We start from the raw sequence: 115,343 nt of genomic DNA, 5'->3' as shown, positions 1-115,343 counted from the left end.
ATGTGGCCAAGCTTGCGACTGATCGCGCGCCGCCGCGGTCGTTGCGACGACTTCGTTGGCCACCTTTCTGGCGGAATCGCGGATCATGACTTCCTGTTCGCTCAGGAAGACTGCGGAAGTATCGGACATCATATCTCCTTGAATGGAGCCTTGCGGCGCCTTGTTGTAGTGATCAATGCGTGCCATATGCTGCCGGGCTTTCCGGAGCACTTTTCTCACCAATTTTCGACTTATTGGAAGATCGTTTTACCTATTGAACATGAATTCTACTCTTCGGTCAATTATGTTCCCGCCTCTTACCCTTGTCAATCATGTCATCGGCCCCTCTACTCGTCTTTTGATGAGCGCGCACATTGCGGTGGTGGGTAATACCACCCCTCGAAGTTTTTTGGTTGGATTCACCACTGCCAGTACCCTTGGCCGGCGCCAGCGAAGGGGCCGTACGGCCGCCGCCACTCCTCGGCGTTTCCTCTCTCGTGGTGCCAAGACAGGTCATGAGTGAATCGCTCCCTGTGTCCTAGACACTGACGAGTCTCTCGAAATACTGTTGCTCGCAGTTTATCGGCGCGAGCCGGTTGTTGTATCTGCCGCAAAGTTAGCACTTTTGGCGAATCAAACAAAATTCAGACAAGACTCGGGGAGCCATGCATTTTTCAGACATTTTTCCAAATTTCCTGATGCAATCAAGCATAAATCAGACACCCTGGATTAGGGATGGGTTTCCCGTCTTCTGACGGCTCGCTGCCTATTCGAATCAGCCCATCTCGAGCGCAAAATTTTTCAAGCTTCTTCGATTCGCGTGGCATGCCCTCCAGCGACACATATACTGTGATGCAAGAACCTGCATGCCACCCGCCGCGCGCCATGCCGCCGGGTCGAAGAACCGCCCCATCCCATTGGTGGGCTTCGGTGATGTGGTAATTGCCGCCGGCGTGGACGAGGTGCCGACCACCAGCACGCCGGGGAAACCGATTCTGGGGGGAAGTTCTGAGAAATCGGCGCGCTGGCGAAGGCAGAGGCGTGGAACGAAAGTCTGCCGGGCGAGGCCGGCTCCATACCGTAGCAGTGGGGGTGACGGCTGAGTGAAGGCGCATCCGGGCAAATCTGCCAGGGAGGGCTGGGCTCAGCCTCACCACCCGTAGCAAGGCTGTGAAGGTGTTCACCTGCTTTTAGGCTGAGCCATTTGGGTAAGCATGAGAATGGCGAATCCATTTCTCAGTTGGGAGGATGTGTTCAGAAGCGCCAATAGAGGTACCGGGTGGGTATTGGGATGTAGTCGCATTCGAGTACCCAACGACAAGGCCAGATGCATGGATGCATGTTAGCGAGTGGTTTTCTTCCGCTTGCGGTGGCTACGAAAATCTCCCATCAGCACGCGCACGATTGAACGGTTAGCCTCCGTGAGGTGCGCGAGCTCCACCTGGTAACCATAGAGCTGATGGAGAGCGACGGCGACGGCGCATGAGCGCGAATAGCCTCCTTCACAGTGGATAACTAATGAGCATATCTCATCGGGCAGTGCTTCGACGAAGGAGCGAATGGCTTCTGCCTGCTCTTCGGTGAAGGCGTGAGCCAGCTTTCCCCGAGCGCGCTCGGATAGGTCCGGATTGAGGAAATCGACGTCGGCAAAGCTCAGGCGCAGCACGTGAGCGAAGTCGCCAATGGCAGCTGGTGGGCGCTCCGGTGCAGTGATTGAGATGACGGCAATCGATGGCAATAGCGGCAGCTTTTCCGCATCAGGCCGCGACAATGCAAAAACTTGGCGCGTCCTGTCAGTCGGCGGCCTGTAAAGTTTATGGAGAATGTCTTGCAAGCGTTGTGCCATTTCATGTCTCTCAAAAGCCTGGTTTTGTAAAGTGTTGCTTGCTACCGCGCAGTGCCCAAATGACTATCGTCCTCTCTTTACCCGTAGCAGCGGTTTCACGACACTTGAGAAGTTTCAAAAGTAATGGCACCGCGCGATACCGGAAGAGCTGGGTAACCATCATCACTCCTGCGCTAATGGAACAAACAGGTCTTGCCCTGCCCTTGCTCCGAGAACTGCCAGGCGCCCCAGCTCTGCCATGCGAATCAGCCCGCCGCGAATGGCTCCGTCTCGGAGATGCCGAGCACCGACCAGCTCAATGCCAGACAACAGCTTCGATAGGGCAGACGATTTGGTACCCATGCCACGCGCCAAGTCGGCAAGAGGCACGTAGGTTTGTCGGAATGCCAACAGCTGATGCGGCAACACGACGCGGCAGTGCTGGCCGCGGCGTTGAATCGACTCGGACGCCAGCAACCCTTCGTCCACCCAGTGCGCGATGGACTCCCATTTCCAGCCGGTCGCTTTGGCCAGCTGCTGAATCGACATACCCGCCTCGAGCAGGGGCGTGCCGAAATACCGTGACACGTCCGCCCTCAGGAAAGACAGTTCGCCCAGCGTTCGCGCATGGGCGACGGCTTTCACGTCGCCATTTGCAACGGCCTGCATCAGCGACTCGATGGCCTGCTTCTCCCCCATGCGCCGGCTGGTCAGTTCCGCCCAGGTGAGGGTTGCATCATCGGCCACCGCAGTGGGTGCGGCCCACCGGTCCACACGCGCATATAAATCCAGCAGGGATGGGCGTTCGACCGGGCCGCCTTTCAGGAGGTCTTCGCGCCAGCGGATGTCGGACCGGATGACACCGGCCGCTTTCATGCGTTCGAGCACGACGGGGGGAACACTGGCCAGCTCGCAGGCCGTGCTGTCGGAAATCCACCCGGCACGTTGCTGCTGGATGCGCTCGACCTCGGCGCAGGGAATTTCATACACCTGCCCACGCGTGCCCGTACGCCGCGTGCGGTGCGCGCATTCGCCCGCCTGAATCGCGTCATGCAGACGGGAAACGCTGACACCGATGGCTTTGGCGGCATCCGGCGCCCGCAGGTATCCGGTCGCCTCCTCGGCCATGGCCTTGGCCGAATCCAAGCCCAGTACGCAATCGGTTTTTTCGGCGGCGACGTCGAGGATGATGTGCAGGAGCGGCTCGAGCGTCGTGCCCTGGCACAGCTTGCGCAGGCTGATATACCAATCGCCCAGCAATGTGTTCAGCGTGCGCGCATCCTTGCGGCCGGCGGCAATGCGTTGCGCAACATGCGCCCGAAAGCCCATTGGCCAATCAGTCAATAAGGCTTCGAGCGGTGCGAGGAATTCGACCGCTTCCGCGACCGATTTTGGCACGGCTGCGCCACGCGACAACCCGGGCGGCTTCGGGCCTGCATGCAGGCAGAGCGTCCGAATGACCTTCACCAGCACGTTGGTGTCGACGTCATGCAGCACCGGCTTCGTGCTGCCCGACTGCCGGCCATGGCTCGCCATGAGCGTCGACAGCCACTGCTGTGCCTGGGTCGCCGGCACCCGCGGCAGGCTGCCCAAGTCATGGCCACACGCGCACAATCCGATATAGAGTCGCTCCGGCGACAGGTGTTTGCCACAGGCGTTGCACTGGTCGACCAGGCGCAGGCGGTGCTGCGGACATGCGGTGACATATGCGTGTTCCCACGGGTGTCGCAGGTACGCCGATTCCGCCAGGCACGCTGGACACACTGCATCCGATTGCGCACGATGCAGTCGGCCCCAGTCGCGGCAGAGGTCTTCTTTCTGCCTGGCGGATTCGGTCCATGCCGGCTCCAGACCCAGATTCCGGGCTACCTCGTCCGTGCGCATCAGCAAGGCGCGGCGACTCCGTTCGACACCCGCCGTATCCGTCAGGTCACGCCAGCTGAACAGCGCATTGTCGCCGGAAAGTCGACGGTAGTACCCCATGCCGGACTCATCGTCCCGAGGCGCAGAGGTCCGCATGAGGCTCATTGTTTATCTCCTGATTTTTTACGGACCGGGACGGACGCCAGGTTGCTGGTCAAAACATGGACGTAGGCCTGCTTGAGGGCTGCCGGCTCGACGTCCACGTCTTCGATGCCCGAATCCCGGAAGGCCAATCTGTGCGGTGACCCGGCGTGGTTGACGTCTGCCAGTGCCTTCTGGCAGTCTGCGTAGGTGATGGCGCGCGGTGCTTGGTTCGCCATTAACTTGGCCAACTCACGCATGAAGTCGGCGAGTACCCCAATCAGGCCACCGGTGAGCAGATAGCTTTGCTGCGTCAGCACGCGGGGGCGCACGTCAATCGGATAGGCCGCCGCAGCGAACAGGCGGGCATAATTGGTGACGCATGAAATGTATGCCGCCATCTGCTTGGCATCGCTGGCGTCATACGGCAAAAAATGGCGCGCAGGATAAGCCCGGCGACGCAGTTGTTCATTCGCTGAAAAAAGGCGTTCGAGGCGCGGAATACCGAACAGAATCAGCGTCATGTCGAGGGTGTCGGCCAGAGCCTTGAGCCAGTCGCTGGAGGCGCGCGGGGGCACGCGCGACCCTTCATCCACGAGGTGCGATATCTCGTCAAAAATAATCACCCGCGTGCCGGCCAGGCGCAGCTGCGTCACCATGAAATCGAACAGCGCTCCCGCCGTCAGGCGGGCAGGGACCCCGATGCCCAACGCGCGCAGGACACTTTGGGGAAGCAGCTTGGCCGTTGCAGATTGGGGCACCGCCACCACCAGTACGGGCACATGGCGCCGTCCGTCGATACGGGTTTCCGGGTAGTCGCGCGACAGGGTGGCAATGAGCGAAGATTTGCCCACGCCGCTCGGACCGGGGACGCGAACGATTTTGGGTGCAAAGCCAGCGAGGGCGTCATCGATGCGCCGTTTGAGCGTAGCGAGGTGCTCCACGAACATGGGATGCGGCAGTTCGCAGGTCTCGATATCTCGGCGCAATTGTTGGGCTGGTGTCACAGCAGTTTTTCTCCAGTGGTTCTGTTTACGATGGACATCAGCGGCGCATCGTCGTACGAGATGGCAACCGGCTGAAGGTCTTCCGTGGGCAATGAGGGATTGGTCGAAGGGGCAGGCCCAAACGGCCCAGTCGACAACAGCGGCCGGTCGATGCTGCGCTGGAGGGCCGAGTGGTCTTTGGCCCGGCGTACGGTTTCCTGGTTTTCTGCGCGCTTGCCGCGCGGTTTCCGTGCCTTGCCATGTCCAGTCACCGCAGCGTCCAGGTCGCGCAGGAATTGCACCTTGTCGTCCGGGACCGTCCAGTCCTCCATGCCCGCATCGAAACGGGCTTTGGCTTCCGCAAACGTCCAGGCCGGTGTTTGCGGGCGGACGTGTTCGTGCGTCAGCGTGACGAGCGGAAGGGCATCGTCCTCGTACACGTACGCCTGGCGGAAATCGTCGGGGTTGTAGACCACATGGAGCTGGGCGTGGTCGCCGTACTTGGCCAGCAGATAGGACATGGCTTCGCCCTTGTAACGGAAGCCATGCTCAAGCGTGATGCCGGTCTTGGCGCTCAGCGTGCACCGCTTGTGCTCGAAGAGCGCGGCCATCCATTGCTGACGCGGTGGTGGCATGGTGATCGGATGTCCCCTCTCTTCGGTCAGGTAATTCAGACGCGCAAGCGGCGTCTTGCCCTTGACCGCATCGACCAATAATTCGTCCCAGCGCAGACGCTCGAGTGGCGTGTTGACCCAGTCCTCGTACAGCCACCGGACGATCCACTTCTCGAGCGCGTCGACTGTCATCAGCGCATCGCCCAGCGCCTCCGGGTCACGCTTGCCATCCTTACCTTCGAAACGCGTGCAGCCCGGGAGGCGCTGCAACGCCTCCTTGAGCGCCCGGTTCAGGCGCTCGATGAAGGGCTTGCCTTGCGCTTCCTTCGCCTTGCAGTGCTTGACGTCCATCCCTAGCAGTTCCAGGCGAACGATGCGGCCCCCCTTGGTCTCCGGACCATTATCAAAAATGACCTGGGCAGGCGTGCCATAGAGATTCCGTGCATGGGCGATGCCCAGCGCCTTGAAGCGGGCCGCCTTGGCTGGCGTCAGATACATTTCGATGCACCGCAGCGAATCCATCTCGCGCGGCGAACCAATGACCAGATGCCATCCCACCGGATACCCGGTGCAGACATCAATCGCCAGCACCAGATAGACGGTCCGGGCGACGCCATGGGGGGTGCGCACCACGAATGGCAAATGCAGGGCATCCTGCTCGATGCGGGCGAAAGGAAATGCCGCCCGGATACGCTTTGTTGCGAACGACTTGCCGGCGACCCGGTTGAGCGGGTCCATCCGGTCGTATTCGGCATCGACGGTCAGGCGATGAATCGTGGCGACGACGAATTTGCGGCTGATAGCGTGCTTGGCAACATGCAGGCCGCGGCGGCGGGCTTCTCGGTTGATATATCCCGTCAGGTCCAGGACCGTCCACTTGGATTCCGTGACCAAGTACCGGTCCTGGATGACCCCCTCGGCGAATTCCATCAGGTCCCTCGCATACCTGGGCGTCGCGTTGCCTTTGTTTTTGTCGCCTTTGAGCACCGGCAAGCCGAGCAGTTGCTTCTTGTGAGCCCGGAACAGGGTCGGACGAGATGGAAACGCGCAGACCACCAATCCGTCTGCGTGCTCGCTCACGTAGGCCTCACGGGCCAGGGGTATCGCGGCGTCAAACGACAGACCCCGTTGCGCCCGGAGGGCATCGATGCGCCGCAGGGCGTCGTGCAGAAAACGGTCCCTGGCGTGCAGTGCCGGGTTGTCGTACTGGGCGACGAGGCCGACGCGCGGCATTCCCTTGCGATGCAGTATCAGACTGCCGGCCGCAATTCCGGCCCGGATGGCGGCTTCATCGACAAAACGAGCCTCGCGTTTTGCGGCATCGAAAATTTGGATAGTGCCGGCATGGATACGAGCGTCCAGCACCTCGAAGTAGCGGTCCGGCTCGCCAGGTGGCGCCAATTTGTCTTCGACGCGCAGGTCGGACATCATGACCGCAGCTCCTCAATCAGGCAGAGGTGGCCCAGGTCGCCATAGGCGGCCGACAGTTCCAGCGTGGCGCAGATGCGGTGATGCGCCACGTCTGCTTGCAGCACACCGGTGGCCAGCAGCGGCGGAAGCAGGCCCGTCGGAATCTGGAGGTCGGCACACAGGTCGCGTTGCAGCACCGGGCCGGATTCACAATAGCGCTGGACCCGGTCGATGATGTCCGGCGTCAGGTATTCCTGGGCGCGCACGAGCGCTGGCTTCAGCAGTTGGGCATTGACGACGACCGGGTGCCGTTCGTCCGCCGGCACGACCAGCGTGGAGAGCGGATAGCAGTACGCCAGCATGATTTCGCGGGCGCGCTCGATTTTCGCCCAGTAGCGGTCGTCGCCCTCGTAACCCTCGAGTTTGACTTCGTACGCGCATTGCAGGCCATCGAGCTGAACCGTGGCGAAGTCGGGTGTGTATTCCACCTCTCCGGCGCGGCCGCCCCGCATCCGGCGTGCCTCGGAGACTTCTTCGCGCGTCAACAGCAGCCGTTCGCCGACCAGGTCGACGGTGAACGGTTGTGGCTTGAAGGAGCGCACGCGCGGGTCGACGCTCAGCAGGTGCGCCACCAGGCGTTCCGCGTCGGAGTCGACGGTGATGTGGCCGCCGGCCTTTTCGGCATAGGTGCCGATGCGGGCTTTGCCGTACGTCCGGGCCGTGAACCGGACGCCGGCGTTCGCCGCAGTCCGGCGGCTGCGCACGCCATAGGATGGCGCGCTTCTCATTGCGCACCTCCGAGGCTCGGCAATTGGAGGGTGGCTCGGTCGGTTGCCAAGAACACAACGGCTCCCTGCCGGAGCGGCGGGGTGATAGGTAAACTTTTTGCCAACAATTGGTCCTCAAAAAAATGACTGCCTGAGAACATGTAATGCTGGCGGGTGGACATCAGTCGTATACGACTGAAAATAGCCGTGAGAGAATACTGGCAGGAAATGAGCAAACGCCTCTTGAAGGCCGAGGGAGAGTGATGGAGAGACTGCCACGCCATGGTGGCCAGCCGGTTCAGCCTTACGAGGCTTGGGAGCAGACCGCGAAAGAGTTGATAGAAATCGAGATGCTGCGGCGCGGTATTCGCTACAAACAGCTTTCGCGCCTGCTCGCGGAGCTGGGAATCGACGAGTCGCCCGACCAGATCAACCGCAAGGTCAATCGCAAGCGGTTCAGCGCGGCATTTCTGGTCGCCTGTCTGCGCGCCATGGGGGTGGAAACCCTCCCGCTTAAATAGGGACAGAGTCGCGCGACCTGAGCCGCATGCCAGCCCTTGCGCCCGATTCGCCCCCAGCCAGACCCGTTTCATCGCCCGCTCCCGCGTCGTACCCTCTCATAAATAGGGGGCACGACCGGACAGGCGGTCAGCAAGGCGAATACTGGCTCATCGTGGCGTTACTACGTGCCGGCGTTGCACCGGCGTAAATTTGCAAAATAGACATCATTGGTGGGATTTTCAAGCTCGACGGTACCGAATTGTGAGCTACAGCAATAAACCCCTGCCAGACAGCGCATATTCCCCGCAACCCATCGAGTCGCGACTCAACGCGGCAGGTACTGGTCAAGAACGGCTTGTTCTGACAGGGGGCTACGTTTTCCCGTTTCAATCCAACTGCCGGAGCAAGCTGCTGCGCCAAGTCCAGACAAATCTCATAAGCTTGCACGACTTCTGGTGGGATGCATCCGGGTTGATAGAACCGCCCGGCAAACTTCACCCGCAGGTGCTCCGGTACTTGGACGCGATCGCGCCCGGCGCCACACTCGCTGACTTGCTGGCGGAATCGGATCCGGCCCTCAGCGCCCTTCAGCGGCGCGAAGCGACCCAGCGCGTGCGCGCCCTGACTGCCACTGAACGCGAGGCATTGGACTTCTAAAATCAGGCAGCACCGGCGCGCGCCAATCCTATCGCTGCGGAGTGCATCAAGCCCTGGTGAGCGGCCTATCCTATTGCTTACCAGAGGGAGGAGGTTGCGGGCGCAACACCAGGGTGCCATCTTCGCCTAGGAAAAATCGAACCTGGTCGCTAGGCTTTAGGCCAAGCCGCTCCCGGATCTCACGAGGAATGATGATTTTCCCGGAGGCAGTCAGGGGACACGGCTGATGGGTGCGCTCGGGTCGCTCGACCTGCAAAAACGTTGGTCTATAAGGACATTTCAGGGTGGTATTCGCCAACGTTTATGCAGCCTAACCTCGCCGCCGACGGCCATCCGCGTCGCCCCCTTCATTGCCGAAAACGCAAGCGTTCCGGAATTAACCGGTAATTGTCCGGTGACAGCAGTGTCCGTATTTTTCCGCTCGCGGTCGTGTAAAACCGAACGTGAACTATAAATGTAAGTTAGGTTAGGCTTCTCTGAATGATGTGGCTGTTACTTGGCAACTTCGATAACCGCGGGCGCTTCGAACCGATTTCCCTTTGTGGAGACGGCAAATATTTTTGCGTTTTTCTCCTCGCCTAATTTAATGTCATCAACCAGTTGTCTATTAACTTTGACGATATCTGAAATAGGGAATATCGCTTGCTCTCCAGGAGATAACGTCCGCGGCTGCTCTGTGCCTGCGTAGAACGCATGATTTGGCAAATCAAAATCTTGATAACCGGCTTCCAGAATTCGAACGGTGGCGCTTCCAATATTTGTAATTAAAACAGCGGGTTGAAGATTTTCCCTCTCTTCTACGCCACTTATCATTCTTAAGTCCAGTGGGTTCAACGGACTTTTATCGAGCATCATTTTTAATTCAACTTTTATTCTTTCCTCAACGGAATCTTGTCTCGTTTGGTACTGGAAATAACCAGTCGCAGCGGAAATAACAAGAGCGAGGGCGGACATTCCTAGGGATATGGTTTCGTATTTGCTCATTGGCCGTCAAAGAATTAATAAGCTAACCGGGAAGTAATAATATAGAAATCCTGAAATTCGCGGCATGCGCTAAGTTTGCATGCTATTGAAGATGGAAACACCAAACGTCCGCTTCGGGTCTAGGCTGTGTGAAAACGTGAGGAGCTTGAAATTTCCATTCGCTTGGACGCTTGCCGGCGCAAAGAAATGGCGTCGTTGTGCGATTTAATGGTTCATTCCTGCACAAATTTATAGGCGTTTTTTGTTTTCACACAGCCTCGACCCAAAGGAGATGTTAGTCATCGCACAACAGTGTTGTGCTCACATGTCTGGAATGCAAAGCTTGTAGCCCTGCTCATTTTTTTCGATTTGAGCCTCAGCCTCATGTCTAATGAGATCCATTACACCTCAGCACATTCTGCTTCTCTCTGGTTACTCTCAGTCATCGTTGGGCCCAGATGTCTCAGCAGCCTCACTGGAGGCTGGAGTGCCTAGCGTCAAGGGGTTTCTGTGTCGAGCTTTGATTCAATGCCATGACTCTTTTGTGGTTGGCCCAGATGCTTCATAAGTTCGGCACGCTCTGTCGCACAGAAATCAAGTAGCGATTTCATCCCGGTGTCTGCATCAGTTTCTGGATGCATTGCAATTCGTACAGGGCGAGGAAGAAGCCACTTAGAGCCTTCACTCGCTTCCACTTCAAGCACGATGCCTTCTCGCTTAATCTTCAACTCGGCATACTCACGAAGAAAACCAGCCTCGAAGTCAAAGGCCTGAACGTTGGCCGTATTCCCAAACACACCAATGTCGCCTTTCAGCAGCTTGTAACCGTTGGGGAAACCCACCTTACAAAGCTTCTTATCCGCAATAACTCCCTCTACGTTGCCATCTTTCACGATAATGACCAGTTGAAGGCTTGTGTCTGACAAGTTCATTGATGCCATGTCTACGTAGCCTTCAGGAAAATTGTTGAATAGCCCTGTCCACGCTTTTTCCTGATAGAGCCAGGAGTAAAAATCATTCTTGAGGTCGGCAAAAGCTCCCTTATTATTTGCATATAGGACGAGGATGCCGAATACACCCGCGATGAAGCTGACTAAGGCGGTCAGTGCTGTAAAACCTTCTTTCATGCGAACAACCCACGAAACACGGGGGATGTTTGGCTCACTCCTCCCTACCGGCCCTCTGGGCCTTCTGAGACTTTTCTTGTTTGTTCTCACCGATGCTGTGTCCTCTGGCTTTAATTTTAAAAACCCATCAAAATCACTTAGCCTTGTGGCTAAAAGGCCGTACGGCAAATGGCTGCTCTTGGCCCAGACCGTGTAAAAACAGATGTTTTCAGAGTTTTACGAGCTCAGATTTGCCTCTGATTGGTTATCAAACGAATTGAGCTAGCCAGTGTGCCTAGATTACAGGCGTACCATTTATAGACTCTATTCCTGACGGCGCATCGAGCTAAATAAAGGCTTCATGCCTTCATGGCCTTCATCAGCACTTCCAGTTTCACCAGATGCATGACTCGTTTCAGATTGTACGCGAGCACATGCAGGCTCATTTCAGTGCGAACCCGCTTGAGCGTACGTGTCAGGAAGTGCGCCGAGCCCATCCACAGCTTCAATGTACCGAACGCATGTTCAACCGTTGAGCGGCGGATTCGCATTGCATCTGGCATGCGGTCCAGTCGGTGCTGCGCTTGTTCGAGCACATGTTCATGTTCCCAGCGGCTAACGCGACGCTCTGTACCTGTTGTGCATCGCCCCTTCATGGCACAGCTGCCGCAGTTCGATGTCCAGTATCGGTGAAGCGTCATCCCTCGTTCGACTGTCGTCATCCGGTAAATCAGATGTTCACCTGCCGGGCATCGGTATTCGTTCTTCTGTGCATCGTAGAGGAAGTCACCACGGTCAAACCGCCCCTGCGCCTTGGCATTGGAAGTCGTTGACTTCGGCACAACTGCCGCCACGCCTGCTTGCTCGCATTTGTGCAACTCTTCGCCACTGTAGTAGCCACGATCAGCAAGGGCCGTGATCTTGCTCTGCTCCAGCACCTCTTTTGCCCGAGTTGCCATGGTGTACAGCTGTCCCCGATCTGACGGGTCATTGGTGACTTCGTGATCAACGATCAGATGGTGCTTCGTCTCCACCGTTGTCTGAACGTTGTAGCCCACCATGCCACTGCCGCGCGTCTTCATTGAGCGTGCATCCGGATCGGTTTGCGACAGTTGGCCATCCGGCGCCTCGGCAAGCTCTCCCTTGATGGCCTCCATCGCCTTCATCTGTTCCTTCAGCGCAGCGATCTTCTCCTTGAGTCGCGTGGTACGCAATCTGGCAGTCTCCGGTTCCTGCCGGTCGGCCGTGTCCATCTCCACCAGGTAGCGGGCAATGTTCTCTTCCAGATCCTTCATCCGTCGTGCCAGCTTGGCCGGAGTAAAGTTCTTGTCGCGGTGGTTGACTGCCTTGAACTTGCTGCCGTCGATGACGACTGTCGACTCCGTGAGCAGGTCGAGCTTGCGGCAGACCACCATGAACTGCTTGCAGACATTGCGAATCGCTGGCCCGTTGTCCTTGCGGAAGTTGGCGATGGTCTTGAAGTCAGGAGTCAAGCGGCCGGCAAGCCACATTAGCTCAATGTTGCGCTGGGCTTCACGCTCCAGGCGCCGGCTGGACTGGATGCGGTTCAAGTAGCCATAGATATACAGCTTGAGCAAAACTGCGGGATGATAGGAGGGTCGACCGGTCTTTGCGGGCATAACGCCTTCAAAGCCCAGATCAGCCAAGTTCAGACTATCGACAAAGGCATCGACAACCCGTACCGGGTTGTCTTCGGACACGTAGTCGTCCAGGCATTCGGGAAGCAACGTCGATTGGGTGCGATCCTCTTGTTGCACGAATCGTTTCATGCTCGGCTCCGATGGCGTCGTCGATGACTTCATTAGACGCTACAACTCAGAATCCGGTGATCGAGTACCGCAAAATCCTCGCAAACTTCCTCTGAAACATGCGTTTTGACACAGTCTGGGCCGAAAAGAGCCGGTCACCCTAAACTGAAAAAGGAAAGCGGCTCTTGCATCGCGGGTAGTGCACACATCCCCAAAATGCCCCGCGCTGACTCTCGCGCCGCGTCATCTTGATGCCGCAGGAGGCGCAAGTCGGTGTGCGGTAATCGCCGTCAAAGGCAGCCTTTCGAAGCGCGTCTTGTTGACCTTGGGGCAGGCCCAGGATTTTATTCAGGAAGCCTGGACCATCCAACAATTGCATCGGATTGGCGCCGCCAAACGTGAGCGCGTCATTGGTGTAGGTACTGGTCGTAATGAAAATCCCTCGCCCCACCTTTTCATGGGCCATCACTCCCAACAATTCCCGCACTTCCTTGACGCCGACTGAGTACGCATTCCAGGCCTTGCACTGGACGATCGCGATCGGCTTGGTGGGATCGATCTTGAACAGCTTGATATCGATGCCGCCATCGGCACCGCAGCGGAGGGTTTCGGACTGGAAGCCGACGGCTTCATAATACTTGGCGCAAAGGAGCTCGAATCGCTTCCATTCGAGCGCCCGCAGCGCTTCCAGCGTCCAACTATCGAAGGCTTTGCCGAAGACCGGGAGGGGGCCCGCATTTTGGTTGGAATGCCCCCAGCCCGGATCAATTTTTGCTGGTGGGCTGCTTACTACCGGTTCTCGGCGTGCGCCCAAAACCATGCCGGTGCGCCTGGCGGTCGGCTTACTGCCTCCACTCGTTTGGGAGCGGACGAAAGCGATGGCTGCCAGCAAGCCGAACAGCAGCAAAGCCAGCCAAGCCAGCGCATGGGACAGTGCCCCGAGCGCGACCAGGAAAGGGTGGCGGGCAAATACCGAAGGGATGATCCAGCGCATGCCGGCAAAGGCAAGGCACCCGGCGGCGGCGCTGACCCACCAGGGCAGCATCACCAATATGGTTGCCCATCCCTCCTTTTTTCTGCGGCGTGCCATGCCATTCCCTTCGCTCCGGTCCGCGGTTACCCGCACAGTGATTCCTGCGTGACAACATTGTCAGTCTATCACTCTCAACATCGGGGGCCGCGGCGTCCATCTGACGGCAAGTCGTCGGGATTTTGGCTCGCCCCTGCCAGCAACACTCGTCTCGCCATATTTTTTCACGCTGCGACGAGTGCTCCGCACCTTGGACGGGCACAATACCGCCGACGCTTGTATTAAACGGTGTGGAGAGTAATGCGAATAATCCGCCACTTCATCACGACGGTGCTGCTGGCCGTTGCCGTCGCCGGCCCAGCTATTGCGAAAGAAACCCCGGCATCGGTCGACTTCAAGGCATGCCCGCAATTTTTTGTCACCGGTGCAGCTCCGCACATCCCCGCTTCGGACCACCTGCGGTTTCGATCCCTGTGTTACGACGCGTTCGCGGTGCTGCATTCCGGTCGCAGCAAGACGCCGGTGTTTGTGGCTCAGCGGTTGAACCGCGCCTCACTGCAAGCGGCGGCTGGCGAAAAACGCACGAACAAGTTCTTTGCCGATGCGCGCCTGCCCTACGCGGAACGGGCCCAGCTCGACGACTACAAGGGCAGTGGCTTTGACCGCGGTCACATGGCACCGGCAGGCGATATGCCGGCAGCGCAAGCGATGGCGCAGAGCTTTTCGTTGGCCAACATGGTGCCGCAAGCGCCGCTCAATAACCAACGGTCTTGGAACGGTATTGAACAAGCAACCCGGAAATACGTCCTGCGCGCTCACGGCGACGTGTACGTCATCACGGGGCCGGTGTTCGCCGACAACCCGCGCGTGATCGGTCCCGGCAAAGTCTGGGTTCCGAAATATCTCTACAAGCTTGTCTACGATGCGACGACCGGCCGCGCCTGGGCGCATTGGATGGAAAACACGGACGAAGCGCGTGCCGGCCGTCCGATTACCTACCGCGAATTGGTTAACAGGACAGGGATCGAATTCCTGCCAGGGATGCCGGTGCGAGACTAGCCGTAGCACGACATACTGGATACCCTAAGTTGCACCCTCGGCATCTCCGCTGGAAGGGCCCAGACTTAGGGTCGCACTAAAGCAGCACCGCGCTTAGCGCAGTGTGGCAACATTGATTGCCCTTGCTCCGCAGGCCTGCACCAGTGCGGGGTCGTGACTGGCGAACAGCACGACGCGATCTCGGGACCAGATCTTGAATTGTTCGGCCAGCACGGCGCGAGCCTGCGCGTCTAGCCCGTTGCTGGGGCCGTCCGCGATGACGACGGCCGGCTCACCCAAGGCGGCGGCCGTCAGGAAGACCTTGCGGCGCGTACCCGTCGACATCTGTTCGAAGCGCTTATCCAGATGCGGTTCCAGCCCCAGTTTGTATGCCAGATCAAGCACGGCATCGTCGAGCGTTGTGTTCTTTTCGGAAGCGACTTGCTCGAGCAATCCACGCCCCGTCTGCATGGGAAACGCCAAGCAATTGTCGGGCACATAGGCCATGCGGACTTTGGCTTGCAGCGGCGTTTGGATGAGCGAATGCCCGTCGATCCAAACGTCGCCCGCATCCGGTGCGATCACGCCCGCGATGATGCCCAGCAAGCTGGATTTGCCGGTGCTGTCTTCTTCACATAGCGCCACACATCCAGGCGGGAACGTATGAGTCAACTCCTGGAATAGACGGTGGTCGCCATAGCGCTTGCTGAGATTGTCGATGCGTAGCATGCGGGGAAGTATACGCATGAATGCGGCACGCGGCCGGATCTCGTACCAGATGACGCTAGTTACTGCCTTCAGGTGACAAGGTCGCGCATCTTGAATGATGGTAACTCTGGGGAAAGAAAAACCCGCACGGGTGCGGGTTTTTGATTGGCTGTAAGCCTAATTAAGCTTTGTGCTTAGCCTTGCTAACTGCCTCGCTAATCGACTTGCAAACGGATTCAAAGGAGTACCGTTCACTTCTGTTCACGTGCCGAATGAGCTTATCCATGGACGGAGTACGGACTAGACCGGCATTGGTCGGGCCATTATTCGAAGCTGCGCCCTGGTTGGCAGGGACGCCGCGCGCTGGCGTATCCATATTCTTTTCCTTCACTGGTCCCCCCAAGGTAGCACACTTGTTAATTGAACACAAAAAACTACTGGACTGATGCCAGTTGCTTCACCGTTATCGGGGCCATGTGACCGCGGTCAAAGCCACTGCCCTTGTAGTCGTCGAGCTGGGCCCGTTCAGAGTAGGGCAGCCGGGCATCGGCAAAGAACTTGTTCGTGCGTTTCTCGCCAACCGCCGCTTGTAGTAAAGAGCGATTGAGCCGTTGTGCCACAAACACCGGCGTCTTGCTTCGTCCTGAATGCAAGACCGCGAACGCGTCGTAACACAGCGACCGAGACTCCGATAGGACCGATGCGGGGACGCGCGGGGCTGCACTGGCGACGAAAAATTGCGGGCATACTTCGAAGTCTGCCGATGTTCGCATTTCCTTCGCAACGGCTGGACCAGCAACAGCAACGGTAAACAGCACCGTCGTGATGAAGTGGCTAATTTTTCGCATCGCTCTCTGCTTTGTTTAATGTGAGATTCGGCGGTATTGTGCGCGTCCCCTGTGCAGAGCACTAATCGCAGCGTGAAAAAACCTGGCGAGGCGATAGCTTTTGGCAGCTGCTAGCAAAAATCCCGACTGTTCGCCGTCAGCCTGCCCAGCAGGTGCGACAAATCGACCAGGCGTTTCGCCACCAGATTGCGCACGTCCCCTTCGCGCTGCCAAATGCCATACACGCCCAGCAGCGACGCCCCCAGCAATTCCTTGCGCTGGCGGTCGACCAGGTCACGCCAGACAATCACATTGACCGCCCCGGTTTCGTCTTCCATCGTCAAGAAGACGACACCCTTTGCGGTTTCCGGGCGCTGGCGCACGGTCACGATGCCGCAAGCGCGCGCTACCTGGCGGTCGGCAAACGTGTTGAGGACGTCCGCCGGCAAGAAGCGCATCTTGGCGAGCACCGGCCGCAGCAGCGCCAGCGGGTGGCGGCCCAGCGTCAAGCCGAGCGACCGGTAGTCGCCGACGATGTCGTCGGCTTCCGACGGTGCGGGCAACTGAATCTCGTCCTCCGCAATTGCCGCCCGCTGCAACAAGCCCTTGTCGGGCGCGCCGGCGACGGCTTGCCACAGCGCTTGGCGGCGGTGCCCAGCCAAGGACGCCAATGCATTGGCGTCGGCCAGCTGTTCCAAGTCCAGGCGCTGCAACTGCGCGCGCAGCGCCAAGTCGTGGATATCGGCAAACGGCTCGATGGCGCGCGCCTCCTCGATTCTGAACCCTGCTTCCTGTGCCAAGCCCGACACCATGTTCAGTCCCAGCCGCACCGCCGGCCGCGCGCGTCCCATGTCTTCCAGCGCCGCTTCCCATGTGCTCGCCTGGACATCGACCGGCAAGACGGTAACGCCGTGGCGGCGGCTGTCTTGCACCAGCTGCGCCGGCGCATAAAAGCCCATCGGCTGGCTATTCAGCAGCGCCGCCAGGAACGCTTCCGGCTCATGACACTTGAGCCAGCTGCTGGCATACGCCAGCAAGGCAAAGCTCGCCGCATGGCTTTCCGGGAAGCCGTATTCGGCAAAGCCCTGCACTTGCTGACAAATCTGTTGCGCGAATTCTTCCGAATAGCCGTTGGCGCGCATGCCCTGGGTCAGCTTGTCCTGGAACTTATCGAGTTGCCCCTTGCGCTTCCAGGCCGCCATTGCCCGCCGCAGCTGGTCGGCTTCGCCGGGCGTGAAGCCGCCGGCCAGCATCGCGATTTGCATCACTTGTTCCTGGAATATCGGCACCCCGAGCGTACGCGCCAATGCCTGTTCGATGGCCGGGCTCGGATAGGTGACCGGCTCGAGTCCTTGGCGCCGGCGCAGATATGGATGAATCATGCCGCCCTGAATCGGCCCGGGGCGAATAATCGCCACTTCAATCACCAGGTCGTAGAAGGTGCGCGGCAACAGGCGCGGCAGCATCGACATTTGTGCCCGGCTTTCAATTTGGAATACGCCGACCGTGTCGGCGCGGCCAATCATGGCGTACGTCGCCGGGTCTTCGGCCGGAATGTCTTGCAACTCGAAGCGCTCGCCGCGCTGCTGCGAAATCAGCTCGAGCGCCCGGCGAATCATGCTCAGCATGCCGAGCGCCAGGATGTCGACCTTCAGCAAGCCCAAGGCATCCAGGTCATCCTTGTCCCACTGGACGACGCTGCGCTCTGGCATCGCCGCATTTTCAATCGGCACCAGCCGCAACAACTTGCCGCGCGCGATGATGAAGCCGCCCGGGTGCTGCGACAGATGGCGCGGGAACGACAGCAGTTTTTGCGCGATGTCGGCCCAATGCTGGGCGACGGGTGAGCTTGGGTCCAGGCCGCATTCGGCGAAGCGCTCGGCCAGCGCCGCACTGCCATCCCACCAGCGATGCGACTTGGCGACTTGGTCGACGAGGCCGAGGTCCACCCCCAGTGCCTTGCCGACGTCGCGCAACACGCTCTTGGGCCGATAACTGATGACGACGCCGGTCAAGGCCGCGCGCTGGCGGCCATACTTGGCATAGATGTACTGGATGACTTCTTCGCGGCGCTGGTGCTCAAAATCCACGTCGATGTCGGGCGGTTCATTGCGCTCCTTGGAAATGAAGCGCTCGAACAGCAGGTTGCCGCGCGCTGGGTCGACCTCGGTGATGCCGAGGCAATAGCAGACCGCGCTGTTGGCGGCCGAGCCGCGCCCCTGGCACAGGATTTGGCGCCCACGCGCGAAACGGACGATGTCATACACGGTCAAGAAATACGGCTCGTACGCCATCTCCGCGATGAGCGCCAGCTCGTGTTCGAGTTGCTGCTGCACCTGGGCTGGAATCCCGAGCGGGAAGCGGCGATGGGCGCCGAGATAGGTTTCGCCGCGCAAGTAGCTGGCCGCCGTCTCACCGGCCGGCACCAGTTCGTCTGGGTATTCGTAGCGCAGCTCGTCGAGAGAAAACGTGCAGCGTGCGGCAATCTTGAGCGTCTCGGCCAGCGCCGCCGGCGGATACAGGTTGCCGAGCCGTAGGCGCGCGCGCAAATGCTGTTCGGCATTCGGCGCCAGCTCGAAGCCGCAGTCGGCAATCGATTTGCGCAAGCGAATCGCGGTCAGGGTGTCTTGCATGGGTTTGCGCGAACGCACGTGCATGCAGACGTCGCCCGTGGCCACCACTGGCAAGCCCAGGCTGTGTGCCACGTGCTCGACCACCGACCGATGTTGCGCATCGCGCGACTTGTGCAGCAAGGTCAGGGCCAGCCAGGCGCGGTCCGGGAAGGCGGCGCACAGCCACTGCGCCTGTTGGAGCAGGTCGGGTTTGGCGATATGGTGTTTGGGCGCCAACAGAACCAAGCAATCGGGCAAGCCGCGCAAGTGGGCATACGCCGGCTCGGGCTGCGTGAAATCCGCCAGGCGCAGACAGTAGCTGCCCTTGGCAGCCCGGGTGCGGCCCAGGGTAATCAATTCACACAGGTTGCCGTAGCCGTTGCGGTTTTGCGCGAGCGCGATGAGCGTAAAAGCCGGCCGCCCGCTCTCGTCGCTGACCTGAAACTGGCTGCCGATGACGAGATGGAGTCCCCATTTCTTGGCTTCGGTATGCGCACGCACGACGCCGGCCACGGAACACTCGTCGGTCAGCGCCAGCGCCTGGTAGCCGAGCTGGCTGGCGCGTGCCACCAGTTCTTCCGGGTGCGAGGCGCCGCGCAAGAAGGTGAAGTTCGATACGCACTGCAATTCGGCATACGCGGGCAGCGCCTCGGACGAGTTGGTCGCCATGGCTCAGCCGAACAAGCCATGCAAATACCAGCGGATATCGTCGCCCAACCGTTCGCGGTAGACCCAGTAACAGGCCGATTCCGCGCCCTGGGCGACGAAATAGTCACGCACGACCAGTTGGCCATCCCACCAGCCGCATTCGATGCGCTCGGCACTGCCCAACAGGCGCAGCGGGGAGCCATAAAATGGACGCTCTTCGCGCAGCATCAGTTCGATGGGCGATTCGAGCAGCCAAAATGGACGCTCAATGTCGGGTAGGGACGGCGTGGCGGTCCGTTTGGCGGTCGCCGCCGGCAACCAGCGATTGCACAGCTCAGGCCGATGGTCTGCAACTAATGCCGGCACCAGAACGTGGTCGTCGCCCAGACGCGCGCTCAGCAACTCGATCAAGCGCTGAAAATCCGCCGGCGTGCCGCCCGGTTCCGGGAACAGCGAGGCGGACGGCGGTGCCATCGCTACGGTCTGCGTCGCCTCTAGCCGCAAGACGATGACGGAACCGGCCAGCGTCAAGCGGCCCAGCCGTTCCTTGAGCAAGCGGGTCAGATGCGGCTCTTGCCAAGCTGCTGCGGCGAGCGCCACCTCTAGCACGGTGGGCGGTACGGCTTGGCGCCCGCGCTCATGCTCCATGGTCAAGGTGAAGCGCTCGACCGCCCGCTGCCGCGCGATGAGCCAGCCCGTCATTTGCAACAGCAGCCGGCGCGCGCCGAACAGCACGCCTTCTGCCTGGTCGATACGGTCCGGTAGTTCCAGTCTGGCCGCAAACACTTCCGGCGTTTCTATCCAGCGAAACAACTCCGGCGCCTGACCATAGGCGCGGTCCAGGGCCTCGAGCACCGCCTCGTCACAGCGCCGCTTGAGCCCAGCACGCGGCAAGCGCCGCAACTCGCCCAGGGTGCGGCAGCCAATGGCGGTGAGCCAGTCCAGATAGGGCGCCAGCGGCGGCAAAATGCGGCACGGAATCCGATTGAGCACCGGCACCAGTGTTTCCATGCGTAACACGCGGCGGCGGCAGCCTGCCACGCCGGCGGCGTGCGCCAACAGCCAGGCGCCTTGCGCGGTCGGTGCCATGCCCCAATGGCCGGTCAACCCCAGCGCCAGCACGTCGGCCTGGGCCCGGCGAAACAGCCGGCGCACGCCGCCAAATGCGCGCAGGCTGGCGCCGACCTCCAGCATCAGGCTGTGTTGCTCGGCGTACGCGACGTCGGGCGTGTACTGCAACAGGCATAGCGCGACGCTGTCCAACGCCATGCGCTCGCGCTGCTCGTCGCGCGCATGCACGGCCGCCTCCGGACAGAGCGTCAGCACGCCGTTGCGCTTCATGCCGACCCGCACGCCCGCCTCCCGCGCCGCTTGGCTGGCGACCAGCACGCGCTCGTGCTCGAGGACGACGTGCGCCCCCGGTTCAGACCAGCACGGCCGCAGCGTTTCGAGCGGTAACAACGGCAGATGGACGCTGAGCCACAGACGCATGGTGGGGTTCGAAAGAGTGGAAATCCGCCGCCGGCATGTTCTCCAGCGGCACAATGAGGGGGGCGTCACGGCGCGGACCGCGGCGCTTGACGATGTCAATGCGGATACCGGCGGCGGCGGGTCGCAGCGCCAAGCGCAGCGGCGCCGGTGACGCCTCCTGGGCGGCGGCCAGCGGGCGCACCAGCCACACCGTGGCATCGCCGCCCTGGGCCGCCAGATGCAGGCGGCGCAACGCCTCATGACGCACTTGGGGTTGCCACAGCACGAGGGCCACACAGGAGCGATTGCGCAGGCTTTGCTCGGCCGCCCACAAGGCATCGACGGTCCGCCGGCTCTTGACCCACACCAGCCGCTGCACTGGAAAGCCCTCGGCGGCCCAGGCCGCCGCTTGCGGTGGGTATGGCGGTTGGACCAAGGCAATCGCACGGCTGCCGGCCTGGCGCAGCGCCGGCTGCAACAAGCGCATTTCGCCGATACCCGGCTGCTGGGTCAGCAGCTCAATCAAGACGCTGGCTGGCCAGCCGCCATCGGGCAGCTCGCGGTCCAGCGTCGCATGTCCGGTCGGGACGGTGGCGGTGCGATACGACCCCAGTTGATTGGCGCGCCAGACGTGCGGGAACGCGGCCGCCACGCCGGCGGCGTCGCGCACCGCGGCGGCAGAAACAGTGCGCATGACAGAAATTCCTTTGAAGAAGGCGTGGATTTTATACTGTATAAACATACAGTAAAATGCGCAAGTGCCGCGTTGTACCGGGCTTCAAAAGTTATCCACGACAGTTGTGGATAAGCAGTAGATAGCTTGTGGAAAAGCCGGGCATGGCGCCGCCAAACCCAATAGGGGCGCGGGGGTGGGTGTTCATGCTCAAAATCAATGCATGTTCCCACTTTGGCGATGGCGATTTACCACGCGCGGCGAGACGGTGCCGCGCGAACAGGGTTTCGATGGCGTTACAGCAATGACCCGTTCTCTGGGCGAGGGGTGTTTGCTTGGGCGGATTTGGCGCTGGTTCGAGGCGCGGCGATGGCGGTCAACTGGTTGGCCGGAAAGCGCGTGAAAAAGTCGGGAGCGTCTTCAATCGGACAATGCAGCCATGCATCGTATTGGTCGGGGTGCAAAATCACGACCATGCGCTTCTCATCATCCGGCTTGTGAAACCGCTGCATCAATGGGTCGCCGTCGGCATTGATCGTCAGCATCGAGAACGACAGCAGCGGCAAGCCATGGGGCCCGTCGGCACGGTATTCCCAGATGCCGGCCAGCCCCAGGGGGTCACGCTCGGCTTGGCTGATTTCCCAGCGCACAGCTTTGCCGGTTTCGTAATTCGGCTCGAAGAAGCTGTGGACGGGAATGATGCAGAATTGCCGCTTCTTGTAGGCATTCCGGAAGCTGGGCTTGGTGGCCACAGTCTCGGTCCGGGCGTTGTATGTCTGGCGCGCGAGATCCAGTTTCGCCCAGTGCGGGACCATGCCGAACATTGCCAACGCACAGGCGCGGTCGCCAGGTAATGAATCGGCGCGCGGCGGACGAATCATCGGCGCCATGTAACCTGGATAGGCTTCCGCCTTGTAGCGTGAGTCGGGCGCCGCGACGCCGAAGTAGCGTTGCAGTTGGTCCGGCGTGGCAGGGAGATAGTTGGCGCACATGGGGATGATTTTAAAAGGTCCTTCGTCAATTTGCGGGAATTCCAGTCGTGTGGTTCGAATCCCGACAGCATCCGATCAACTCTTCTCGCAACAGCTCTGAGCTTCCGGAATCGACCCATTGCAGAAATCCGCAAGATCGAATTTGGAGCCCAAAAGCGGACATTCGCTAGCGACACGGCTTCGGCGCGTCAGATGACTAAAATGCTACGTTTGGGGTGATTGACCGCTAAGTATCGGCCATACGGTATCCGGCACGATAAGGTCATTGAGGACCGCTCCCTCAGCGTAGTTACGACCTCAAGAGTGACCGATCCGCACCTTGTGACCGGACGAATGACTAACCTCTTACCAAATCATAGTGTCAGTCCTTGGCCGCCCAAGGCATCCGAAACCTTCCTAGGCTCTACCAGCTGCTTAACAGGACGGGGCCACACCAGCAACGCAGCGGCCAAGGTCGCCTTTGCCCTTATCCGGATAGCGGCATCGTCCCACGTCTGAAGTGCCGGCCTGCTGAAATACGTATTCATCACCAGCGCGCTCTTGCCTAGACCGGCCTTCTTGCCCTCGATCGTTTTTCCCTCCCCCTCATAGTCGAGGAAAGGACCGTTGCTGACGGAGCTGTTGAGTGGCCCCGTCAGCAGCGTCAGATTGCCAAACGTCTGAACCATGTGGTTCCGAACCAATCGGTGCTCATCCTTCATTTCCTCAATGGGATAGTGCCTGTCGCCTTCCCAGGTCTGCGGCAAGACGTGCTCCACCGTTAGTTTGGACTGCTCGGGAACCTCCTGCGAGCCTTGGAACGATCCACGCGATGCATATTCCAGGGCTCGCAGCATGGCGCAAACCTTGGCTGGTCGGAGTTCCCGATAGACAGCACGATTAGACCAACGCTCAGAAAACTCTTCGTCAGTCGGCCACTTCTGGCTGTCGCCTCCCAGCTTCAGCAACGCTTCGCGAAGTGCTTCTTCCGGCTTCTCCTGGGCACCCGTGACGACCTCCAGCAGCCGCATGAACACGCGGTTGTAGCCCTTTGTCGTGAAGCCGCAAACCGCCCTCCGGGTCAGGTAGGAAGCAAGATCGCTCAAAGCAAACCGAAGCGAATCGCTATCGGCCTCGAGTCGCTCACGTAGCGCCATGTAGACCGGTGTTATGGAGCTGACGTCCAACGTCTTGATGAGTCGGCCAAACTCCGCCACATACGTCGTTCCCTCGGGAGAGACTAACTCGTGGAAGATTTCGCTCGCCTTGATAATGCGGCGTAGCTCACCATCCAGGTCGCGCCGTTCCTTCTGCCACCACTCCTTGAACCCTTGAAACACGTGCGTGGCCAGTGTTTCATGCTGGCTTCGTAAGATCGTGTAATGAAAAAAGAACAGGTCGATGCGCGGATAGGTCAATCGGCCTTGGCGTTCTTTCTCGCGCCAGTACCGATTCGCGCTGACGACCTTCTTATCGTCACTTTGCTCGTCGAAATGCTTCCAGTACGCGTCGTATAAGGTCGCCACCGGCTTGCCGTCGCGAGCTGCTTCGAGAAATATGAGGTTTCGGATCAGATCCGAGGCGAGAAGCGGCTCACCGCGAGCGTTGAGCGTCTCGAAAATGACCTGTGGATCATCTTCGGCATCCAGCGACAGAGTCATCAACTGGATGTTCTCGTTGAGAGTCGTGTATAGGATCTCTGCCCTGTCGGTTTGGATGTCGAGTTTTGCCTGCAATGGCTCCACCACGTTCGAGCCCCGAATGGCGCTGACCAGCGCATCGCTAAAGGTGCGCTCACTTGCGGCATCGACGGCATCCCCGAGATCGACACCTCTCAAGTACGCTAGACATGCGTGGTACAGATATAGGTAGGCTTGAATCATGAGCGGCCGCTCGACTTTCTCGACCTTCCTCTTGCCGTCCACCTTCCTCTCGATCTTGGCCGGATAGGCCTCGCACACAGCATCGGCACTCATCGCCTCGTCTAATGCCCTCATTTCCTGGCGACCGGCTTGTGTGGGCCAAACCTTGTGATGGTCGTCGGAATGATTCGGATACGGGCCCGGGTTGCGGACCAGCACGTCCAGCATCTGTGGCAATGGCGAGTCCCTTAGCTGCTGCGTCGCGTGACGAAGTGCCAATATCAATAGGTGCAGAGTTGTGGTTCGCTGTTGTCCGTCAATCACTTCATATGCACCAACCCGACCGAAGTTGTTCTGCAACGGGGCCAGCACAATCGACCCAAGAAAATGCTTTGCGAGCGGTCGCAGGGCATGTGTTCCCGAGCCGGACGGCAGCATTCGACGGTCCAGGAGTGCATTCGCTCGGTCGGCCACATCTGCCCAGAGAGGAATTACCTGCTTCTCCAACGTCCAGACGTACCCCCGCTGGAATACCGGAATCTGATACTGATACGGTGCGCTAAACAGTTGTGTGATCGGTGCCTTCTGTGGCTGCATCGCCTTCTCCTCTGTCCTGATCTTGTTGTCAGCATCTTAATACAGTTACTGCGCGAAACAGCTTGATGTCTTGCAGCGTAACGTCAGGGGTCATGGGTTCGGCTGCGGTCCATCACCGCGGGCCGGTAGCGACCAAAAAGTTGCTACTTGAAAGCAGCCATACGTGAATGCCCGCTTCTGGCCGATACCGGAAGTTTGGCAAGGGCTGCCTCCGACCCAAACCAGCCTGCCATGCTTCGAAAAGGGGACGCTCAACGTTAAAATGCAGCGGTAGGTGTTAGCAGTTAAAGTCCGATCGCTGAAATGACCGGCTGGACGTCATTTCAGCAAGCAGGCGATTTCCGGGGCCGCCGTACTGAGAACAACGCCCACAAATAGCCAGGCCGCACCAATGGCTGAAATATGAACGCCACCAGTACCTGTTGCTTCAAGTTTCTTTTGAATCTCTGCATCCCCGCACTGTCGTGTTTCGGCCTCACGCTTAAGCGCGTCCATAGCCCTCATGCGCTCCCCGTCCAACTCCCGCTGTGTTTCGGTGATGCGATCGTGTATAGCCGAGATGTTCTTTTCCAACGCGTCGAGACGCGAATCTAACGAGGGGTTCGGGCCTGGATCAAACTTAGTAAACGCACTTAACTTTCCTGCGGACGTAGACGCGGAGTTGGTAGTAACCCCAACAGTAACATCATGGCTTCGTGAGAAAATTCGTTGAAGCCCCGCCTTAGCCATCGATCTGAGCGAAGCATGTCCAAATAAGGCGCGCGTTTCCGAGATCCCCCAAATGACGGTCCCGATGCCGAGTACTTGGAGAGCAAGACCAGTGAGGCGGATCAATCGCTCTGTTGCACCGAATATAAGCACGACGACCAGCGCAATGAAGATTGGGCCCAAACATAGCCAGACGTATTTGTGGTCGGCAAGCCGCGAGCCAAGTGCTTTGATCCGTGAAAGGTGCACACGTCGCCTTTGAGTTATGACGCCCAACGCCGCTCTAACAGGCGCGCGACAGTTGCCGGGAAGTGGCAAGATCTTGTCGCGTGCCCGGATTCAGCAACGAGTTAGGTTTCATCGGCGACAAAGCGTTTAATTATTGAATTCACTTTTGGGGCAATTCCGTTGAACTCCGGATATTCTCGCGATATTGCTGCTGCGGTAAACATGAACACAGTAGCGGACATTAACATTACAACTTCAGCATTGCTTTCACATTCAGCAATAACAGACGGTTGTGAAAAGTTCGCCATCTCAAGATCAGTATAGGGTCCGCCATGTACAAATGAGGACAATAAGGCATAAGTCGGGACGATTTGCGCAAGGAATGGTCGTTCCTTTGCAACAAACGCAAACCTCTCATCAGCTAGAAACCGCAATATTGTGCGGTACTTAAATTGGCCGGAGAGCTGTTTTAGCTCGCGGGCACTGAGTTTCGCAGCATCAGGGTAAAACTCAGCGATTGCGTTTCTCGTGTTTGCAACTACCTCATTCCCCAGTAGCCTTTCCGCCATAGCGATCGCGGCAACATAGTCTTGGGCCTCAACTGCACCACAGAATGAAAAATAATCGCTTCCAACACGGTCCGATTTCTCCTTTACGAAGCAAGCCCAGAGGTAGGTGAATTTGAGATAGTGCTCGCAGAAGCAGCGAAAGAGGACTTTGAAGGCATAAGGATTTTTCGTGTCGACACACTCAAACATCGCAGTCTTAAGGCTGTTTGCCTTTGCACAGAATCCAAACATTGCTCTGTAAGTTTTTGGAAAGTCGGTACGGCCAATTACTTCGGCCAAGGAAGATCCGTATTCCTTGAACACTTCAAAGTATTCGTCATCGGCATCGCGATAGTGCATATAAAACCTAACGCCGAACTAACCAGCACGCAGCAGATGCCGCCGAGCGGCAAGCCCTTTGCTGCGTGTCTGGGTTGAGTGACGAGTTATACGTTCTCATCTTTGGCATCTGAACTCCCCTTTGTTCCAACTACCACCACTATCCAGGCAAGCGTCCGAGATCAAGAACTCGCGCGCAACCGGAACGATAAGAAGTACAACTGCCATGCCAAGAAAACAAATACCGATCTTACTTAACTTCGGAAACTTAGGCATTGCAAAAAAAACTGCGGCGCCAACAGAGAACAGCGCAAACGCAATACAAAGATGCCAAATTCCACGCTGAATCCACGACTCAGGAAAATCATTCGGCGGGCCGCCAGCGACCCAAAAACTAAATGCTGCGCTGTTTAAATAAAGCAACCCCATAACGATGCAACCGGCCGGCACAAGCCATCGAATTACCGAGCGCAGCACTCCAGTCACTATCGCTCCCTTTACATATAACGAACGCCTGAATTAAGCCACGCCGCGAAGCGGCGTCGGCTTGAATGAATTGTCAAGCCGCACTTTCTGCGTCATTTCTTTGTCCCCTCAGGAATGAGGGTCGAACCCAAAGACGCGAAGTTCTTGGTCGCACCGACAGGCCTTGGCGATACGCGCCGCCCACGCGATGGCCTCGTCGCGCGAAGGCAGTTCCAACACAGTGAAACCTCCGTTGAGTGGGGGCGCCCACGGATAGCCTCCCTCTTTAAACGTCCCATTGGCCGAGACGAGTACGGGAGATACGCTCTCGTCTATGCCGCCCCCAAAGACATAGACGCCGGCGGTCTTCGCCTCCTCAATCACAGCGTGCGCGTCGCGGCCTACCGCTCTCCATTCGCCATCGGGCACAACCATTGCCGCGCTTGGAAAAGAGATCAGGTATTTGGCCATGCTGCTCCTCGTGGAAATTGATGGTGGCCGTGAAGCGTGTGTGCGGCCTAACGTAGAGGTAACCGCCGCGGAGCCAGCTTTATCGGCGGAGCGTCCGTGCGGACCGCCATGTTATGCAAAGTACCTCGATATTTGATCGCAAAAATGGTCTTTCCATAGCCGCCTGTTCGAAAGGGATAGTTGATACTGGGATTCCTCCTCAAATTCCAAGAGAACCTCGTCTGATACTTTGCCGTCGATATATCTGTCAAGCTTACAAAGAGCGGATGAAGCTCTCTTAACCTTTGGATCATCCAGATTGAGTTCGAATCCATCATCGAACTTAAGGTAGCCATCTTCTGTTGCACTTCCAGCATCTTGGTTTGCTTGCTTTTCTGTCCACGGATTGAACTTAGATGGAACGCCCGTATAGTGCCTGAACATTATGTAGACTACGATTGGTGGGAGGCTTCGTACCGCCTGCTTAAACGCCTCCAACTCTTCTGAGAGTGCACTCATGCCGCTCAAATGTTCGCGCTTGATTTTCTTAACTTCGGATGCGTCTTTGCAGCCTTCAAGTTCCTTGATCAAGGCTCTAAGCTTTGAAATTTCGTCTTCGTATTCATCTTGGAGCGCAATACTTGAGTCGTGCTCCGTCTTTAAACTTTCGTAGTCTTTTAGGTTGACGGTAGTTGGCTTCTCCAATGACGACAGGATATCTGGCAGTTTCTTCAGAAATTGCCTCTTCTTTGCTCCCCAGCGGGCTATGTTTGTGGATGTGAGGGCTAGTTCTCCATTAAGATTTTCGTAAAAACGATCTAGGTCGCTGTCGTTATCAATCTTGTCTACTTGCGTTGAAAGAAGAACTCCCTTTACATCGGCATATTTTAGTGGCGGGACTAACAACGGATATGCTTTGTGACTCATGGCCCATGCAGCACCAAGCTCGCAAAGGCAAAATTGGCTTGCAAAATAATTTTCACTAAGTAGGAGAATTACAGCTTCAGGGTGCTGGATTTGGCTCTTTATGTAAGTGATAAAGTCCTGGCCGCTGGGAATCCCTAAGCCTTCCAGAGAAGAGCAAAAAATATCATCCGAAGATATTTCTGTGCCCGTCTCAAGAAGATCGACTAGAGCGTCAGCCAGGGTCTTGTCTTTCACCGCATGGCTTACAAAAATTCGTTTAGATTTCATAGTAGCGGCCTGATGTTGTATAACTTGTTATAAATCGCAAAATGGCAACTTAACATGGAACGTTGCGATTTAACACCAAGTCTGGAGACGGCTGCAAGCCGCTTGAGAACAGGTGCTGCCGTCCATATGCTGTATTTAGGTACAGTATTAACACAACCGACAAACCACACAGGCCGGGTCTGAACGCCACGCGCCTGTTGGACCGACTGCGAGCGCGCCTGCGGTACATGCAATACAGCCTGCGTATAGAGCAGAATTACGGGTATTGGGCGCGTTGGTTCATCTGCTGGCATGGTGTGCACCATCCCACGGAAACAGTCCTTCGCAAATTCGTTCTCAATGACTGCTTTGCATCGGTAGCCGATAGCCTTCGATGCGCCAAATCCGACTGCTACGCAACCGACTAAGGCCCCTTAGGCGAGCAAACATCCCGCGCGATAGTCGACGTTGTAGGGGTCCCAGTTGGGGGCGTGCTTCACTGCCTCAGATTCCATTGAATCTCGACGTGTATTAATGTAACGTGGTGATCCATTCCTTGAGAACTGTCGCACCCGGCCAGTTTCCTCCCTCGCTTGATCGGGGGCGGCTAAACCCCTATCGACCACATAGCTTCCCAAACACAGATACGCCAATGTTTCTCAACGACCGCGAGACAGCGACAGATCTCTTGTACTACGAAGCCATCGCGAGAACGGTAGTCCGTTTCATTCGCGAGACCCCAGTCGCCCCGATCACCATCGGAGTCCATGGAGACTGGGGCGCCGGAAAATCTAGCGTCCTGAAGATGACGGAGGCCGCGTTCAACGATGAGGAGCGTGTTCTCTGCCTGTGGTTCAACGGCTGGACATTCGAAGGTTTCGAAGATGCCAAGACGGTCGTCATCGAGACAATCGTAGAAGAGCTTCGTCGCGCCCGGCCAGCCTCGACGAAGGTGGCCGACGCAGCCAAGAAAGTCCTACGGCGCGTGGACTGGCTCAAGATGGCGCACAGGGCCGGTGGTCTTGTATTCACTGCCGCCACAGGTATCCCAACCCTAGATCAGGTACGGGGTGTTGTCGACACGGTCACGGCCTTTCTGGCAAAGCCCGAGGACCACATCTCTGTCGAGGATTTGAAGGGCGTGGCGGCCCAAGCCAAGGAGTTCGTCAAGGATTCTCCGAAAGACGCCGATCGCCTTCCTGCCCATATGCACGAGTTCCGTAACGAATTCGAGGAGTTGCTCAAGGCAGCCGAACTGGATCGACTGGTCGTGATCGTCGACGACCTCGACCGGTGCCTCCCAAAGACGGCCATCGCGACTCTCGAGACGATCCGCCTTTTCCTGATGGTGGATCGCACGGCCTTTGTGATCGGCGCCGACGAACTCATGATCGAGTACGCGGTGAAGGAACATTTCCCAGATCTCCCGCCCAGCACCGGCCCAGTCAGTTACCCAAGGAACTACCTCGAAAAACTGATCCAGGTTCCATTTCGGGTCCCCGCGCTGGGCGTGGCCGAGACACGAGTGTACATCACGCTCCTACTTGCCGAGCTCGCGCTCACGTCCGAGGACCCGCGCTTCAAAAAGCTGCTGGCAGTCGCTCGCGAGGATATGAAGCGACCATGGCAAAGCCGCGGGCTGGATGCCCGGGCGGTGACGGAAGCTGTGGGCGAGCCGGTGCCGACGGAGGTGAGGCAAGCTCAGTTGATCAGCACGCATCTGACGAGATTGCTGACGGAAGGAACGCATGGCAATCCACGACAGATCAAGAGATTCCTGAATTCGATGATGCTCCGCCAGGCCATCGCCGAGGAGCGCGGCTTCGGTGGTGACGTCAAGCTCATCATCCTCGGAAAGATCATGCTCGCAGAGCGTTTTTATCCTGACTTCTACAAGCAACTCGCCCAGTTGGCGACGGTGGAAGGCGGCAAGCCCGAGGCCCTTGCGCAGTTCGAGCAAAGCATTAAGAACAGCAGAGGGGAGCCTGCTGTAGAGGCCCAAAGTTCGGAAGCAACGCCTGAATCCGTCGGCAAGAAGTCGGCAACGAAGGCGGCCGCACCGAAAGCCCAGGCACCAGAAGTTGCCGACTGGTCGAAGAACGAATGGATCAAGGGCTGGGCTGCGATCGATCCTCCGCTCGCGGGTGTCGATCTCCTTCCCTACGTGTTTGTCACTCGGGACAAGCGGGGATCGCTCGGCGGGATCACCGCGTCAGCGCATCTCGAAAGCTTGGTCGCCAGACTCATGGGCGGCAAAATGGCGGCACGAGGTTGCGTGACCGACGTCGCGAATCTCTCGCCCCAGGAAGTTGATGAAGTCTTCAACGCGGTCAGTGACCAGATCCTGCAAGCCGATGACATGCGTTCCGAGCCGAGGGGGATGCATGGGCTTCTCGTTCTTTCCGAGCGCGGGCCAGAGACGGGACGGCGCGTTCTGGAATTTGCGAAGTCGTTGGACCTCTCCAAGGTAGGGATATGGCCACTGAACCTCGTGTCGGGCATCAAGGATGCTGCCCTTGTGAACAACGTCAACGCCCTGCGGAAGAGTTGGGGCGAGCAAGACGAAAACCCGAAACTGAAGAAGGCCGCGACTCTGATGGAGTCGTTGGGCAAGAAGATCTGAGGAATCGATGGGTACATCAAAGGGATATGGCGGTCCACCCAATGGGCTAGTTCCTTCATGGCTTGAATCGCCTGCGGGCGGATCGGGAGGCGGCAATGGAGATGCCGAGGACAGCGGTGACGCAGGTGGAGACGGCGCAGACGGTTCCGATGGAGTTTCGGTGTCCCAGGCGCCCGGCAGCGGCGCTCTCACCGGGGCAAGGACGGCCTTCACCCGCTTCTCGAAGAATGGCAGTAGCAGCACGCTCGGCGCTGCACTGGCCGGGTATGTACGGGGCGGCAACGGTCGCGTGAGTGGAGGCGGTAGCGGTGGTGCGGGCAGGGCGGCGCAACGAATGGGGGCGTCCCGAGCGACCGGGTCGAGACTTCTGGGCGTCGTCAGGGACTTCCAGCGGATCGGCGCATTGGACACTCTGCGTCGTCTCGATCTTGATCGCATGGTTGACCGGCCGGCCACCGAAGTCTTCCTCTTCATGCTGGAGTTCCTTTGCCCACCGGGCGGAGCCATCGATGAAGCCATTTCGAGGCAAGCGATGCTCGAGGCGATTGGCAATCTCGACGGTGCAGGCCCGGCTGAATTTGGTCAGCTCACGCCCGAGCAGTTGCGCGAATTTTTCCTTGATTTCGTCTCGCTATCGATCGAAGGGCGAGTGATTGCCGACATCGGATCTCGCGGCATCACGCTCGCCGCTGACGTGGAGTCGGTTGAGCGAACCCACGAACAACTTCGGGACTTCATCAACGGTTGTTGCAGGGCCCATCTTTCCGGGTTGTTGACAGGTGTCGATCAGTTGACGGACCGGGAGGTCGAGCAGAGATCCAATGAGATCTATGAGGCTGCTTTTCAATTGATCGCCGACGCAGGAGAGGATGCGCAATGAGGCAACATACCTTGGTGAGCAGACTGGGGGCGTCCGACGATGCACCCGTTACACCCGCTCGCCCTGAGGCTCACGTCACAGAGATCGACTTCCTCGATAGCTATGAGCGGTTGGGCTTCGGCCTTGGGCAAGCGCTTGAGCAGCTCGATGCGCTTGGCCTGTCACCGAGCGAGCGAGCTGTTGATTTCGCCTTGCTCGCAGCGACCGTCACCGCGGCGGACACGCGAATTTCTCGCGAGACAGAAGCACAGGACGGCTGGACGCGAGAAATCGAAATCAGCGTGCCGGTGGTGGAGCCGACACTCTGGGAGGCCGTCACGCCTCTCCTGCATACGACGCTTGATTTTTTGACCGGAGACAAATGGACCCTTCGATTCCGAGCGCGACCAAGCTCACGAGGAATTCTTGTGCCGCCAACCGAAAGCCTTCGAACAGCGAATCCCACTTGCGTGTGTCTTTTTTCGGGTGGGCTCGACAGCTTCATCGGCGCGGTCGACTTGTTCGCAGCTGCCGAAACGCCTTTGCTAGTGAGTCACTACTGGGATGGCATTACCAGTCAGCACCAGACGATCTGCGCCGAGGCTCTCAAGGCCAAATATGCCGAAGCCGAATTCAGCCACATTCGGGCCCGAGTCGGCTTCCCCAAGGATACCGTCGACGAGTCTCCGGTCGAGGACACGCTCCGCGGCCGCTCCTTCATGTTCTTTGCGCTGGCTGCCCTTGCCGCCGATGCAGTGGGTGACGACGTGACGATCCACGTGCCGGAGAACGGCCTGATTTCATTGAACGTTCCACTCGACCCTCTTCGGCTCGGGGCGCTGAGTACCCGGACCACGCATCCCTTCTACATGGCGCGCGTGAACGAACTTATAAGTAGGCTTGGTCTTCGCTCACGTTTGCACAACCGGTACGGTCTGATGACCAAGGGCCAAATGGCGCTCGGATGCGCTGAGCGCGAATTTCTGGCAACGCAGGCGAAGAACACCATGTCCTGCTCGTCGCCGGGGAAGACACGGTTCGCAAAAGAAGAGAGTCAACGCCAGCCCAAGCATTGTGGATACTGCGTGCCGTGCCTGATCCGTCGAGCTTCGCTCCTAGAAGGCAGAATCGACGATGACACGCCATATCAAGTTCCGGATCTACATGCGCAGGTCCTCGATTCCGAGCGGGCCGAGGGCAACCATGTCCGGTCGTTCCAACTCGCAATCTCGCGGTTGCGCTCACGGCCGGAACGTGCGCGCTTCGACATTCATAGGCCGGGGCCGCTTTCCGATCACCCCAACGAGCTTCCCGCCTATATGAATGTCTATGCCGCGGGTCTCGAGGAGGTTGCCCGGCTCCTCGAAGGCGTGAGGGCAGAGCCTCTGTGAACGCGACGGCCCCTGTAAAGCCCAATTGGGTCGATTTCCACTGTCACCTTGACCTTTACCCAGACCACGCCGCACTGATCGAGGAATGCGATCGAGAGGGCGTCGCGACGTTGACCGTTACGACCACGCCGAAGGCGTGGGCTCGGAATCGGGACATGGCCGCGCACGCCAAGCACGTTCGCGTTGCCTTGGGGCTGCACCCACAACTCGTTGGCGAGCGAGAATCGGAGATCGCACTTTTTGAGAGCCTCTTGAGCGAGACCAGGTACGTCGGAGAAGTCGGCCTAGATGCGAGTCCGCGGTTCTACAAGAGTTTTGCGGCACAGGAGCGCGTATTTGAGCGTGTGCTGAGGGCGTGTGCCGAACACGGTGACAAGGTTTTGACCGTACACAGCGTTCGATCAGCGTCGAAGGTGCTGGGACATGTCGAGAAAAGTCTACCGCTCGGACGAGGCCGGGTAGTGCTGCATTGGTTTACAGGTTCCCTGTCCGAGGCGAGGCGTGCGATCGACCTCGGCTGCTATTTTTCAGTTAACTCGGAAATGCTTAAGGGACCTCGTCACCGTGCGTTGGTCGAGCAATTGCCCGTTGAACGCATTCTGACCGAGACTGATGGCCCCTTTGTGCAGAGCAATGGAGTAGCCGTGCGTCCTCAAGCAGTCGCTGACACGGTGATCAATTTGGCTTTGATCAAAGGACTCAATCCATCAGTAATGGCGCCCCTGATTTTGCGCAATCTTTCTGGACTATTGAGTCGCTGAGGAACACGGACTGGACGACAACTCCCGCCCTGAAGCAGATATAGAAGCGATGAGTTGAACGACCGCTTATGGCCGATACCGTAAGTTTGGCAAGGGCCGTTTCCGACCCGTTGCGAAGGGTGATGTGTACGTCATTACCGGCCCGGTATTTGATGGGACGCCGAAGACGATTGCTCCGGGAAAGGCCTGGGTACCGAAATATTTATATAAGCTTGTTTATGACGCGACGACAGGTCGAGCCTGGGCCCATTGGATTGAAAACACGAACGAGGCACGTGCTGGACGTCCCATTCCATATGGCGAGCTGGTTCCCCGCACTGAAATTGAGTTCCTTCCGGGCGTTAATGTTAAAAATTAGCGCTGGACGCTTTATCGGCAACCGCCGTGCCCAGGAGAGGAACCATGAAATTCAGTGCTCGTAAACCGTCACTCAAGAAAATGATTTCTGCTCGAACGTTATGCCGTGGTGGACAGGGCCCGCTGCGACAAGCTCGCTAAAGCGCAGGTCATGTCCCCCATCACATAGCGCTATTCCTTGGCATAAATCATGGAGTGCCATTCCGCAGCTCGTTCGATAGCTCAGGTGGGCGCGTTCCAAATCAACGTAGTACCGGGCAATGTGGAACGAGTCAAGGAATCTGTGAAAGCATTGCCGTAGCTATACTTGCTCGTAAGAGGAATTGCGCTTTATAGAAGTTGTGGCATGGGAAATGGATTCCGTACTCGACAATGAGAAAATGCAGTTTTTACGTCAGTAACTTATTCACCCTCTTCAACCAAATTGCATGCCATGCCTTGCGTCTTTTGCACCCTGCCTACGGCAAGAATCATCGCTGAGAATGAATTCGCAATTGCAATCCGGGACGGATTTCCTGTCAGCCCTGGACATACACTGATTATTCCGCGCCGACATATCGGGTCTTTTTTTGACACGACTTTGGATGAGCGAAGCGCGCTCCTTGCGCTACTCGATAAAACAAAAATCGATTTGGATAAAGAATTTGCCCCTGCGGGCTACAACATTGGCATCAATGATGGCCAAGCCGCGGGCCAAACTGTAATGCACCTCCACATGCATCTGATTCCCCGGTACGCAGGCGACTTACCCGACCCACAAGGCGGGGTCCGCTGGGTAATTGCGGAAAAAGCCGATTATTGGAGCAATCGCTAACCATGATGGCAATCCCGTCTTCGGAGGAACAACTCTCCTTCCTTGACCATATCCAGCGCCTGTTCGAAGAAGGCGAATTCGTTGCCACCTACAAGTTTGCGCTATTGCTGGCACTGACTGAGTTGGCTGTGGAACATGGCACTGATTCCGGTGACACACTTGACCTGTCGTATGCGGCCATTGCCGATAAATTTCTGGAGTTGTATTGGCCTCAAGTGATACCGTACACCGCCGGTGGTCAGGTTGGCGTACTCATGCAAAACAATGGCCGTCAGGCGGCCACGGTTTTGCTCCTGAACGACATCCGTAGCCGCCATGGCACGCTCCCCAAAGCGCGCGCCTCAACGGAATGGCCCAACGCTCTCCGGAAAACGGTGGCTCTGCTAAAGGAGATGCCGCTATGGCGCCTACAAATCTTGCGGCGGCAAGAAGTGAATTTTCTGTATGTCCCTGGACCAAGCGCGAGTATCCGCCTGTTGCCGGGTGTGATGTACAACTTGCGGCGTTTTCAGGGACTGGTCCAGCAGTTGGCGCGCAGCGCGTGGATTAACCATATTCGAGCCAATCCGAACAACGCCACAGTCATCGGCGAGGCTTCAGACCTGGAGCAGGCGCTGTTCGGGACGAGTCGCGCCAATTTGGCGACTGCTCGGCCGGTGCTAAGGGAGATTCAGTCGGATACCTGCTTCTACTGCCAAGGCGCACTGCGCAATACGGGCGAGGTAGACCATTTCATCCCTTGGGCTCGTTATCCGAGAGACTTGGCACATAACTTCGTTCTGGCCCATAAGACTTGCAATAGCGATAAGCGAGATTTGCTGGCGGCCACCGTGCATTTGGAAAAATGGTGCGACAGGAACGAGCGTCAAGGAACGGTGTTGGCGAACGAGCTGGGTAGTCATTTCGTATGTGACAGTTCTACGATGACTCGCGTAGCCCATTGGGCATATCACCATAGCTTCATGACGGCATCCCAATCCTGGGTCGGGCGAGCACAGGTAATTCCGCTTACGGCCGATTATCAACGCATTCTGCCAGCTCAATAACCTACGCCGGGGAAGGATTACAAGCCACGGTCTGTAGGTTTTCGGCAATCTTATTCGGTGTTGCTGCATCTAGGTAATGCGTTCGGCGCCTGCTCGAGAAATCGCGATAGCCTGCGTGCCTTGTGCCGGCCTATATAACTTCGCGATGACGTCTTTGACCTTGGCGTTCAGCCCTAATATCTGTTCTCACCTAAGCTTGGCGGTCAAACAGTCGGCGAAGCTTCTAATCACCGTAAGCGGCACATTTCCGCCCCTTGGCCCCAAATTCCGTACGAAGAGGCGCATTTCTGCCGCTTATGGAAATTAAATATTTTTGGTTATGGCCGATACAGCAAGTCATTTCGGACCTGTACCGAGACCATCGATTCTGAAGAGTGCTTAGAGAAACACGCACTCCGAAGCTTGTGAACGAGCCTCCCAATGCAGTCCAGACTATATTGTGACGTGTGCGGTCAGGATTGTTTCGTGGCTTGAAAGAACGACGGCCACCTCAATGAGGCGGCCGTCATTATTTACGGAGTCACGGTGGGCTAGACGCCATCAATCTGAGCTATCGAGGCACATCCGCCGATAAATGTCTCAATGGATGCTTCCCAAAATCTCACATTATGGTTCCCGCTACACAGGCCATCAAACGTCGATGTTCCCTGCCTGCAGCGCGTTCGACTCGATGAAGGCGCGGCGCGGTTCCACGTCGTCGCCCATCAGCGTGGTAAAGATCTGGTCTGCGGCAATCGCGTCTTCGATCTGCACCTTGAGCAGGCGGCGCACGTTCGGGTCCATGGTGGTTTCCCACAGCTGCTCGGGATTCATTTCGCCGAGGCCCTTGTAGCGTTGCTTCGACACGCCGCGCTCGGCTTCGTCGCGCAGCCAGTCCATGGCTTCGTGGAAGTCGCGGATCGCGATTTCCTTGGCTTTGTCGCCCTGGCCGCGGCGCACCATCGCGCCCTGGCCGATCAAACCCTTGAACGTGGCGGCGGCATTGGCAAGCACTTGGTAATCCGGGCCATGCACGAAGTCGGCGTCGATCACGCTGACCTTCAGGTTGCCGAAATGGCGGCGCTGGATGCGCAGCATGTGCTTGTCGGAAAGCTCGTCCGACTTGACCACCACTTCCACCGACGGATCGTTGATGGACTTGGCCAGGGCCGCGGCGGAAGCCTCGGCATTGGCGAGCGTGTCGAGGTTGAGCGTCACGCCGGTCATGATCGCCGACAGGGCGGCTTCATCGTAGGCGCGCGACAGGCGCATGATGATCGCATTGGCGGTGTTGTACTGGCGCACGAGTTCGGACAGGGCTTCGCCGATGATGGGCTGGGCGTTGTCGGTCGGGATCAGGGCCGCGTCGTGCAGCGCGATCTGCATCATGTACTGCGCTTCCTCGACGTCGTCCTTCAGGTAGCGCTCGTCCTTGCCGTGCTTGACCTTGTAGAGCGGCGGCTGCGCGATGTACACGTGGCCGCGCTCGACCAGCTGCGGCATCTGGCGGTACAGCAGGGTGAGCAGCAGGGTGCGGATGTGGGCGCCGTCGACGTCGGCGTCGGTCATGATGATGATGCGGTGGTAGCGCAGCTTCTCGACGTTGAATTCATCCGGCCCGATGCTGGTGCCCAACGTGGCGATCAGCGTGGTGATCTGCTCGGAGGACAGCATCTTTTCGAAGCGCGCCTTTTCGACGTTGAGCACCTTGCCGCGCAGCGGCAGGATCGCCTGGAACTTGCGGTCGCGTCCCTGCTTGGCGGAACCGCCCGCGGAGTCGCCCTCGACGATATACAGTTCGCACAGCGCTGGATCCTTCTCCTGGCAGTCGGCCAGCTTGGCGGACAGGCCGAGGCCGTCCATCACGCCCTTGCGGCGCGTGAGTTCGCGGGCCTTGCGCGCGGCTTCGCGGGCGCGCGCGGCTTCCACGATCTTGCCGCAGATGAGCTTGGCGTCGTTAGGCTTCTCGAGCAGGAAGTCGGTCAGCGTCTTGGCAACGATTTCCTCGACGGGTCCGCGCACCTCGGACGACACGAGCTTGTCCTTGGTCTGGGAACTGAACTTCGGCTCGGGCACCTTGACCGACAGCACGCAGGTCAGGCCTTCGCGCATGTCGTCGCCGGCGATCTCCACCTTGGCTTTCTTGGCGAAGTCGTTCTCTTCGATGTACTTGTTGATGACGCGTGTCATCGCCGCGCGCAGGCCGGTGAGGTGGGTGCCGCCGTCGCGCTGCGGGATGTTGTTGGTGAAGCAAAGCACCTGTTCGTTGTAGGCGTCGTTCCACTGCATCGATACGTCGACCGAAATCGTCGTGCCCATCTCCGATGCCTTCTCGCCGGTGGCCTGGAAGATGGTCGGGTGCAGCACGTTCTTGTTCTTGTTGATGTACTCCACGAAGCCGCGCGTGCCGCCCTCGAAGGCGAAGTCTTCTTCCTTGCCGGTGCGCTGGTCGGTCAGCCGGATGTGCACGCCGTTGTTGAGGAAGGAGAGTTCGCGGATGCGCTTGGCGAGGATGTCGTAGTGGAACTCGACGTGGCTGAAGATTTCCTCGTCTGCCCAGAAATGCACTTCCGTGCCGCGCTTGTCGGTTTCGCCGATGACCTTGATGGGGGACACGGCCACGCCATCCTGGGTTTCGAGTTCGCGGTTCTGGACCACGCCCTTGGAAAATTCCATGGCGTGCACCTTGCCGTCGCGGCGGATGGTCAGGCGCAGCAGCTTGGACAGCGCGTTCACGCAGGACACGCCCACGCCGTGCAGGCCGCCGGACACCTTGTAGGCGTTCTGGTCGAACTTGCCGCCGGCATGCAGCTCGGTCATGACGATCTCGGCGGCGCTGCGCTTGGGATCGTGCTTGTCGTCCCACTTGATGCCGGTCGGAATGCCGCGGCCGTTGTCGGTCACGGAGATCGAGTTGTCGGAATGGATGGTGACGTGGATCTCGGTGCAGTGGCCGGCGAGCGCTTCGTCGATGGAGTTGTCGAGCACCTCGAACACGAGGTGGTGCAGGCCGGTGCCATCAGAGGTGTCGCCGATGTACATGCCTGGGCGCTTGCGCACTGCTTCGAGACCTTCGAGGATCTGGATGGAGGACGCACCGTATTGCTGCTGCGGTTGCGGAGTGGTTTCTTGAGGAATGGCGGACATGGCTGCTTTCTGATGACGCTAGGGTTGTCTGGTCGATGGCGTGGCGATTCTTCGATGTCTTGCTGCCTTGCGCAGGGCCTCAACCCGTTCCGGTTGGGGCCGTTGCCGCGTTTTCAGCGCCAGCGACCGTTCAAATTCAAATTCCATAAATGCGGCAAAGGGGCGCACAGCTTCTGTGCCCCCCTTGTTTGCCGCAATTGTTATTGGTTTAGATCCGCATCGGCATGACGACGTACTTGAAGTCGCCATTGTCCGGCACGGTGATCAACGCCGATGAATTGGCGTCGCCAAGCGCGATGTTGATGTTGTCGCCCTTGAGGTTGTTCAGCACGTCGAGCAGGTAGGTGACGTTGAAACCGATGTCGATGCTGTCGCCACCGTAGTCGATTTCCAGTTCTTCCACCGCTTCTTCCTGGTCGGCGTTGGTCGAGCTGATCTTCAGGCTGCCCGGGCTGATGATGCAGCGCACGCCCTTGAACTTGTCGCTCGTCATGATCGCCGCGCGCTGCAGGGAATGCAGCAGGGTCTGGCGGTCCATGGTGAAGTTGTTCTTGTAGCCCTTGGGGATGACCCGGGTGTAGTCGGGGAACTTGCCCTCGACGAGCTTCGAGATCAACTCGATGTCGGCGAAGGTGAACTTCACCTGGTTGTTCGCGATCTCGAGTTCGACCGGATTTTCCAGGTCTTCGAGCAGGCGCTGCAATTCCAGGATGGTCTTGCGCGGGATGATCACTTCCTGGCGCTGGAACTCCTGGTCGGTCTCAACCTGGCAGAAGGCGAGGCGGTGTCCGTCGGTCGCCACGGCGATCACGTTGCGGCCATCGACCACCAGCAGCATGCCGTTGAGGTAGTAACGGATGTCCTGCTGCGCCATGGCGAAATGCACCATGTTGAAGAGGTGCTTCAGGGTCTTTTGCGGCAGCGTGACCTTGGCGTTGTATTGCTCGGCCTGCGCGACGGTCGGAAACTCCTCGGCGGCGAGGGTCTGCAGGGCGAAGCGCGACTTGCCGGACTGCACGGTCATGCGCTTGTTGGCGATCGAGAGGGCGACGTCGCCGGAATCCGGCAGCGCGCGCAGGATGTCGAGCAGCTTGCGCGCGGCGACCGTGGTTGCCGAGACTTCGCCGCCGCTGCCGATCTCGGCGTGCGTGGTGATCTGCACTTCGATGTCGGTGGACAAGAAGGAGACTTTCTCGCCGTCCTTACGAATGAGGATATTGGCCAGAATCGGCAGCGTGTGCCGACGCTCGACAATACCGCTCACGATCTGCAAGGGTCGGAGTAGCGTGTCTCGTTTGGTTTTAACCAATTGCATGCGTTTGTCCTTGTAATAATGTGTTGAGGCAATGCGATACCGGTAAAACAGTCTTTCTGAAGCGCTGCCGCCTAGGCGTGGATCACGCTGGCGGCCAGCCTCTATTTTGACAGAAAACGCCCCCCTTTTAATGAAATGAAAGGGTTTCCCGCGATAGGCTCCGCTTTTCCATGGCAAGTTATCCACAAGGAGCGAGGCAGCTGTGGATTACCCCTTGATCATCCTTTCAGCGTCTGCTCCAGCACGTGCAATTCGTGGTTGACTTCCGGGTTCTTGGCGCGGTCGGCGGCGATCTTGCGTACGGCGTGCAGCACGGTGGTGTGGTCCCGGCCACCGAACAGCTCGCCGATCTCGGGCAGGCTTTTCTGGGTGAGTTCCTTGGCCAGGTACATGGCGATCTGGCGCGGCCGCGCGATGTTGGCGGGGCGCTTCTTCGAATACATGTCGGCGACCTTGATGTTGAAGAAGTCGGCAACCGTCTTCTGGATGTTCTCCACCGATATCTGCCTATTTTGGACCGAAAGCAGATCTTTCAATGCCTCCTTGACAACATCGATGGTGATTTCCTTGCCGTGGAAACGGGAATAGGCAAGGATCTTCCGCAGCGCGCCTTCGAGTTCGCGCACGTTGGAGCGCAGGTGCTTGGCGACGAAAAACGCCACGTCGTCGTTCAGGGCCGCGCCTTCCTGCGCCGCCTTTTTCAGCAGGATCGCCACCCGCATTTCGAGCTCGGGAGGTTCGACCGCCACCGTCAGGCCGGAGTCGAAGCGGGAAATCAGCCGATCATCCATGCCGGTGATTTCCTTGGGATAGGTATCGCTGGTGATGATGATTTGTTTCTTCGCGGCAATCAATGCCTCGAAGGCGTAGAAGAATTCTTCCTGCGTTCGGCTCTTGCCGGCGAAGAACTGGATGTCGTCGATGAGGAGCAGGTCGAGCGAGTGATAGTAGCGCTTGAACTCGTCGAAACCCTTTCGCTGGTAAGCGGTCACTACGTCACGGACATACTGTTCCGCGTGGATGTAGCGGATCTTGACGTTGGGCCGGTCTTGCAGGACCTGGTTGCCGATCGCGTGGATCAGGTGGGTCTTGCCAAGGCCGACACCCCCGTAAAGGAAGAGCGGGTTGTAGGAAACGCCCGGGTTGTTGGCAACCTGGATGGCGGCTGCGCGGGCGAGCTGGTTGGCCTTGCCGGTCACGAAGCTGTCGAAGGTGAGCGCGTCGTTGATCTTGCTCTGGTCGCGCCGGGGCCCGGTATCGATGGCGATGTCGACGCGGTCGGCGATCTCGGTGGGCATGTCGACCAGCGGGCCGGAAACGACGGCCGGCACCGGCGCGGGCTTGCGCGCGCCGTTCAGCCGGGGGTCGAGCACGAACTGCACCTCGATGGGCGATTGCCAGTATTCGGATGCGAGGTGCGTGATGCGGCTGGCAAACTGCGCCTTGACCCAATCCAGCTTGAAACGGTTTGGCGCCGCGATCCGCAGGCGGCCGTCCTCGAAGTCGAGGGGCGCGAGCGGCTTGATCCAGGCGCTGTACTGCTGAGGGGTCAGCTCCTGCTCAAGCATTGCCGAGCATGTCTGCCAGAAATCTTCCATGGGTATCGTCTGTGTCGGTTGCGCGCCAGCGGCATGGGGATGGCCCATGCGGCCTTGCCAGGGCAGCCGGCACACGCGATGCAGGTGCCCGGAGCTTCCATGCCAGGGTCGCCGGGATCGTCGTTTAGCGGCGGCAATGGTCTGCGCGGGAGGGGTATTCTAACCCTGCGACAACGAGTTATCCACAGGATGCATCAATTTTGCTACAGAAAAACCTCTTGCTTTTGTGGATAATTTCGGCGTAGTTCCGCCGCCACGCCACATGGCAAAACACCATGGCTTTCGGGCCGGGCGGCATTGGCATGATGACATGCGGCGGGTTCGGGCGGCCGGCCATGCCGTCTCTTTCGTTGACAGGGGACCGGAAAGCAGTGTCTAATTGCGGGTTCACTGCCTGTCGCGTTTTGCATTCGCAAAACAAGAATGGGCCAACATGGTGATGAACTAACCCATTTTTGCTGTCAAGCGAGCCAAATAAGCGAGTCCAACATGAAACGTACTTACCAACCTTCCGTCGTCCGCCGCAAGCGCACCCATGGCTTCCGCGTTCGCATGGCTACCCGCGGTGGCCGCGCAGTGCTGAATGCACGTCGTGCAAAAGGCCGCAAGCGCCTGGCTGTCTAAGCCAAGCCTTGCACCGCACCAGCTGCTGGCGTGACTGACGAGTATTCACGCGACCGGCGAATCGTTAAAACGGATGAATTTTCATCCGTTTTTCGTTTGCGGCCTGTGCAGCGCAGCCCCCATTTCGTTCTGTATGCCCGGGGCAACGATCTCCACCGCGCCCGCCTTGGCGTCGTTGCCGCCAAACGCTTCGCCCCTCGCGCCGTGACGCGCAACGCCATCAAGCGCGTCACCCGGGAGGTGTTCCGCCAGATGCGCCTGCCGGCCATCGACTGCATCGTCCGGTTGTCCGGACCGGTCAACACCAGGAAAGAACCCGCGATGACTGCGCGCCTGAAAACGGCATTGAGAGCCGAGCTGACCACGCTGCTGGCATCGCGCCGCAAAGCGGAGGCGAGCCAATGAAAACCCTGCTGCTGTGGCTGCTGAAGGCTTACCAATACAGCATCAGCCCCTTCCTGGGCGCGAACTGCCGCTTTTATCCGAGCTGTTCCCGCTACGCGATGGATGCGGTGAACGAGCATGGCGCGGCGCGCGGCAGCCTGCTGGCCGCCAAGCGGCTGTGCAAGTGCCATCCCTGGCATCCGGGAGGCATCGACCCCGTACCCCAAAAGAGCCCGCCGGAAACGGCACGGGCCCACGACGCAGGCCAAGGCAAGGCCTGCTGTCCTCACTGACTTCCTGACCTTACTAAACAACGACACCTATGGATATCCAACGTACCGTTTTGTGGGTGGTGTTCTCGATGTCCCTGCTTTTCCTCTGGGACAACTGGATGCGCTACAACGGCAAGCCCTCCATGTTCTTTCCGACGCCGGCCACGCAGACCCAGCCGGCAGCCGCCGGAACCAATGGCGGCAAGCGCGCCGACGTGCCGCAGACCGCGGGCAATGCCAGCATCGCCAGCCCCTCCTCGGTTCCGGGCGCCGTCGCCCAGGCCAAGGGTGAGATCGTGACCATCACCACCGACTTGGTCAAGGCAGATATCGACACCCTCGGCGGCGAGCTGGTGCGCCTCGAGCTGCTCAAGCACAAGGACACGGTCGATCCGAAGAAGAACGTGGTGCTCTTCGACCACAGCCAGAGCCGCACCTATCTCGGCCAGACCGGCCTGATCGGCGGCCAGTTTCCCAACCACCGCACGCAGTTCGCCGCCAAGCCGGGACCACGCTCCCTGGAAAACGGCAACACCGTCCAGGTGGTCCTGGAAGCCGACCAAGGCGGCGTGAAGCTGACCAAGACCTACACCTTCAAGCGCGGCGACTACGCCATCGGCCTCAGGCATGACGTCGCCAACACCGGCGCCGCGCCCGTCAATCCCTCGCTCTACCTGCAGCTGGTGCGCGACGGCAGCAAGCCGGAAGGCGAATCGCGTTTCTACAGCACCTTCACCGGCCCCGCCGTCTACACGAGCGCCGATCATTTCCAGAAGCTCGACTTCGAGAAGATCGAAAAGGGCAAGGCGGAGCACGCCACCAAGTCCAATGACGGCTGGATTGCGCTGGTCCAGCATTACTTCGTGTCGGCCTTCATCGCGCCGGAAAACGTCACCCGCGAGATCTTCACGAAGAAGGTGGACACCAACCTGTACGCCGTCGGCGAAATCTTCCCGCTGGGGACGGTGGCGCCGGGGGCGACGGTCAGCAACGAATCCCGCCTCTATTCCGGTCCGCAGGAATCGGCCGTCCTCGAAAAGCTGGCGCCCGGCCTGGAGCTGGTAAAGGATTACGGCTGGCTCACCATCGTCGCCAAGCCGATCTTCGCGCTGATGAACTGGATCCATGCCGTGATCGGCAACTGGGGCTGGACGATCATCGTGCTGACCATCCTCATCAAGCTGCTGTTCTTCCCGCTGTCGGCGGCAAGCTACCGCAGCATGGCGAAAATGAAGACGGTGACGCCGAAGATGCAAGGCATCCGCGAGCGCTTCAAGGACGATCCGCAAAAGATGAACCAGGCGATGATGGAGCTTTATCGCGCGGAAAAGATCAATCCGCTGGGCGGCTGCCTGCCGATCGTCGTGCAGATCCCGGTCTTCATCGCGCTGTACTGGGTGCTGCTGGCTTCCGTCGAAATGCGCAATGCGCCCTGGCTGGGCTGGATCCACGACCTGGCCGCGCCCGATCCGTTCTACATCCTGCCGGTCGTGATGGCGGTGTCGATGTTCATCCAGACCAAGCTCAACCCGACGCCGCCCGATCCGGTGCAGGCCAAGGTGATGATGGTGATGCCGATCGTGTTCTCGGTCATGTTCTTCTTCTTCCCGGCCGGCCTGGTGCTGTACTGGGTAGTGAACAACGTGCTGTCGATCGCCCAGCAATGGGTCATCACCCGCAAGATCAGCGGCGGCCAGCCGGCCTGATGCAGGAAAACGTCCGGCCCGGTGCCGGCGCCATGAAAAAAGCCCGCGTCATGCGGGCTTTTTCTTTTTCACCGGCGGCCGGCGATTCCGGCGCGCGCGTTGTCAGTTTTCACTCAGATTTCGATCTGCGTGCCGAGTTCGATGACGCGGTTGGGAGGAATGCGGAAGTAGTCTGCCGCGTCGCGCGCATTGCGCGCCATGGCGGCGTACAGGCGTTCACGCCACAGCGCCATGCCGACGTTCGGGGAGGCAATGACGGTCTGCCTGGCGATGAAGAAGGACGTGGTCATCGGGTCGATGTCCAGGCCGAATTCGGCGCACCGATGCAGGGCGAGCGGAATGTCGCGCTCATCCTTGAAGCCGTAGTGCACGCTGACCTGGTAGCACTCCTGACCGAGCGAATTGACCTTGATGCGCTCCGGTTCGGCGATATGCGGGATGTCGGTGGCCACCACGGTCAGCAGGATGACGCGTTCATGCAGGACCTTGTTGTGCAGGAGGTTGTGCAGGAGGGCATGCGGCACGCCGTCGCCCTCGGCGCGGAAGAAGATCGCCGTGCCTTCCACCCGGTGCGGCGGGCTGACGAACAGCGACTGGAAGAAGTCCTGGACCGGAATCAGGTGGCGCTGGATGTTGAGGAACACCAGCTCGCGTCCCTTGCGCCAGGTCAGCATGATGGTCACCATCACGGCGCTGATGGCCAGCGTGAACCAGCCGCCGCTGACGATCTTCAGGCTGGTCGAGGAAAACAGCGCGATGTCGATCATCAGGAAGAAGGTGGTGGCCAGCAGCGCCAGGGCGATCTGGTAGCGCCAGCCGAAGCGGATGACGAAGAAGGTCAGCAACGTGGTGGTGGTCATGGTGGCGGTCGCGGCAATGCCGTAGGCCGACGCCAGGTTGGAAGAGGAACCGAAGCCCATCACCGCCATCACCACCGCGGCGAGCTGCAGCCAGTTGACGAGCGGAATGTAGATCTGCCCCTTCTCGCTTTCCGACGTATGGCAGATCAGCATGCGCGGCAGGAAGCCTAGCGAGATCGCTTGCTGGGTGACGGAAAACGCGCCGGAAATCGTGGCTTGCGACGCGATCACGGTGGCGATGGTGGACAAGGCGACCAGCGGATAGATGGCCCATGCGCCAAGCTGCTGGAAGAAGGGGTTCGATGCCGCTTCCGGATTGCCCAGCAGCAGCGCACCCTGCCCGAGATAGTTCAGGCCCAGGGCGGGAAAGACGATGGCGAACCATGCCAGGCGCACCGGCCGCTTGCCGAAGTGGCCCATGTCGGCATACAGGGCTTCTGCGCCGGTCAGTGCCAGCACGATGGCGCCGAGGGCAATGAAAGCGAACCAATGGTTGCGCACGAGGAAGCGGAATGCGTGCAGGGGATTGAATGCGTTCAGGATGAACGGGTTGTCGATGATGTTGATCAGGCCCATCGTCGCCAGCGACAGGAACCAGGCCAGCATCACCGGCCCGAAGAACTTGCCGATGCCAGCCGTGCCCTGGCGCTGCACCATGTAGAGCGACACCAGGACGACGAGCGTGATGGGAATGACATAGGTCTTGAGCGCGGGCGTCGCCACCTCCAGCCCTTCGATGGCCGACAGGACGGAAATCGCCGGCGTGATGACGCCGTCGCCAAAGAACAATCCCGCACCGACCATCCCCAGCAGCATGACCGGCGTGTACCAGCGCGATTGCGGCGTGACGGAAGCCAGCGCCAGCGCGGTCAATGCCATGATGCCGCCCTCGCCGCGGTTGTTCGCGCGCAGCACCAGGCTGACGTATTTCAGGGAGATCACGACGATCAGACCCCACAGGATGAGGGAGACGACGCCGAGGATGTTGTCCGGCGTGACGGCGATCCCATGGTGCTCGGCAAAGACTTCCTTCATGGTGTAGAGCGGGCTGGTGCCGATGTCGCCGTACACGATGCCGATGGCTGCAAGCGTCAGGCCGGCCAGGCCGCTGTGCGAGTTGTGGTTCGCGGGATTGCTCAAGGAAGCACCTTTTTGTTGTTGAGGCGGGGCGCAATCTCCATGGGACGCTGCTGGCGCTGGCAACGATCAGGTCGATGGCGGCGGGCGGTGGCCCGCGACGAAAGGCGTGTCGCACGTACCGTCGTGATGTTGCCCGGTTTATAAGACCGGTGCAAGCGAGCCCGGTTCCTGAGCGAGCTTGGCCGGCATTTTGTATGATGCCGTGCGGCGAATGCCGTATGCTGCGACAGAAGCGCTGTTGCACCAACGAACTTCGGTGTTGATCCATGAACTACGACAATTCTCCCATTGCCGCGATTGCGACGGCTCCCGGACGCGGCGGCATCGGCGTGGTCCGCATTTCCGGCAAGCAGATCGGGGCAGTGATGCAAGCAGTCTGCGGCACCCTGCAACTGCAGCCACGCCATGCGACCTACCTTCCGTTCCGCCAGCGCGACGGCAGCGTCATCGACCAGGGCATCGCACTGTACTTCAAGGCGCCGCATTCCTACACCGGCGAGGATGTGCTGGAACTGCAGGGCCACGGCGGCCCGGTTGTCATGCAGATGCTGCTTGCGCGCTGCATCGAGGCGGGCGCCGACATCGGCCTGCGGCTCGCGCAACCGGGCGAATTCACCCACCGCGCCTTTCTCAATGACAAGCTCGACCTGGCCCAGGCGGAAGCCGTGGCCGACCTGATTGAAGCCTCCACCGAAGCTGCGGCCCGGTCGGCCTCGCTGTCGCTGTCGGGCGCTTTCTCGGAAACGATACGCGCGCTGGTGGACAAGGTCATTCACCTGCGCATGCTGGTGGAGGCGACGCTGGATTTTCCGGAAGAGGAGATCGACTTCCTCGAGAAGTCGGATGCCCGCGGCCAGCTGGCGCGCATCCGCGACAATCTCGACCAGGTGTTCACCGAGGCGTCGCAGGGCGCGCTGCTGCGCGAAGGCTTGAACGTGGTGCTGGCCGGCCAGCCGAACGTGGGCAAGTCATCGCTGCTCAATGCGCTTGCCGGCGCCGACGTAGCGATCGTTACCCCGATCGCCGGCACCACGCGCGACAAGGTGACCGAAACCATCCAGATGGAAGGCATTCCGCTGAACATCATCGATACCGCCGGCATCCGGGACGCGGGCGACGAGGTGGAGCGCATCGGCATCGAGCGCACCTGGGGCGAAGTACGCAAGGCCGACGTGATCCTGCACCTGCTGGATGCCAGCCGCGGTCCCACCCTCGCGGACGAAGACATCGTCCGCAACCTGCCGGGCAACGTGCCGGTGCTGCGGGTCTGGAACAAGATCGATCTCTCGGGCCACAAGCCGGCGATCGACCGCATGTCCGACGCTACCCATGTCTACCTGTCGGCGGCCACGCGCGACGGCATGGCATTGCTGCGGGCGGAACTGTTGAAGGTGGCCGGCTGGCAGCAGACCGGTGAATCACGCTTCCTCGCACGCGAACGCCACCTGCTCGCCCTCAAGGCGGCAAGGGAACATCTCGAACTCGCCGCCGATCACATCGGCGCGGAGCACCAGGCCAGCGACCATGCGCTCGACCTGATGGCCGAGGAACTGCGTCTCGCGCAGGAGAGGCTGAACAGCATCACCGGCGAGTTCACCTCCGACGATCTGCTCGGCGTGATCTTCAGCCGGTTCTGCATCGGGAAATAAGTCTTCAGACCGAGCCGCCCCGATAGGTCATGTCGTTGCCGGGCGGTCCGCCGGCGCTGCCGGGAGCGGCGCCCTGCCGCTGCGCTCCCATGCCGGAACACCCGGCCAAGGCCGTGAGGCACAACAATAAGACGAGCCGCTTCATCATGTCCTCCATCGAAATCTGTCCTGCCGTCTGTTTAACAGAAATGTGGAAACGATGCGAGTTCCAGCTTCTTGACATCCTCGGACGCGGCACAGCCTGCTCCACGCCGGCGCTGGCATGGCAGATAAGTGAGGGCTTCCCCTGCCGGCTTTGACGGAATGAAAAAGGCGGGTATGCTTGGGCGGCGCGAAGCGCATTCCGGTGCCGTTCTCGCACCGGGAACACGATAACGGAGACAACGAGAATGAAGAATGGCTGGATCAATTGCGGGATCCTGGGCGCGGTTATGATTGCCTTGATGGCATGCGCCAGCGGCGGCGAACAAGCGTCGGCAACGACGTCTTTTGAGGAAAGATATGTACCCACGGGAAGCAACATCCCGCGGCGTGACCCCGACCGGGGAGGCCGGGTCATCATGTCGAAGGAAGGCGCGGAACAGATGATCCGGGATGGCGGCAGCGGCGTCACCCAGGCACGCTGAGTCAACGTCCCGCGGCGCTTCCCGTCTCGGCGGCACCCGGATTGCCCGATCCCACCCCCATTCCGCTTCCCGGTACCGACAGCGGCGATCCCTGGGCGTCGTTCGCGCCCTGGACGGCGGGAGGAGGGGCACCGATACCAGACCCGCCGGCGGTGATTGCGCAGCCGGCGGTCAGCGAAGCGGCGAGGATGGCCAGGGCCAACCTGCCGCCGCCAGGAACCCCGGCCTGACTCATTGCTGGCCGGAGCTGCCGTTGTTCTTGGCGTTGCCGGCGGCGGTCGTGCCGGTGTTGCTGCCGGACGTACCGCTGCTCGTGCCATTGTTGTTGGCGTTCTGGGCGGCCTGCTGTTCCTTCTCCTTCTTGTTCGCGCGGTGATGACCGACGGCGCAACCCGCAGCCGCGCCGAGCGCGCCATGGTTGCCGGCCACGTGGCCCGCGACGCCACCGACGGCGGCGCCTTTCAGGCAACCCTTGGCATTGGCTGCGGCAGGCAGCATGGCGGAGGAAACGATCAGGCTCAGGGCGATCAAGGTTGATTTCATGTCAGCGATCTCCATGTCGGAAAGTGTACGGTTGTTTGACAATGGATTTCGCAAAAAGCTTCAACGGAAAGTTCAAGGCACCTTGGGCGGCGACTTGCGGCTGGCTGGAAGGCCGGACTTGCGCGTCGTGGCCTTGCGGGCATCGACGACCGCCCGCAGCGCGACGGCGAGCATGTCGGCGCGCCGCTGCTGCGACACCAGCGTTGAAGTCACGCTGTAGGCCCTCACCGTCCGCTCAAGATCGCGCAAGGCGCGTAGTTCTTCATGGTATTGATCTTCAAGCATTGCGAGGGCCTATCAACAAAAAGTCAGAGATAGTCCTAGACCATGCCGGCCACGAAATGTTCCTGAAGGAAACCTTGATTCCGCTTCAACGGTGCAACACTTTTCATCGTGGAAATGATTCGGCTCAAGCCGGCGCCCATTCACCATGCTTTAATGAATCAAGCGGGTCACACATTCCCTGGGTTGTTCCAGCCTGGTGACGGGACGAAACACTCCGGATCGGACGACACCGCGCAGACAGCATTGACGGGATGGGAGGCGCCATGATGACCGCACTGATTTCCTTGCTGGGCGTATTGATCGTCGGCTCGGTGGCCGCAAGCTTCATCCTGGCGCTGATCAAGCTCGACAAGATCGACGAGATATCCTGACCCCGCCGACCCTATCCGCGTCGCTCAGACGCTGCTCGTGTTCTGCTCGAATTGCGCTTCCTGTTCGGCGGACAGCGCATGGACCAGGAAGACGCTGTCGCACCAGCGGGTTTCCGTGTGGCCGCAATGCGGACAGATGATTACCCCGGTGTCGGTACCGCCGCCGGCCTGTCCGGAAAACTCATTGACTTGGTAGGGACGGCCACACCGGGAACTTGAGCAACGCTGAAACTTCATGTCTTGCAGGACTCCACGCTTGGGAAAACGGAATACGACGCGCCGCGTATCGTATGAAATTTCCAACCCCGGAAAGTCCGTATTGATACGCATGGCGAAGGCGTCATTCTCCCATTGACGAAGCGCTATGCCTTGATTTTGATCAAGCGAAAATTTCCCTTTATTATCAATTACCTACAGGAAGTTTCCGCGAGTTTTCCACAGCATTGGCCACAGGAAATGTGAACAAGCCGTGACGAAGGCGCGAAGAAGCCGGCCCGCGCCGGCGAGGAGACTCAGCGGTAGCGCTCGTCAGGCGTGACGTTCGCCAGGATGCGGTGTGCCAGCGCCTTGGCTTCCTCCAGCGCTTCCTCGGGGCTGTCCGAGGCGGCTTCGACGGTGTGCTCGCGGTCCTCGCTGGCATCGCCATGGTCCCGGCTGATCAGGACCACGCCGCGATACTTTCCGCCCGCCAGTTCCTGGATGTCCGCCTGCGCCACCCAGTCCGCCTTGGTGTATCTGATTGCTGCCATGATTTCTCCTGCATGTCTTTGTGGCTAGGACTATGCGGAGGGCGACTTGTTCTCTCCCGCCTGAGAAATCGCGATGAAATGGCAGGCAAGCCGCATGCGCAGTTTCCCCGGCGGATCATGCAAGGGCAGACCCGCCCTGGAGCCGGGCGACCGCTTCCATCACCGTCCCGCGGTCGTTGGAGCCGGTCACCATCAGCACTTCCGCGCGCCAGCCGCTGGAGCGGATGGTCCTCAGCACGTCTATGCCGCTCATGTCGGGCAGCATGATGTCCAGGCAAACCAGCTTCGGCCTGAGCCGCTCCATGAGCTCGATGCCGACCCGGCCGCTGGCGGCTTCGCCCACGACGGTGTATTTGTTGGCGTGGAGAATGTGCCGCGGCATGAGGCGGCTGACGTCATTGTCATCGATGATCATGAAGGTCGGGCTTCCGGACGGCATGTTGGTCATCGTGGCGTGCTCCTGGGAGGATTCAGCGAACCTGGCGCGGCATGGCAACGATGGCGTCGATGGCATCGCACAAACGCGCCATGTGCGCGTCGAGCGCGTCCAGCTTGTTCATGAATGCGTCTGCCGGCGCGCCTGCCCGGATTTCCGCCTCGATCTGCCCGGCCAGCCGTTCGACCTGCAGCGCGCCAAGCAGGCCTGCCGCGCCCTTGAGCGAATGCGCGCGGCGCCCCGCATCCTCGCGGTCGCCGCGCAGCGCCTCGCGGATCGCCCGCGCGGCCGGCCGCTGGCCAAGGCTGAAGCGGCCCAGCATGTCGGCATAGAACTCCTCGCTGCCCATTGCGCGCTTCAGGCCGGCATGCATGTCGATGCCGTCGATGGCCGGCAAGGATGTCGTTTCCTCCGCCCGCGCTGGCACCGCCGCCATCGGCGTACGGCCCACTGGCGGGCCGCACCAGCGGGCGATCGAACGGTAGAGCTCGTCGGGGTTGACCGGCTTGGCGAGGTGGTCGTTCATGCCCGACGCAAGGCAGCGCTCGCGTTCCTCGACCATCGCGTGCGCCGTCATGGCAACGACCGGCAATTCGGCAAAGCGGCCGTCGGCGCGGATCAGGCGCGTGGCCTGGTGGCCGTCCATCTCGGGCATCTGCACATCCATGAATACCATGCCATACCGCCCGGGCCCGGCCTTGCGAAGCATGTCCAGGGCGATCCGGCCGTTTTCCGCGAGGTCGACCCGGATGCCTGCCGCGCGCATCATCTCGATGGCGATCTGCTGGTTGATCTCGTTGTCTTCCACCAGCAGGATGGATACGCCGCCGAAGCGGGACAGAGGCGGCGCCTGCTCGCGCTCTGCCTCGCCGGGCTGGCCGCGGAAACGGCTTGCCGCCACCCCGGCGCGATCGTCCCGGTCCGCCTCGCCAGCCGGCCTGGCAAGGCCGAACCATGCGGTGAAGCGCGCGGTCGTGCCGACCGCCGGCGTGCTTTCGATCCAGATCTGTCCGCCCATGAGGTTCACCAGGCGCTTCGCAATCGACAGGCCCAGTCCGGTGCCGCCATAGCGGCGCGTGGTCGACCCATCGGCCTGGCTGAAGGCGCGGAACAGCCTGGCGGTCTGCGCGGCGTTCATGCCGATGCCGGTGTCGCGCACGGTGAATTGCAGCTGGACCCTGCCGGCGTTGCCGCCGGTGGCGGCGCAGGAAACGTCCACCTCGCCGCGCTCGGTGAACTTGATGGCGTTGTTGACGAGGTTGACCAGGACCTGGCCCAGCCGCAGCGGATCGCCGACCAGCGCGCGCGGCATGTCCGGCGGGAACGCGCACCGGTATTCCAGGCCTTTTTCCTGCGCCTTCGCGCTGGTCAGGGTAGCCACGTTGGCGAACACGTCGTCGAGCTGGAACCCGACCTTTTCCATGTCGAGCTTGCCCGCCTCGATCTTGGAAAAGTCGAGGATGTCGTTGATGATGCCGAGAAGGGAGATGCCTGCCCCGCGAATCTTTTCGATGTAGTCGCGCTGCCTCGCATCCAGCGGGGTGCCCAGCGCGAGGTGGGTCATGCCGATGATGGCGTTCATCGGCGTGCGGATTTCGTGGCTCATGTTGGCCAGGAACACCGACTTGGCGCGCGTGGCGTCCTCGGCATGCCGCCGTGCCGTTTCGGATTCGCGCAATTCGTTCTGGATCTGCAGCGTTTCGAGGCGGATGCGCTCCGCGATGCTTTCGCGCAGGCTGTCTTCGAGCCGCTTGCGCTCGGTGATGTCGGTCATGAAGGACAGGGTGGCGGGCCGGCCTTCCCATTCAATCTGGACCGCGGCCAGCTGCACCCAGATGATGTTGCCGCTGCGCGGATTGACGACCCGGAACTGGTAGTACTGCTCGACCTGCTCGCCGCGCAGGCGGCGCATGTGGTGGTCGGTCACCAGCTGCCGGTCGTCGGCATGGATGGCAACGGTGAAGGGCTGGCTGGAGAGTTCTTCCTGGGCGTAGCCGGTGAGTTCCCACAGGCGCGGGTTGGCGAACACGATGCGCGCATCCTGCACGACGAAGATGCATTCCGTGACGTTGTTGACCACCTGGCGGTGGTGCTCTTCCGACTTGTTCAGGTCTTCCTCGAGCTGGCGGCGCTTGGTGATGTCCATCAGCACCCACACCGTGCCGCGCGACAGGTCGCTGGAATTGAGCGCATTCCCGGAGAGATAGGCCCAGAACGGCGCGCCATCCTTGCGCCGCATCTGGATCTCGTCCTCGAAGGCCTGGCCGGACGCCACCGCGGCGGCGACGCGGGCGCCGGTATCGAGGTAGGCCTCGCGCGACGGATAGAAGCGTTCCAGCGAGGTTTCGCCCGCGTCGGCGGCGTCGAGGCCGAATATCTCGTACATCGCGCGATTCGCCCAGATCAGCCTGCCCGCCGGGTCGAGCGATACCATGCCGACCACCGAGCTTTGCAGGATCGCTTCACGCTCCTGCAGGCTTTGCTTGAGCTTGTCTTCGAGGCGCTTGCGGCCGGTGACGTCGGTGATGAAGGCGAGCGAGGCTGGACGCCCCTCCCAGGCGATGCGCACCGCGCTCGACTCGACCCAGATCTCGACGCCATCCCGCCGCACCAGGCGAAACATGATGCGGCCGCTGGAATTGCCGCTGCCGGAAAGCCGTTTCCGGATCTGCGCCCTGACCGCCTCCGCGTCTTCCGGATGAATCACGGTGGTGAAGCCGATGCGCGCCAGTTCGGCCATGGCATAGCCCGAGAGGTTCACCGCGCGGGGGTTGCAGTACACGACCTGGTCGTCCTGCACCACCACGATCGCTTCGTTGACGTTCTCGACCACGTCCCGGTACATGTCCTTGGACCGGCGCAGCGCCACGTCCTGCGCGCTCTGCCGGCCTTCGATGTCGTTGAGGGTGATGAACGCACGGCGCGCGCCGCCGGCAAGCGCGAGCGGGCGGATGCGGACCTGGGCGCTGAACGCGGTGCCATCCCGGCGCCGCAGGCGCCAGGCCTCTTCTTCGCCGGCCGTGGCGGCGAAGATCCGCCGCAGGAAGGCGGGCATGTCGGGGGAGTCGTGCGGGGCAACCAGCGACCAGGGCTGGCCGTTCAGGAAAGAGGCCGGATAGCCGAGCATGGCGCAGAACGCCTGGTTGGCGCGGAGGAAGCGTCCCGCCTCGTCGAGGAAGCAGATGCCGTCGGCGGAAGCATCGAAGGCGGCCAGCAGCAATTCGGCGTCGCCGTTGCCGTTGCCATCGTCATCATGCGCCGAAGTCGATCGAGTGCCCAACCCGCCCCCTGGACGAATCCGGCAGGGGCACGGCGGCCCACTCGTGGCCTGTCATGCTTTCTCGCGCCCTCGCCGGAAATCTTGTCTTATCGAAACAAGATAACAGAGCGGGGACTGGCGTGCCAAGGCTTGTTGCGGGCGATGCCTACTGTGTCGTGAACGACCAGTTGCGCGTGACCGACGTTCCATCGACGATGCCGCGGAACTGCACGTCATAGGTCGTCCCGGCCGCCAGGCGGTCGAGCGGAATGATCGCCGCGGCCGAGGTGGGCGTGTGGACATCGACCGTCTGGCCGGACACCTGCGAATTGGCGACGCCAACCAGCAGCTGGGCCGGCAAGGCGCTGCCGCCGCGCGGACTGACGGTGAAGCTGGTCACGCGCACCGAACCGGTGATGTTGGCATGCACGCTGATCGGATAGCCGACCTCGTTGCGCGAGGCGACGGGGTCGGGCGATTCATTGTCGCTGAAGAAGTTGAGCGGCACGCGCTGCTGGCCGTTGAACGGATAGGTCACGACGGTGCCGGAGGCCAGTCCGCCGTTCAGGCCGATGGTGGCGAAGTTGGTGGTGAAATAGGTCAGCCCGTTGTTGACGGTGGCGGCGCCCGAACCGGCCTGCTTGAACATCGGCTCGAAGATCAGGAAGCGGTGGTAGATGGCGGCGATGAGGTCTTCCGCGGCTTTCACGCCCGAGGTGTCGGAGGTGCTGGAGATCACTTCGCCATACGCGTAGTTGTCGCTCGGGAGGGTGAAGCCGGCGGCGACCAGGCGGTCGTTGACATAGCGTCCGGTGAAAGCGGGCAGGCCGGGCGTCTGCTCGTGCGTGATGACGTTGTTGACCTTCTGGTAGTTGGAATGCCCGAGGGCGGCGGAGTCGATCTTGGCATTGCGGCTGAAAGCCGCGAGGCCAAGCTGCTGGCGGCGGAAGTTAAACCAGTTGTATCCGTCGGTGGCGGTATCGCCGGTCAGGGCGGGTGCGCCGGCTTCGGTCGTCGCCGTGGTCGCCGGCGTCGTCTGCGATGCCGCGGCGGCATTGCTTGCGCTGCTGTCAGTGGTTGAACTGGCGGTGCCGTTGCCGCCGCCGCCGCATGCCGCCAGCAGCAAGGTGGCAAGCAGCATCGGCATGGCATGTCGTCCGATATGCACGATCATGAAGGGTCCTGTTGTCTCGATAATAAGTTGCTGTGCATAAAGTAGCAGCAAAGTTTCATTTAGATGCGGGCTTTCACAATCGGTTGCAAGATGCCGTGACGAATATGTGACAAAGCGTGGCAAGCATCGCCGGGTTTGTCAAACATCAATTTCGCTTCCGGCGTTTGTGTCACGCACCATGCCGCGAGGTCGAAAAAGACACTTCCGCGAGCAGGCCGCTGCCCTGCGGACGGCCGCGCAGCGTCACCCGCGCCTGGTGCAGCGCCGCAATGTCGCGCACGATCGTCAAGCCGAGGCCGGTCCCCTCCGCATTCGCGGAATGGGCGGTCGACGTGCGGTAGAACGGGGCAAACACGCGTTCCCTTTCATCGGGCGGCACCCCTGGCCCGGAGTCCTCGACCTCGATGCGCGGGGGGTCGTCATGCGCGCGCAGGGTCACCTGCCCGCCGGCGGGCGTATAGCGGATGGCGTTGTCCACGAGGTTGGCCACCATCTCATGCAGCAGCAGGCCATTGCCCAGGACACTAGGGTTGGCTTCGCCCTCGAACGACAGGTCGATGTCCTTGGCGACCGCCTGCTGCGCGAGTTCCAGTCCGACGTGGCGCAGCAGGTCGCCCAGCGCGCAGTCTTCCTGCTGCGCTTCCATGGAACCATGGCCGGCGCGCGCCAGCGTCAGCAGCCGGTTGGCGAGATGGACGGTGGCATCGGTGGTGCGTGCCATGCCTTCCACGATGTCGCGCAGGGCGCGCGGATCGTTCTCGCGCAGGGCCAGTTCGGCCTGGGTCTTGAGCACGGTCAGCGGCGTGCGCAGCTGGTGCGAGGCGTCGGCGATGAAGCGGCGCTGGCCGGTGATCAGGCGGTCCAGCCTGCCCATATAACCGTTCATTGCCGCCACGAGCGGCCGCACTTCCTTGTGCACATGCGACGGGTCGAAGTCGGACAGGTCGGTGGGCTCGCGCACTTCCACGTCGGCCTTGAGCTGCATGAGGGGACGCAGCACGATGCTGACCGCAATCCAGGCCAGCAGCGCCGCCGCCGCCACCAGCAAGGCCTGGCGCGACAGCGTCTCGACCAGGATCTTGCGCGACAGGTCGCGCCGCGCCTCCTGCGATTCGCCGACCTGGATGAGCGCGATGCCGCGCATGGTGTCGTCGTATACCGGCTGGTACAGCGCGGCGATGCGCACCGCCTCGCCGTGGTAGGTGGCGGGATAGAAGTAGACCAGGGCAGGGTAGGCTTCCGAACGCTTGACGCCGCGCGGCAGGGGAGGCAGGTCATCGAAGCCGGCGACCATCTCGCCGTCCAGTCCGGTGACCTTGTAGTAAAGGCGGCCGAGGGTATCGGTCTCGAAGCTGTCGAGCGCCACGTAGGGCACGTCGGCGGCGACCTTGCCGTTGACGATGGTGACGCGTTCGGCGAGGGCGCGGGTCGATGCCAGCAGTGAACGGTCATAGGCCTGGTCGGCCGCTTCCAGCGCGTTCTGGTAGACGGAAATCGCATCGAGCGCCACCAGGATGGCCAGCGGAATCAGCAGCCAGCGCAGCAGCTGGCCGCGCAGGCTGCCGAGCTTCCTTTCCGGCGAGGATGTCATTTCGCCACTTCCAGCAGGTAGCCCAGGCCGCGCAGGGTGGTGATGGCGACGCGTCCGGACTCCAGCCGTTCGAGCTTCTTGCGCAGGCGGTGCACGTAGATCTCGATGGCATCGCGGTTGGCGTCGTCCTCCAGGGCGAACACCTCGTCGAACAGCTTTTCCTTGGACACCGCGCGCCCGGCGCGGTTGATCAGCGCTTCCAGCACCGAATGCTCGCGCGGCGTCAGCGCCAGTGGCTCGCCGCCGTAGGTGAACATGCGCGACACCGTGTCGAAGGAGAGGGCGCCGCAGCTCAGGACGAGGTTTTCATTGCCCTGGGTGCGCCGCAGCAAAGCCTTGACCCTGGCTTCCAGTTCGGCGAGCTCGAAGGGCTTGGCGAGGTAGTCGTCGGCGCCGAGGTTGAGCCCCTGGACCCGGTCGTTCAGCCCGCCGCGGGCGGTCAGCACCAGCACCGGCGTCTTGCTGCCGCGGGCGCGCATGCGCCTGAGCACGTCCAGGCCATCCATCCTGGGCAGGCTCAGGTCGAGGATCACGAGGGCGTATTCCTGGGTATGCAGCAGGGCGTCCGCATCGGCCCCGTCCATGGCGCACTCCACCGTCAGCCGGGCATCCTGCAGGGCCTTGGCCACCAGGCGGGAAAGTTCGGCGTGGTCTTCCACCAGCAGGATGCGCATGTCGGTCGTCTCTTTGTCGTCTATGAAAGCGGTTGCATTACACGGTTCGTGTCCCGTATACAGGATAAGGCAGCTTGCCCCGGCAGGCCACGTCTTGCCCAACAGTTATTCGTTGCTTCGTTCATTGCGGCGGCCGCACAACGCGCCCTGGACCGGAAATTGGCCGCGTGCCGATTGAAAGCCAATTGAAAGAACGGCTGGTTAGGATCGACGCCATAACGAAAATTCCGGAACAAGGATCGTGAGAGAGACGTTCATCCGTTGCCTGCTGATGGTGTTATGGGCGGCCGCCAGCCTGGCTGGCGCGAACGCGTTCGCCGCCCAGGCGGATGCCGCCACCGAATGCATCGTTCCCTCCAAGCCGGGCGGCGGTTTCGACCTTACCTGCAAGCTGGTGCGCAAGGGCATGGCCGTCATCGAGCCGGCCGCCGCTTCCATGCACCTGAGCTATTTGCCCGGGGGCATAGGCGCGGTCGCCTGGAACATGGTCATCTCGCAACGGCGCGCCGGCCCAAACACCGTGGTCGCCTTTTCCGGCGGTTCGCTGATGAACATGGCACTGGGAAAGTTTGGCAGGTTCACGACGGATGACGTGCGCTGGGTCGCGGGCATCGGCACCGACTACGGCATGATCGCGGTGCGCCGCGACTCTCCCTACAAGACCCTGCGCGAGCTGGTCGAGGCGATCCGGAAAGATCCGTCGACGCTGCCGGTCGGCGGGGGAGGCACCATCGGCAGCCAGGACTGGATCAAGATGGGGCTGCTGGCCAAGGCGGTCGGCGGCGATCCGCGCAAGCTGCGGTTCGTTGCCTTCGAAGGCGGCGGCGAAGCCTTCACCGCCCTGATGGCGGGACATGTGCAGGTGGTTTCCGGCGATGCCTCCGAAGCGGTGCTGCATCTCGCCAGCGGCGACATCCGGGTGCTGGCGGTCCTGGCGGACGCCCGACTGCCGGGGGTGTTGCAGGACGTGCCGACGGCGCGCGAGCAGGGTTTCGACCTGTCCTGGCCGATCATCCGGGGCGTGTACATGGGCCCCGACGTCAGCGACGCGGACTACCAGGCCTGGGTCAGGCGCTTCGACCGCATGATGTCCACGCCGGCCTTCGACCGCCTGCGCGCGGAACATGGCTTGTATCCCTTCGCCATGACCGGCGCGGCATTTACCGGGTATGTGAAGAAAACCGTTGAACAGGCAGGCAAGCAGGCCCGCGATCTCGGGCTGTTACGTTGAGTTTCAAAACCGATTCAATTCCAACAACAAGGAGTGACTTATGTTTTCGAGGAAAATGATTGCAACCGCCTTCGTACTGGCCTTTGGCGCCTCCCAGGCGGCGATGGCCCAGGTTCCCGCAGGCTATCCGGCAGACTATGCCAAGATCGTCGACGCTGCCAAGAAGGAAGGCAAGGTGGTGATCTATTCCGCTACCGATACCAAGGCCGCCGAATCGCTGGTGAAGGACTTCAATGCGATGTACCCCGACGTCAAGGTCGAGTACAACGACATGAACTCCACCGAGATCTACAACCGCTTCATCTCCGAAGTGGCGGCCGGCGGCGCGACCGCCGACGTCCTCTGGTCGTCCGCCATGGACCTGCAGGTGAAGCTGGTCAACGACGGCTACGGCCTGCAGTACAAGTCGGCCGAATCGGGCGCGCTGCCAGCCTGGGCGTCGTTCAAGGACACGGCCTACGGCACGACCTTCGAGCCCGCGGTCTTCGTCTACAACAAGCGCCAGGTCACCGGCGACGAGATTCCCCAGACCCATGCGGACCTGGCGAAGCTGCTGACGACCAAGGCCGACAAGTTCAAGGACAAGGTCATCACCTATGACATCGAGAAGTCCGGCGTGGGCTTCATGTTCATCACCCAGGACCTGAAGGCCAACGACCATTTCTGGGACCTGGCGAAGGCGCTGGGCTCGGTCGCGGTGCGCGTGCAATCCTCCACCGGCACCATGCTCGAGCGCGTCTCCTCGGGCGAGAACCTGCTGGGCTATAACATCCTCGGCTCCTATGCGCTGGTGCGCGCCAAGAAGGACCCCAACCTCGGTGTCGTGATTCCCAAGGATTACACCCTGGTGCTGTCCCGCGTGCAGTTCATCAGCAAGTCGTCCAAGCATCCCAATGCCGCGAAGCTGTGGATCGACTACATGCTGTCCAAGCGCGGCCAGACCGCGGTTGCGAACGACGCCAAGCTGTATGCCATCCGCTCGGACGTGACCGGCGAAACCACGTCGGCCGAGCTGACCAAGGAAATCGGCAAGGGCCTCAAGCCGCTGGCAGTCAATGCCGACCTGCTGCAATACCTGGACCAGGGCAAGCGCCTCGGCTTCATGAAGCAGTGGAAAGAATCGATGAAGAAGTAATCCCCTTCGTGCCCGGCTGGCGAGCTTCATGACGGCAGCCGGGCACGTCTTTTTGCACCGACCGAGACTTCCATGCAAACCATTTCCCTCCCGCAGACGGCCGAGGCCGAACGCAAGCCCTGGCGGCGCCGGCTGAACTGGCCGCGCGGCATCGTCGTGACGCTCACCGCGATCGCGATCTTCCTGCCCCTGCTGCTGATCTTTTACCAGAGCTTCCTGTCCGCGCCTTTCTTTATGCCGATGAAGGAATTCGGCCTGGATTCGTACAGCTTCATCTTCGACGATCCGGACTTCCGCCAGGCCTTCATCAACGGCTTCGCGCTGGCCACGGGACTGACCGTCATCGCCGTGCCGCTCGGGGCGATGCTCGCGTTCCTGATGGTGCGCACCGACCTGCCGGGCCGGAAATGGATCAGCCCGCTGCTGCTGGTGCCAATCTTCGTGTCGCCGATGGTGATGGCCTTCGGCTACGTGGTGTCCATGGGTCCGGTCGGTTTCTACACCTTGTGGGTCAAGCAGCTCATCGGCGTGCAGCCCTGGAACATCTACTCTTTCGTTTCCATCGTCATCATTGCCGGCCTGACGCACGTGCCGCACGTCTACCTGTACTCGTCCTCCGCGCTCAAGAGCCTGGGATCGGACGTCGAGGAAGCCGCGCGCGTATCCGGGGCATCGCCGTTTCAGGTGGCGCTCAACGTGTCCCTGCCGATGATCATGCCGGCGCTGGCGTATGCCGGAGTGCTGGTGTTCTTCCTCGGCTTCGAAGTGTTCGGCCTGGTGCTGGTGCTGGGCGATCCGGAAGGCCACCTGGTGCTGGCCACCTACCTGTACAAGCTGACGAACAAGCTGGGCACGCCGTCGTATCACCTGATGGCGGCGGTGGCTGTCTGCCTGGTGGCGGTCACGATGCCGCTGGTGATGCTGCAGCGCTGGCTGCTCAAGTCGGCCAACAAATACGTGTCCATCAAGGGCAAGGGCGCGCGCCAGAAGGCGCTGCCCCTGGGCAAATGGAAGTGGGTGGCGTTCGGCTTCATCGCCGCATGGCTGATCTTTACCATCTTCATCCCTCTCTCCGGCATCGCGCTGCGCTCCGTCGTGTCCTACTGGGGTGAAGGCGTGAAGCTGTCCGAAGCGTTGACGATCCAGCATTTCCGCGACATCTTCGACCAGCCGTCGCTGGTTCGCGGCATCGTCAACACCGTCCTGATCGGCGTGATCGGCGGCGGCGTGGCAGTGATCTGCTATTCGGCGATCGCGCTCGCCGGACATCGCAAGCCCGACGGCATCACCCGCTTCCTGGACTACAGCGTGCTGGTGCCGCGCGCGGTGCCCGGCCTGCTGGCAGGCCTGTCCTTCCTCTGGGTGTTCCTCTTCGTTCCCGCCACGCTCGACAGCGCATTGAAGTGGTTCGACAACGACATCGCGAACTGGCTCTCGGAGAACTTCATTCCGCAGCTGCGCGCACTGCGCTCGACGATCTTCTCGGTGTGGCTGGCCTACTCGGTGGTGTGGATGGCTTACGGCCTGCGCCTGATCTCGACCTCGCTGTTGCAGGTCGGACCGGAACTCGAGGAAGCGGCACGGGCGGTCGGCGCCAGCCGCGGCCAGGTCACGCGCGACGTCACCCTGCCGCTGGTGAAGTTCGGCATGATGGGCGCCTGGCTGATGGTGTTCCTGATCTTCGAACGCGAATATTCGACCGGCGTGTACCTGCTTTCTCCCGGCACCGAGGTGATCGGCGCCATGCTGGTCTCGATGTGGGCATCCGGAGCGGTCGACCTGGTGGCCGCGCTGTCCTTCATCAACATCACCCTGGTCGCGATCGGCCTGGGCATCGCGCTGCGCTTCGGCATCAAGCTGCACGACTAACTCATACGGAAAAAGACATGTCCAACGTCATTGCAAAAGAAACCGTCCAGGCTGCCGCGGCGCCTGGCGTCGCGCGCGGCGCGGTGCTCTCGGTCGACGACCTTTATCTCGACTATGGCAGCGGGGCCTCGGCAAACGCCATCCTGAAGGGCGTTTCCATGAACCTGCAGAAGGGCGAAGTGGTCTCCCTGCTCGGTCCGTCGGGCAGCGGCAAGACGACCCTGCTGCGCGCGGTGGCCGGCCTGGAAAGCCCGAAGGCGGGCACGATACGCATCGGCGAACGCGCGGTGTTCGACGGCGCCCGCAACATGGAGCTGCCGGCGGAAGAACGCAACCTCGGCCTGGTGTTCCAGTCGTATGCGCTGTGGCCACACAAGACGGTGTTCGACAACGTCGCCTACGGCCTGAAGCTGCGCAAGATGAGCAGCAGCGAGATCAGCGACCGCGTGAAGAAGGTCCTGCCCCAGCTCGGCCTCGGCCATCTGGCCGATCGTTTCCCGCACCAGCTTTCGGGCGGACAGCAGCAGCGCGTCGCCATCGCCCGCGCGCTGGTGTACAACCCGCCGGTCATCCTGCTCGACGAGCCGCTGTCCAACCTCGACGCCAAGCTGCGCGAGGAAGCCCGCGCCTTCCTGCGCGAACTGATCATCCGCCTCGGCCTGTCGGCGCTGATGGTGACGCACGACCAGACCGAAGCGATGGCGATCTCCGACCGCATCCTGCTACTCAACAACGGCAAGATCGAACAGCAGGGCTCGCCGGAACAGATGTACGCCACGCCGGACACCCTGTTCACCGCCGAGTTCATGGGCAGCAACAACCGCCTGCCGGCCAAGGTCCTGCAACGCAATGGTTCCCGCGTGACCCTGCAGATCAACGACTCGACGGTGCACGGCACAGCGCGCGGCGCGGGCCTCGGCACCGAGCCGGCGACCATGATCCGGCTGGAGCAGGTCAGGGTGTCGGGCACGCAGACCGAGAATGCGATCAAGCTGCCGCTGGTCACCTGCATGTACCTGGGCGACCGCTGGGAATGCCTGTTCCATCCGCATGGCGCGAACGACATCAGCGTTCGCGCCTACAGCTCGCGCCGGCTCGAACCCGGCGAATACTGGCTGGAATTGCCGGAAGACAGCCTCTGGGTGTTCTGACGAATGTCCAGGAAGGCGCCGGACGGGGGACCGTCCGGCGCCTTCCCGCATCTTCCGCCTGCCGCATCCTGCCGCTCAGGCCATCTCAGGCTATCCTTGCGGTTTGCCTGCCTGCCGTTTCCTGCCACTGCACCGATGGTTCCCTTTCTCAATGCCCTGCTGCTCGGGTTTCTCGCTGCCCAGCTGTGCGCCTTCCTGAATACGCCGCTTCCCTGGATGATCGGCCCCCTGTTTACCACTGCGATCTTCCGCATGGCGGGGGTGGACCTGCGCGCGCCTGTGGCGGTGCGCGAATCGGGGCAATGGGTGATCGGCACGGCGCTCGGCCTGTATTTCACGCCAGTCGTGCTGAAGGTGCTGGCGAGCTACTTGGGGTTCATCCTGGCCGGCGTGGTCTTCGCGCTCACCCTCGGCACCTTCTGCGGCTGGCTGCTGCACAAGCTTTCGGGCGTCGACCGTACCACCACGTTCTTCGCGATGGCGGTCGGCGGCGCGTCGGAGATGGCCACGCAAAGCGAACGCCATGGCGCGCGGGTGGACCGGGTGGCTGCCGCGCATAGCTTGCGGATCATGATGGTCGTGGCCATCATTCCCTTCTGCTTCAAGTTTGCCAACCTGCACGGACAGGATGTGTTCGTGCCCGGGGCGAAGGTGGTGGATACGATGGGCCTCATCGTCCTGATCGGCGCCACCAGCGTCTTCGCCCTCTTCCTCAAGCGGATGCGCTGGCCGAACGCCTGGGTGATCGGCCCGCTCGCGGTCACGATCGGATTGACGGCATCGGAAGTCAACCTGTCTGCCTTGCCGGAATGGATGGTGCATTTCGGCCAGCTCTTCATCGGCATCTCGCTCGGCACGCGCTTCTCGCCCGAGTTCCTGCATACCGCGCCGCGCTACCTCGCCAGCGTGGCGCTCACCAGCAGCGTGGCGATGGCGATCGCCGCGCTCTTCGGCATCGGTCTCTCCATGGCCAGCGGCATCCATCCGGCCACCGCGGTGCTCGCCACCGCGCCGGGCGGCATCGCCGAGATGAGCCTGACCGCCAAGACCCTGCAGCTCGGCGTGCCCATCGTCACCGCCTTCCATGTGACCCGCATGGCGGCGCTGGTACTGACCATCGGGCCGATCTTCCGCTTTACACAGCGACTGATCCGGGCTTGATCCGGATCCGATGCCCGGCGAAGCCGGATGGCCGCGCCGGCAAGGCGTCACGCCGCCGCGCCCGCCTGATCCATCGCGCCTGTCGCCGGAAGGACGGTGGGCAGGCTCGGGTCCAGCAGGCAGGCGAAAAGCTGGGGAATGTCGATGGCCTGCAGCAGCAGGGCGCCGTCGTTCGCCTTGATCACTTCCTTCACCAGCAAGCCCTCGGCATTGGTTGAGAAGGGCGTGGGAACGATCTGCTCGCTGGTGAATTCCGGCACGCCATGCAATTCATCCACCAGCAGGCCAGCGCAGCGATTGCCGTGCCGGACGACGATGACATGGCTGCCGTCGTCGGTCGCGGCCGGCGTGCCGCGCATGAGATAGGCCAGGTCGAACACCCAGACGAAACGCTTTTCCTCGCCTTCGCGCTCCAGCGCGAGCACGCCGACGCGTTCGCGGCGGCCGCCCATCGACACGGGCGACACGTCGGCCGCGGGCAAGGCTTCGACCACGGTTTGCGCGGGGATGGCGAACAGCGAGCCGTCGAGGAAGAAGGTGGCGAATTCCTCGCCGCCGCCGAGCATGCCATTGTCGATGTGGTACTCGGGACGCGAGAAGCCGCTGCTGCGTTCCCGCACTTCGCCGAATGCGGTGAAGACCACGGCGATCACGTCTTCCCGATAGCCGTCCGTTACCTTGAATTCGCGATAGCCGTGGTTGACCGTGCAGCCCATGATGGCGTAGTGGCCGTCATGGATCACGATGCGGGACAGGCTCTTGCCGTTGGCGAGCTTGCGCATGCCGTCGTCCAGCGCCAGCGTGGAACCGACGGGACGCGTGGGATCGGTGCTGGCGATCACGCGGCCCTTGCGGTCCACGAAGAGCGCGGTCGCCGCCGGCTTTTCGGCCAGCGCGCCGCGCAGCATCGCACCGAATTCCGGCGCTGCGTCGAACACGATGCCGATGCCGCCCACGATGGAGGAGGGCGTGTCCGGATCGCGGATCGCGGCATGGTAAACGTAGGTCGGCCGGTCGCCGTACAGGCCGGTGGCGGCGAACGGGGTGACGTGGTAATCCTGTTCGGTGCGCAGGGCGCGCACGCTCGCGAGGGTTTCCGCATCGATGCTCCTGCCTGCCAGGGCATCGTTGCCGCCGTCGCGGTCGCTGCAGGCAAGGATGCGGCCTTCGGCATCGTAGACGAAGATGCGGGTGTACACGGTGTAGAGACGGTTGATGTACGCCAGGATGCCGCCGAGCTGCTCAAGGGTCTCGTGGTCGAGATTGTCGCCGGCGAGCGCATGCCGCAGTTCCGGCGTCAGCGCCCACCAGCGGCAGTCGTCGGAACGTTCGTAGAGGTTGCGGTCGAGCAGGTCGACGAGGAGATGCGACACGAATTCCGCGGCGCGCAGGCTCGATGCCAGCACGGTTTCATAGAGGTCACGGATGGACTGGGAAAACACCTCGTTGCTGCGGGCGCCGGTTTCGCTGATCTGCTCGAGAATGGTCTTGAGCTTGAGCAGCTCGCCCCGCTTGCCGGCGGTCATGACCTGGCCATTCCACACGACGCGGCGGATGGTGTCCGCCGCGGTCATGATCTCGAAAAGGGGCGGGCAGAAGTTACGGGCATGCGACAGCAGGCCGTCGGCGATATCGACGTCGAGCGATCCGAGGGCATTGCGGCCCATGCCATGGAAGGCGACGTCGACCGGCACCATGACCTGGCCCTGCCAGCCGGGCGGCCCCATGTAGCCCTGGTAGCCTTCCGCGCTGAAGGTGCGCACCAGGTACTCGCGCCCGCCGTAGATCATGAGGCGGGGGCTGGCATCGCGGTTGACCGGAACTGTGGCGCCAATCGGTATCCAGAGCTGATCGGCGCTGGCGATCACGCGGTTGCCGCCGTCGAGCAGCAGCATGTTGACGCGTTCGTCGGCGTCGCGGTGCGAGCGGAAGATGCCGGCCATTTCTTCCTCGAAGTGGAAGCAGAGGCAAAGCACGCCGACCACCGCGCCGGTTTCGGGATGCAGCATGCGGCGCGAGTAGATCAGCGCGGCGTCGCGGCCGGGGCGCAGATCGCTGGCACGGAAGGTTTCGACGTAGTTTTCGCAGGCCAGGGTCTGCGCGATGAGCGGGTCGGTGCTGCCTTCGACCGGCGACGACTCGTCGATCTGCACCAGCACGTTGCCCTGGGTGTCGAGCAGCATGATCTCGTCGTACACGGTGTACTTGCTGCGATAGGCGCGCAGGCGGGCGCGGACGGCCCCGGCGTCGTCATGGAAGCCGGCGACGAAGCTGCACAGCTCGCGGTCGGTGGCGAGGAAGCCGACATCGGCGGTGCGTTCATACAGGTTGCGCACGACGATGTCGATCACGTACTGAGCCTTCGTGCCGATCTCTTCCAGCACATTGCCCACCTTTTCGCGAACGAGGCTGTTGACGAGTTCCTGTTCCAGGCGGTTGAAGCCGGCGCGGGTTGCGGCCATGGTAGGCAGGATGGTCTTGGCTTCGACCGGGCAGTTCATCTTCGCGGACGCTTCGATCATGCGCCACATGAGGTTGAGTTCGCGCAGCGATTGCTCGCAGCGCACGACGTCGCGCATGTAGGGGAGGAAGGTGTCGATGGGAAGGGGTACAGTGGTATCCATGGCGCGCTCTTTGTTGGGGTCTTCGAAAAGGATGTCTTCGCTGCAGCGCAACATGCTTGCAAGTTACGGGCCAGGGTTTTCCCCATGGCAATTCCACTCAATGCACCATCCGAGGGATTGAAGGCAACCTTGCTGGTGCAGGAAAGACGGGAAACCGAGGCGCCGCTGGCTTCCGGCAGGGAACAATTGCTTGCGGTGTTTGTCTGAATGAGCAACAGGGAGCGTCACTGCGCCACATCGCGCGCAAGCCGACACCAGGGCTTCCGCCACAGAAAAACACGCTGCGCATCAGCAGGAAAACCCGCTGCCCGTTCCGCTTCGATGGACAGGCACTTTCCTGTTCATTCGCTGTTCCAATCATTGACTGCCCATGGCGCCGCACGCCTGCCGTGCGGGAATGGGCTCGAATGGTATAGAGTTGAAGACATGCCGGCCAGGCAAAGGCCGGCAGTCCCGTTTTGAATGCTGAATTCATGAAAACTGTCGCACCCGGCACCGTCATCTTCCATCGCCATCGCGGTTATGGCGTCATCACCTCGGTCAACCTGTTGACCGGATGGGTGGCGGTGCGCTTTGGCGACGAGGTCCGCACGCTGGACCTCAACCTGTCGCATGACGAACTGCAGCACGCCGACGGCGAGCCGATCCGGTTCCGGCGCGATCCGCCCGACCGCATGCCGCACGCGCGGCTGATGGCCATGCTGCGCGAACTGCACCGCGCCGGATACCAGCGGCTCTACCTGTACAGCTGGCCGAAACCGTCCGGCATTCATTGGCGCTGGCACCTGTTCACCGGCCAGCGCAACTGGATGGACCGCTCGTGGCGCGAAGGCTGGTATGGCTCGGGGGCGGATTACAACTTCAATCCCGTCATGGGATGGGGCGACAAGCCCGGTGCGACGACGCAGGAACTGGCCAGCTCGCTCGCCCAGTTCGATCCGCAGGGACTGGCCCAGGCATTGCGCCGCGACGAAGACCATACCGCCTGGTTCGATGCGATATGCGAGGTCCTGCTGCCGAACTATGCTTACACGCTGGGCTGGGACCTGCGCGATGGTCCGGTGCCGGAGCATCTGCCGGTCATTCCGGTGCGCCGCAACGTGCCGGCCTATTCCGGCCCGCCGCTGCCCTGGCCGCCGGGCTGGAGCAAGATGTGGACCGGCGGGCAGGCACTGGTCCGCACCAGCTTCAAAACAAGTCCCTCTGGCGCCCCTTACGACGCTGTTCGCTGAGCTGGGCGATCGAGGTCTGGCGCGGCCCCGGTTCGAGCCGGACCGGGTCGTCCGCCCGCAGCTCCCCTTCCTGGATCACCCTGAGGTAAAACCCGGTGAATCCCGACTGCAGCATCAACTTCGAGGCATGCGAAAACCCCATCCGCGCATTGAACTTGAAGCAGGGCTGGCGCGGTTCGGTCACCTGCAGGATCACGCTGCCTGCATGCAGCCTGTCGCCGACCCAGGTTTCCGTCTCGAGCAGGCCGGCCAGGGTCAGGTTTTCTCCCATCGTGCCCGGAGGCAGGACCTCTTCCTGCTTGAAGACGTCCGCGCGCCGGTCCTGCCAGAACGGATAATGTTCGGAAGGATAGGCATACACCGCCTTCACCAATCCGCCGTGCACCGTCAGGTCAGCCTGTTCGTCGCCGTCGAGGCCGAGCCGGCGCACCTGCACCGGGCCGTCGACGGCATGCTTGCGGATGCCGCTGACGATGCGGCGCATGCGTTCAGACTGCGGCACGAACAGCTCGGCCGCACGACCGACGTTGACGCTGAGGATCTTCATGCCGCCTCCGCCGTGCGCCTGCCAGCCATGGCCGCGGCTGCCTGCGATACCAGGATCGCCGCGCCCATCGGCAGGGCGCCGAACCAGGACAGGTTCTCCGTGCCTTGCGAGGACACGATCAGGCCGCCGATGAACGCGCCCATCGCCTGCCCCAGGTAAATCGCCGACGAGTTCATCGCCACCGAGGCCGACGCCAGGCGCGGCGCCATGCCGACCAGCCTGGCTTGCTGCGAGCCGTTGACGGCGAAGCAGCCCAGTCCCCAGACCAGGGTGAGCAGGGCGGTCAGCGGCAGCGAGCCGCGGCTGATCGGCCAGGACAGGATCGCGATGAACATGCAGCCCATGGCGGCGCAGCCGACGCGCACCGGGCCGGCCTTGTCCATGAGGCGCGCGCCGAACACGTTGCCGATCACGCCGGTGACGCCGAAGCACAGGAACATCAGGCTGATGATGGTAGGCGTGGCGCCAATCGAATCCTTGAGCACCAGCGCCATGTAGGAAAACATGGTGAACATGCCCAATGCCTGGATGGCGGTGACGGAAATCGCCAGCAGCAGCGGCGCGTCCGAAAACAGGGCGCCCCACGCCGCGCGGTCGATCGGCGCGATAAACAGCTTGGAAGGAATCTGGCGCCAGACGGCGAATGCCGAGACCAGCGAGAGCAGGCCGACGAGCGCCATCGTGGGACGCCAGCCGAGATGCGCGCCGAGATAGGCGCCGAGGGGCGTGCCGAGCACCGCGGCGATCGACCAGCCGAGGAAGACGAAGCCGATCGCCTTGCCGCGCACTTCCGGCGCCACCATCAACCCGGCCGTTGCCGCGGCCTGGGCGGTGAAGAGCGCCGCGCCGATCGCAGTCACGACCCGCGCGAGCAGCAGCAGCTGGTAACCGGGCGCGAGCGCCGAGACGAAATGCATGGCGGCGTACAGCAGGAGCGACGCCACCAGCAGCTTGCGACGCTCGATGGCGCTGGTGAGGCTGGCGAGGAACGGTCCGCCGACGCAGATCGTCATGGCGAAGGCGGAAATGATGAAGCCGATGGAGGCGGGCGGCACGGACAGGTCCGCGCTCAGCTCGTTGAGCATGCCGGGCACGATCATGACGCCCGCGCCGATCGCGAAATTGCCGAGGGTGAGGGACCAGAGTTTGGGTTGCATGAGGGGTCTTCGCTGGAATGACCCGTCGATGTTACGCGCAAACGCGCCAGCCCGCTGACCGCCTCCCGGCCTCGCCGTCAGGCCTCCAGGGAGGCGGGATTGAGCACGTTTTTCGGCGTGCCGGCGGCGAAGTCGACGATGTTCTGGAAGGCCGCCCGGAAATACAACTCGTAGCTGTCCTTCTCGACGTAGCCGAGATGGGGCGTGGCAAGCACATTGGCGTAGCGCAACATCGGCGAATCGGCGGGCAGGGGTTCGGTTTCGAAGACGTCGAGCGCGGCGAAGCCGGGGCGTCCCTGGCGCAGGGCGGCTTCGAGCGCGCCTTCCGCCACGAGTTCGGCGCGCGAGGTGTTGACGAACAGCGCGCCATGCTTCATGCGGCCAAGGTCGTCGGCGGTCACGATGCCGCGCGTGGCATCGTTGAGGCGGAGATGCAGCGACAGCACGTCGGCCTCGCTGAAAAACGCTTCGCGCGACGCGGCGGCGGCGTAGCCATCCTTGACCGCGGCCTCGCGGCTGGGCTCGCGGCCCCACACCATGACGCGCATGCCGAACGCACGGCCATAGCCGGCGACCAGGCGGCCGATCCGGCCATATCCCCAGATGGCCAGCGTGCGGCCCTTGAGCACGTGGCCGAGCGTGTTGAGCTCCGGGGTGACGGACGCGGTCTGCCACAAGCCGTCGCGCAGGTTGGCGGCGTATTGCGGAATCTTGCGGGCGGCGGCCATGACCAGCGCCCAGGTCAGCTCGGCCGGCGCGGTCGGATCGCCGACGCCTTCGACGATGGCGATCTTCTGGCGGGTCGCCGCCTCGACGTCGACGTGGCCGCTGAGCTTGCCGGTCTGCGAGATCAGCTTCAGGTTGGGCAGCCGGGCGAGCAGGGCGGCGGACAGGGCGGTGCGCTCGCGGATAAGGACAAGGGCGTCGAAGTCCGCCAGCCGTATCGCCAGCTGGCCTATACCTTTTGCACTATTTGTAAAAATTTTCACGTCATGGCCGTCAAGCAACTTGAAGCAATCGAGGTGGCGCACGGCGTCCTGGTAGTCGTCGAGGATGGCAATTTTCATGTGGTTTTGGCAGTCCTGTGATATTTCCGTAATAAATCGACGGGTATTAACGGCTCGTAAAATGCCCTACTACATAACTCAACAATTCTTCCTACAAATTTGTCTCAAATCATTGAGCGCAGTGGCAACGGCGTGTAGAATCGGCCCCTACTTCTCGCTGGATCCGCTCCGGATCGCGAGCCCACCAGCCTGACATTATTCCATTTTTCAGGCTGCGCAGCCGGTGGTAGAGCTCTTGCTTAAGTCAGGCATGCATGCTCCCCAGGCCGCTTCGACAAGACCGCCGTACCGCTAGAGAAACGACAACTTTAGCCGAGCCACAAGCTGACGACGATCCTGCCGTGCCGGGACAAGACCGAATTCTTTATTGGCATTGGAGGTAGTTCTCTATGAATCAGCCCGTCATGGGTGGCGTTGCTCCGGTCAACGCTCCGTCTTACGTTAAACACCAGAAACTGGTCAGCTGGGTTGCCGAGATCGCGGCCCTCACCAAGCCCGATCGCATCTATTGGTGCGACGGCTCCCAGGAAGAATACGACCGGCTTTGCGCCGAGATGGTCGCCGCCGGCACCATGAAGAAGCTGAACGACGCCAAGCGCCCGAACAGCTACCTGGCCTGCTCCGATCCGTCCGATGTCGCGCGCGTGGAAGACCGTACCTTCATCTGCTCGGAAAAGCAGGCAGACGCCGGCCCGACGAACAACTGGATGGCCCCGGGCGAGATGCGCTCCACCCTGAACGCGCTGTTCGACGGCTGCATGCGCGGCCGCACCATGTACGTGGTGCCGTTCTCCATGGGCCCGCTCGGCTCGCCGATCGCCCACATCGGGGTCGAACTCTCCGATTCCCCGTACGTCGCCGTCAACATGCGCATCATGACCCGCATGGGCAAGGGCGTGTACGAGGTGCTCGGCGCCAGCGGCGACTTCGTGCCCTGCGTCCATTCCGTCGGCAAGCCGCTGGCCAAGGGCGAGCAGGATGTGCCCTGGCCCTGCAATCCGACCAAGTACATCGTGCATTACCCCGAAACCCGGGAAATCTGGTCCTTCGGTTCCGGCTACGGCGGCAACGCGCTGCTGGGCAAGAAATGCTTCGCGCTGCGCATCGCCTCCACCATGGGCCGCGACCAGGGCTGGCTGGCCGAGCACATGCTGATCCTGGGCGTCGAGTCGCCGGAAGGCAAGAAGCACTACGTCGCGGCAGCCTTCCCGTCGGCCTGCGGCAAGACCAACTTCGCCATGATGATCCCGCCGGTCGCCTTCAAGGGCTGGAAGATCACCACCATCGGCGACGACATCGCCTGGATCAAGCCGGGCAAGGATGGCCGCCTGTACGCCATCAACCCGGAAGCCGGTTATTTCGGCGTCGCCCCGGGCACGAACACCGCCACCAACTCAAACTGCATGGCGTCGCTGACCGCCAACACCATCTTCACCAACGTCGGCCTGACCGATGACGGCGACGTCTGGTGGGAAGGCATGACGAAGGAAGCGCCCGCTCACCTGATCGACTGGCAGGGCAAGGACTGGACGCCGCAGATCGCCAAGGAAACTGGCCGCAAGGCAGCCCATCCGAACGCCCGCTTCACCGTGCCGGCCACCCAGAACCCGGTTCTCGACCCGTCCTGGGACGATCCGGCCGGCGTGCCGATCTCGGCCTTCATCTTCGGCGGCCGCCGTTCGACCACGGTGCCGCTGGTGACCGAGGCGCGCGACTGGATCGAAGGCGTCTACATGGCCGCGACCATGGGCTCCGAAACCACCGCCGCGGCCGCGGGCCAGATGGGCGTGGTGCGCCGCGACCCCTTCGCCATGCTGCCGTTCGCCGGCTACAACATGAGCGATTACTTCCAGCACTGGCTGAACATGGGCTCGAAGATCGCATCCGCCGGCGGCGACCAACCGAGGATCTACTGCGTCAACTGGTTCCGTACCGACGAGAATGGCAAGTTCGTCTGGCCCGGCTTCGGCGACAACATGCGCGTGCTGAAATGGATGCTCGACCGCATCGAAGGCAAGGCCAACGGCGAGGAGCATGTCTTTGGAGTCAGCCCGACCTTCCAGGACCTGACCTGGGACGGCCTGGAATTCACCGAAGAGCAGTTCATGCAGATCACCTCGATCGACCGCCAGGCATGGCTGTCGGAAATCGACCTGCACACCGAATTGTTCGACAAGCTCAAGCACAACCTGCCGGACGAGCTGGAATCCACCAAGGCCAAGCTGCAGGACAGGCTGGCTTCCTGAGAACTTCGTAAGCAGTTGTTACCCGTCCAGACGGGCAAGCCTTGAAAAGCGCGGCACATACCATGCCGCGCTTTTTGTTTTTTGGACCACGTCCACTAAGGTGCGGCCTGCCACGGTTGCATCCGTGCCCGGTCGCCGCACCGCTCGTTCCCGCAAAAACACCGCCCGGCGGAAAAGCAGTCCACGGGAAACCATTCATTACAAATTGGGCATTGCCTTGCAGAAACGCCGTGCAACAATGCCTTTCAAGGAGCGGCCCGTCGCCAAGCCGATGCCGGCATTCCGGCGCAGGGCCTCCCATCCCCTCCTTCAAGCCTCGCTTGAACGCAACACGCAACAGCAGAAGAACAGCGTAACGACTCGCAGCATCACTGCAGCACACTTTGCGGTACAAACATGGCAATTCAATTTACCAACTCTACCTTCGATCACATCGACATCGCGACCTCCCATCGCGACGAGATCCTGCTCGAGCTGATCGATACCGCGACGACGACCGCGACGCGGCAGCTCGAGGCCCTGGCGATCCGGCTTGCCGAAGCGCTTGCCCAGGAAGCGCGCATCGAACCCGATCCGGCGGCGGCGCAGCGCTACGCCGCCTCGGCCGGCCTGCTGAAGAAAAGCCGTTTCCCGTTCTGCTTCGCGGCCTCGGACCGGATCGGCAAGGCATTCCGGGCGGAGATCGCGGCCCTCGGCGTCGCGGCCGCGCACGTGGAACAGCTGCCTTCCCATTCGCTCGCGCCCGACCTCGAAGTCGACAAGAAACTCAGCCTGCTGAAAGAAGGCCATGCCATCGAAGCGCTTCATGCGGAGCGCTTCACCGCCCTCAACGCGCGCCTCGGGCATCTGCTTGGACGAGACGCCTTGTCCGCCGCGGAGAGCCCGTTCCGCGCCCAGGTCGTGCTCGATGCCATCCATGAAGCCTGGTGCGACTTCGAAGCCAGCAAGGCCGCGCATCACCTGGTGTATCCGCTGCTGCAGTCCGAGAATTGCGCCGACTTCGGCGCGATCTACCAGGCCTTGAATACCATCCTGGTCAAGCGCGCGGTGCTGCCGAATCTCGTGGTTCCCCGCGCGGAAGCGGCGAAGCCGGCGCCGGAAACGAACGACGACCCCGTGACCTCTCGCCTGCGCACCATGTTTTCGCAGGACAGCGCCCCGGGTCCGGTCAAGGACAGGCCGCTGGGCGGCGCCTTGCCGACCCTTTTCCATGACGACCAGGTGCAGGTGACCGCGGCGCGCAACGAACTGCTCGCCCACATCGCCGCCATCCAGCGCAGCGGCGCCGGACCGATCGGCACGCCCAGCGCCGAGGAGGGCGCCACGCTGCTGTCGCACATCTTGTCCACGATGCCCGCCGAGGCGCGCTCGCGGGAAAACCTGCATACCATCGACCTGCTGATCCGCGTCTTCGACGCCGTCTTCCGCGACGCCGGCATGCCGCCCGAAATGAAAGCGCTGATCGGCTCCCTGCAGGTGCCGGTGCTCAAGGCCACCCTCAAGGACAAGGAATTCTTCTTCAGCGACGATCATCCGGCACGCCGGGTGATCGACTTGCTGGGCCGCCTGGCGGTGGGCTGGGACCGCAAGGCCGGCGCCAACGATCCGCTCTACCAGACCATCCTGCGCAGCGTGAAGCGCATCCAGTCGGATCAGCGCGTCGGCTCCTTCGCCGATGCGCTGGCGGACCTGGAAGCCTGGGTCGGCAGGGAAGAGAGCGCGGAAATGCAGGCCCTGGCATCCAGCGTGGTGTCCATCGTGCGCCAGGAGAAAACCCGGGTGGCGCTGAAGCAGGCGAAGTACGAGGTCGCGCTGCGCGTCGGCACGGGCGAAGTGGCTGCCTTCGTCGAAACTTTCCTTGAAGAGAAATGGGTCACGGTCCTGACGCTGGCGTACAGCGTGAAGGATGAAAAACCCCAGGCCGCGGGCAATGCCGTCAAGACCATGGACGACCTGTGCTGGAGCGTGAAGCCCAAGATCACCATGGAAGAACGCAAGGAACTGATCGCGCGTCTGCCCGCCATCGTCGAGAACCTCAACAAGTGGCTCGACGCGATCCGCTGGAACGAACCCGAGCGCGTCAAGTTCTTCGACGACCTGGCGAAATGCCATGCGTCCATCGTGCGCGCCCCGATGGAATTGTCGCCGGAACGCCAGCTCAAGCTGGCTCTGTCCGTCGCGCAGAAAGCCGCCGAACGCCGTCTCGCGCGCCAGGCGGGCCGGCCGCCCGAACCCCAGCCGGATGAATTCGACCGCCAGGTCAAGGAACTCGGCCGCGGCGCCTGGCTGCAGTTCACCGGCAAGGCGGGCATGAAGGTCAAGGTGAGGCTAGCCTGGGTCAGCCCCCTGCAGAGCCATTTCATCTTCTCGACGGCGGAGCGGGTCGAAGCGATCTCGATTTCCGACGATGACTTGGCGAAATCCCTGCGCCAGGGACGTGCCGCCGTGCTTTCCCTGCCGGGATTCGTCGGCCGGGCGCTGGCCGAAGCGCTCCACGCCGACGGCGACGCCAGCTTCAACGATCCGGCCGCGAAGGCTGCCTGACGGTCAGGCGGGGTGCCCCGCCTGCCTGTCCTTCTCCTGCTCGGCGCTGCGCCACACGACCGGCGCTTCGCAATCCGGGCGCAGTCCCATGCCTTGCGGGTAGGCGCTGCGCACGCGCGCCAGATCCTGCTCGATATCCCCGCTCAGCTGCGCGAATTCCGTCAGGCGGACTTCCTTGTTGCGGTAATCGATCGCCGCCATGCCCAGCGGCACGCCTGCCGTTAAAGCGATGTGGTAGAACCCGCTGCGCCATCCGTCGCGGTAGCGCCGCGTTCCTTCCGGCGCCAGCGCGAGCCAGAAGCCGTCGGCGTCGCGGATGCGTTCCGCCAGCCGCTGGATCGCGCCGGTGGAATTGCCGCGCTCGACCGGCTCGCCGCCCCAGGCCCGCAACAGAGGTCCCAGCAGCAAGCCGCTCGCGCCGGAGAACAAGGCTTCCTTGCCTAGCCAGCGAAACTTCACGCCGATGGCCCACTTGGCCAGCAAGCCGATGATGAAGTCCCAGTTCGAGGTGTGGGGATACACGATGACCACGCCGCGCGGACCGGGCAGCCCCGCGTAGCGCACCCGCCAGCCGGCAAGGGCCAGCATCCGTATCGCAAATCGTTGCAGCATGCCGCGCGCGGCGCCGCAGGTGAGAATGGTGTCGTTCATGATCGAACGATTATCCCTCCGAACGTGCCGCATGGAAATAGACGAACCGGCATGACGGCGCTTGCCATTCCGTCAAGGCTTGTTGCTACAATGCCTGCACCGGCGCGGCACCGGCCCTCGCGGCGCCGAACGCCCACATGCAGACTCACCCGCAAGTCCACAAGGAGAACGGAATGGAAACGCTGTCGCTTGGCCTGGCGCTGTTTCTTGGAGTGCATCTCGTGCCGGTGATCCCGCCGATGCGCCGCGGCTTTCTCGCCACGCTCGGCGAAAAAGGCTACAAGCTCGGTTTTTCCCTGATATCCGCAGTCGGCCTGGTGCTGATCGTGCTCGGCTATGGCAGGGCACCTTCGCAGCCGCAGCTGTTCGCGCCCTATGTCGGCGCCATCCACGCGGCGCCGCTGGTGATGATGATCAGCTTCGTGCTGCTTGCCGCGGCCAACATGAAGACCCGCATCCGCCGCGCCCTCAGGCATCCCATGCTCATCGGCGTCGGCCTGTGGTCGCTGGTGCACCTGCTCGCGAACGGCGAGCTCAAGGCGACCATCCTGTTCGGCAGCTTCCTGGTGTACGTGGTCATCGACCTGGTGTCGGCCACGGCGCGCGGCGCGGTGAAGCCCTTCGAGCCGGTTCCCAGGCAGGACGTCATTGCCGTGGTCTCGGGCATCGTGCTGGCCTTGCTGGTGATGACCTTCCATCGACTGATCTTCGGCGTGAAGGTCGTGCCCTGGGGCGTTTGAGGAATTACTGAGGGATCACTGAGGCGCTACAGACGCATCAGCGCGCCGGCGCCAGCCGGCCGGTCCCTGCCGTTTCCCCGGGCAAGGCCAGCCAGGCGCTGGCAAAGGCGGCGGCCGGCAGCGGCCGGCTGAAGTGATATCCCTGTCCGACGTCGCAGCCGTTCTCCATCAGGAAACGGCGCTGGGCCTCGGTTTCCACGCCCTCCGCCACGACATCCAGGTTCAGGATGCGGGCAAGCGAAATGATCGCCTTGACGATGGCGGCATCGTCTTCATCCGTGGCGATGTCGTTGACGAAGGAGCGGTCGATCTTCAGGATGTCGACCGGCAGCCGCTTCAGGTAATTCAGGCTGGAATGGCCGGTGCCGAAATCGTCGATCGAAATGCGGATGCCCAGCATCTTGAGGCGGGCGAGCTTGTCGAGCGACTTCTCGATGTCGCGCATGACGACGGTTTCGGTGATCTCGAGCTCGAGTAGGCGTGGCGGCAGGCCCGTCGCGGCGAGCACCCCGGCGACCACGTCGACGATGTCGTCGCGCATCAGCTGGCTCGGCGAAAGATTGACCGACACCATCAGCGCATCCCGCCCTCCATGTCCTTCCTGCCGCCAGGCCATGGCCTGGGCACAGGCCGTTCTCAGCACCCAGGCGCCGATGTCGATGATCAGCCCGCTTTCCTCGGCCAGCGGAATGAAGTCGTTGGGCGTCACCATGCCTCTTGCGGGACTGCGCCAGCGTACCAGGGCTTCCGCGCCGACCACGGCGCCGGTCAGCAGGTTGATCTTCGGCTGGTAGTGCAGCACGAACTCGTCGTTGGCCAGGGCCTGCCGCAAGGCGTTGAGCGTGCCGAGGCGTTCGGTGGCGTCCTGGTTCATGTCGGCCGAAAAATACTGGAAATTGTTGCGTCCCAGTTCCTTGGCCTTGTACATCGCCGAGTCGGCGTGGCGCAGCAGGGTTTCGGCATTGTCGCCATCGTTCGGATAGACAGCGATGCCGACGCTGCAGGTGATGCGTAATTCGAGATCGCGCGCCATCCAGGGCCGCGACACCGCCTCGATCACCCGCCCGATGGTGTCTTCCACCGTCTTGCAGTCCTTGTGGTTGCCGAGCACGATGACGAATTCGTCGCCGCCCTGGCGCGCCACCGTGTCGGCGGCGCGCATGCAGGAACGCAGCCGCCCGGCGATCATCTTGAGCAGCTCGTCGCCGAGTTCGTGGCCCAGGCTGTCGTTGACGAACTTGAACTGGTCGAGGTCGATGAAGGCCACAGCCGCCAGGTGCTTGCCGCGCCGCGCGTTGAGCAGCGCCTGCTCCAGGCGGTCGCGCAGCAGGTTGCGGTTGGGCAGGCCCGTCAGGGCATCGTGCGTGGCCTGGAAGCGGATCTTGGCTTCGTAGGCCTTGCGCTCGGTGATGTCGACCACCGAGCCCTCGAAGAACAGGATGGCATCGTCCGGGCCGCGTACCGCGCGGGCGTTCTCGGAAATCCAGATCACGTTGCCGTTGCGCTGGTAGACCTGCGATTCGAAGTTGATGACGGCGCCCTGGCCGTTCATGTGCTGCAGGAAGTCGACGCGGCGCTGCGGATCGACATACAGCTGGCGGTCGAGGTCGCGCAGGGTGTCGATCATCTGCTGCGGCGAGTCATAGCCGTAGATGCGCGCCAGCGCGGGATTGACGGCGAGGTAGCCCTTGTCGGACGTGGACTGGAAGATGCCCTCGATGGCGTTTTCGAAGATGCTGCGGTAGCGGCGTTCCGCCTCCTGCAAGGCATCTTCCGCCGCCTTGCGCTGGGTGATGTCCTGGACGTAGCCTTCCAGCGCGAAGCAGGCGCCGTGCGCGTCCCGGATGCCGGTGCCGCGTTCCCAGACCCAGCGCACCGCGCCATCCCGCCGCACGATCCGGTATTCCAGGCTGAAGCGTTCATTGCGGCGCAACGCATCGAAGATGATGTCCCGCACGCGGGAACGATCGTCGGGATGGATCAGCTCTTCGTAGCTGATGGTGGCGTTGGCGATGAAATCCCCGGGCAGGTAGCCGGTGAGCCCCATGCAGCCCTCGCTCAGGAATTGCATGGTCCAGTTGCTGTCGGCGAGACATCGGTAGACCAGGCCGTCGAAATTGGCGAGCAAATGGCTGAGCAGCCCGGATTCCGGGGAAAATGCCTGCTGGGCCGGGAGAAATGCGCGCGCCATTTTCACGTCGTCGATGAAGCACCCAGGACGGTGCAAGAAGTCGAGATAGTTTTCCTGTAGCAAGTATAGTGCCACGGAAGGCGGCCTGGAACGGATGACGGCGTCTCATTGACCCATCCACCGCCGCCGCTCGCGTTGCCGAGTCACAACACGGTGGCACTGTGTCTCTGCGAACCGGGACGGCAGCTTCGAATCTCACCATGGAATGCGGCATGCACCACTTCGGAACTTGGGGCGAGCCAAGATAATTAAAGCACGGTCGTACGAAAACCAGGAAACTGGTCTAGTATGGAGGCTGGCTTTTCAACTTGAATGCAGCGATGATGACTTCCGTTTCCACACTCGACGCAGCCCTCGAAAAAGACTTTTTCACCCTGCCGGACCTGGTGCGCCTGCATGCCGCCGCGCGCCCCGGCCATCCGGCGCTGGTGCAGGATGGCCAGACCATCGACTATGCCGGACTCGACCGGCTGATGGACCGGATCGCCGCCGCCCTGCAGCGTGACGGCGTGCAACCCACCGAAGCCATCGCGATCTGCGCGTCCTCCTCCCTGCACTATGCCGCCGTCTTCCTCGGCGCGCTGCGCGCCGGCGTGGCGGTCGCGCCGCTGGCGCCCTCGTCGTCGCCGGACAGCCTCGCCGGCATGGTGGCGGATGCCGAGGCCAGGATCATGTTCCTCGACCAGGATGCCGCGGGGACGCTCGACCAGGCCGCCGAATCCGTCGCGGTGAAGCGCATCTTCCTCGACGACGAGGTGGTGTTCGCCAGCTGGCTGCCGGACGAGGACGCATCGCCCGCGCCGGTCCACATCCAGCCGGACTGGCCGTTCAACATCATCTATTCCTCCGGCACCACCGGCGCGCCCAAGGGCATCGTGCAACCCCACTCCATGCGCTGGACGCACGTGCAGCGCGGCCAGGTCAATGGCTACGACCCGAGCGCGGTGACGGTGATCTCCACGCCGCTGTATTCCAACACCACGCTGGTCAGCTTCTTCCCGACCATCGGCATGGGCGGCACGGTCGTGATGATGGCCAAGTTCGACGCCAAGACCTTCCTCGAGCTGGCGCAGCGCCATCGCGCCACGCACGCGATGCTGGTGCCGGTGCAATACCAGCGCATCATGGCGCGCGAGGATTTCGGCAACTACGACCTGTCGTCCTTCCGCATGAAGTTCTGCACCAGCGCGCCGTTTTCCGCCGCGCTCAAGGCGGACATCCTCAAGCGCTGGCCGGGCGGCCTGATCGAGTACTACGGCATGACCGAAGGCGGCGGCACCTGCATGCTCGCGGCCCATGAATTCCCGGACAAGCTGCATACCGTCGGCAAGCCGGCGCCCGGGCACGACATCCGCCTCATCGACGACGCCGGCCGCGAAGTCGGGCCGGGCGAGCTCGGCGAGGTGGTGGGACATTCGGCCGCCATGATGAAGGGCTATCACAAGCAGCCGGCCAAAACCGCCGAAGCGGAATGGCATGACGCCAGCGGCAAGCGCTTCATCCGCACCGGCGACGTCGGCCGCTTCGACGAGGACGGCTTCCTGGTGCTGATGGACCGCAAGAAGGACATGATCATCTCCGGCGGCTTCAACATCTACCCGAGCGACCTGGAGGCGGTGCTGCGGCAGCATCCGGCGGTGCAGGAAGCCGCGGTGGTCGGCGTGCCGTCCACGCGCTGGGGCGAGACGCCGGTGGCATTCGTGGTGGCGTCCGGCCCTGCCACGGCGGACGAACTGCTGGAATGGGCGAACCAGCGCCTGGGCAAGATGCAGCGCCTCGCCGCGGTCGAGCTGGTCGGCGTGCTGCCGCGCAGCGCCATCGGCAAGGTGCTCAAGCGCGAACTGCGCGACGGCTTCGGCAAGACCCTCTAACGTGACCTGAATCTCTTCACCATGCTCGATACCACGCTCTACAACACCGAAGAAATCCTGCGCTTGCTGGACCTGGAGGAGATCGGCGAAGACCGTTTCCGCGGCCAGAGCCATTTCATGGGAAGCCCGAACGTCTTCGGCGGCCAGGTGCTCGGCCAGTCCTTGCATGCGGCGACCGCGACGGTCGATGGCCGGCGCCCGCATTCGCTGCATTCCTTGTTCATCCTGCCCGGCAATCACCGCCTGCCCATCGACTACGAAGTGGAGCGGGTGCGCGACGGCGGCACCTTCAGCACCCGCCGCGTGGTGGCCTACCAGGAAGGCAAGCGCATCTTCGTGACCTCGATTTCCTTCCAGACCGCCGAGGAAGGCCTGTCGCACCAGAAAGCCATGCCCGACGCCAAGCCGCCGGAATCGCTGGCGTCCACGGTGAAGACCTGGAAGGAGAGCGCCGGCAACGGCAAGCGTCCCTTCATGCCGGTGCCGGTGGACTTCCGCGCCGACCACGGCGGCGACCTCTACAGCGGCCACGAGGGCAAGCCCGGCAAATACGTCTGGACCAAGGCGCCGATCACCCTGCCGGACGACGTGCAGCTGCATGAAACCCTGTTCGCCTACGTGTCCGACTATGGCCTGCTCTGGACATCGCTGCAGCCGCATGGCGTACGCATGGGCGACCCCCGCCTGCAGATCGCCAGCCTCGACCATTCCATCTGGTTCCATCGCCCGTTCCGCATGGATGAGTGGTTGCTGTTCGCCATGGAAAGCCCGAACGCGTCCGGCGGCCGCGGCCTGTGCTTCGCCCATGTTTACAACCAGCAAGGCGAACTGGTCGCGACCCTGGCGCAGGAAGGCCTGATCCGCCTGCGCGAGAAAAAGAACCCCTGAACGCGGCGTGCGTCAGACGATCATGAAACGATTGCGCGAGATTCCCCTTTCCCTCCTCGATCTTTCGCCGGTGCAGGCCGGTGGCACGCCGGCCGACGCCTTCCGCCGGTCGCTCGACCTGGCGCGGCACGGCGAACGCTGGGGCTACCACCGCTTCTGGCTGGCGGAACACCATGGCATGCCGGGCATCGCCAGCGCGGCGACGTCGCTGCTGATCGGGCATGTCGCCGGCGGCACGACGCGCATCCGCGTCGGCTCGGGCGGCATCATGCTGTCCAATCACGCGCCGCTGGTGATCGCCGAGCAATTCGGCACGCTGGAATCGCTTTATCCCGGACGCATCGACCTCGGCCTCGGAAGGGCGCCGGGAACCGGCGCCGCCACCATGCGCGCCTTGCGCCGCACGCTGGAACAGGATGGCAACGAATTTCCGGAACAACTGGAAGAACTGCGCGGATTCCTGCAACCCGATCGTTACCGCCAGCGGCACAGCCTGCAAGGCGTGCGGGCGATTCCCGGCGAAGGCCTGGAGATTCCGATCTGGCTGCTGGGATCGAGCGATTTCAGCGCGCGGCTCGCGGCGCAGCTCGGCCTGCCCTTTGCCTTCGCCGGACAGTTCGCGCCAGCCTCGATGCGGCTTGCGCTGACGCTGTACCGGCAACTGTTCCAGCCATCGGAAGCGCTGGCCGAACCCTATGCGATGGTCGGCGTCAACGTGTTCGCCGCAGAGACCGAGCAGGAAGCGCGCCGGCTCGCGACCACGCACCAGCAGATGCACCTGAACCTGCTGCGCGGCGTGCCCGGGCAGATGCCGCCGCCGGTGGAGAGCATGGATGGCCTGTGGCTGCCGCACGAACAGGCGGCGGTGCATGCCAGCCTGGGCGGATCCATCATCGGCGATGCGGAACAGGTGAAGCAGCAGCTGGAGCAGTTCCTGGCCGATACCGGCGCGGACGAACTGATGATCCATGCCATGATCCACGACCACGCGGCACGGCTGCGCTCCTATGAGATCGTCGCGCAGCTGGCTCGGGAGTAACGATGTACATGGTGTACTGGACCGAGTATGACGACGGTGGCGAAGGCGGTCATGCCGTGGCGCATGGCAGGTCCTTCGGTTCGGAAGAGATGGGCGCGGCGCTGAAGTTCATGGAAGAACTGCGCGCCCGGCAGCGCGACGGGGAAAGGATCTGCTTCGTGGCGATGTCTTCGGAAAACCCGGATTCGGTGGGCAAGCCCGGGGTGGCCGATCCGAGCCCCGACTACGACTGGAAAAAACGCCGGCGCTGACGCTGCTCGCCGGCCCCTGCCTGCCGGCCGCTACTTGCCGACCACCGGCGTCGCCTTCTGCGACGACACGAAGATCACCGCGTCGGTCAGGGCACGCACGTCATGGGTTTCGCCCGGCGTGGTGAACATGTAGTCTCCCTGCGCCAGCTCCACGCCGCCCAGGCTCACCATGCCGGACAGCACCAGCACCTCTTCCGTGCCTTCATGGCGGTGGGTGGGAAAGTGCGAGCCCTGCGCCAGGCGCACCACCGAGGACCGGCCGCCGCTTTCGTTGTTACGGAAGAGGGCACGCTCGATGCCCGGGTAGTCGGTGGGAATCCACTCGCGATCGACGGCGCGCTTGACCAGCATGGTTCTCTCCTTGTATGAGTGACACTACTCTATCAAAGAACGCCTTGCTCCGCGCCGGCAATGAATTGCTTGATGGCAGGAATCAGCGTGCCGGTCGCGTTGAGCGTATCGGCATGCCGGACGCCGGGAATGGCGACGAAGCGCGCGCCCTTCGCTTGCGCGGCGCGATGCGCCGGCACATGCCGTTGGTCGTGCTCGCCCACGCACACCTGCACCGGCATGGGCAGCCGCAGGAAACCGGCCTCCATGCTGTCGCGATCGATGGCCGCAGCGCACAGTGCGCGCAGGTCGTTGAGCAGCAGCATGCGGCGCGCCTCCGGTCCGAGCGGCTCGCCGAGGAAGCGTTCGAAGGCGGCAAGGAAGACATCGCCATCGCTGCCATCCACGCCGGCGAAGGCATCGAAGCGTTCCGCGTAGGGATGCGCGCCGACCAGGGTCAGGGAAGCCACGCGTTCGGGCGCCTGCAAGGCCATGCCGAGCGCCATCCAGCCACCCATGGAAAAGCCGCAGAAATGCGCCTGCCGGATGCCGGCCGCCTCGAGCACCGCATGGACGTCGCCAAGCCGGAGCCCGAGCGCATAGGCTTCGCGCGCATGTGGCTTGCCGCTCTTGCCATGGCCCCGCGCATCGACCAGCACGACGCGATGCGTTCTTTCAAAGGCGCTGGCATAGCCGAGCACTTTCCAGTGCGCGCTGCTCGACCCGAAACCGTGCAACAGGACGAGCGCCGGCGCGGCAACGTCGCCGCGCGCATCGTAGTAGACCGGCACGCCATCATGGTCGGCAAAGGCCATCGTCTTCTCCCCGGGGAATCAGGCGATGCGCCGCGCGGCCGGCGCGTCGAGCACGAGGTCGGATTGCGCATAGGCGACGCACGGCAGGATGTAGTTGTCGGCCTTCTCTTCCGGGGTCAAACCGGGCCACTCGATGCGGTACGCCACCTTGCCCTGCACGAGGCGGCACATGCAGGTACGGCAGGTGCCGTTGCGGCAAGACGTGGGAAAACGCACGCCGCCCATCAGCGCGGCGTCGAGCAGCGGAACGGCATCGGTGATTTCGACGGGATCGCCGCCGGCGACGAAGCGCGCTGTGAAATGTTGGTCCATTGCCAAGCGCTTGCAGGGCAAGCGACGAAAGAATTCAGGATGAGGTGCCGGGAATTGTAGCAAGCCAGGCCAGGGCCAGCAGGTGCAGCACGGCGCTCGTCCACAGGACCGCATGGAAGCCCGGCTTGCGCGTCTTGTGGCGCAGCAGGTGCCGGCCCAGCAAGCCTCCCGGCCAGCCCCCGAGCAGGGCCAGCAGGTGCAGCGTGCGCTCCGGCGTACGTCTGGCCTGGCGCCGCGCCGCCGCCTTGTCGCGGGCATAGGCGCCGAAGGTAACGATGCTCAGGCTGGCATACCAGGCGGCGAGCACGCCGGCGATCGGCGTCACGGATTCCGGCGCAGCAGCGTGTCAATGGCGGGATCGAGCTGTTGCAGGAAACGCTCGACCTCGGCGGTGTACACCGGGTCCGCGCCGAGCCGCTCGTTGATCTGCGCGTGGCTCATGTCCTTTTCCAGCGTGCCGGCGCGCGCGCCGAGCGAGGCGTCGCGCGCGACGAAGGCATGGGCCTGCTGGCAGGAGGTGACGCGGCGGCTCGAGCACACCGCCAGCAAGGGCGCGCTTGCCTGCGCGAGCTGATGGTAGGGCGACGCGAGCTGCCAGTATTGCGGATCGTTGCCGAAGGCCTCGTCATACAGGCGGAAATGCCGTTCCTGCATCACCTTGGGAATGTCGTATCCCGCGCTGTCGAGCGCGACGGTGCCCAGCCATGGGCGCGCGCCCGCGGCCGAAGCGGTGGCGGGGGAAGCGGCGAGGTAAGCCACCAGGTGCGCCCCTGCGGAATGGCCGATCAGGACGAACTTGCCGGGGTCGGCGCCCCAGTTCGCGGCGCGCTGCTGGGCTGCGGCAAGCGCGGCCGCGACATCGCGCGCCTGGTCGACGGGGCGGGTGTCGGGAAGCATGCGGTAGTTGGTGGAGATCACGATGAAGCCGCGCGGCACCCAGTGCGCCACCTTGTTCTCGACGACGTTGGACATGGCCTTGTCGCCGCGCCTCCAGCCGCCGCCATGCACCAGGAAGAGCACCGGCGCCGGTTGCTGCAGCCTCGCCTGCGGCAGGTAGACGTCGAAGCGCTGCAGCGGGTCGGCGCCATACGCTTCGTTGCGCAGCACGCGCACGCCATCGGGCACGCGGGCCGGCCCGCCGCCATGGCCGTCGTCGAGTTCGCCGTCCTGCCGGACGTCCTGCTGGCCATGCTGTTCATGCTGGGCGCGGCGTTCCGCGAGGCGGTCGCGCAGGGGTCCGGCAACGGAAACCTGTGTGGCAAGCACCGCCGCGATGGCGAACGAGGCAAGGACATGGAACTTCATCGGCAGACCAGGCATGCTTTTCCTCCAATGGCAACGTGGCGCATGAAAAACGTGCTGCATAAGGTAGCGCGCCGCCGCGCGAATGACAATGTTTTCCGCCCGCGGCAATCATGCGCATCGCGCCAAAACCAGGAAGCGGAGAAAAACGGATAATGTCGGCTCATCATTTTTCGAGGTTGATCATGAGCGATTTTCGTAGCGACACCGTGACGCAGCCGACGGCGGCGATGCGCCAGGCGATGATGGACGCGCCGCTGGGCGACGACGTGTTCGGCGACGATCCGACGGTGAATCGCCTGCAGGAAACGGCGGCCGCCATGCTGGGTTTCGAGGCGGGCCTGTTCGCGCCGAGCGGCACGCAGACCAATCTCATCGCGCTGATGACGCATTGCCAGCGCGGCGACGAAGCGATCGTGGGCCAGCAATGGCATACCTATCGCTGGGAGGCGGGCGGCATGGCGGTCCTGGGTTCGGTCCAGCCGCAGCCGCTGGAGCACCAGCCGGACGGCACCATCGCGCTGGCCGACATCGAGGCCGCCATCAAGCCTGACGATCCCCATTTCGCGCGCAGCCGGCTGGTGGTGGTGGAAAACACCACCGGCGGCAAGGTGCTGCCGATGCAATATATGCATGACGTGGCGGCGCTGGCAAAGGAGAAGGGCTTGCGCGCCCACATCGACGGCGCGCGGCTGTTCAACGCGGCGGTGGCCCTGGCGGAAGGAAGCGGCGCAGGCGATCCGGCGGCGACCGCGCGCGACTTGTGCGCCGGCTTCGATTCGGTGTCGCTCTGCCTGTCCAAGGGACTCGGCGCGCCCATCGGCTCGCTGCTGCTCGGTTCGCAGGAATTCATCCGGCAGGCCCGGCGGGTGCGCAAGATGCTGGGCGGCGGCATGCGCCAGTCGGGCCTGCTCGCCGCCGCCGGCCTGCATGCCCTCGAGCACCATGTGCGCCGCCTGCGCGAAGACCACGCGCATGCCGCGCTGCTCGCCCAGGGCCTAGCCGATGCCGCCGAAGGCAACGACAAGCTCAAGGGCAGGACGGTGCTGCATCCGGTGCAGACAAACATCCTGTTCATGGACGTGGACACATCGGTGGCCGATGCCTACCTGGCCTTTCTCGCCTCGCAGAAGATCCAGGTCACGAGCGGCATCTACAAGATGAAGGACGGCGCGATGCGCCGCATCCGCTGGGTCACGCACCTCGATGTCGGCCGCGGCGATGTGGAAAGGGCAATCGAGGCGACGCGCCTGTTCTGAAGCTCGTCGAGGTTCGTTGAAGCTTGCTCAACGTCCTCCGCGCGCGTCCGGCCGTCGCGCCGAACGTCGTGCCGGATTGCCGGTTTTCATGGAACCGGCTTGATTTCCGCCGGTCCTAAGCGCCTGTACCACGGGAAAGCTTGCCTCTTAAAAAGCTTGCCTGTCATTCAGACAAAGGGACCATGCGGAATTATCTTTGGGCAGCGGCCGCGGCGGCAGGCATGACCGTCGCGCTCTCGGCGCAGGCGGACGTCAGCGTCATCGGTGAGGTGGGCACGACGGGCATCGGCTTCCATGCCGCCGTTCCGGTGCGGGAAAGCGTGAACGTGCGGCTCGGCCTGGGTTATCTGGGCTACTCCTACCATGGCAGCGCGCGCGACATGAACTACGAGTTGTCGATGCGGGCCAGCACCTACGATGCCTTGGTCGACTGGTATCCCATGCAGGACAGCGCCTTCCGGATGACCGCCGGCCTGGCCTACAACGCCAACAAGATCGACGTTGCCGCCAGGCCGAACGCATCCGGCAACTATGTCGTCAATGGCAATACCTATGGCGCGGCGAATACCGGCAAGGTGACGGGCAAGGTCGATTTCGGCAAGGTGGCTCCCTACCTCGGCATCGGCTGGGCGCGAAAGGTGGATAAGGGCTGGTCGGTGTCTTCCGACGTCGGCCTGCTGTTCCAGGGCTCGCCGCGCAGCACGCTGCGCGTGTCGGGATGCACCGCGCCCGGCGAGGTCTGCAGCCAGTTTGCCTCGGACGTCGCGCGCGAGAACGCGAGCCTGACAGATGAAGTCGGCCGCTTCAAGGTGTATCCGGTGCTGCGCGTGGGATTGAGCTACAAGTTCTAGGCCCGGTCGCGGACCGGGCCTTCGCGGCGGGCGCTGTTCATCATTCCAGCATGGAACGCAGCATCCACGCCGTCTTTTCATGGATCTGCATGCGCTGGGTGAGCATGTCCGCGGTCGGCTCGTCGCCGGCCTTGTCGACGATATCCATCATGCTGCGCGCGGTGCGCACGACGGCTTCCTGGTCCTGGGTAAGCTGGCGGATCATTTCCTTGGCGTCGGGCACGCCATCCGGTTCCTTGATCGACGTCAGCGCGGAAAACATGCTGTAGGTGCCGGGCGCGGGACTGCCGAGCGCGCGGATGCGTTCGGCGATCAGGTCCACCGCCTCGGCCAGCTCGGTGTACTGCGTTTCGAACATCAGGTGCAGCGTCTGGAACATCGGGCCCTTGACGTTCCAGTGAAAGTTGTGGGTCTTGAGGTAAAGGGTGTAGGTGTCGGCGAGCATGCGCGACAGACCGTCGACGATTTTCCGGCGGTCCTGTTCGGAAATACCGATATCCATTTCCATGCAGATTTCTCCTGGTTGTCCATTTGTTACTCGTCTAGGACAACGTCACCCTTGCCGCGTTCACCGGCGTCCATCCCTGTTCGCCCGCTTCAGTGATTCGGATCGGAGAACACCGAGTCGCCGCCGGACATGGCGGTGCCGCCGCTCGACGTGCCGCTGCTGACTCCCGCCGTGCCGTTGCCGCCGCCGGCCAGTCCGCGCAGGAATCCGCCGAGCGAATCGCCATTGCCCGCCGGCTCGTCGCGGCGGCGCACCGACTGGATGCCGTTGGGACCGATCACCAGGGTCGTGCTGCCGTCGCGCGTGGTGACCACGCCGTAGCCGGGCGGCAGGTTGGCCGGATTGTCGGGCGTGTCGTCGGGCGCGGTCCATTGCGGCGGCGCCTGCACGAGCACCGGGGCGGGACGCTTCGGCTGCGGGAATTTCGCCTTGGTGTCGATCAGCTTCGCCTTCAGCGTATCGCGGAAAAAATCGCCGACGAGCAGAGCTGCATTGTGGCCGCCCTGGCCCCAGTAATCGCTGCGCATGGTGATGCGCGAATCGTTGAAGCCGACCCAGGCGCCCGCCACCAGGTTGGGATGCATGAGGATGAACCAGCCATCGGTGTTGTTCTGCGTGGTGCCGGTCTTGCCCGCCAGGTCAGCGACCAGGTTGAAGCGCGTCGACACCATGCTGCCGGTGCCGCGCTTGACCACGCCGCGCATCATGTCGATCAGTTCGACCGCGGTATCTTCGGTCATGACCCGCTGCGATTCCGTGCCGAACTCCGCAACGACGTTGCCCTCGCGGTCCTTGATGCGCTTGATGAACACCGGCCGGCGGTATTCGCCGATCTGGGCAATGGTGGAATACGACGACACCATCTCCAGCAGCGTGACGGGGCTGGTGCCCAGGGCCAGGGACGGCACCGCGTCGAGCTTGCTTTGCTTGATGCCGGCGGCGCGCGCGAGATTGATGATGTTGGGCAGCCCGGCTTCCTGCATCACCTGGGCGGTGATCGTGTTGCGCGAATACACCAGGCCGTCGCGCATGGTGACGAAGCGCCCGCTGGCCGGCGTCATGTCGGTCGGGCGCCAGATGCTGCCGTCCGGGGAACGGATTTCCACCGGGCCGTCCTGGTAGACGCGGTCCGGCCGCAGCCCGAGCTCGAGCGCGGCGCCATAGACCATGGGCTTAAAGGTCGAGCCGGGCTGGCGTTCCGCCTGGGCGACATGGTCGAACTGGTCGACGTCGAAGTCGCGGCTGCCGACCCAGGCCTTGATCTCGCCGCTGGCCGGGTCCATCGCGAGGAAGCCGGCTTCCAGCCGCGTCTTGGCATTGCGCAGCCGCGCCATGAACTTGCTGTTGCCCTTGAGCTTGGCGATCACCGCATCTTCCTTCTGCCCGGCCGCGACGGCCTTGCGGAACTCGGGCGACTCGCGCACGAAGCTGTCCACCAAGTCGGCGCGTTCCTTCCAGAATTGCTTGAACGGTTCGACCTTCTTGCGCAGGCCGGCGTAGGCCGTCGGCGAGTTCGAGGCGACGCGCTTGCTGCTGCTGGCCCATTCCACGTCGGCAATGTTTTGCAAGACTTCCGTTTCGCGCTCCACCGCCTGCGTCGCCGCGTCCTGCAGCTTGTCGTCGATGGTGCTTTCCACCACCAGCCCGTCGGTATAGATGTTGTAGTCGTTCTTCTCCGCCCAGTCGATCAGGAAGCGTCGCACGTAGGCGGCGAAATGCGGCGCGCTGCCCAGCGGGTCGGGCTGGCGGTATAGCTTGACCTGCAGCGGCTGCTCCTTCATGGCGTCGAATTCCTCCGCGCTCAGGTGGCCATGCTTGACCATCTGGCCAAGCACCACGTTGCGCCGCTTCTGGGCGCGGCCGGGCGCGAGGATGGGGTTGTAGTAGCTGGTGCCCTTGAGCATGCCGATCAGGGTGGCGCTTTCGAGCACGTTGAGATCGGCCGCCGACTTGTCGTAGTAGGTGCGCGCCGCCATCTCGATGCCGATCACGTTGTAGAGGAAGGGCACGGTGTTCAGGTAGAGCTCGAGGATCTGGTCCTTGGAATAGGCTTTCTCGAGCTTGAGCGCGGTGATCATTTCCCGCAGCTTGCGGTCGACCGAGCGGTCGCGTCCGATTTCCTCGGGGAACAGGTTGCGCGCGAGCTGCTGGGTGATGGTGGATCCGCCTTGAGCGTCGCCGCGCAGCGTGTGGTAGACCGCCGAGACGGTGCGCTTGAGGTCGATGCCGGGATGCTCGTAGAAGCGATGGTCTTCGGTGGACAGCAGGGCTTCGACCACGTGCGGGGAAATCTGGTCGAGGTGGACTTCTTCCTGGTATCCCCGGCTGTAGGTCGCGAGATGTTCGCCCGAGGCGGAGACCAGCACGCTGGGCTGGGCGCCGCGTACCGCCAGCACGTCGTCGATGCTCGGCGTGGTAGGTTCGATCTGCGAGAAATACGCATAGGCAACGATGGCCACGCCGACGAGCAGGATCAGCACGGAGCCGGTGATGTTGACGGTGTGGCGCACGAAGGCGCGGGCAAAGGAAATGATGCTCGCCCGGGCACCATGGTGCTGGGGTGTCGGGTCGTCGACCATGGATATCGCTTGCTATTTAATGAATTGGAGTTTGGACAAGGCCATCGCCAGTTGGTTTTGCCGGCTTGCTAGAAACGGCGCAAGCGCGGCCGCGGCGGCATGCTGTAGCGCAATCGGGGACGCGCGGTGTTGGCGGCGGTTGACGCCGCTACGGGCGCGAGATGAGGAAAACGCCGCGGCATGCTTAAATCGGGGTATCAGCCGCCATCCCTTTTCCCATGCCCTTCCTGCTGCCCTGTTTTTATCTCGACGAACCGCTGGACGAGGAAGACCTTGCCTTCGTCCGCCGCTCCCTCACCGGACACTGGGCGAGGTTCAAGACCGGCGCCGCCGACGTGGAGCAGCGCCGCGTGCCGGCGGTGCTCCCCGCGCCGGATGAACACGGCCGCTACGCCGATACCCGTGAAGAGCGCGCGGAGCGCATTCGCGCCAACCTGCGCCATGCCGGCATCCGCCAGTGGAATGGGCGCCAGGTGCTGTGGGTCATGCCGCGCGACACCGACTGGGACGCGATCTTCCAGTTTGCCATCCGGGAAGAGACCGGCTTCGGCCCCTACGTGGCGCAACGCTGGTTTCCCGAGAACGGCGTGCTGGTCAGAAACACCATCCGCATCGTCGACACCGACGCCATGCTGCGCCGCCTCTGATCCGGCGGGCCAAAAGAAAAAAGCCCCGCCGGTCGTCGATCGGGCGGGGCGAATCCATCCTAGGCGGATAGAGGAGACATCGTTTCCTTACGTGGCGTGGTTGTCGCTTTTCACCAGGCGCAGGGCGGTCAGGCCGTGCTTGCGGGTGACGCGGCGCGACGCCTGCATCACGTCGGCAACGCCGAGACCCGGCTGCTTCGCCGGCGGCGCGGACAGGCGCGTCACGACCGGGGCCAGCAGGTAGGTCATCGGGAAAGCGAAGGGCCAGGACACCAGCCACGATTCCAGCCAGGCGGCGACGACGTCATGCTGCGGCTCGCCGATGGCGACCATGATGGCGGCCATCATGCAGGTGATCGCGCCGCTGAGCACGAAGGCGGGCAGCAAGGAAGCCAGCGCGCGGGAACGGCGCAGTCGCGCCGGCGACAGGCTTGCCGGCGCGCGCGACGCTGCCGGCAGGGTGCGGGCGGCCTGCCAGACCTGCGGATGGGGGCGGATGACGGTAGGCATGATGCGTTTCGGTCGTCGGCGGCCTCAGTTGCCGCGCGCGGCGATGGCGCGCAGTTCGGAGGCAAGGCTGGGATGCGCGGCTTCGACGTCGCGCGCCATGCGGTTCAGGGCCAGGACGCCTTCGGTGATGCTGCGGAAGCTGCGTTCTTTCCGTGTCGCACGCGGCTGGATCACCAGCAGGCCGGCGCGCAGCAATCCGGTCAGCAGCGGCCGGAACAGCATCATGAATGCGGCGAGCATGCCGAAGCCGAGCAGGGGGCGCATGATGCCGGCGGAAGCGCCGACGGCGGTGTGGAAAGCCGGCAGGACGGCGTGGGCGGGAAGGGCGATGGTAAAGATAGACATGGTGGAACTCCTAAACGGCGTAATCGTCAATTTCGTCTTTGCTGCATTGCAGTATAGGGACGCATGAGTTATAAAACCAATTTCATGTCGGCATATCAGATATAATTTCCGGAAATAACTAGTTGACTGGGAGACCCACCCATGAGCTTTCTGACACTGGACCTGAACTTGCTCCGCGTCTTCGATGCGGTGATGACGGAACAGAACCTGACCCGGGCGGCCAACCGCCTGGCGATGACGCAGCCGGCGGTGTCCAACGCCTTGCGGCGCCTGCGCGACGCGCTCGGCGACGAACTGCTGATCCGCACCGCGCACGGCGTCAAGCCGACTTCCCGCGCCGAAACCCTCTGGCCGTCGGTGCGCAGCGCCCTGTCGCAGCTGGAAGAAGCGATCGTCCCGGAAAAGACTTTCGACATCACTACCGCGCGCCATACTTTCCGCCTGGCCATGGCTGATGCCACCGCCGCGCTGTGGCTGCCGTCGCTGGTGCGATCCATTGAAAAGGAAGCGCCCGGCATCATGATCCGCATGGTGCCGCTGACCACGCGCGAACCGCGCCCAATGCTGCTGCGCGGCGACATCGACCTCGCGGTGGGTTTTTTCCCGGGCGTGGTGGCCCAGCTGACCGGCGCCCAGAATTCACTGGTTTCGCCGATCCGCCATGAGCAGCTGTATTCCGGTCGCTATGTCTGCGTGATGCGCAAGAATCATCCGCTGGCCAAGGAAGAGCTGACGCTGGACAACTATTGCGATGCGAACCACCTGCTCGTGAGCTTTTCCGGCCGCGCGCACGGCCTGGTGGATGAGGCGCTCGCAAAGCTCGGCCGGGAAAGAAAGATCCTGCTCACCGTCAACCAGTTCTTTACCGGCGGCCGGGTGGTGGCGACCTCCGACCTGATCACCGTGCTGCCGCGCCACCTGATCGCTTCCACCGGCATCACCGGGGCGCTGATCACCAAGGAACTTCCCTTCGACCTGCCTTACGTGCACGTCGACATGCTCTGGCATGAGCGCGATACCCGCAGCCCGGCGCACCGCTGGCTGCGAGACCACCTCAGCGGTTCGACGCGCAAGACCTTCACCATGATGGGAATCCAGGCCTGAACGACGCTCGGCCTCTCGAGGCGAGTCCGGGATTGCAAGCTTGACACTATCCGAGGCCGCGGCATAAGCTGCGCGCTGGAAAGGAACCGCCCATGCGCCTCGCTGCCATCTTCGCTTCACGTCTCGTCCTCGCGGGCGCATTCGGCCTTGTCGTGGGCGGCTGCGCCGCGCCGCCGCGCCCGCCTGCCGACATCCCGCGCAACCAGTACGATGCCGTCGCCGACTATGCCGGCGAGCTCATCCGCTACCGCATGGACAAGGCGGACATCACCGGCCTGAGCATCGCGCTGGTGGACGACCAGCGGGTGGTCTGGGCCCGGGGCTTCGGCCTCGCCGACAAGGCCGGGGGCGTCCAGGCCACGGCGCAGACCACCTACCGCGCCGGATCGATCACCAAGTTGCTGACCGCCACGGCCGCCATGCGCCTCGCCGAAGACGGCCGGTTCGACATCGACAAGCCGCTGGCAACCTACCTTCCCGGCTTTTCCATCCGCAGCCGCTTCGGCGGCACGCCGCCGGTCACGCCGCGCATGCTGATGACCCATCACTCCGGCCTGCCCAGCGACCTGCAGCAAGGCATGTGGACCGCGCATCCGCAATCCTTCACGACCGTGGCCCAGCGGCTGCACGACGACTACGCGGCGTATCCGCCGAATACGGTCATGTCCTATTCCAACCTCGGCTATGCCCTGCTCGGCCACGCGCTGCAGCAGGCGTCCGGGGAGGACTATGCCGCGCTGATGCAGCGCCTGGTGCTGGGTCCGCTCGGCATGCACGATGCGTCCGTTTCGTCCGCGCCGGAAGGTCCGTTGATGTCCAAGGGCTATCGCAAGGGCAAGGAGGCGGCGGAGTTCCCGCTGCGCGACGTGCCGGCCGGCGGACTCAATGCCAGCGTGATGGACCTGTCGCGCCTGCTCGAGATGGTGTTCGCCGACGGCCTGTCGGACGGCAAGCGCGTGATCGGCGCGCCGGCCCTGCATGAAATGTTGCAGCGGCAGAATGCCGACGTGCCGCTGGACCGCGACTTTTCCATCGGCCTGGGCTGGATGATGACGCCCATGCAGCGGCTGTCGCCGGAAGACACCGGGCCGGTGCTGCGCCACGGCGGCGCCACCGTGCTGCACCGGGCGCAGCTGATCGCGCTGCCGCGCCACAAGCTGGGCGTGGTCGTGCTCGCGAATTCGCCCTCCGCCGGCGGCGTCGTCAACGAAGTTGCGGAGGCGACCCTGCGCCTCGCGCTGCAGGCCAAGACGGGCATGCATGAATCCCGGCGCGAGCGGCCTCGCACCAGCATCGCCGTGGTGTCGGAGCAAGACCTGCATGCCTTCGTCGGCTACTACGCCACGCCCTATGGTTTCGTGAAGGTGGACGGCACCGGCGTGAACCTGCATGCGGATGTGCTGGGCCGGCGCCTGCACCTGGCGGTGCGCAGCGACGGCAAGCTGGGACTGCAGTACCGGCTGCTCGGCATGGTGCCGCTGTCCATTCCGGGCCTGTCGAATTTCGGCCTGTCGCGCGACACCATCGCCGGCAAGGAAGTGCTGCTCGCCGATTCGGGCGGCTACGTCTCGCTGATCGGCGAAAAGATCGCGCCCGTACCCTTGTCGCGCAAATGGCTGGCGCGGCTCGGGGAATATGAAATCATCAATGGCGGCGACGCGGCCTTCTTGCCGTCAAAAATCTCGCTGCGGGTGGAGGATGGCTTCCTGCTGGTGGAATCCCGCGTGCCCGACCTCAGCGAGGAAACCATCCGCATGGCGGTTTCGCCGGTCTCGGATTCCGAGGTGGTGGTGATGGGGCTGGGAAGGCAGATGGGGGAAACGATACGCGTCGAGACGGTCGACGGCGAGGAGCGGGCGTACTACTCGGGATACATCCTCAGGCGCAAGACTGACTGAGCGCCGGCTGAACGCCTTGCCGGGCAAGGCAGAAGCCTGGCGCGTTCAGCGGATGGGCAGCTTGGTGGTGTTCTTCACTTCTTCCATCACCGCATAGGTGTGGGTTTCGCGCACGCCCTTCAATTGCAGCAGCGACTTGCCGAGGAATTCGCGGTAGGCGTTCATGTCCTTCACCCGGGCCTTGACCAGGTAATCGAACCCGCCGGCCACCATGTGGCACTCCAGCACTTCCGGAATGACCTGCACGCTGCGCTTGAAGGCATCGAACACCTCCGGCGTGGTGCGGTCGAGTACGACCTCGATGAAGACCAGCAGCGACACGTCCAGCAGCTGGGGATTGAGCTGGGCGGTGTAGTTGACGATGTACCCGGCTTCCTGCAGCTTGCGCACCCGTTCCAGGCAGGCGGCGGGCGAGAGGTTGACCCGCGACGCCAGCTCGACGTTGCTGATGCGCCCGTCGTTCTGGAGTTCGGAAAGAATCTTCTTGCTGATCTTGTCGAGCATGATGATGACTCTAAAATTTTCTTCGGCGCGATTGTCCCACAAAATAGAAAATTTCGATAGCGAGGGTTATTTCCAGAATAAATCCATAGCGAACCTCAATACAATCGGAACATCATTTTTTCGATCCGATGACACCCATGCAAATCGCTTCCAGGGACCTGCCCAAGGCACAGTCACCCTCTTCTCAACCACGCTCCTCCAGCCAGCCATTCAGCGCCTTCCATGCCGACGTCCGGCACGAGGCAACGCCCCTGCGCGCCGCCATTACCGCGGCTTACCGGCGCGAGGAAGGCGAAGCGGTGCGCTGGCTTCTCGGCCAGGCCTCCACGACTCCCGCCGCGGGCGAGCGCATCCAGGCCATGGCGCGCAAGCTGGTGCAGGCGGTGCGCGAGAAGCGGACCCGCGCCTCCGGCGTGGACGCGCTGATGCACGAATTTTCGCTGTCTTCCGAAGAAGGCGTGGCGCTGATGTGCCTCGCGGAAGCCTTGCTGCGCATTCCCGATCACCAGACCGCCGACCGCCTCATCGCCGACAAGATCAGCAAAGGAGACTGGCGCAAGCATCTCGGCGAATCGCCTTCGCTGTTCGTGAACGCCGCCACCTGGGGCCTGCTGATCACCGGCAAGCTGGTCTCCACCAACAGCGAGCAGGGACTGGGCTCGGCACTGACCAAGCTCATCGCCCGCGGCGGCGAGCCGCTGATCCGCAAGGGCGTGGACCTGGCGATGCGCATGCTGGGCAACCAGTTCGTCACCGGCCAGACCATCGAGGAAGCCCTTGCCAACAGCCGCGACAATGAAAAGCGCGGCTACCGCTACTCCTACGACATGCTCGGCGAAGCCGCCCTGACCGAAGACGACGCCGCGAAGTACTACGCCGCCTATGAACAGGCGATCCATGCCATCGGCCACGCCTCGAATGGCCGCGGCATCAAGGATGGCCCGGGCATTTCGGTGAAGCTGTCGGCATTGCATCCGCGCTACTCGCGCGCGCAGCACGCACGCGTCATGTCCGAACTGCTGCCGCGCCTGCAGCGCCTGCTGCTGCTGGCGAAGGAATATGGCATCGGCCTGAACATCGACGCCGAGGAAGCCGACCGGCTGGAATTGTCGCTGGACCTGATGGAAGCGCTGGCCTTCGACCCGCAACTCGCCGGATTCGACGGCATCGGCTTCGTGGTGCAGGCCTACCAGAAGCGCTGCCCCTTCGCTATCGACTACCTCGTCGACCTCGCGCGCCGCAGCGGCCGCAAGTTCATGGTGCGGCTGGTGAAGGGCGCCTACTGGGATGCGGAAATCAAGCGCGCCCAGGTGGACGGCATGCCCGGCTTCCCGGTCTACACCCGCAAGGTGCATACCGACCTGTCCTACCTGGTCTGCGCGCAGCGGCTGCTGGCCAGCACCGATTGCATCTATCCGCAGTTCGCCACGCACAATGCCCATACCCTGTCGTCGATCTACACATGGGCGAAGGAGAAGGGCGTGGAAGCCTACGAGTTCCAGTGCCTGCACGGCATGGGCGAAACCCTGTACGACCAGGTGGTGGGCGCCGACAAGCTGGACAAGCCCTGCCGCATCTATGCGCCCGTCGGTTCGCATGAAACCCTGCTGGCCTACCTGGTGCGCCGCCTGCTGGAGAACGGCGCGAATTCTTCCTTCGTCAACCAGATCGTCGACGAGAACGTCCCGATCGATGCGCTGATCGCCGACCCGCTGGAAGTTTCCGCCAAGCTGGGCGGCAGTCCGCATCCGAACATCCCGCTGCCGCTCGACCTCTATGGCAGCGAGCGCCGGAACTCCGCCGGCATCGACCTGAGCAACGAAGACAGGCTGCGCGAACTCGACGACGCCTTCCGCGCGCAGGGCGCCGGCCAGTGGCAGGCCGCGCCGCTGCTCGGCGAAAAAGCCGGTGTTGCCGCGGTTGCGTCGGTTGCCGCGGTTGGCAATGCGGCCGCGCAGCCGGTGCGCAATCCCGCCGATCACGCCGATATCGTGGGCCACGTGGTGGAAGCCGACGAAGACACGGTGCGGCAGGCGCTGGCGATCGCGGAAGCGGCCGCGCCGGCATGGGAAGCGACGCCGCCAGCCACGCGGGCCGATGCCCTGCGCCGTGCCGCCGACCTGATGGAAACCAAGCTGGCCGAACTCATGGCGCTGGCGATCCGCGAGGCGGGCAAGTCGCTGCCGAATGCCATCGCCGAGGTGCGCGAGGCCGTCGATTTCCTGCGCTACTACGCCGCCCAGGCAAGCAGCGAACCCGCCGCGCCGGCGCTCGGCCCGGTGGTCTGCATCAGTCCCTGGAACTTCCCGCTGGCGATCTTCGTCGGCGAAGTGAGCGCCGCGCTGGCGGCCGGCAACGTGGTGCTGGCCAAGCCGGCGGAACAGACGCCGCTGATCGCCCACCGCGCCGTTTCCATGCTGCACGAGGCAGGCATCCCGCGCGCCGCGCTGCAATTCCTGCCGGGACGCGGCGAAACCGTGGGCGCGACGCTGACCGGCGACGCGCGCGTGCGCGGCGTGATCTTCACCGGGTCGACGGAAGTGGCGCAGCTGATCAACCGCACGCTGGCGCGCCGCGCCGCCGAGGAAGGGCAGGACATTGCGCTGGTGGCGGAGACCGGCGGCCAGAATGCGATGATCGTCGATTCCAGCGCGCTGCCCGAGCAGGTGGTGCAGGACGTCATCAGTTCCGCCTTCGACAGCGCCGGCCAGCGCTGCTCGGCGCTGCGCGTGCTTTGCCTGCAGGCAGACATCGCCGACCGCACCCTGACCATGCTCAAGGGCGCGATGCATGAACTCAGGCTGGGCAGGCCCGACCGCCTCGCCATCGACATCGGCCCGGTGATCGACGCCGAAGCGCAGCAGGGACTGCTGGCGCACATCGACCGCATGCGCGGCAAGGCCAGGGACTTCTTCCAGCTCGCCTTGCCGCCGGAATGCGCGGACGGCACCTTCGTTCCCCCGACGGTCATCGAGATCCAGTCGCTGTCGGACCTGAAGCGCGAAGTGTTCGGACCGGTGCTGCACGTGCTGCGCTACCGGCGCGACGAATTGCCGCAGCTCATCGATGCGATCAATGCGACCGGATACGGCCTGACGCTGGGCATTCATTCGCGCATCGATGAAACCATCGACTTCATCACGTCTCGCGCCCATGTCGGCAATATCTACGTCAACCGCAACATCGTGGGGGCGGTGGTCGGCGTGCAACCCTTCGGCGGCGAAGGCAAGTCTGGAACCGGACCCAAGGCCGGCGGGCCGCTGTACCTGAAGCGGCTGCAGCGCAAGGCGGCGGTGGCGCGCGGCGCGCACACCATCCACGCCCGCAGCGCGCAAGGCGATGGCGCGGCGCTGCTCGATGCCTACCTCGGCTGGGCGGAAAGCCATGGCCACGCCCGGGTCGCGGCGCTGGGCAAGGATTACCTGCGGGCCACCCTCCTGGACACCACGCTGGTGCTGCCCGGCCCGACCGGCGAACGCAACACCTTGTCCTTCGCGCCGCGCGGACGCGTGTGGTGCGCGGCCGCATCGACCGAATCCCTGCTGAACCAGCTGGCTGCGGTATTTGCCACCGGCAATTTCCCGGTGGTGTCGCCCGACACCCAGTCCTTGCTGCCGGAAGGCCTGCCGCGAGCGGTCCGCGGGCGCATCGGCGTGGCCGGCGCGAGCGACGGCGCGGACCTGCACATCGCGCTTGTCGACCAGTCGCTGGCGGGCGCGCTCGCGCCGGCGCTTGCCGGCCGGGATGGCGCGCTGGTGCCGCTGGTGGAAACCCACGAGCAGGAAGCCATCGCGTTGTGGCGGCTGGTGGCCGAGCGCGCGCTGTGCGTCAACACCACGGCGGCCGGCGGCAACGCGAGCCTGATGACCCTTGACGCGTAAAGATTGCGCGTAAAAACCGGCCCCTTGATCTGGCATCAAGCCGGGTCTTGCCGGGCGCCCGACCGCTGAACTCGGGGCATGCAGTCCAGTCTGACCTGCATGCCTCGAGCACCCTCCCTTCCTTCGGCGCGCGCCGTCATCCTCGGCGCGCTGCTGCTGTTTTTCGTGCTGCTGCCCGCGCTGGCGGCATTCGCCTTGCCCCGCATCGACTGGAACCGCGCCAAGCCCTGGATCACCCAGCGCGTGGCGCTCGCCTTGCAACGCGAATTCGACATCCGCGGCGATCTCGCCTTGACCTGGCAACTGCCCGACAACGCGGAACTGGGATGGCGCAGCTGGATCCCCTGGCCGCGCCTGCGGGCGGAAGACGTGGTGCTCGGCAATCCGGACGGTCCGGACTGGGCCGGCAGGCCGGTCATGGCACACGTCCGCGAAGTGACTTTTTCCCTGAATCCCCTGGCCTTGCTCGACCGCACGATTTCCATCCCGCTGCTGGTGATGGACTCGCCCATCCTGTCGCTGGAACGGCGCCAGGACGGCAGCAACAACTGGACCGTCGGCGACGATGCCGCCAGCGGCTGGAAGCTGGACCTGCACCAGCTGGCGCTGAGCAAGGGCAACGTGCAGCTGCTGGATGCCGTGCGCGATGCCGACATCCGGATCGACATCGACAGTCCGCAGGCCGATGCCGGGGAAATGCGGGAGATGCGGGAGATGCGGGGCCGCGATTACCGGCTGAGCTGGAAGGTGCAAGGCAGCCTGCGCGGCGAGGCGGTCAGCGGCGAGGGCAGGGCGGGAGCGATCATGGCGTTGCGCCGGAAACGCGCCGTCTATCCGGTAGAGGCCAACCTGCGCATAGGCGACACCACGATCAATGCACGCGGCATGCTGTCCGGCGTGACGCGGCCGGGACAGGTCGACCTGCACCTGAAGGTTGCCGGGCCGAGCATGGCGCATCTCTACCCGCTGCTGCAGATGGCACTGCCGGAGACGAAGCCATTCTGGACGGAAGGCCACCTGCGCGGCGCGCCGGAAGACCAGGGCGGGGCATGGATCTACGACAATTTCCGCGGCCGCATGGGCGACAGCGACCTGTCCGGAACGCTGACCTACCGGACCACGCGACAGCCTGCGGCAAGCAACGGCGCCAAGGGCGATAAGGGCGCCGCGCTCGCCCGTCCGCGGCTCGAGGGAACGATATCCTCGGAATTCCTCAACCTGCGCGACCTGGCGCCTTTGATCGGCGCCGACTCGCAGGAAAGCAAGACCAGGCGCGGCGCCAAGGTCGTGCAGCCGGAGAAGCGCATCCTGCCCATCGAGGACTTCCGCGCGGAACGCTGGCGCAGCATCGACGCCGACGTGCAGTTCACCGGCCGCAAGATCGTGCAGGGGAAGCAGCTTCCGGTCAGCAACCTCGTGACGCGCATCCAGCTGCAGGACGGCATCCTGGGACTGGCGCCGCTGAAATTCGGCATTGCCGGCGGCACGCTCACCTCGACCCTGAAGCTCGACGGCAACAGCCAGCCGGTGAAGGCGGAATTCAGCATGAGCGCGCACCACCTGAAACTCAAGCAACTGTTTTCCAACGTGCCGGAACTGCAGTCCAGCCAGGGCGAAATCAACAGCGAAGCCAGCCTCGCTGCGAGCGGCAATTCCATCGCCGCGCTGCTGGCCTCCTCGGACGGCGAAATCAAGACCATCATCGACCGGAGCGCGGTCAGCCGCTCGTTGCTGGAAAAGATCGGCATGAACGTCAGCAGCCTGGTGGCGACGCATCTCTTCGGGGATAGCCAGGTCAGGCTCCAGTGCGCGGCGGGCGACTTCGTCGTCGAGCAAGGCGTGATGCGGCCGAGGACGGCGATCGTGGATACCGACGAAGCGGCCATCTACATCGGCGGCGACATCGATCTCGCGCAGGAACGCATCTCGCTCGAACTGCGTCCCGATTCCAAGGGCATGCGCCTCATCTCCTTCTCGTCGCCGCTGCGCGTGACCGGACCGTTCGCGGAGCCGAAGGTCGAATTCAATGACGATGCCCTCGATGGCCGGCCGGAAGGGGAGGCGCCGTCCGCGCCGGCCTCCAGCCTCGGTCCGCTTGCCGCCGGCTTGCTGGCGCTGGTGCATGGAGGCCCTGGCGACAAGAGCGAATGCGGCACCATGATCCGCACCGCCAGCGCCCAGAAGCACGCGCCGCAGCGCTCGAAAGCCAAGGCCCAGGCTACCGCGTCGCGCGGCCAGGAACGCAGCAGCGGCAAATAAGCGGTCCGTTTTTTTACTAACAGTGGTGTACGTTTTTGCGATAGAACAAATAGCGGCTCGCGTGTCGGAAATTTCCTATAAATATGGTATGTCCGCCTACCCGATTTGCGTTAAGTTAGTCTCTCCAATGTTAAAGACACACGCATATGGATGGGGAAATAGTCCTGATCAAGGAAAGAAACGGTTACCGGATCATCTACGGCCATAGTCAGCTGAAGGCGATCCTGAAGAAGGCCAACGAAGTCTTCGTCGACGTGAAATGGGAACAAGGCAAGGCAAAGATCTTCCGCACCGGCCAGGGCCTGCTCGTCGCCAAGGATAGCCGCCACCTTCCTTTGCTTAATTTTTAAGCATCTCACATACCTGCTTCACGATGCCGACGGCATAGCGTGAAGCCACCCTGTCGATGAACTGCAGGAAGTCGATCGGTGCCGCCTCGTTCGCGCCGTCGGAAATCGTCCTGATGATGGCAAACGGCAGGCCGAACTCGAAACATACCTGCGCCACCGCCGCGCCCTCCATTTCCACCGCCAGCACTTCCGGCAACACCGTGCGCAAATCGCCCAGCCTGTCGCGGCTGTGTATGAACTCGTCGCCGCTCGCCACCAGGCCGAGGTGCAGCCGCGGTTCCTGGAGGCGGAACAGGTGGCGGTCGTCTTCCGTCACGACCTCATGCAACTCTTCATGCAGGAAACGGCGCGCGGCGCGGGCGACGGTCTGCGTCAGGTGCCGGTCCGACGGCAGCCTGCTTTGCCCGGTGAGCGGGATTTCGAAGACCGGAAAGAGCGGCCGCGCATCCATGTCATGTTGCACCAGGTCATCGGCGACCACCACGTCGCCGACGCGGACTTCTTCGCCAACACCCCCGGCCACGCCGGTGAACAGGACGTGGGTAACGCCGAAGCGCTCGATCAGGGTGGCGGCGGTGGCGGCCGCGGCGACCTTGCCTACCCGCGACAGCACGCACACGGCATCGATTCCCCAAAGCGTTCCGCCGACATAGTTGCGCATTCCCCGGGTACTGGCTTGCGGATGTTCCATGAAATCGACGAGACCGTTCTGTTCCTGCTGCAGGGCACTGATGATACCTAGACGGATGGGTTGGTTGGACATGGTGGCAATGGTTTTTCTGGTGGATGGTTGTGAATGCTGGCCGGTGCTTGCGCGAGGAAGGTTGTTCGCTTTTTTATCTTGTTGTTGATGTTTACGATTGGTAGTAGTTGTTAACTGCGGCGCTTTTTGTGGATAACTCGGTAAACCGAAACGAAATCAAGAACTTCCTTCCTCCAAAAGTCGCTGGATAAACGCTGTATGGGCGAAGGACGGATCGTGGACAAAAAAACCGGTCCTGGATAAGTCCACACTTGTCCCCAAAAGCTCCTCCGGTAAACCGCCAGGTTATCCACAGAATGCGCGAAACCGCCACCGGCCGCCCGGCAAGGGCAGGGGATTCCGGGGTTCCAGACGGGTCAGCGGGCCCACAAGGCATGCAGGAGGTCGAACACCGCGGCGATCGTGGGCTCGTGCCGGCGCTTGGCCAGGGCGATGAAGCTGAGGTCGGTCGTGATGCTGACCGCGTCGGCAATGACCAGGCCGTGGATATGGGCCTCGCGCAGGGCAATCGATTCCCGGACGAGCGACAGGCCGACGCCGGACTTCACCAGGTCGAGCATGGACGGTTCCTGGTCGACCATCGCCACGGTATTCGGCGTGACCTTGGCCTGGGCGAACACCTTGGTCAGCAGGCGGTGATGCGCCGATTCCGGCGGCGTCCAGATCCAGGGCAGGCGGGACAGGGCAACCCAATCCTTGCCGGCAACCCGGCTTTTCCAGCCTTGCGGCGCGACGACCGAATAGTTGAACGTGGTCAGGGTCTGGTAATGGCATTCCTTGCCCGGCGTGCCGAGGAAGAATCCCATGTCCAATGCGCCCGCCTTGACCTGCTGCAGAACCCAGCCCGACATGCCGTGCTGCAGCTGGGTGGTGAGCTGGGGATAGGTTTCCACGAGGCGCTTGAGGAAGGGACCGAGCCGGATGAATTCCGGGTCGAGGATGGTGCCGATGGAGAGCGCGCCCGACAGGGTGGAATGCAGCGACTGCGCGCCCTGCCGGAATTCGGCCATGCTCTCCATCACGCGTTCGGCGAAGGGGAGCAACTTGGTGCCGTCGTTTGTCAAACTCATGCCTGCGGGCGTCCGGGTGAACAGCTGCAGCTTGAGTTCGGATTGCAGCGACTTGATCTGCAGGCTGACGGCGGGCTGCGTAAGGTGGAGCTTGTCCGCCGCGCGGGTGAGATTGCCTTCCCGCGCGACGGTGACGAAAGCTTTTATCTGGGTGAGGTCCATGGCCGATTATAAGCCGGACTTATATCGTTCTTGACAAGAACTCATTGGATTCCTTGATCCGTCAAGAATATGCTGTCTCCAACCCGACCATGTCCCAAAGGAATCTTTATGACCAAGCTGATCCAGCATTTCATCAATGGCCGCATTGCCGAGTCGAGCAGCGGACGCGAGCAGGACGTGTTCAACCCTGCGACCGGCGAAGTGAGCGCGCGCGTCGTGCTGGCCAGCGAGGCGGAAGTCAATGCCGCCGTCGCCGCCGCGAAGGCAGCCGCGCCGGCCTGGGCCGATACCGCGCCGCTCAAGCGCGCCCGCGTACTGGCGAAGTTCAGGGACCTGATCGAGCAGCACCACAATGACCTCGCCGCCGCCATTACCCGCGAGCACGGCAAGGTCTTTTCCGACGCCAAGGGCGAGGTGGTGCGCGGCCTGGAAGTCGTGGAATTCGCCTGCGGCGCGCCGCAGCTGCTGAAGACCCAGTTCACCGACAACATCGGCGGCGGCATCGACAACTGGCAGATGCGCCAGCCGCTGGGCGTGACCGCCGGCATCACGCCGTTCAACTTTCCCTTCATGGTGCCGATGTGGATGGCGCCGATGGCCATCGCCACCGGCAACACCTTCATCCTCAAGCCGTCCGAGCGCGACCCTTCGCCCTCGCTGATGGTCGCCGACCTGTTCAAGCGCGCCGGCCTGCCGGATGGCGTGTTCAACGTGGTACAGGGCGACAAGGTGGCGGTCGACGCGCTGCTGCATCATCCGGACGTACAGGCGGTGTCCTTCGTCGGCTCGACGCCGATTGCGGAATACATCTACACCGAAGGCACGAAGCGCAAGGGCGCATACCCGCTGCGGGTGCAGGCCCTGGGCGGTGCCAAGAACCACCTGGTCGTCATGCCCGACGCCAACCTCGACCAGGCGGTCGATGCCCTGATCGGCGCGGCCTACGGTTCGGCCGGCGAACGCTGCATGGCGATTTCCGTCGCGGTGGCGGTCGGCAGCGTCGCCGACAAGCTGGTGGAAGCGCTGATCCCGCGCGTGGAATCGCTCAAGGTCAAGAATGGCATGGAAGCCGACGCCGAGATGGGTCCGGTGGTCACGGCCCAGCACAAGGCCAAGATCGAAGGCTACATCGAGCAGGGCGTGAGCGCCGGCGCGAAGCTGCTGGTCGACGGCCGCGGCCTCAGCGTGCCGGGACATGAAAAAGGCTTCTTCCTGGGCGGCACCCTGTTCGACCACGTCACCCCGGAAATGACCATCTACAAGGAAGAAATCTTCGGCCCGGTGCTGTGCGTGGTGCGCGTGCCCGACTTCGCCTCGGCGGTGAAGCTGATCAACTCGCATGAATTCGGCAACGGCGTGTCGCTGTTCACCTCCGACGGCAACACCGCGCGCGAATTCTCGCGCCGCATCGAGGTCGGCATGGTCGGCGTCAACGTGCCGATCCCGGTGCCCATGGCCTGGCATTCCTTCGGCGGCTGGAAGCGCTCGCTGTTCGGCGACACCCATGCCTACGGCGAAGAGGGCGTTCGTTTCTATACGCGCTACAAGTCGATCATGCAGCGCTGGCCGGATTCGATCGGCAAGGGCGCGGAATTCACCATGCCGGTTGCCAAGTAAGCAAAACGTGACGGGCTGTGAATAACCCGGTGGAAAGCCGTTGGGCGTAAACGGGACAAGTGCCGGTTTTTCCCCAGGCCGGTTTTTTGTCCCGAATCCATCCTCGCACCATACAGGAGCTGTGCAAATGCTTATGCTTGGCGCAAGACCTTGAAAGGACGGGATTTTTCCGGGTTATCCACAAGAAGGACGCAACGTTAACCACTACTACCAATCGTATACATCAACATCGATATAGAAAACCGGAATACCCGTTACCAGCCAGGAAAGCGCAAAACCACCATGCAATTGCTCGATTTCTGCCAGCACCCGATCATCCAGGCACCCATGGCAGGAGGCGCGACCACCCCGGAACTGGTTGCCGCCGTCTCCAACGCGGGGGCGATCGGCGCCTTGGCGGCGCCCCTGCTTTCGCCGGCGGCGATCGTCGAGCAGGCCGAGCGCATACGAGCGCTGACCGACAAGCCCTTCATCATCAACCTGTTCGTGCAAGGCACGCCGTCCCCCTCCGAGGCCGAGGTCAAGAGCGCGATGGAATTGCTGCGCCCGATCTGGGAACCGCTTGGCTGGGAATCGCTGCCCCTGCCGGCGAAGTGGTGCGAGGATTTCCAGTCGCAGCTGCAAGCCGTCATTGACGTGCGGCCGGCCATCGTGAGTTTCACTTTCGGCATCCTGATGAAGGAACAGGTGGAGCTGCTGCATGAAGCCGGCATCTTCGTGATGGGAACGGCGACCAACGTGGCGGAGGCGCGTGCCTGGGAAGCGGTCGGCGCGGACGCGGTCTGCGCGCAGGGCATCGAGGCCGGCGGCCATCGCGGGACCTTCATCGGTTCGCAGTGCGAAGGCTACGGCACCATGGTGCTGGTGCCGGCCATCGCGGACGCGGTGCGCATCCCGGTGGTGGCGGCCGGCGGCATCATGGACGGACGCGGCATTGCGGCGGCGCTGGCGCTGGGCGCCCAGGCTGCGCAGCTCGGGACCGCTTTCCTGACGACCGACGAAGCGGGCATCCATCCGATCTACAAGGAAAGATTGCTGGAAGCCAGCCATGCGCCGGTACGCTCGCTGACCACCCTGACGCGATCGTTTTCCGGACGCTACGCCCGCGGCCTGGTGAACCGCTTCATCGACGCCATGCGCGCGGTGGAGCCGCAGGTGCCGGCCTATCCGGTGCAGAACGCCTTGACCGGCGTGATCCGGGCGCAGGCCGGAAAGATCAACGAGTCGGAACTGATGTCGCTGTGGGCTGGGCAGGGCGTGGCGATGGTGCGGTCGATGCCGGCCCGTCGCCTCGTGGAAACGCTGGTGACGGAGTGGCGCAACGCGTCGATCTGACAACCCAAGAAGGCAGGCAAGGAGCAGGCTGTGGAATTCGCAGGAAAATACGATTACATCATCATCGGCGCGGGCAGCGCCGGGTGCGTGCTGGCCAACCGGCTGGCGCAGGACGAAGGCGTGTCGGTGCTGCTGCTGGAGGCAGGCCGCAAGGACGACTACATCTGGATCCACATCCCGGTGGGTTACCTGTATTGCATCGACAATCCGCGGACCGACTGGCTGTTCCGCACCGAGGCGGACGCCGGCCTGAACGGGCGCGCGCTGATCTACCCGCGCGGCAAGGTGATCGGCGGCTCGTCGTCGATCAACGGCATGATCTACATGCGCGGCCAGGCGCGGGACTATGACGAATGGGCCCGCCTCACCGGCGATGAGGGCTGGCGCTGGCAGAACGTGCTGCCCGTCTTCAAGAAGAGCGAGGACTACCACAAGGGCGCGGATGAATTCCATGGCGCCGGCGGCGAGTGGCGCGTGGAACGCCAGCGCCTGAAGTGGGAGATCCTCGATGCCTTCCGCAAGGCGGCGCTGGAGCGCGGCGTGCCCATGGTCGAGGACTTCAACCGCGGCAACAACGAAGGTTGCGGCTATTTCGAGGTGAACCAGAAGAACGGCTTCCGCTGGAACACCGCGCGCGCCTTCCTGCGCAACGCGAACGGCCGCAAGGGCAAGCTCGACATCATGACTGGCTGCCACGTGAAGCGGCTGCGGCTGGAGCAGGGCGCGGATGGCCTGAACTGCACCGGCGTCGAGTTCACCGGCGGCAACAGCGAGTGGTACGCCGAAGCCGCGCGCGAAACGATTTCCACCGCGGGCGCGGTCGGCTCGCCGCAGATCCTGCAGCTGTCGGGCATCGGTCCGGCATCCCTGCTGCAGCGGCACGGCATTCCGGTCGCCGCCGACGTGCCCGGCGTGGGCGAGAACCTGCAGGACCACCTGCAGCTGCGCATGATCTACAAGATCCGCGGCGCGCGCACGCTCAACATGATGGCAAACAACTGGTTCGGCAAGATGAAGATCGGCATGCAGTATGTCGCGACGCGCAGCGGTCCGATGTCGATGGCGCCGTCCCAGCTCGGCGCGTTCGTCAAGTCGTCGCCGGACCAGGCCACGCCCAACCTGCAATATCACGTGCAACCCCTTTCGCTGGAACGCTTCGGCGAGCCGCTGCATCCTTTCCCCGCGTTCACGGCAAGCGTGTGCAACCTGAGGCCGACGGCGCGCGGGCATATCCGCATCGCCTCGGGCGATCACTTGCAGGCGCCGAAGATCACGCCGAATTACCTGAGCACGCCGGAAGACCGCAAGGTAGCCGCCGAAGCGCTGACGATCACCCGCGAGATCGTGGCCAAGCCGGCCTTGCAGAAGTATTGCCCGGAAGAGTTCAAGCCCGGCCCGCAGTACCGCACGGAACAGGAACTGGCGAAGGCCGCTGGCGACATCGGCACGACCATCTTCCATCCGGTCGGCACCTGCAAGATGGGCAGCCGCGACGATGCAATGGCCGTCGTCGACAGCCAGATGCGCGTCAGGGGAGTGAGGCGCCTGCGCGTGGTCGACGCGTCCGTCATGCCGACCATCACGTCGGGCAACACGAATTCGCCGACCATCATGATCGCGGAGAAGGCGGCGGAATGGATCAAGGCGGCGCGGCGCGATGCAAGCGCGGCGAGCATCGTGTTGCCGGGCGTGACCGCCGCGGCATGAGGCCACGATGGCAAGTCATGAAACACCCATGCGGAATGAGGTCGAAATTTGTTTCAGGCATGCGCACGGCAGATGTTCATGCTACCATTCCGCCGTTGCTGGATAACAATTCTGCAATGCAGTTTGATATGGCACAAACGTCAGGCAGATGAATTCGCAGTCGTCTTGCCTGCCCCCTAGTCGTACTGTGTACTGTGTGAGTTTTGCCACCAGAGTCTGACGAACAGTCAACAGGGAGACAACATGTCGGATGTGGTTTTAGAGACCAAAAACCTGACCAAGGAATTCAAGGGATTCACCGCGGTCAACAACGTCAGCCTCCGTGTCGAGCGCGGGCACATCCATGCCTTGATCGGGCCGAATGGCGCGGGCAAGACGACGTGCTTCAATTTATTGACTAAATTTCTGGTGCCGACCTCGGGGCAGATCCTTTTCAACGGCCGCGACATCACCATGGCGCCGCCCTCCCAGATCGCCCGCCAGGGCATCATCCGTTCCTTCCAGATTTCAGCCGTCTTCCCTCACCTCAGCGTGATGGAAAACGTGCGCATCGGCCTGCAGCGCCCGCTCGGCAACTCCTTTCATTTCTGGCAGAGCGAGAAGAAACTCAGCGCCCTCAATGACCGCTGCATGCAGCTGCTGGCGGAAGTCGACCTGGAAAAATTCGCCGACACCATGACGGTGGACCTGCCCTACGGCCGCAAGCGCGCGCTCGAGATCGCCACCACGCTCGGCATGGAACCGGAACTGATGCTGCTCGACGAACCGACCCAGGGCATGGGCCACGAGGACGTGCACCGCGTCACCGAGCTGATCAAGAAGGTATCCGCCGGCCGCACCATCCTCATGGTGGAACACAACATGAGCGTGGTCTCGGGCATCTGCGACCGCATCTCGGTACTGCAGCGCGGCGCGTTGCTGGCCGAAGGCACCTACCAGGAAGTTTCAAACAATCCGCAGGTGATGGAAGCCTACATGGGCACCACATCCGGCGCACTCGAAGGAGCACACTGAACATGGCGGCACAAGCACTGTCGATCTCCGGCCTGCACGCCTGGTACGGCGAATCGCACATCCTGCATGACGTCAATTTTTCAGTGGAGCCGGGCGAGGTGGTCACGCTGCTGGGCCGCAACGGCGCCGGCCGCACCACCACCATGCGCGCCATCATGGGCCTGACCGGCGCCCGCAAGGGATCAATCAAGATCAACGGCGTCGAGTCCATCGGGCTTCCGACCCACAAGGTCGCCCACCTCGGCGTTGGTTACTGCCCCGAAGAACGGGGCATTTTTTCGTCGCTGTCGACGGAAGAAAACCTGATGCTGCCGCCGATGGTTTCCAAGACTGACAAGGGCATGTCGATCGAGGAAATCTACGACATGTTCCCCAACCTGAAGGAACGCCGCAACAGCCAGGGCACGCGCCTGTCGGGCGGCGAACAGCAGATGCTGGCGGTGGCGCGCATCCTGCGCACCGGCGCGCGCCTGCTGCTGCTGGACGAGATTTCCGAAGGCCTGGCGCCGGTGATCGTGCAGGCGCTCGCGCGCATGATCACGACCCTCAAGGCCAAGGGCTACACCATCGTGATGGTGGAACAGAACTTCCGCTTTGCCGCACCCCTGGCCGACCGCTTCTATGTCATGGAGCATGGCCAGATCGTCGAAACCTTCGCTTCATCCGAGTTGAACGCGAAGATGCCTGTGTTGAATTCGCTACTCGGTGTTTGACCACTTCAATCAACAATAAAGACAGCCACATTTCGTAGGCATGTTCACCTAAGGAGAATGAAATGAAGTTGAAAGCAATGGCTTGTGCCATGGCCGCTCTCGCAGCAGGCGCCGCAGGTTCCGCTTCGGCGCAGATTTCCGGAGACACGATCAAGATCGGCATGATCACAGACCTGTCGGGCCTGTATGCCGACATCGACGGCATGGGCGGCGTGGAAGCGGTGAAGATGGCGATCGCCGACATGGGCGGCAACGTCAACGGCAAGAAAATCGAATTCATCTTCGCCGACCACCAGAACAAGGCTGACATCGCCGCCTCCAAGGCGCGCGAATGGTTCGACCAGCAAGGCGTGGACATGCTGATCGGCGGCACCAACTCCGGCACCGCGCTGTCGATGGCAAAGGTCGCGGCCGAGAAGAAGAAGCCCTTCATCTCGATCGGCGCCGGCACGGCGCGCCTGACCAACGAAGAGTGCACACCCTATACCATCCACTATGCCTACGATACCGTGGCGCTGGCGAAGGGAACGGGTTCGGCGCTGGTGAAGCAGGGCGGCAAGACCTGGTACTTCCTGACCGCCGACTACGCCTTCGGCGCTTCCCTCGAAAACGATACCGCCGCGGTGGTCAAGTCGTCGGGCGGCCAGGTGCTTGGCGCCGTCCGTCATCCGCTGTCTGCATCCGACTTCTCGTCCTTCCTGCTGCAGGCCCAGGCGTCCAAGGCGCAGATCCTCGGCCTGGCCAACGCCGGCGGCGACACCATCAACGCGATCAAGGCGGCCAACGAGTTCGGCGTCACCAAGAGCATGAAGCTGGCCGGCCTGCTGATGTTCATCAGCGACGTACACTCCCTCGGCTTGAACCTGACGCAGGGCATGTACCAGACCGACAGCTGGTACTGGGACCAGAATGACGACACCCGCAAGTGGTCCAAGCGCTACTTCGAGAAGATGAAGAAGGAGCCGACCAGCCTGCACGCAGCCGACTACTCGGCGACCATGACCTACCTCAATGCGGTCAAGGCGATCGGCACCGATGACGGCGACAAGGTCATGGCCAAGCTGAAGAGCACAAAGATCAGCGACATGTACACCAAGAACGGCGTGATCCGCCCGGACGGCACCATGTTGCACGACATGGTTCTGCTGGAAGTGAAGAAGCAGTCCGAGTCGAAGTATCCGTGGGACTACTACAAGGTCGTGCAGACTATCCCCGGCGACCAGGCTTTCACCACCAAGGCTGAAACCAAGTGCGCGGCGTGGAAGTAAGCCGCTAGGTCCCGGTATCCCTGCGTCCTTCCCGGGAAGCAGGGCGGGGCAGTTCCGGCAATACCAGGAACGCTTTCCTGCCCATCCTCCAGAGCGGTGCGGCGCCGTCGATGGCGTCCCCGTTCCGCAGGCCCCGGATCTAATCCGGGAAAAATTCCGGTCCGTTCCCCCGCGGGGAGCGGACGCCATCGTGTTCCTGCACTCTTATCACTATCGCCCATGGAAATATTCGGCATTCCATTGCAAGCACTGCTGAGCCAGCTTCTGCTCGGCCTGGTCAACGGCTCCTTCTACGCGATGCTGTCGCTGGGACTGGCGGTCATCTTCGGCCTGCTCAACGTCATCAACTTCGCCCACGGCGCGCTCTACATGATGGGCGCCTTCCTCGCCTGGATGGGCCTGAGCTACTTCGAGGTGAACTACTGGGTCATGCTGATCGCGGGGCCCATCCTCGTGGGCATCTTCGGCGTGATCATCGAAAAGACCATGCTGCGCTGGCTGTACAAGCTCGACCATCTCTACGGACTGCTGCTCACCTTCGGCATCACGCTGATGCTGGAAGGCCTGTTCCGTTCCTTCTATGGCGTGTCGGGCCAGCCTTACTCGGTGCCGGAAGCGCTGGGCGGTGCCTTCAACCTCGGTTTCATGATCCTGCCGAAGTACCGGGCCTGGGTGGTGTTCGCCTCGCTCGCAGTGTGCCTGGTGACCTGGTTCGTGATCGAGAAGACCAAGCTGGGCGCCTACCTGCGCGCCGGCACCGAGAACCCCAAGCTGGTGGAGGCCTTCGGCATCAACGTGCCGCTCATGGTCACGCTCACCTACGGCTTCGGCGTGGCGCTCGCCGCCTTCGCCGGCGTGCTCGCCGCGCCGGTGGTGCAGGTGTCGCCGCTGATGGGTTCCAACCTCATCATAGTGGTGTTCGCCGTGGTCGTCATCGGCGGCATGGGCTCCATCCTGGGCGCGATCCTCACTGGCCTCGGCCTCGGCGTGATCGAAGGATTCACCCGGGTGTTCTACCCTGAACTGTCGGCCACCGTCGTGTTCATCATCATGGCCATCGTGCTCATGATCCGCCCGGCCGGCCTGTTCGGCAAAGAGAAATAAGAGGAGTCCCAGCATGAACAAGAAAGTCGGCTATTCGATCGCCCTGGCCGCCGCCCTCGCGGCGCCCTTCGTGGTCTATCCCGTGTTCCTGATGAAGGTGCTGTGCTTCGCGTTGTTCGCCTGCGCCTTCAACCTGCTCATCGGCTTCACCGGCCTGCTGTCCTTCGGCCATGCGGCCTTCTTCGGCGGCGCCGGCTACTTCGCCGGCTACGTGCTGCGCAACATGGGCCTGCCTTTCGAGCTCGGGCTGGTGGCCGGCACGCTGGGCGCGGCGGTGATCGGCCTGGTCATGGGCCAGCTGGCGATCCGCCGGCAGGGCATCTACTTCACCATGATCACGCTGGCGCTGGCGCAGATGCTGTTCTTCGTGTTCCTGCAGG

99 protein-coding genes and 1 pseudogene (1 of these 100 running past the window's edge) are annotated in these 115,343 nt (G+C 62.5%); 44 read left to right on the top strand and 56 right to left on the bottom strand.

Going from position 1 to position 115,343, the window contains the following annotated elements; genetic code table 11:
• The 6 genes from G3574_RS21375 to G3574_RS21350 all read right to left on the bottom strand — a co-directional run.
• On the bottom strand, positions 1–129 hold the 5' end (the start) of the coding sequence (locus G3574_RS21375) for an acyl-CoA dehydrogenase family protein (protein ID WP_041863569.1). The gene continues 1,017 nt to the left of window position 1, outside the view; 129 of the gene's 1,146 nt are visible here — the first part of the coding sequence; the start codon lies at positions 127–129; its stop codon lies beyond the left edge, outside the window.
• A 1,192-nt stretch (positions 130–1,321) separates the two neighbouring features.
• Positions 1,322–1,825, bottom strand: coding sequence for a hypothetical protein (locus G3574_RS21370; RefSeq protein WP_163967572.1), 504 nt, complete (start codon positions 1,823–1,825; stop codon positions 1,322–1,324).
• A 162-nt stretch (positions 1,826–1,987) separates the two neighbouring features.
• Positions 1,988–3,832 (bottom strand): TniQ family protein, encoded by a 1,845-nt coding sequence (locus G3574_RS21365; RefSeq protein WP_163967571.1) that lies wholly within the window; start codon positions 3,830–3,832, stop codon positions 1,988–1,990.
• Positions 3,829–4,815: a TniB family NTP-binding protein gene (locus G3574_RS21360; RefSeq protein WP_328804825.1), complete on the bottom strand. Its 987-nt coding sequence runs from the start codon at positions 4,813–4,815 to the stop codon at positions 3,829–3,831. The genes G3574_RS21365 and G3574_RS21360 overlap by 4 nt, the downstream gene beginning before the upstream one ends.
• Positions 4,812–6,839, bottom strand: coding sequence for a transposase family protein (locus G3574_RS21355; RefSeq protein ID WP_163967570.1), 2,028 nt, complete (start codon positions 6,837–6,839; stop codon positions 4,812–4,814). The genes G3574_RS21360 and G3574_RS21355 overlap by 4 nt, the downstream gene beginning before the upstream one ends.
• A complete protein-coding gene (locus tag G3574_RS21350) occupies positions 6,836–7,606 on the bottom strand; it encodes a hypothetical protein (RefSeq protein WP_163967569.1) in 771 nt (256 codons plus the stop codon). Before G3574_RS21350 ends, G3574_RS21355 begins: the two co-directional genes overlap by 4 nt.
• Positions 7,607–7,848: 242 nt before the next feature.
• Between G3574_RS21350 and G3574_RS21345 the strand changes: the two genes are divergently transcribed.
• Positions 7,849–8,106, top strand: a complete 258-nt coding sequence (locus G3574_RS21345; RefSeq protein ID WP_163967568.1) for a DUF6471 domain-containing protein — start codon at positions 7,849–7,851, stop codon at positions 8,104–8,106.
• A gap of 707 nt (positions 8,107–8,813) precedes the next feature.
• On the opposite strand, the gene G3574_RS28975 is transcribed toward G3574_RS21345, so the two are convergent.
• From G3574_RS28975 to G3574_RS21320, 5 genes are all read right to left on the bottom strand, one after another.
• The gene (locus G3574_RS28975) at positions 8,814–8,999 is read right to left on the bottom strand and encodes an AbrB/MazE/SpoVT family DNA-binding domain-containing protein (RefSeq protein WP_407941692.1); all 186 of its coding nucleotides are present in this window, start codon (positions 8,997–8,999) and stop codon (positions 8,814–8,816) included.
• A 236-nt stretch (positions 9,000–9,235) separates the two neighbouring features.
• On the bottom strand, positions 9,236–9,727 hold the full coding sequence (locus G3574_RS21335; protein ID WP_163967566.1) for a hypothetical protein: 492 nt from the start codon (positions 9,725–9,727) through the stop codon (positions 9,236–9,238).
• 476 nt (positions 9,728–10,203) lie between these two features.
• Entirely contained in the window at positions 10,204–10,833 is a 630-nt protein-coding gene (locus tag G3574_RS21330; RefSeq protein ID WP_163967565.1) for a hypothetical protein, read from the bottom strand.
• A gap of 338 nt (positions 10,834–11,171) precedes the next feature.
• Positions 11,172–12,602 carry an IS1182 family transposase gene (locus G3574_RS21325; protein ID WP_163967564.1) on the bottom strand — a complete coding sequence of 477 codons (1,431 nt, stop codon included), beginning with the start codon at positions 12,600–12,602 and terminating at the stop codon, positions 11,172–11,174.
• A 139-nt stretch (positions 12,603–12,741) separates the two neighbouring features.
• Positions 12,742–13,671, bottom strand: a complete 930-nt coding sequence (locus G3574_RS21320; RefSeq protein ID WP_163967595.1) for a restriction endonuclease — start codon at positions 13,669–13,671, stop codon at positions 12,742–12,744.
• A 240-nt stretch (positions 13,672–13,911) separates the two neighbouring features.
• Here G3574_RS21320 and G3574_RS21315 point away from each other — a divergent pair, with 240 nt between their 5' ends.
• Positions 13,912–14,670, top strand: a complete 759-nt coding sequence (locus G3574_RS21315; RefSeq protein ID WP_163967563.1) for a DNA/RNA non-specific endonuclease — start codon at positions 13,912–13,914, stop codon at positions 14,668–14,670.
• Positions 14,671–14,763: 93 nt separating this feature from the next.
• Here G3574_RS21315 and G3574_RS21310 read toward each other — a convergent pair whose 3' ends face one another.
• From G3574_RS21310 to G3574_RS21255, 12 genes are all read right to left on the bottom strand, one after another.
• Positions 14,764–15,378, bottom strand: coding sequence for an ABC transporter ATP-binding protein (locus G3574_RS21310; protein WP_163967562.1), 615 nt, complete (start codon positions 15,376–15,378; stop codon positions 14,764–14,766).
• A gap of 413 nt (positions 15,379–15,791) precedes the next feature.
• On the bottom strand, positions 15,792–16,205 hold the full coding sequence (locus G3574_RS21305; protein ID WP_163967561.1) for a DNA/RNA non-specific endonuclease: 414 nt from the start codon (positions 16,203–16,205) through the stop codon (positions 15,792–15,794).
• Positions 16,206–16,315: 110 nt separating this feature from the next.
• Positions 16,316–19,465, bottom strand: a complete 3,150-nt coding sequence (locus G3574_RS21300) for an error-prone DNA polymerase (RefSeq protein WP_163967560.1) — start codon at positions 19,463–19,465, stop codon at positions 16,316–16,318.
• 3 nt (positions 19,466–19,468) lie between these two features.
• Complete coding sequence (locus tag G3574_RS21295; protein ID WP_163967559.1) at positions 19,469–20,935, bottom strand: Y-family DNA polymerase; 1,467 nt, start codon at positions 20,933–20,935, stop codon at positions 19,469–19,471.
• A complete protein-coding gene (imuA, locus tag G3574_RS21290; protein ID WP_235953547.1) occupies positions 20,868–21,656 on the bottom strand; it encodes a translesion DNA synthesis-associated protein ImuA in 789 nt (262 codons plus the stop codon). Before imuA ends, G3574_RS21295 begins: the two co-directional genes overlap by 68 nt.
• A gap of 227 nt (positions 21,657–21,883) precedes the next feature.
• Entirely contained in the window at positions 21,884–22,579 is a 696-nt protein-coding gene (locus G3574_RS21285) for an SOS response-associated peptidase (protein WP_163967558.1), read from the bottom strand.
• A gap of 353 nt (positions 22,580–22,932) precedes the next feature.
• Complete coding sequence (locus tag G3574_RS21280; protein ID WP_163967557.1) at positions 22,933–25,017, bottom strand: DUF262 domain-containing protein; 2,085 nt, start codon at positions 25,015–25,017, stop codon at positions 22,933–22,935.
• A 318-nt stretch (positions 25,018–25,335) separates the two neighbouring features.
• Positions 25,336–25,974 (bottom strand): hypothetical protein, encoded by a 639-nt coding sequence (locus G3574_RS21275; protein ID WP_163967556.1) that lies wholly within the window; start codon positions 25,972–25,974, stop codon positions 25,336–25,338.
• Positions 25,975–26,075: 101 nt separating this feature from the next.
• A complete protein-coding gene (locus G3574_RS21270; protein ID WP_163967555.1) occupies positions 26,076–26,861 on the bottom strand; it encodes a DUF5677 domain-containing protein in 786 nt (261 codons plus the stop codon).
• Positions 26,862–26,957: 96 nt separating this feature from the next.
• A complete protein-coding gene (locus G3574_RS21265; protein ID WP_163967554.1) occupies positions 26,958–27,326 on the bottom strand; it encodes a hypothetical protein in 369 nt (122 codons plus the stop codon).
• Positions 27,327–27,434: 108 nt separating this feature from the next.
• Complete coding sequence (locus tag G3574_RS21260) at positions 27,435–27,776, bottom strand: YciI family protein (RefSeq protein WP_163967553.1); 342 nt, start codon at positions 27,774–27,776, stop codon at positions 27,435–27,437.
• Between the two features lie 111 nt (positions 27,777–27,887).
• Positions 27,888–28,949, bottom strand: a complete 1,062-nt coding sequence (locus G3574_RS21255) for a toll/interleukin-1 receptor domain-containing protein (protein ID WP_235953546.1) — start codon at positions 28,947–28,949, stop codon at positions 27,888–27,890.
• A gap of 631 nt (positions 28,950–29,580) precedes the next feature.
• Here G3574_RS21255 and qatA point away from each other — a divergent pair.
• The 7 genes and pseudogenes from qatA (at position 29,581) to G3574_RS21220 (ending at position 36,779) form a co-directional block, all read left to right on the top strand.
• A complete protein-coding gene (gene qatA, locus G3574_RS21250) occupies positions 29,581–31,551 on the top strand; it encodes a Qat anti-phage system ATPase QatA (RefSeq protein WP_163967551.1) in 1,971 nt (656 codons plus the stop codon).
• A 160-nt stretch (positions 31,552–31,711) separates the two neighbouring features.
• Positions 31,712–32,431 carry a Qat anti-phage system associated protein QatB gene (gene qatB, locus G3574_RS21245; protein WP_205609867.1) on the top strand — a complete coding sequence of 240 codons (720 nt, stop codon included), beginning with the start codon at positions 31,712–31,714 and terminating at the stop codon, positions 32,429–32,431.
• A complete protein-coding gene (gene qatC, locus G3574_RS21240) occupies positions 32,428–33,801 on the top strand; it encodes a Qat anti-phage system QueC-like protein QatC (protein WP_163967550.1) in 1,374 nt (457 codons plus the stop codon). The genes qatB and qatC overlap by 4 nt, the downstream gene beginning before the upstream one ends.
• Positions 33,798–34,562: a Qat anti-phage system TatD family nuclease QatD gene (qatD, locus tag G3574_RS21235; RefSeq protein ID WP_163967549.1), complete on the top strand. Its 765-nt coding sequence runs from the start codon at positions 33,798–33,800 to the stop codon at positions 34,560–34,562. Before qatC ends, qatD begins: the two co-directional genes overlap by 4 nt.
• 112 nt (positions 34,563–34,674) lie before the next feature.
• A pseudogene (locus G3574_RS21230) lies at positions 34,675–34,920 on the top strand (DNA/RNA non-specific endonuclease); the annotation flags it as partial.
• Positions 34,921–35,352: 432 nt separating this feature from the next.
• Positions 35,353–35,733 carry an HIT family protein gene (locus tag G3574_RS21225; protein WP_205609866.1) on the top strand — a complete coding sequence of 127 codons (381 nt, stop codon included), beginning with the start codon at positions 35,353–35,355 and terminating at the stop codon, positions 35,731–35,733.
• 2 nt (positions 35,734–35,735) lie between these two features.
• Positions 35,736–36,779 (top strand): HNH endonuclease, encoded by a 1,044-nt coding sequence (locus G3574_RS21220; RefSeq protein WP_163967546.1) that lies wholly within the window; start codon positions 35,736–35,738, stop codon positions 36,777–36,779.
• A 630-nt stretch (positions 36,780–37,409) separates the two neighbouring features.
• Here the strand turns inward: G3574_RS21220 and gyrB are convergent.
• The 3 genes from gyrB to dnaA all read right to left on the bottom strand — a co-directional run bounded on the left by gyrB (position 37,410) and on the right by dnaA (position 42,818).
• A complete protein-coding gene (gene gyrB / locus G3574_RS21215) occupies positions 37,410–39,905 on the bottom strand; it encodes a DNA topoisomerase (ATP-hydrolyzing) subunit B (protein WP_163967545.1) in 2,496 nt (831 codons plus the stop codon).
• Between the two features lie 208 nt (positions 39,906–40,113).
• Positions 40,114–41,220, bottom strand: a complete 1,107-nt coding sequence (gene dnaN, locus G3574_RS21210) for a DNA polymerase III subunit beta (RefSeq protein WP_163967544.1) — start codon at positions 41,218–41,220, stop codon at positions 40,114–40,116.
• Positions 41,221–41,438: 218 nt separating this feature from the next.
• Positions 41,439–42,818 (bottom strand): chromosomal replication initiator protein DnaA, encoded by a 1,380-nt coding sequence (gene dnaA / locus G3574_RS21205; RefSeq protein ID WP_163967592.1) that lies wholly within the window; start codon positions 42,816–42,818, stop codon positions 41,439–41,441.
• Positions 42,819–43,307: 489 nt separating this feature from the next.
• On the opposite strand from dnaA, the gene rpmH reads away from it, so the two are divergent.
• From rpmH to yidC, 4 genes are read left to right on the top strand one after another with little or no spacing between them, the layout of a single operon-like run.
• Positions 43,308–43,442, top strand: coding sequence for a 50S ribosomal protein L34 (gene rpmH / locus G3574_RS21200; protein ID WP_040041456.1), 135 nt, complete (start codon positions 43,308–43,310; stop codon positions 43,440–43,442).
• 30 nt (positions 43,443–43,472) lie between these two features.
• Positions 43,473–43,847: a ribonuclease P protein component gene (gene rnpA / locus G3574_RS21195; protein ID WP_163967543.1), complete on the top strand. Its 375-nt coding sequence runs from the start codon at positions 43,473–43,475 to the stop codon at positions 43,845–43,847.
• Entirely contained in the window at positions 43,844–44,119 is a 276-nt protein-coding gene (gene yidD, locus G3574_RS21190; RefSeq protein ID WP_163967542.1) for a membrane protein insertion efficiency factor YidD, read from the top strand. Before rnpA ends, yidD begins: the two co-directional genes overlap by 4 nt.
• 29 nt (positions 44,120–44,148) lie before the next feature.
• Positions 44,149–45,804 carry a membrane protein insertase YidC gene (yidC, locus tag G3574_RS21185; protein ID WP_163967541.1) on the top strand — a complete coding sequence of 552 codons (1,656 nt, stop codon included), beginning with the start codon at positions 44,149–44,151 and terminating at the stop codon, positions 45,802–45,804.
• Positions 45,805–45,917: 113 nt separating this feature from the next.
• On the opposite strand, the gene G3574_RS21180 is transcribed toward yidC, so the two are convergent.
• Positions 45,918–47,804 (bottom strand): potassium transporter Kup, encoded by a 1,887-nt coding sequence (locus tag G3574_RS21180; RefSeq protein ID WP_235953545.1) that lies wholly within the window; start codon positions 47,802–47,804, stop codon positions 45,918–45,920.
• Positions 47,805–48,070: 266 nt separating this feature from the next.
• Here G3574_RS21180 and mnmE point away from each other — a divergent pair, with 266 nt between their 5' ends.
• Complete coding sequence (gene mnmE / locus G3574_RS21175) at positions 48,071–49,453, top strand: tRNA uridine-5-carboxymethylaminomethyl(34) synthesis GTPase MnmE (RefSeq protein ID WP_163967540.1); 1,383 nt, start codon at positions 48,071–48,073, stop codon at positions 49,451–49,453.
• Positions 49,454–49,457: 4 nt separating this feature from the next.
• On the opposite strand, the gene G3574_RS21170 is transcribed toward mnmE, so the two are convergent.
• From G3574_RS21170 to G3574_RS21120, 11 genes are all read right to left on the bottom strand, one after another.
• Entirely contained in the window at positions 49,458–49,976 is a 519-nt protein-coding gene (locus tag G3574_RS21170; protein ID WP_163967539.1) for a hypothetical protein, read from the bottom strand.
• A 104-nt stretch (positions 49,977–50,080) separates the two neighbouring features.
• The gene (locus G3574_RS21165) at positions 50,081–50,314 is read right to left on the bottom strand and encodes a hypothetical protein (RefSeq protein ID WP_163967538.1); all 234 of its coding nucleotides are present in this window, start codon (positions 50,312–50,314) and stop codon (positions 50,081–50,083) included.
• Positions 50,311–50,622 (bottom strand): hypothetical protein, encoded by a 312-nt coding sequence (locus G3574_RS21160; RefSeq protein ID WP_235953544.1) that lies wholly within the window; start codon positions 50,620–50,622, stop codon positions 50,311–50,313. The genes G3574_RS21165 and G3574_RS21160 overlap by 4 nt, the downstream gene beginning before the upstream one ends.
• A gap of 72 nt (positions 50,623–50,694) precedes the next feature.
• Positions 50,695–50,907: a hypothetical protein gene (locus G3574_RS21155; RefSeq protein WP_163967537.1), complete on the bottom strand. Its 213-nt coding sequence runs from the start codon at positions 50,905–50,907 to the stop codon at positions 50,695–50,697.
• Positions 50,908–51,302: 395 nt separating this feature from the next.
• Entirely contained in the window at positions 51,303–51,515 is a 213-nt protein-coding gene (locus G3574_RS21150) for a hypothetical protein (protein ID WP_163967536.1), read from the bottom strand.
• A 275-nt stretch (positions 51,516–51,790) separates the two neighbouring features.
• The gene (locus G3574_RS21145) at positions 51,791–52,027 is read right to left on the bottom strand and encodes a hypothetical protein (RefSeq protein ID WP_163967535.1); all 237 of its coding nucleotides are present in this window, start codon (positions 52,025–52,027) and stop codon (positions 51,791–51,793) included.
• Between the two features lie 115 nt (positions 52,028–52,142).
• Positions 52,143–52,475, bottom strand: coding sequence for a response regulator transcription factor (locus G3574_RS21140; protein WP_163967534.1), 333 nt, complete (start codon positions 52,473–52,475; stop codon positions 52,143–52,145).
• 22 nt (positions 52,476–52,497) lie between these two features.
• Positions 52,498–55,743, bottom strand: a complete 3,246-nt coding sequence (locus G3574_RS21135; protein WP_163967533.1) for a PAS domain-containing hybrid sensor histidine kinase/response regulator — start codon at positions 55,741–55,743, stop codon at positions 52,498–52,500.
• A gap of 145 nt (positions 55,744–55,888) precedes the next feature.
• Positions 55,889–56,896, bottom strand: coding sequence for a CAP domain-containing protein (locus G3574_RS21130; protein WP_163967532.1), 1,008 nt, complete (start codon positions 56,894–56,896; stop codon positions 55,889–55,891).
• Positions 56,897–57,065: 169 nt separating this feature from the next.
• Positions 57,066–58,487 (bottom strand): sensor histidine kinase, encoded by a 1,422-nt coding sequence (locus tag G3574_RS21125; RefSeq protein WP_163967531.1) that lies wholly within the window; start codon positions 58,485–58,487, stop codon positions 57,066–57,068.
• Complete coding sequence (locus G3574_RS21120) at positions 58,484–59,161, bottom strand: response regulator (RefSeq protein WP_163967530.1); 678 nt, start codon at positions 59,159–59,161, stop codon at positions 58,484–58,486. The genes G3574_RS21125 and G3574_RS21120 overlap by 4 nt, the downstream gene beginning before the upstream one ends.
• A gap of 271 nt (positions 59,162–59,432) precedes the next feature.
• Here G3574_RS21120 and G3574_RS21115 point away from each other — a divergent pair, with 271 nt between their 5' ends.
• From G3574_RS21115 to G3574_RS21095, 5 genes are all read left to right on the top strand, one after another.
• Positions 59,433–60,392, top strand: coding sequence for a tripartite tricarboxylate transporter substrate binding protein (locus tag G3574_RS21115; protein ID WP_163967590.1), 960 nt, complete (start codon positions 59,433–59,435; stop codon positions 60,390–60,392).
• 40 nt (positions 60,393–60,432) lie between these two features.
• Positions 60,433–61,527 (top strand): ABC transporter substrate-binding protein, encoded by a 1,095-nt coding sequence (locus G3574_RS21110; RefSeq protein WP_163967529.1) that lies wholly within the window; start codon positions 60,433–60,435, stop codon positions 61,525–61,527.
• 72 nt (positions 61,528–61,599) lie between these two features.
• Positions 61,600–63,396, top strand: coding sequence for an ABC transporter permease (locus tag G3574_RS21105; RefSeq protein WP_163967528.1), 1,797 nt, complete (start codon positions 61,600–61,602; stop codon positions 63,394–63,396).
• Between the two features lie 17 nt (positions 63,397–63,413).
• On the top strand, positions 63,414–64,547 hold the full coding sequence (locus G3574_RS21100) for an ABC transporter ATP-binding protein (RefSeq protein ID WP_163967527.1): 1,134 nt from the start codon (positions 63,414–63,416) through the stop codon (positions 64,545–64,547).
• A 135-nt stretch (positions 64,548–64,682) separates the two neighbouring features.
• Positions 64,683–65,708 (top strand): AbrB family transcriptional regulator, encoded by a 1,026-nt coding sequence (locus G3574_RS21095; protein WP_163967526.1) that lies wholly within the window; start codon positions 64,683–64,685, stop codon positions 65,706–65,708.
• 47 nt (positions 65,709–65,755) lie between these two features.
• Here G3574_RS21095 and G3574_RS21090 read toward each other — a convergent pair whose 3' ends face one another.
• Positions 65,756–68,332 carry a chemotaxis protein CheW gene (locus G3574_RS21090; protein ID WP_163967525.1) on the bottom strand — a complete coding sequence of 859 codons (2,577 nt, stop codon included), beginning with the start codon at positions 68,330–68,332 and terminating at the stop codon, positions 65,756–65,758.
• 84 nt (positions 68,333–68,416) lie between these two features.
• On the opposite strand from G3574_RS21090, the gene G3574_RS28710 reads away from it, so the two are divergent.
• Together G3574_RS28710 and G3574_RS21085 are read left to right on the top strand one after the other, a co-directional pair.
• Positions 68,417–68,539 carry a hypothetical protein gene (locus G3574_RS28710; RefSeq protein WP_268958903.1) on the top strand — a complete coding sequence of 41 codons (123 nt, stop codon included), beginning with the start codon at positions 68,417–68,419 and terminating at the stop codon, positions 68,537–68,539.
• Between the two features lie 266 nt (positions 68,540–68,805).
• Positions 68,806–69,564: an L-asparaginase gene (locus tag G3574_RS21085; RefSeq protein ID WP_163967524.1), complete on the top strand. Its 759-nt coding sequence runs from the start codon at positions 68,806–68,808 to the stop codon at positions 69,562–69,564.
• Here the strand turns inward: G3574_RS21085 and G3574_RS21080 are convergent.
• From G3574_RS21080 to G3574_RS21070, 3 genes are all read right to left on the bottom strand, one after another.
• Complete coding sequence (locus tag G3574_RS21080; protein WP_163967523.1) at positions 69,521–70,111, bottom strand: MOSC domain-containing protein; 591 nt, start codon at positions 70,109–70,111, stop codon at positions 69,521–69,523. The genes G3574_RS21085 and G3574_RS21080 overlap by 44 nt on opposite strands.
• Positions 70,108–71,268, bottom strand: coding sequence for an MFS transporter (locus tag G3574_RS21075; RefSeq protein WP_163967522.1), 1,161 nt, complete (start codon positions 71,266–71,268; stop codon positions 70,108–70,110). Before G3574_RS21075 ends, G3574_RS21080 begins: the two co-directional genes overlap by 4 nt.
• A gap of 77 nt (positions 71,269–71,345) precedes the next feature.
• Entirely contained in the window at positions 71,346–72,335 is a 990-nt protein-coding gene (locus tag G3574_RS21070) for a D-2-hydroxyacid dehydrogenase family protein (RefSeq protein WP_163967521.1), read from the bottom strand.
• Between the two features lie 389 nt (positions 72,336–72,724).
• Between G3574_RS21070 and G3574_RS21065 the strand changes: the two genes are divergently transcribed.
• Both G3574_RS21065 and G3574_RS21060 read left to right on the top strand, forming a co-directional pair.
• The gene (locus G3574_RS21065; RefSeq protein ID WP_163967520.1) at positions 72,725–74,581 is read left to right on the top strand and encodes a phosphoenolpyruvate carboxykinase (GTP); all 1,857 of its coding nucleotides are present in this window, start codon (positions 72,725–72,727) and stop codon (positions 74,579–74,581) included.
• A gap of 396 nt (positions 74,582–74,977) precedes the next feature.
• Positions 74,978–77,125: a DUF1631 family protein gene (locus tag G3574_RS21060; RefSeq protein ID WP_163967519.1), complete on the top strand. Its 2,148-nt coding sequence runs from the start codon at positions 74,978–74,980 to the stop codon at positions 77,123–77,125.
• Between the two features lie 3 nt (positions 77,126–77,128).
• Here the strand turns inward: G3574_RS21060 and G3574_RS21055 are convergent, their stop codons facing one another.
• On the bottom strand, positions 77,129–77,776 hold the full coding sequence (locus tag G3574_RS21055) for a 1-acyl-sn-glycerol-3-phosphate acyltransferase (protein ID WP_163967518.1): 648 nt from the start codon (positions 77,774–77,776) through the stop codon (positions 77,129–77,131).
• 173 nt (positions 77,777–77,949) lie between these two features.
• Between G3574_RS21055 and G3574_RS21050 the strand changes: the two genes are divergently transcribed.
• Positions 77,950–78,516, top strand: coding sequence for an NnrU family protein (locus G3574_RS21050; protein ID WP_163967517.1), 567 nt, complete (start codon positions 77,950–77,952; stop codon positions 78,514–78,516).
• A 37-nt stretch (positions 78,517–78,553) separates the two neighbouring features.
• On the opposite strand, the gene G3574_RS21045 is transcribed toward G3574_RS21050, so the two are convergent.
• On the bottom strand, positions 78,554–80,743 hold the full coding sequence (locus tag G3574_RS21045; protein WP_328804824.1) for a putative bifunctional diguanylate cyclase/phosphodiesterase: 2,190 nt from the start codon (positions 80,741–80,743) through the stop codon (positions 78,554–78,556).
• Between the two features lie 284 nt (positions 80,744–81,027).
• Here G3574_RS21045 and G3574_RS21040 point away from each other — a divergent pair, with 284 nt between their 5' ends.
• Genes G3574_RS21040 through G3574_RS21025 form a run of 4 tightly spaced genes read left to right on the top strand, consistent with a single transcriptional unit; the run spans position 81,028 to position 84,756 of the window.
• Entirely contained in the window at positions 81,028–82,578 is a 1,551-nt protein-coding gene (locus G3574_RS21040; protein ID WP_163967516.1) for a class I adenylate-forming enzyme family protein, read from the top strand.
• A 21-nt stretch (positions 82,579–82,599) separates the two neighbouring features.
• On the top strand, positions 82,600–83,466 hold the full coding sequence (locus tag G3574_RS21035) for an acyl-CoA thioesterase (RefSeq protein WP_163967515.1): 867 nt from the start codon (positions 82,600–82,602) through the stop codon (positions 83,464–83,466).
• 22 nt (positions 83,467–83,488) lie between these two features.
• The gene (locus G3574_RS21030) at positions 83,489–84,505 is read left to right on the top strand and encodes an LLM class flavin-dependent oxidoreductase (protein ID WP_163967514.1); all 1,017 of its coding nucleotides are present in this window, start codon (positions 83,489–83,491) and stop codon (positions 84,503–84,505) included.
• Positions 84,506–84,507: 2 nt separating this feature from the next.
• Positions 84,508–84,756 carry a hypothetical protein gene (locus G3574_RS21025; RefSeq protein WP_163967513.1) on the top strand — a complete coding sequence of 83 codons (249 nt, stop codon included), beginning with the start codon at positions 84,508–84,510 and terminating at the stop codon, positions 84,754–84,756.
• Positions 84,757–84,786: 30 nt separating this feature from the next.
• On the opposite strand, the gene G3574_RS21020 is transcribed toward G3574_RS21025, so the two are convergent.
• From G3574_RS21020 to G3574_RS21000, 5 genes are read right to left on the bottom strand one after another with little or no spacing between them, the layout of a single operon-like run.
• Positions 84,787–85,107, bottom strand: coding sequence for a cupin domain-containing protein (locus G3574_RS21020; RefSeq protein ID WP_163967512.1), 321 nt, complete (start codon positions 85,105–85,107; stop codon positions 84,787–84,789).
• A 32-nt stretch (positions 85,108–85,139) separates the two neighbouring features.
• Positions 85,140–85,901 (bottom strand): alpha/beta fold hydrolase, encoded by a 762-nt coding sequence (locus G3574_RS21015; protein WP_163967511.1) that lies wholly within the window; start codon positions 85,899–85,901, stop codon positions 85,140–85,142.
• Positions 85,902–85,919: 18 nt separating this feature from the next.
• Positions 85,920–86,213 carry a 2Fe-2S iron-sulfur cluster-binding protein gene (locus tag G3574_RS21010; protein ID WP_163967510.1) on the bottom strand — a complete coding sequence of 98 codons (294 nt, stop codon included), beginning with the start codon at positions 86,211–86,213 and terminating at the stop codon, positions 85,920–85,922.
• 34 nt (positions 86,214–86,247) lie between these two features.
• Positions 86,248–86,538 carry a DUF1294 domain-containing protein gene (locus G3574_RS21005; protein ID WP_163967509.1) on the bottom strand — a complete coding sequence of 97 codons (291 nt, stop codon included), beginning with the start codon at positions 86,536–86,538 and terminating at the stop codon, positions 86,248–86,250.
• Complete coding sequence (locus G3574_RS21000; RefSeq protein WP_163967508.1) at positions 86,535–87,533, bottom strand: alpha/beta hydrolase fold domain-containing protein; 999 nt, start codon at positions 87,531–87,533, stop codon at positions 86,535–86,537. Before G3574_RS21000 ends, G3574_RS21005 begins: the two co-directional genes overlap by 4 nt.
• Positions 87,534–87,700: 167 nt before the next feature.
• On the opposite strand from G3574_RS21000, the gene ltaE reads away from it, so the two are divergent.
• Both ltaE and G3574_RS20990 read left to right on the top strand, forming a co-directional pair.
• On the top strand, positions 87,701–88,774 hold the full coding sequence (gene ltaE / locus G3574_RS20995) for a low-specificity L-threonine aldolase (RefSeq protein WP_163967507.1): 1,074 nt from the start codon (positions 87,701–87,703) through the stop codon (positions 88,772–88,774).
• A gap of 182 nt (positions 88,775–88,956) precedes the next feature.
• Positions 88,957–89,625, top strand: coding sequence for a hypothetical protein (locus G3574_RS20990; protein ID WP_235953543.1), 669 nt, complete (start codon positions 88,957–88,959; stop codon positions 89,623–89,625).
• A 40-nt stretch (positions 89,626–89,665) separates the two neighbouring features.
• Here G3574_RS20990 and G3574_RS20985 read toward each other — a convergent pair whose 3' ends face one another.
• Together G3574_RS20985 and G3574_RS20980 are read right to left on the bottom strand one after the other, a co-directional pair.
• Positions 89,666–90,133: a Dps family protein gene (locus tag G3574_RS20985; RefSeq protein WP_163967506.1), complete on the bottom strand. Its 468-nt coding sequence runs from the start codon at positions 90,131–90,133 to the stop codon at positions 89,666–89,668.
• A gap of 89 nt (positions 90,134–90,222) precedes the next feature.
• Positions 90,223–92,712 carry a penicillin-binding protein 1A gene (locus tag G3574_RS20980; RefSeq protein ID WP_163967505.1) on the bottom strand — a complete coding sequence of 830 codons (2,490 nt, stop codon included), beginning with the start codon at positions 92,710–92,712 and terminating at the stop codon, positions 90,223–90,225.
• 218 nt (positions 92,713–92,930) lie between these two features.
• On the opposite strand from G3574_RS20980, the gene G3574_RS20975 reads away from it, so the two are divergent.
• Entirely contained in the window at positions 92,931–93,359 is a 429-nt protein-coding gene (locus tag G3574_RS20975) for a hypothetical protein (protein ID WP_163967504.1), read from the top strand.
• An 87-nt stretch (positions 93,360–93,446) separates the two neighbouring features.
• On the opposite strand, the gene G3574_RS20970 is transcribed toward G3574_RS20975, so the two are convergent.
• Positions 93,447–93,869, bottom strand: coding sequence for a DUF2798 domain-containing protein (locus tag G3574_RS20970; protein WP_163967503.1), 423 nt, complete (start codon positions 93,867–93,869; stop codon positions 93,447–93,449).
• A gap of 24 nt (positions 93,870–93,893) precedes the next feature.
• Positions 93,894–94,214: a hypothetical protein gene (locus tag G3574_RS20965; protein ID WP_163967502.1), complete on the bottom strand. Its 321-nt coding sequence runs from the start codon at positions 94,212–94,214 to the stop codon at positions 93,894–93,896.
• 141 nt (positions 94,215–94,355) lie between these two features.
• On the opposite strand from G3574_RS20965, the gene G3574_RS20960 reads away from it, so the two are divergent.
• A complete protein-coding gene (locus G3574_RS20960) occupies positions 94,356–95,318 on the top strand; it encodes a LysR family transcriptional regulator (RefSeq protein WP_163967501.1) in 963 nt (320 codons plus the stop codon).
• Between the two features lie 92 nt (positions 95,319–95,410).
• Entirely contained in the window at positions 95,411–97,216 is a 1,806-nt protein-coding gene (locus G3574_RS20955) for a serine hydrolase domain-containing protein (RefSeq protein ID WP_163967500.1), read from the top strand.
• A gap of 45 nt (positions 97,217–97,261) precedes the next feature.
• On the opposite strand, the gene G3574_RS20950 is transcribed toward G3574_RS20955, so the two are convergent.
• Positions 97,262–97,720 (bottom strand): Lrp/AsnC ligand binding domain-containing protein, encoded by a 459-nt coding sequence (locus G3574_RS20950; protein WP_163967499.1) that lies wholly within the window; start codon positions 97,718–97,720, stop codon positions 97,262–97,264.
• Positions 97,721–97,857: 137 nt separating this feature from the next.
• On the opposite strand from G3574_RS20950, the gene putA reads away from it, so the two are divergent.
• The 3 genes from putA (at position 97,858) to G3574_RS20935 (ending at position 104,210) form a co-directional block, all read left to right on the top strand.
• On the top strand, positions 97,858–101,601 hold the full coding sequence (putA, locus tag G3574_RS20945; RefSeq protein WP_235953542.1) for a trifunctional transcriptional regulator/proline dehydrogenase/L-glutamate gamma-semialdehyde dehydrogenase: 3,744 nt from the start codon (positions 97,858–97,860) through the stop codon (positions 101,599–101,601).
• 99 nt (positions 101,602–101,700) lie between these two features.
• Complete coding sequence (locus G3574_RS20940) at positions 101,701–103,860, top strand: AsmA family protein (RefSeq protein WP_163967497.1); 2,160 nt, start codon at positions 101,701–101,703, stop codon at positions 103,858–103,860.
• Between the two features lie 146 nt (positions 103,861–104,006).
• Positions 104,007–104,210 carry a hypothetical protein gene (locus G3574_RS20935; protein ID WP_163967496.1) on the top strand — a complete coding sequence of 68 codons (204 nt, stop codon included), beginning with the start codon at positions 104,007–104,009 and terminating at the stop codon, positions 104,208–104,210.
• On the opposite strand, the gene G3574_RS20930 is transcribed toward G3574_RS20935, so the two are convergent.
• Positions 104,200–104,973 carry a 5'-methylthioadenosine/adenosylhomocysteine nucleosidase gene (locus G3574_RS20930; RefSeq protein ID WP_163967495.1) on the bottom strand — a complete coding sequence of 258 codons (774 nt, stop codon included), beginning with the start codon at positions 104,971–104,973 and terminating at the stop codon, positions 104,200–104,202. The genes G3574_RS20935 and G3574_RS20930 overlap by 11 nt on opposite strands.
• Before the next feature lie 356 nt (positions 104,974–105,329).
• On the bottom strand, positions 105,330–106,205 hold the full coding sequence (locus G3574_RS20925; RefSeq protein WP_163967494.1) for a LysR family transcriptional regulator: 876 nt from the start codon (positions 106,203–106,205) through the stop codon (positions 105,330–105,332).
• A gap of 108 nt (positions 106,206–106,313) precedes the next feature.
• Between G3574_RS20925 and G3574_RS20920 the strand changes: the two genes are divergently transcribed.
• The 8 genes from G3574_RS20920 to G3574_RS20885 form a co-directional block, all read left to right on the top strand.
• Positions 106,314–107,822: a CoA-acylating methylmalonate-semialdehyde dehydrogenase gene (locus tag G3574_RS20920; RefSeq protein WP_163967493.1), complete on the top strand. Its 1,509-nt coding sequence runs from the start codon at positions 106,314–106,316 to the stop codon at positions 107,820–107,822.
• Between the two features lie 282 nt (positions 107,823–108,104).
• The gene (locus G3574_RS20915; protein ID WP_163967492.1) at positions 108,105–109,157 is read left to right on the top strand and encodes an NAD(P)H-dependent flavin oxidoreductase; all 1,053 of its coding nucleotides are present in this window, start codon (positions 108,105–108,107) and stop codon (positions 109,155–109,157) included.
• 30 nt (positions 109,158–109,187) lie between these two features.
• A complete protein-coding gene (locus tag G3574_RS20910) occupies positions 109,188–110,864 on the top strand; it encodes a GMC family oxidoreductase (RefSeq protein WP_163967491.1) in 1,677 nt (558 codons plus the stop codon).
• Positions 110,865–111,107: 243 nt separating this feature from the next.
• Positions 111,108–111,878, top strand: coding sequence for an ABC transporter ATP-binding protein (locus tag G3574_RS20905; protein WP_163967490.1), 771 nt, complete (start codon positions 111,108–111,110; stop codon positions 111,876–111,878).
• Positions 111,879–111,880: 2 nt separating this feature from the next.
• The gene (locus G3574_RS20900) at positions 111,881–112,591 is read left to right on the top strand and encodes an ABC transporter ATP-binding protein (RefSeq protein WP_163967489.1); all 711 of its coding nucleotides are present in this window, start codon (positions 111,881–111,883) and stop codon (positions 112,589–112,591) included.
• Between the two features lie 62 nt (positions 112,592–112,653).
• Entirely contained in the window at positions 112,654–113,859 is a 1,206-nt protein-coding gene (locus G3574_RS20895; protein WP_163967488.1) for an ABC transporter substrate-binding protein, read from the top strand.
• 219 nt (positions 113,860–114,078) lie between these two features.
• Entirely contained in the window at positions 114,079–114,963 is an 885-nt protein-coding gene (locus G3574_RS20890; RefSeq protein WP_163967487.1) for a branched-chain amino acid ABC transporter permease, read from the top strand.
• A gap of 13 nt (positions 114,964–114,976) precedes the next feature.
• Positions 114,977–115,343 (top strand): branched-chain amino acid ABC transporter permease (locus G3574_RS20885; protein ID WP_407941691.1); only part of this gene is annotated, 367 nt, incomplete at its 3' end.

The organism is Noviherbaspirillum galbum (genome assembly GCF_010974945.1).
Lineage (GTDB): Bacteria > Pseudomonadota > Gammaproteobacteria > Burkholderiales > Burkholderiaceae_D > Noviherbaspirillum > Noviherbaspirillum galbum.
Note: the sequence above shows the minus strand (reverse complement) of the source record. Positions and strands in the feature narration are given on the sequence as shown.

What these genes read in the sequence shown, in the direction of transcription:
- G3574_RS21150 (WP_163967536.1), bottom strand. Translation starts at nt 51,515, where the DNA reads ATGAAGTTTCAGCGTTGCTCAAGTTCCCGGTGTGGCCGTCCCTACCAA.
- putA (WP_235953542.1), top strand. Translation starts at nt 97,858, where the DNA reads ATGCAAATCGCTTCCAGGGACCTGCCCAAGGCACAGTCACCCTCTTCT.
- G3574_RS21315 (WP_163967563.1), top strand. Translation starts at nt 13,912, where the DNA reads ATGCGAATAATCCGCCACTTCATCACGACGGTGCTGCTGGCCGTTGCC.
- G3574_RS28710 (WP_268958903.1), top strand. Translation starts at nt 68,417, where the DNA reads ATGGCAATTCCACTCAATGCACCATCCGAGGGATTGAAGGCAACCTTG.
- qatC (WP_163967550.1), top strand. Translation starts at nt 32,428, where the DNA reads ATGAGGCAACATACCTTGGTGAGCAGACTGGGGGCGTCCGACGATGCA.
- qatA (WP_163967551.1), top strand. Translation starts at nt 29,581, where the DNA reads ATGTTTCTCAACGACCGCGAGACAGCGACAGATCTCTTGTACTACGAA.
- G3574_RS21015 (WP_163967511.1), bottom strand. Translation starts at nt 85,901, where the DNA reads ATGGCCTTTGCCGACCATGATGGCGTGCCGGTCTACTACGATGCGCGC.
- G3574_RS21075 (WP_163967522.1), bottom strand. Translation starts at nt 71,268, where the DNA reads ATGCAACCCAAACTCTGGTCCCTCACCCTCGGCAATTTCGCGATCGGC.
- gyrB (WP_163967545.1), bottom strand. Translation starts at nt 39,905, where the DNA reads ATGTCCGCCATTCCTCAAGAAACCACTCCGCAACCGCAGCAGCAATAC.
- G3574_RS21365 (WP_163967571.1), bottom strand. Translation starts at nt 3,832, where the DNA reads ATGAGCCTCATGCGGACCTCTGCGCCTCGGGACGATGAGTCCGGCATG.
- G3574_RS20970 (WP_163967503.1), bottom strand. Translation starts at nt 93,869, where the DNA reads ATGCCTACCGTCATCCGCCCCCATCCGCAGGTCTGGCAGGCCGCCCGC.
- G3574_RS21155 (WP_163967537.1), bottom strand. Translation starts at nt 50,907, where the DNA reads ATGCTTGAAGATCAATACCATGAAGAACTACGCGCCTTGCGCGATCTT.
- G3574_RS21055 (WP_163967518.1), bottom strand. Translation starts at nt 77,776, where the DNA reads ATGAACGACACCATTCTCACCTGCGGCGCCGCGCGCGGCATGCTGCAA.
- G3574_RS21260 (WP_163967553.1), bottom strand. Translation starts at nt 27,776, where the DNA reads ATGGCCAAATACCTGATCTCTTTTCCAAGCGCGGCAATGGTTGTGCCC.
- G3574_RS20900 (WP_163967489.1), top strand. Translation starts at nt 111,881, where the DNA reads ATGGCGGCACAAGCACTGTCGATCTCCGGCCTGCACGCCTGGTACGGC.
- G3574_RS20960 (WP_163967501.1), top strand. Translation starts at nt 94,356, where the DNA reads ATGAGCTTTCTGACACTGGACCTGAACTTGCTCCGCGTCTTCGATGCG.
- G3574_RS21140 (WP_163967534.1), bottom strand. Translation starts at nt 52,475, where the DNA reads ATGACCAACATGCCGTCCGGAAGCCCGACCTTCATGATCATCGATGAC.
- G3574_RS21335 (WP_163967566.1), bottom strand. Translation starts at nt 9,727, where the DNA reads ATGAGCAAATACGAAACCATATCCCTAGGAATGTCCGCCCTCGCTCTT.
- yidC (WP_163967541.1), top strand. Translation starts at nt 44,149, where the DNA reads ATGGATATCCAACGTACCGTTTTGTGGGTGGTGTTCTCGATGTCCCTG.
- G3574_RS20985 (WP_163967506.1), bottom strand. Translation starts at nt 90,133, where the DNA reads ATGGAAATGGATATCGGTATTTCCGAACAGGACCGCCGGAAAATCGTC.
- G3574_RS21255 (WP_235953546.1), bottom strand. Translation starts at nt 28,949, where the DNA reads ATGAAATCTAAACGAATTTTTGTAAGCCATGCGGTGAAAGACAAGACC.
- G3574_RS21320 (WP_163967595.1), bottom strand. Translation starts at nt 13,671, where the DNA reads ATGGCACGCCGCAGAAAAAAGGAGGGATGGGCAACCATATTGGTGATG.
- G3574_RS20975 (WP_163967504.1), top strand. Translation starts at nt 92,931, where the DNA reads ATGCCCTTCCTGCTGCCCTGTTTTTATCTCGACGAACCGCTGGACGAG.
- ltaE (WP_163967507.1), top strand. Translation starts at nt 87,701, where the DNA reads ATGAGCGATTTTCGTAGCGACACCGTGACGCAGCCGACGGCGGCGATG.
- G3574_RS21105 (WP_163967528.1), top strand. Translation starts at nt 61,600, where the DNA reads ATGCAAACCATTTCCCTCCCGCAGACGGCCGAGGCCGAACGCAAGCCC.
- dnaA (WP_163967592.1), bottom strand. Translation starts at nt 42,818, where the DNA reads ATGGAAGATTTCTGGCAGACATGCTCGGCAATGCTTGAGCAGGAGCTG.
- G3574_RS20895 (WP_163967488.1), top strand. Translation starts at nt 112,654, where the DNA reads ATGAAGTTGAAAGCAATGGCTTGTGCCATGGCCGCTCTCGCAGCAGGC.
- G3574_RS20980 (WP_163967505.1), bottom strand. Translation starts at nt 92,712, where the DNA reads ATGGTCGACGACCCGACACCCCAGCACCATGGTGCCCGGGCGAGCATC.
- G3574_RS21130 (WP_163967532.1), bottom strand. Translation starts at nt 56,896, where the DNA reads ATGATCGTGCATATCGGACGACATGCCATGCCGATGCTGCTTGCCACC.
- G3574_RS21300 (WP_163967560.1), bottom strand. Translation starts at nt 19,465, where the DNA reads ATGGCGACCAACTCGTCCGAGGCGCTGCCCGCGTATGCCGAATTGCAG.
- G3574_RS20990 (WP_235953543.1), top strand. Translation starts at nt 88,957, where the DNA reads ATGCGGAATTATCTTTGGGCAGCGGCCGCGGCGGCAGGCATGACCGTC.
- G3574_RS20955 (WP_163967500.1), top strand. Translation starts at nt 95,411, where the DNA reads ATGCGCCTCGCTGCCATCTTCGCTTCACGTCTCGTCCTCGCGGGCGCA.
- dnaN (WP_163967544.1), bottom strand. Translation starts at nt 41,220, where the DNA reads ATGCAATTGGTTAAAACCAAACGAGACACGCTACTCCGACCCTTGCAG.
- G3574_RS21370 (WP_163967572.1), bottom strand. Translation starts at nt 1,825, where the DNA reads ATGGCACAACGCTTGCAAGACATTCTCCATAAACTTTACAGGCCGCCG.
- G3574_RS21025 (WP_163967513.1), top strand. Translation starts at nt 84,508, where the DNA reads ATGTACATGGTGTACTGGACCGAGTATGACGACGGTGGCGAAGGCGGT.
- G3574_RS21085 (WP_163967524.1), top strand. Translation starts at nt 68,806, where the DNA reads ATGAAAACTGTCGCACCCGGCACCGTCATCTTCCATCGCCATCGCGGT.
- G3574_RS21220 (WP_163967546.1), top strand. Translation starts at nt 35,736, where the DNA reads ATGATGGCAATCCCGTCTTCGGAGGAACAACTCTCCTTCCTTGACCAT.
- G3574_RS21060 (WP_163967519.1), top strand. Translation starts at nt 74,978, where the DNA reads ATGGCAATTCAATTTACCAACTCTACCTTCGATCACATCGACATCGCG.
- G3574_RS20935 (WP_163967496.1), top strand. Translation starts at nt 104,007, where the DNA reads ATGGATGGGGAAATAGTCCTGATCAAGGAAAGAAACGGTTACCGGATC.
- G3574_RS21170 (WP_163967539.1), bottom strand. Translation starts at nt 49,976, where the DNA reads ATGTTGCTTCCCGTGGGTACATATCTTTCCTCAAAAGACGTCGTTGCC.
- G3574_RS21295 (WP_163967559.1), bottom strand. Translation starts at nt 20,935, where the DNA reads ATGCGTCTGTGGCTCAGCGTCCATCTGCCGTTGTTACCGCTCGAAACG.
- G3574_RS21125 (WP_163967531.1), bottom strand. Translation starts at nt 58,487, where the DNA reads ATGACATCCTCGCCGGAAAGGAAGCTCGGCAGCCTGCGCGGCCAGCTG.
- G3574_RS21080 (WP_163967523.1), bottom strand. Translation starts at nt 70,111, where the DNA reads ATGAAGATCCTCAGCGTCAACGTCGGTCGTGCGGCCGAGCTGTTCGTG.
- G3574_RS21065 (WP_163967520.1), top strand. Translation starts at nt 72,725, where the DNA reads ATGAATCAGCCCGTCATGGGTGGCGTTGCTCCGGTCAACGCTCCGTCT.
- G3574_RS21145 (WP_163967535.1), bottom strand. Translation starts at nt 52,027, where the DNA reads ATGGCAGCAATCAGATACACCAAGGCGGACTGGGTGGCGCAGGCGGAC.
- G3574_RS20950 (WP_163967499.1), bottom strand. Translation starts at nt 97,720, where the DNA reads ATGCTCGACAAGATCAGCAAGAAGATTCTTTCCGAACTCCAGAACGAC.
- rpmH (WP_040041456.1), top strand. Translation starts at nt 43,308, where the DNA reads ATGAAACGTACTTACCAACCTTCCGTCGTCCGCCGCAAGCGCACCCAT.
- G3574_RS21270 (WP_163967555.1), bottom strand. Translation starts at nt 26,861, where the DNA reads ATGCACTATCGCGATGCCGATGACGAATACTTTGAAGTGTTCAAGGAA.
- G3574_RS21330 (WP_163967565.1), bottom strand. Translation starts at nt 10,833, where the DNA reads ATGAAAGAAGGTTTTACAGCACTGACCGCCTTAGTCAGCTTCATCGCG.
- G3574_RS21050 (WP_163967517.1), top strand. Translation starts at nt 77,950, where the DNA reads ATGGAAACGCTGTCGCTTGGCCTGGCGCTGTTTCTTGGAGTGCATCTC.
- yidD (WP_163967542.1), top strand. Translation starts at nt 43,844, where the DNA reads ATGAAAACCCTGCTGCTGTGGCTGCTGAAGGCTTACCAATACAGCATC.
- G3574_RS21100 (WP_163967527.1), top strand. Translation starts at nt 63,414, where the DNA reads ATGTCCAACGTCATTGCAAAAGAAACCGTCCAGGCTGCCGCGGCGCCT.
- G3574_RS20940 (WP_163967497.1), top strand. Translation starts at nt 101,701, where the DNA reads ATGCCTCGAGCACCCTCCCTTCCTTCGGCGCGCGCCGTCATCCTCGGC.
- G3574_RS21040 (WP_163967516.1), top strand. Translation starts at nt 81,028, where the DNA reads ATGATGACTTCCGTTTCCACACTCGACGCAGCCCTCGAAAAAGACTTT.
- G3574_RS20905 (WP_163967490.1), top strand. Translation starts at nt 111,108, where the DNA reads ATGTCGGATGTGGTTTTAGAGACCAAAAACCTGACCAAGGAATTCAAG.
- G3574_RS21225 (WP_205609866.1), top strand. Translation starts at nt 35,353, where the DNA reads ATGCCTTGCGTCTTTTGCACCCTGCCTACGGCAAGAATCATCGCTGAG.
- G3574_RS21310 (WP_163967562.1), bottom strand. Translation starts at nt 15,378, where the DNA reads ATGCTACGCATCGACAATCTCAGCAAGCGCTATGGCGACCACCGTCTA.
- G3574_RS21115 (WP_163967590.1), top strand. Translation starts at nt 59,433, where the DNA reads ATGGTGTTATGGGCGGCCGCCAGCCTGGCTGGCGCGAACGCGTTCGCC.
- G3574_RS20965 (WP_163967502.1), bottom strand. Translation starts at nt 94,214, where the DNA reads ATGTCTATCTTTACCATCGCCCTTCCCGCCCACGCCGTCCTGCCGGCT.
- G3574_RS21010 (WP_163967510.1), bottom strand. Translation starts at nt 86,213, where the DNA reads ATGGACCAACATTTCACAGCGCGCTTCGTCGCCGGCGGCGATCCCGTC.
- G3574_RS21090 (WP_163967525.1), bottom strand. Translation starts at nt 68,332, where the DNA reads ATGGATACCACTGTACCCCTTCCCATCGACACCTTCCTCCCCTACATG.
- G3574_RS21165 (WP_163967538.1), bottom strand. Translation starts at nt 50,314, where the DNA reads ATGAGTCAGGCCGGGGTTCCTGGCGGCGGCAGGTTGGCCCTGGCCATC.
- G3574_RS21030 (WP_163967514.1), top strand. Translation starts at nt 83,489, where the DNA reads ATGAAACGATTGCGCGAGATTCCCCTTTCCCTCCTCGATCTTTCGCCG.
- G3574_RS20890 (WP_163967487.1), top strand. Translation starts at nt 114,079, where the DNA reads ATGGAAATATTCGGCATTCCATTGCAAGCACTGCTGAGCCAGCTTCTG.
- G3574_RS21345 (WP_163967568.1), top strand. Translation starts at nt 7,849, where the DNA reads ATGGAGAGACTGCCACGCCATGGTGGCCAGCCGGTTCAGCCTTACGAG.
- G3574_RS21280 (WP_163967557.1), bottom strand. Translation starts at nt 25,017, where the DNA reads ATGCAGCCACAGAAGGCACCGATCACACAACTGTTTAGCGCACCGTAT.
- G3574_RS21070 (WP_163967521.1), bottom strand. Translation starts at nt 72,335, where the DNA reads ATGAAAATTGCCATCCTCGACGACTACCAGGACGCCGTGCGCCACCTC.
- G3574_RS20925 (WP_163967494.1), bottom strand. Translation starts at nt 106,205, where the DNA reads ATGGACCTCACCCAGATAAAAGCTTTCGTCACCGTCGCGCGGGAAGGC.
- G3574_RS21325 (WP_163967564.1), bottom strand. Translation starts at nt 12,602, where the DNA reads ATGAAACGATTCGTGCAACAAGAGGATCGCACCCAATCGACGTTGCTT.
- G3574_RS21285 (WP_163967558.1), bottom strand. Translation starts at nt 22,579, where the DNA reads ATGTGCGCCAACTATCTCCCTGCCACGCCGGACCAACTGCAACGCTAC.
- imuA (WP_235953547.1), bottom strand. Translation starts at nt 21,656, where the DNA reads ATGTTTATACAGTATAAAATCCACGCCTTCTTCAAAGGAATTTCTGTC.
- G3574_RS21020 (WP_163967512.1), bottom strand. Translation starts at nt 85,107, where the DNA reads ATGCTGGTCAAGCGCGCCGTCGATCGCGAGTGGATTCCCACCGACTAC.
- G3574_RS21350 (WP_163967569.1), bottom strand. Translation starts at nt 7,606, where the DNA reads ATGAGAAGCGCGCCATCCTATGGCGTGCGCAGCCGCCGGACTGCGGCG.
- G3574_RS20930 (WP_163967495.1), bottom strand. Translation starts at nt 104,973, where the DNA reads ATGTCCAACCAACCCATCCGTCTAGGTATCATCAGTGCCCTGCAGCAG.
- G3574_RS21035 (WP_163967515.1), top strand. Translation starts at nt 82,600, where the DNA reads ATGCTCGATACCACGCTCTACAACACCGAAGAAATCCTGCGCTTGCTG.
- G3574_RS21095 (WP_163967526.1), top strand. Translation starts at nt 64,683, where the DNA reads ATGGTTCCCTTTCTCAATGCCCTGCTGCTCGGGTTTCTCGCTGCCCAG.
- G3574_RS21110 (WP_163967529.1), top strand. Translation starts at nt 60,433, where the DNA reads ATGTTTTCGAGGAAAATGATTGCAACCGCCTTCGTACTGGCCTTTGGC.
- G3574_RS21355 (WP_163967570.1), bottom strand. Translation starts at nt 6,839, where the DNA reads ATGATGTCCGACCTGCGCGTCGAAGACAAATTGGCGCCACCTGGCGAG.
- G3574_RS21120 (WP_163967530.1), bottom strand. Translation starts at nt 59,161, where the DNA reads ATGCGCATCCTGCTGGTGGAAGACCACGCCGAACTTTCCCGCCTGGTG.
- G3574_RS21305 (WP_163967561.1), bottom strand. Translation starts at nt 16,205, where the DNA reads ATGCGAAAAATTAGCCACTTCATCACGACGGTGCTGTTTACCGTTGCT.
- G3574_RS21000 (WP_163967508.1), bottom strand. Translation starts at nt 87,533, where the DNA reads ATGCCTGGTCTGCCGATGAAGTTCCATGTCCTTGCCTCGTTCGCCATC.
- mnmE (WP_163967540.1), top strand. Translation starts at nt 48,071, where the DNA reads ATGAACTACGACAATTCTCCCATTGCCGCGATTGCGACGGCTCCCGGA.
- G3574_RS21160 (WP_235953544.1), bottom strand. Translation starts at nt 50,622, where the DNA reads ATGAAATCAACCTTGATCGCCCTGAGCCTGATCGTTTCCTCCGCCATG.
- G3574_RS20915 (WP_163967492.1), top strand. Translation starts at nt 108,105, where the DNA reads ATGCAATTGCTCGATTTCTGCCAGCACCCGATCATCCAGGCACCCATG.
- G3574_RS20920 (WP_163967493.1), top strand. Translation starts at nt 106,314, where the DNA reads ATGACCAAGCTGATCCAGCATTTCATCAATGGCCGCATTGCCGAGTCG.